This window comes from Streptomyces sp. NPDC008086, assembly GCF_042957325.1.
Lineage (GTDB): Bacteria > Actinomycetota > Actinomycetes > Streptomycetales > Streptomycetaceae > Streptomyces.
In genome coordinates this window covers 635776-747805 of the sequence record NZ_JBIBIA010000004.1, presented here as the reverse complement: position 1 = coordinate 747805, position 112030 = coordinate 635776, and the positions used below count along the sequence as shown (strand labels likewise).

Here is a 112030-nt window from a genome sequence, read left to right as displayed (position 1 = left end):
AGGCCCTTCACGGACTTGTCGGAGAGCCCGATGTTGAGGACGGTGTCCATCATGCCGGGCATGGAGAACTTCGCGCCGGAACGGACGGAGACCAGCAGGGGGTTGTCGGCCTGGCCGAGCTTCTTGCCCATCTTGGTCTCGAGGGCGTCGAGGTGCGCACTCACCTCGTCACGCAGTGCCGCCGGCTCCTCGCCGCTGTCGAGGTAGACCTTGCAGGCTTCCGTGGTGATGGTGAACCCGGGGGGAACGGGAAGGCCCAGGTTGGTCATCTCGGCGAGGTTGGCGCCCTTGCCACCCAGGAGGTCCTTGAGGTCCTTGTTTCCCTCGGTGAAGTCGTAAACGAACTTCGCTACGTGAGGATCTTTGTTTTCCGACACGGTCTCGACTCCCTCGAGGACGCGGTGGCTGCCCTGACGGCGAGGAACATACCCAGATCGAAGGCGTCTGGGTACGTCTACTCACGCGTCATACGCCTGTAACCACCCGTCCGCCAGTGGATCGAAAGTCAAGGCTTGGCAAGCGGAGACGGGCGGATGTTTTCACTTCTTGAACGCAAGAGCGTCCACAAGTGCGGTTTCCCGCTCATCTGAGCGGCCATCCCGCACGTCTGATTTCGATCGATGAACGATCAAGGGGTGGCACCCAGTGCCACCCCTTGGAGAAGTGCAGCCGCTCAAGATCCGCTCATCTGAGCGCAACCCTTATCAAGGGTGGCGAGAATCACGCTGCCACAGAGGCCCGGATTTCACCATGCGGACGTGCTCCCGGGACGGAAACGCGCCCGTCACAAGCACCCTCGCGCACGACGGCGCGCACCGGCCCGCTCCCCCGTCACACACCCAGCGCGACCAGCCGTTCTTCCACCCGCTCCGGCGCGTACAGATGCTCCACGACCAGCGCCCCGGCGCCCACGAGCCCGGCCCGCTCCCCCAGCCGCGACGTCACGACGTCCAGATGAGCGGTGGAGCGCGGCAGCGCCCGCTGGTACAGCAGCTCCCGCACCCCGGTGAGGAAGGCCGTCCCGGCCAGGTCCCCGGCGATCATCAGCACCCCGGGGTTGAGCAGGGTCACGACGGTCGCCAGCACGTCCCCGACCTGTCGCCCGGCCTCCCGGGCCAGCGCCGCCGCCCCCGGGTCCCCGGCCGCCAGCAGGTCCCGCACATCCGATCCGGACGCCGCCGGCACCCCGCTCTCGGCCAGCCGCCGGGCCACGGCACCACCACTGGCGACGGCGGCCAGACAGCCGTACGAACCACACCGGCACAGCGCGTCCGCGCCCACCCGGATGTGCCCGATGTCGCCCGCGCCGCCGTCGACACCCCGGTAGATCGAGCCGTCGACCACGACGCCGGCGCCTATGCCGGTCGAGACCTTGACCAGGACGAACGCCGAGCAGTCGGGGTAGGCGGTGCGCTGTTCGCCGTACGCCATGAGGTTGGCGTCGTTGTCGACGAGGACCGGCACCGCCGCGGCGCCCGTGTGCTCGCCGAAGGCCCGGGCGAGCCGCTCCCGTATGTCGTAGCCGTCCCAGCCGGGCATGATCGGCGGCTGGACGACCCGGCCGGTCTCGCTGTCCACCGGCCCCGGCACCGCCAGCCCGATGCCGCCCACCTCGTCGGCCCGGCGCCCGGTCTTCTCCAGCAGTTCGGCGAACCAGTGCCCCAACTCGCCCAGCACCACGTCCGGCCCGTCCTCGACGACCAGCGCACCGCTGTGCTCGGCGAGGATCTCGCCGGTCAGCGACAGCACGGCGGCCCGGGCGTGCCGGGTGTCGAGGTCGGCGGCGAGGACGACGGCGTGCTCGTCGTCGAACTCCAACGTGATGGAGGGGCGGCCGCCCAACGGCGAGTCCACCGGCCCTCCGGCGCCCTCGCGCAGCCACCCCGCCCGGAACAGCCGGTCCAGCCGCTGGCCGACGGTGGCCCGGGAGAGCCCGGTGACCTGTTGGAGTGCTCCGCGCGTCACGGCCCGGCCGCTGCGCACCAGTTGGAGCAGATCTCCGGCGCCGGTCTGACCCCGTCCAGCCATACCCCGTCCAGTCATGCGCACCCCCTTGTGTTTCTCAAGCGTGCATTACATATTGAGTTTTGCGTGTTAAATAGACGTAACTCTACGGTCGCACTGGCCGAACCGGTCAGTCGCACGTCTCTCGGGGAGTGCCGAGTGGATCGCACCGCCCAACTCGTCGCCCGTTCCACGGAACGCTCGATCGCATACGATCCGCCTGGTCGACCGCCGTCGCCGCACGTCAGAGCCGCGAAGGTGCTGGAGGACAACTGGACCGGCAGCTCCACGGTCCCCTCCCGCAGCCTGTACCCGCACCAGTGGTCCTGGGACTCGGCGTTCATCGCGATCGGCCTCAGGCACATCTCGCCGTTACGGGCGCAGACGGAGCTGGAGACACTGCTCGCCGCCCAGTGGGACGACGGCCGTGTCCCGCACATCGTCTTCAACCCCTCGGTCCCCCTCGACGCCTACTTCCCGAGCCCCGACTTCTGGCGCTCCTCGACGGCTGGCCGCGCCGCGGGCGCCCCGCGCACCGTACAGACCTCCGGCATCGTGCAGCCACCGGTGCACGCGCTGGCCGCCTGGCTGGTGCACCGCGCCGACCCCGGCCTGTCCCGGGCGCGCGGCTTCCTCACCCGGATGTATCCCCGCCTCGCCGCCTGGCACCGCTACCTGCTGCACCGCCGGGACCTGGGCGGCGCCGGCCTGGCGTCGGTCGTGCACCCCTGGGAACAGGGCATGGACAACAGCCCCTGCTGGGACGCCCCGCTGGCCCGCGTCCGCCCCGCCCCGGCCCGCTCCTTCCGCCGCGCCGACCTCGACCACGGGGCGCCCGAGGACCGCCCGACGGACCTGGACTACGGCCGTTACGTCCGACTGGCGACGGACTACCGCGACGGCGGCTACGCGGACGGCGCAGGGGACTTCGCCGTCGAGGACCCCTCCTTCAACGCCCTGCTCATCGCCTCCGAGCACGCGCTCGCCCGGATCGCCGAGGAGCTGGGCGCGAGTGGCACGGCCCGGCAGGCACGCGCGCGGCGGCTGACGGCGACGCTGATCGACCGCCTCTGGGACCCCGCGAGGAACATGTTCCTGTGCCGCGACCTCCGCGGCGGGGGCCTCGTCCCCGAGCGAGCCGTCTCGGGCCTGGTCCCCCTTCTCCTGCCCGACCTGCCCAGGGGCATCGCCACCCGCCTGGTCCGTACGACGGAGTCCGCCCACTTCGGCCTCGGCGCCTCCACCCGCCTGGTCCCGAGCTACGACCTCCTCGGCGAGGCCTTCGACCCGCACCGCTACTGGCGCGGCCCGGCCTGGTTCAACACCAACTGGCTGCTGGAGCGGGGCCTGCGGACACACGGGGAGCACGGCCGGGCCGACGCCCTGCGCCAAGCGGTCCTGGACATCGCGCACAGCTCCGACTTCGCGGAGTACGTGGACCCGTACACCGGCGAGGCCTGCGGGGCGACCGGCTTCAGCTGGACCGCCGCGCTCTCGCTGGACCTGCTGCACAGCCACACCGAACCCACCGCGGTCAAGGAAATCAAGGGAGGGAACCGGGGATGACGGACCGGCATCATCTGCTCGTGTTCGGGGGGACGTTCGCCGCCGTGGGTGACGGCGGCGACATCAGCGGCGTACGGACCGCCGGCTCCCCGGAGGGGTTGTTCGTACGCGACGCCCGCCACCTCAGCCGCTGGCAGCTCACCGTGGACGGCGCGGTGCCCGAGACCCTGACGCCGGTCGCCGACGGAGACACGGCCCGTTGCGTCCTGGTCCCCCGCGGCGGCCGCAACGAGCCCCCCGCCTACACCGTCTTCCGCGAACAGGCGGTCGGCGACAACGCGTTCATCGAGTCCCTGCGTGTCACCAGCAACCGCCCCGTCCCCACGACGATCCGCCTCGCGATCACCGCCGACGCCGACTTCACCGACCAGTTCGAACTGCGCTCGGACCACCGCACCTACGCCAAGTCCGGCGCCACCCGCTCCCGCCAGGTCCTGGACCACGGAGTGGAGTTCACGTACCAGCGAGCCGACTGGCGCTCACTGACCACCGTCACGGCCGACCCACCCCCCGACACGGTGGAGGAGACAGGCACCGGAGCCCGCCGTCTCCTGTGGACCCTCGACCTGCCCCCACACGGCACCGAGGAACTGACCCTCCGGGTGATGGCCCGCCCCCACGGCGACAAACGAGCCCTGCGCGTCCCCCGCTCCCCTTCCTCCCTCACCACCCAACTCCTCTCCCTGGAAGGCGAGTTCGTCGAGGGCGTGGCCTTCCCGACCGGCTGGCCCGAACTGGCCGCCGCCTGCGCCCGCGGCCTCGCCGACCTGGCCGCGCTCCAGGTCCCCGCGACCGGCCCCGACAGCGAGGAACTCCGCGTCCCCGCGGCCGGCGCCCCCTGGTTCCTGACCCTGCTCGGCCGGGACGCTCTCCTCACCTCCCTCTTCGCCCTCCCCTACCGCCCCCGCCTGGCCGCCGCCACGCTCCCCGCCCTCGCCGCGACCCAGGCGACCGAGACCGGCCCCGACGCCGTCTCCCAGCCCGGCAAGATCGTGCACGAGGTACGGCACGGCGAGCTGGCGCACTTCGCCCAGGTGCCGTACGGCCGCTACTACGGCTCGGTGGACGCGACCCCGCTCTTCCTGATCCTCCTGGGCGCGTACGTGGAGCAGACAGCCGACACCGCCCTCGCCCACCGCCTCGAACCCCACGCCCGCGCGGCGATCGGCTGGATGCTGGACCACGGCGGCCTGACCTCCCGCGGCTACCTGGTCTACCGGGCCGACCAGGGCGGCCTGGCCAACCAGAACTGGAAGGACTCCCCCGGCGCCATCTGCTCCGCCGACGGCACCCGCCCCGGCGGCCCCGTCATGGCGGCGGGCGCCCAGGGCTACGCCTACGACGCCCTGCGCCGCACGGCATGGCTGGCCCGCACGGTCTGGCAGGACGAGACCTACGCGGCGCTGCTGGAACAGGCGGCGGCCGACCTGCGCGACCGCTTCCAGCAGGACTTCTGGATGCCGGAACACTCCTTCCCCGCCCTCGCCCTCGACGGCGGCGGACACCAGGTCAACGCCCTCGCCTCGGACGCCGGCCATCTGCTCTGGTCCGGCCTGCTCGACAAGGAGTACGGCGAGGCGGTGGGCCGCCGCCTGCTCGAACCGGACTTCTTCTCCGGCTGGGGCGTGCGCACATTGGCCTCCGGCCAGCCCGCCTACCACCCCCTCTCCTATCACCGGGGCTCGGTCTGGCCGCACGACAACGCCCTGATCACCCTGGGCCTGGCCCGCTACGGCCTGCACGACGAGGCCCGCACGGTCGCCCACGCCCTGGTGGACGCGGCCACCACCACCGGCCACCGCCTGCCCGAGGTCCTCGCCGGCTACGGCCGCGACACCCACCCCGAACCGGTCCCGTACCCCCACGCCTGCGTCCGCGAATCCCGCTCGGCGGCGGCCCCCCTGGCCCTGCTCACGGCGGTCGGCGGAGCGTAGCGGCCCACCGCGGACGTGTTGGCCCGGCGTTTGCCGGGTGTTTGCCGAGCGCTGGGGCGCCCCGGCTGAACACGCCCCGAGGGCGCCCCGTACGAGGGTGTGGCGGGCCCCCAGCCTCCCCAGCGAGGCCCGCCACACACTCCACGGAAGGACCCCGGGTGCCCGTCTTCACACGCCTACGCCGCCTACCGGCCAACACCACCCCCACCTCCCCCAACGACCCACCGCCCGCCACCACCGCGAATACGCCGGGGGCGTCGCGGGCGGGTGAGGGTGCCGGGGAGTTGGGTGAGGGGGTCGGGGGGCCGAGTACCGGGGTCGGGGGGCCGAGTACCGGGGCCGGAGGACTGAGCAGCGGGGCCGGGGACCCGAGCAACAGGGCCGGAGAGCCGAGCAACGAGGCCGGGCACCCGAGCAACGAGGCTGCGGGATCGGGTGAGGGGGCCGGTGGGTCGGTGGACGGGGTTGCGGGGGCGGCGACCTGTGGGGCTGCCCTGCTGACCGAGGAGTCCACGCGGCCGAACGAAGAGGCCGCGCTGGCGACCGAGGGGGCCGTGCTGGCGACGGCTGAGGCCACCCGGTCGACGGAGGAGTCCGCGCAACCGACAGCCCAGGCCAGCACGTCGGCCGGAGAGGCCGCGCCATCCACCGCCGAGTCGGCGCAGCCCATCACCGAGCCGGCCCCCACCCCCGAACCCGCGGCCGCCGACGGCGAGGCCGCCCCGCCGGGGCCACCCGCACCCGACGACGAAAGCCGCACGGGTGGTGCGGGTGGGAACGACTCGGCCGAAGGCGAAGCCGAGGCCCAGGCCCAGGCCGGCAAGCCGAACGCCCCCGCCCCCTACCTCCGCTGGACCCTGACCGCCCTCTCCGCCGCCCTGATCCACATCTGCCTGCAAATGCCGAACACCCTCGGCAACCTCAAGGCCACAGAGTTCCTACGTCTCCCGGCCGAGGCCGTCATCGGAGCCGCCCTCCTCCTCAGCCTCCCCCGCCGCCCCCGCCTGATCACCGCAGCGATATCCGGCGCCACCCTCGGCGCCCTCACCGCCCTGAACATCCTCGACATCGGCTACAACGAATACCTCGGCCGCCACTTCAACATCATCCTGGACTGGGAACTCCTCGACGACGCCCAGTCCTACCTGAAGGACTCCCTGGGCGGCACGACCACCACCCTCCTCGCCATCGGCGTCATCCTCCTCGTCGTACTCCTCATCACCCTCGTCGCCCTGGCCACCATCCGCGTCGCCAACACCCTCGCCCACCACAAACCCACCGCCTCCAAGGGCGCCCTGATCGCCGGCACCGTCTGGATCACCTGCACGGCCTTCGGCCTCCAGATCGCCGGCGTCCCCCTCGCCGCGGACCACACCGCCGGCGTCATCAAGGTCCACGCCCGCCGCGCGATGGACACCCTCCACGACGAGGCGGCGTTCGCGAAGGACGCCAAGTCGGACACGTTCGGCAACACGCCCCCCGCCCAACTGGTCCCGGACCTACGCGGCAAGGACGTCCTGTTCACCTTCATAGAGAGCTACGGCCGCAGCGCCCTCGAAGACCCCCTGATCGCCCCCGGGGTCACCAGCACCCTCGACACCAGCACCAAGGCCCTGGCGGACGCCGGCTTCCACGCGAAGAGCGGTTGGCTCACCTCGGCGACGTACGGCGGCAGCAGCTGGCTGGGCCACTCCACCACCCTCTCCGGGCTGTGGATCGACAACCAGCAGCGCTACCGCACCGTCATGGCCAGCGACCACCTCAGCCTCACCAAGGCCTTCCAGAAGACCGGCGCCTGGGACACGGTCGGCGTGATGCCCGGCGTCCAGAAGGGCTGGCCGGAACAGCAGTACTACGGCCTCGACAAGGTCTACAACGCCTTCCAACTCGGCTATCAGGGACCGAAGTTCAGCTGGTCGACCATGCCCGACCAATACGCCCTGGAGGCCTTCCAGCGCCAGGTCCACGGCAGGAAGCGCGACAAGCCCCTCATGGCGGAGATCATCCTGACCTCCAGCCACCAACCCTGGGCCCCGATCCCCGAGATGGTCGACTGGAACGACCTCGGCGACGGTTCCCTCTTCCAGCCGATCCAGCGGGCCGGCACCGAACCGGCGGACATCATCTCCGACTCCACGCGCTCCAAGCAGGAGTACGGCAAGTCGATCTCGTACTCGGTCACGAGTCTCACCCAGTGGCTGGAGCGCTACGGCACCGACGACACCGTCCTCGTCTTCCTCGGCGACCATCAGCCGATCTCCCGGGTGAGTGGCACCAAGGCCAGTCGAGACGTCCCGATCTCCATCGTCGCCAAGGACCCGAAGATCCTGGACAAAATCACCGCCTGGCACTGGACGGACGGCCTCCGCCCCGCCCCCAAGGCCCCCGTCTGGAAGATGAGCGCCTTCCGAGACCACTTCCTCACGGCCTACGGCTCCACCCCCCACCCCTCCAACTAACCCCAACTCCCTCGCCCCGCCGCCCCTACCCGTCCCATCCCCACGGGTTCCGCCCCTTCCACCCCACGGGGGCTGCCGCCTCAGCCCCCGTCATCGGCCCAAAGGGCCTAGTCCCTATTCGCCTTTCTGGTCAAGATCTGGACGTCACCTGCAAGTGAAACGCGCAGGCTAGCCGCCGAGGAATCTTTCGACCACTGTCGCCAGGGCCTCTGGGTTCTCATCCGGGGCGAAGTGGCCGACGTCGTCGAAGACCTCGAGTTCGGCGTTCGGATACCACTGCAACCAGGTGGACCGCATGGTGTCAGGGCCCATCGCCGGGTCGTTCGCACCGGCTACGACAAGCACCGGAGTCGGATTTCCCTCGACCCGCTCGTGGATGTCGGAGCCGCGAGTCCAGGATTCGAGGTACGAGCGCAGGGCCGCCGACGAGGAGCGTTCCGAGCTGCTCACCCTGGCATCCAGCCATGCACCGTCGTGGCGACTGCCGGTGGTGATGTCAAAGATCGTCCTGCGGTTGCCGGAATCCTCCACGGCCCCGACGAACAGCTCCCACATCTCCCCTTCGAGCGGGAACCCGGACGCGGGTACCGGCGAGATGCCAACGATCGAGCGGACCCGTGAGGGGGGCGTCCAGCAACATCAGCTGAGCCGCCTTGCCGCCCATGGAGTGACCGATGACCGAGAAGGTGTTCCAGCCGAGATCGTCGGCCACGGCGAGAGCATCAGCCGCGACCTCCTCCATCGTGTACGTGCCGGGGGTGTCCATCGCCTCGCCGTACCCACGGCAGTCCACGAACGCGTAACTGAACGCGCTCCCGTCCAGGTACCGCCGCAGCTGGCCGAAACTCGACCTGTCGCTGAGCCAGTGGTGGAGTGCGAGGACCCGCTCCGGACCGCTGCCCTGTACCTCGTACGGAATCACATGTCCTGCTGCATGACCTGTCACAACGTTGCGTTTCCCCTTCCGGGCCGGGCCTGGAATCCCGTCTGCTTGAGGCGTCGCTCCAACGGCGTAGCAGCGCGAGCGGGCAACCGAAGGCGTCGCGGGCCAGAAGAATCTTGAGGCGACGGAGCCGAACGCGCCTGCCTGGCCCCGCAGCGCGGTCAGGTCCTCAATGGCCTCGCCGCCGGTCAGCCAAGTGGCATCGGCGAGATCCGCCGGCAACCATGCCGCGGCACGACCGATCCCCCCGAGTCATCGGCACTGACATAGCCCCTGGGACGCAACCCGATACCCTGCACGCCAGCCCCTTCGGGTGGGTGGGGGTTGAGGACGGAGTCCCCTCGGCGCGTCGCGGAACGTGGCTTCGGGCAGGGGGCCGTATGCCCAACAAGTCGCTGGACGGCGTACTCCCACCGAACCCGCGGTCGCCCACGGCGGCAAGGGGACGTGTCGGGGGGTGTCCGCCCGCAGAGTCCGGTGTCAACACGCGGCACCTCCTGGCCCACGCCCGCCCGCCGGACCGAGGACGGACACCCCCCGGCACGGCCCCGACCCAGCCACCCGCCGAACCGCGCTACGCGAACCCCCACCCAACCCCAACAGGCCGCCGCAGGCATCCCCGCTCAACCACCGGAGGTATCCAGCTCGGCTTCCTCCCCCACTCCCGCACAGTCATACGGATCCCGCAACCACCCATCCGGCAGCACCACCCGGTTGTTCCCGGACGTACGCCCCCGCGGCCCATCCGCCCCCACCGGCCACGGCTGATCCAGGTCCAACTCGTCCAACCCGTCCCGGAGTTCCGCCAGCGACGACGTGATCGCCAGTCGCTTGCGCATCTCCGAGCCGACCGCGAAGCCCTTCAGATACCAGGCCACGTGCTTACGGAAGTCGATGACGCCGCGCGCCTCGTCCCCGATCCACTCCCCGAGCAGCGTGGCATGCCGCACCATGACGTCGGCCACCTCACGCAACGCAGGCCGCGCGACGTCGCCGTCCCGCCCCTCGAACGCCGCCACCAGATCCGAGAACAACCACGGCCGCCCCAGACACCCCCGCCCGACAACGACCCCGTCACACCCGGTCTCCCGCACCATCCGCACCGCGTCCCCGGCCGACCAGATGTCCCCGTTCCCGAGCACGGGAATCTCCGGCACATGCTCCTTCAACCGAGCGATGGCATCCCAGTCCGCGGTCCCCCCGTAGTGCTGAGCGGCAGTACGCCCGTGCAACGCGATCGCCGTCACGCCCTCCTCCACGGCGATCCGCCCGGCGTCCAGGAAGGTGATGTGGTCGTCGTCGATGCCCTTGCGCATCTTCATCGTCACCGGCAGCTCCCCGGCCCCGCTCACCGCCTCCCGCAGAATCGCCCGCAGCAGATTCCGCTTGTACGGCAGCGCGGACCCCCCACCCTTACGGGTCACCTTCGGCACCGGGCACCCGAAGTTCAGGTCGATGTGATCGGCCAGCCCCTCCTCCGCGATCATGCGGACGGCTTTGCCGACAGTCGAGGGGTCGACCCCGTACAGCTGGATCGAACGAGGCTTCTCGCTCTCGTCGAAGTGGATCAGCTGCATGGTCTTCTCGTTGCGCTCGACCAGCGCCCGAGTCGTGATCATCTCGCTGACGAACAGCCCCTTGCCGCCGCTGAACTCCCGGCACAGCGTCCGGAAGGGCGCGTTGGTGATCCCGGCCATGGGAGCCAGGACGACAGGCGGCTGCACGGTGTGCGGCCCGATCCGCAGGGGCGGGACAACGGGCGAGCCGGCGGGCGGGACGACGGGCGGGACGGTCATGGACATCCCCCCATTCTCACGTACCGGACCGACAGCGGCGAAATTCATTAGTTAGGCGTACTATTCAAGAATGCCGGAGCTCAGCCCCCGCCGCCGCCTGCTGGTCCTCGCGATCTGCTGCATGAGCCTGCTGATCGTGAGCCTCGACACGACAGCCCTCAACGTCGCCCTCCCCGCGATGCAACGCGACCTCGACGCCAGCACCTCAGGCCTCCAGTGGACGATCGACGCGTACACCCTCGTCCTGGCCTCCCTCCTGATGCTGGCCGGCTCCACGGCGGACCGCGTCGGCCGCAAACGCGTCTTCATGGCGGGCCTCGTCCTGTTCACCATCGGCTCGGCGCTGTGCTCCCTCGCCCCGAACCTCGACTCCCTGATCGCGTTCCGGATGGTCCAGGCGGTCGGCGGCTCGATGCTCAACCCGGTGGCGATGTCGATCATCACCAACACCTTCGTCGACCCGCGTGAACGCGCACGGGCGATAGGCGTGTGGGGAGCGGTCGTCGGCATATCGATGGGCGCCGGCCCCCTGGTCGGCGGCCTGCTCGTGGACTCGGTGGGCTGGCGGGCGATCTTCTGGGTCAACCTGCCGGTGGGCCTGGCCGCGCTCCTCCTCACCCTCCTCCACGTCCCCGAGTCCCGCGCCCCCAAGGCCCGCCGCCTCGACCCCGTCGGCCAGCTCCTGGTGATCGCGCTGTTCGGCTCGCTGACGTACGCGATCATCGAGGCCCCGAACGCCGGGTTCCCCGCGGTCCTGCCCTTCGCGATCATCGCCCTCGCGGCCCTGCTCGGCCTCCTCTGGTACGAGCCGCGCCGCACCGAACCCCTCATCGACCTGCGGTTCTTCCGTTCGGCCCCGTTCAGCGGCGCCACGGTGATCGCGATCGGCGCGTTCGCCGCGCTGGGCGGGTTCCTGTTCCTGTCGACGCTGTACCTGCAGAACGTACGAGGGCTGGACGCCCTGCACGCGGGGCTGTGGATGCTCCCGATGGCGACCCCGATGTTCCTGTGCGCACCGCTCGCCGGACGGCTGGTCGGCACGCGGGGGCCCCGGCTGCCGTTGCTGATCGCCGGTACCGCGATGACGCTGAGCGCGGCGCTGTTCGCCCTGTTCGAGGCCGAGACGTCCAACGTCACGCTGGTCCTCGGATACGCCGTGTTCGGGATCGGATTCGGGTTCGTCAACGCGCCGATCACCAACACGGCGGTGTCCGGGATGCCGCGGGCGCAGGCCGGCGTCGCGGCGGCCGTGGCCTCCACGAGCCGTCAGCTGGGGCAGACGCTGGGGGTGGCGGTGGTGGGGGCCGTGCTGGCGGCCGGGGTGGGGGCGTCGTCGTACAAGGACACGTTCGTGTCGGCCGCCGGGCCGGGGTGGTGGATCCTCACCGGGTGCGGGCTTGTGGTTCTCGTGGCGGGGCTGGTGACCAGCGGGCCGTGGGCTCGGCGTACGGCTGAACGTACGGCTGAGAGGTTGGAGTCGGCTGAGATTCGCGACGTGCCGAGAGTACGGGCCTGAACGACACCCGCCGCCGCTGTCCCCGTCACACCCGAGCCGTCCTGCCGACGTGCGCGTCAGCCGACGTCTCCATCTCCGAATGAGAACAGACTTTCCGATATCGAATGCGTGACCTCCACTCACGGACCTCGTTGGATATCAGAGACGGAGCCGTCATGGCGGACCTGAACAGGGGTAGGGGATGGGCGGACCACGGAAGACACACTCTCGCCTTCACGCTGGCAGGGGCACGGGCAGGCAGTGAAGGTCACCCGCATCGCATACAGCAAGAACCTCAACAGAGCGAAGTACGGCCAACTCGCCGAGCAGGCGCACCGACTGGGTGCGGTACGAGCCCTGGTGTGGCGCAGGTACGGATCCATCAACGGAGTCGGCATCTCGGACCGGCAGATCCGCGACCAATGGCTGGCTGACGGCACGGCTGCCGCTTTCGACGTCCTGGCAAATGCCTGGAAGGAAACCCTGCGCGACGCGATGGCCGATATCAAGGCATCTCGCGAAGCCGCAAAAGTGCTGGTCCGTAAGGCAATCCATCGTCACTATCACACAGAAAAAGAGCGCAGGGATGCTTACACCGCGCTCAAGCGCGACACCTGGACGAGCAATGCGTTCCTGTGCCGACTCATGCGCAAGCACTGGCGACACGGTGTCTCCCGCACCGTGAACCAGATCGTGGTGCGCTCCGACCAGTACCGCTCATTCACCCTGCCCGGAGAGGGAAACGTCTGGCTCGCGGTCCCGTCTCTGGCGCGCCGGAAGATGATCAGCATTCCACTGAACACCACCGTCACGCCCACCGGCACCCTGCGTCTCATCGTTCGCGACGGGCGCGTTGAAGTCCATTACGCCGTCGATGCGGCCGACCTGCGTGAACTACGTCCCTGTGGAACGGCGAAGATCGCTGTGGACAAGGGATACAGCGAGGTTCTCACCGACTCCGAGGGTAAGCACCATGGCCAAGAACTCGGCTATCTGCTGCGAACCGAGTCCGACTACCTCAAGACCAAGAACGCCCGTCGGGCCAGAATCCGAGCCGTCATCGAGAGGGCTCGGAACGCGGGCAACCATGCGAAGGCCGACCGGATCACGGCCAACAACCTCGGTACCATCAAGCGGGACCGGCGCCGCCGTCGGTTCAAGTCACGCGTGCGCACAGTGACCTTCACCGCCGTCCATGCCGTCGTGGACAAGGCGAATCACATCATCGCCGAAGACCTCACCCAACCCTTCGTATCGCGGAAGAGACTTGGCAAGAACACCAATCGCCGCCTCGCCGCATGGACGAAAGGCATCACGGCCGAAGCACTCACACACGTGTCAGAGCGCAGAGGTTCTGCGCTGACGCTGGTCAACGCGGCCTACACGTCACAAGTCGCCCCCTGCTGCCAGATCCTCGGCAAGCGCCTAGGGGACCGGCTTCACTGCACCCGGTGCGGGGACGTATGGCAGGCAGACCATGCGGGAGCGATCAACATCCTGGAGCGAGATGGAGACCCTGACATTTCCCTGCACACACCGCACATGCGGGTGCGGCAGATCCTCCAGGAACGGGCCGATCGCCACCGGACCAGACTGCCGGTCCAGGACTCCAGCCCACCAGGGCGGAGAGCGAATCATCCTATGCGGGCAGATCTGCCCAGCGAACAGGAAGCAGTGTGCAGCAAGACCAATCTCAGCTACCCGACGAAGTATTGCCATCAAGCCCGTCACTCCCAAACTGATGCCTGCGAGCGAGTGCGAGCCTCTGGGCCTGTCCGGCACACTGCTTGCTGCACGACGACGCACACGCAGACTTCGATGTCCTCGGACGCTGGAGGCGTCATGCTGGAGATCAACACGAGCAAGGTGAGCCGCTGGGACCACCACGGACGCGAGCACGTCGTACGAGTACAGCGCAAAGGCGCGCAGCGCACGATCAGATGCGACACCTGCGGCTGGCGCAAGGGCGCGCAGTTCCTGCCCTGGCTGAAGGCGGAGGAGCATCTCGCGGAGGCGCATCAGGCGACGGTGGATCCGACGGAGGCGCAGTCCGACCGATGACGACACGCGTCCGCCGCTACCGCCCCGGGGACCGGGAGGCCGTCGAGGACATCTGCGTCCGCACGGCCCACGAGGGCGGCGACAGCCGGCCCCACTACCAGGACCCGGGCATCTTCCCGACGACCTTCGCGCTCCCGTACGTCGTCCTGGAACCGGACCTCGCGTTCGTCCTGGACGACGGGTCGGGCCGGGCGGTCGGCTATGTCCTCGGCGCGGCGGACACCCCGCGCTTCGTCGAGGCCTTCCGCGCCGAGTGGCTCCCGTCGGCGGCCGAGCGCTTCCCGGAGCCCGTGGGGCCGCCGGCCACCCCGGACGAGGCGATGGTCCGGCTCCTGCACCACCCGGAGCGCATGCTCGTCCCGGAGGTCGCCGCCTACCCGGCCCATCTGCACATCGACCTGCTCCCGGCGTGGCAGGGCCGGGGCCACGGCCGCACGCTGATGCGCGCCCTGCTGCGGGCCCTCCAGGACAAGGGCGTCCCGGCTGTGCACCTCTCCATGGTCACGGCCAACACCCCGGCCAGGGCCTTCTACGACCGCCTCGGCTTCCACGAGATAGCCGTCCCGGAGCCGGGTCCGGTCACCTACCTGGGGCGTACGACGAGGGAACTCGACAGCCTGTGACGGCCACTCGGCCCCCGTGATCCCTCAGCACACCCTCGGTACACCTCAGGAACCCCTCGCAGTTCAGTACCCCTCAGTCGCGCGCCCGCAGCCCCCGCACCAGCAGATCCACGACCGCCTCCAACTCCCCCTCAGCGCCCGGCTGTTCCCACTCCCCGGCGTACCGGGGGTCGTGGAAGCGCCCCGTGGCCTGGAACAGGGCGCGGGCGGTGGTCGCCGGGTCGGTGGACGTGAAGGTGCCCGCGTCGACGCCCGCCTGGACGATCCGGCTCAGCTGGCCGGTCAGGTCGGCGACGTGCTGGCCGACCGCCTCGCCGTTCTCGAGGGCGAGCACCGAGAACGTGGCGAACAGCTCGGGTTCGTCGCCCGCCTTGCGCCGCTTGGCGGCGAACAGGGCCGTGAACCAGGCGCGCAGGCGTGCCTCCGGGTCGAGGTCGTCGGCGGTGACGACGCCGGAGAGGGACTCGAACGTCCGGTCCAGCCACCTCTTCGTGACCGCGTCCCGCAGCGCCGCCTTCGTCCGGAAGTGCCGGTAGACGCTGCCATGGCTGACGCCGAGCGCGCGGGCCACGTCGACCACGGTGGCCTTGGCCGGTCCGTGGCGGCGCAGCACCTCCTCGGTGGCTTCGAGGATGCGCTCGGCGGTCAGGGTCTCGCTGGTCGGAGGCATGCCTAGACGGTACCCGGGCCCGGCGCCGCGATCAGCGCTCGCTGTCGAGCATGGCCATCTGGGCGGGGGCGTACCGCTCGCCGGCCGCCGCGTCCGCGGGTACGGCGGCCTCGATGGCGGCGAGGTCGGCCGCGTCCAGCGTCACGTCGAGGGCGCCGAGGGCCTCGTCGAGCCGTGCGCGGGTACGGGCGCCGACCAGCGGCACGATGTCCTCGCCCCGGGAGAGCGCCCAGGCGATGGCGATCTGGGCGACGGTGACGCCCTTCTCCTCGGCGATCTTGCGCAGGGACTCGACCAGGGTGAGGTTGTGCTGGAGGTTGGCGCCCTGGAAGCGGGGCGAGTGGGCGCGGAAGTCGGTGGCGGCGTACTGCCGGCCGGCCGTGACATGGCCGGAGATCAGCCCGCGGGAGAGCACGCCGTACGCGGTGACGGCGATGCCCAGTTCGCGCAGGGTGGGCAGGACCGCCCGCTCGGGGCCGCGGGAGATGAGGGAGTACTCGATCTGGAGGTCGGCGATCGGGGCGGTCGCGGCGGCCCGGCGGATGGTGTCCGCGCCGACCTCGCTGAGGCCGATGTGGCGGACGTACCCCTTCTCGACCAGTTCGGCGATGGCGCCGACGGTCTCCTCGATCGGCACGTCCGGGTCGAGCCGGGCGGGGCGGTAGACGTCGATGTGGTCGACGCCGAGGCGCTGGAGGGAGTACGCGGCCGAGGTCTTCACGGCGGCCGGGCTGCCGTCGAAGCCGTACCACTCGCCGTCCGGGCCGCGCTGGGCGCCGAACTTCACGCTGACCAGCGCGTTCTCGCGCAGGGCGGCCGGGGCGGTGCGCAGGGCCTCGTTGATGAGCAGTTCGTTGTGGCCCATGCCGTAGAAGTCGCCGGTGTCGAGCAGGGTCACGCCGGCCTCCAGGGCGGCGTGGATGGTGGCGACGGACTCGGCGTGGTCCGCCTCGCCGTACATGCCGGACATGCCCATGCAGCCGAGGCCGAGGGCGGAGACCTGGGGGCCGGTGGTGCCGAGGGCGCGGGTTCGTGTCGTCGTCATGTCCTCCACTCTGCCGTAACAGCTGACAGATTTCAACATCTGTCATTCCATACTTGTCAGCACACCCTCGCCGACGCCCCATTCGGAACCAGATTGGTCCAGACCTATTGACGGAAGGTCTGGACCACGAGCACTGTCATGCCTACGACACCTCACCGCACCCCCACCGGGAGGCCCGCATGCTCCGCCGCGCCCTGCGCCTGCTCGCCACCGCGCTGACGACCGCCGCCTGTCTCGCCCAACTCCCCGCCGCGACCCCGGCGTCCGCCGCCCCCACGGCCGACACCTGCGCCGTGAAGTCGAGGCCGTCCGGCAAGGTCCTCCAGGGCTACTGGGAGAACTGGGACGGCGCCGCGGGCGGCGTCCACCCGCCCTTCGGCTGGACCCCGATCACCGACTCCCGTATCGCGGCCCACGGCTACAACGTGATCAACGCGGCCTTCCCGGTCATCCGCTCCGACGGAACGGCCCTGTGGGAGGACGGCATGGACAGCGGGGTGAAGGTGGCCACGCCCGCCGAGATGTGCGCGGCGAAGGCCTCCGGCCAGACGATCCTGCTGTCGATCGGCGGTGCGACGGCCGGCATCGACCTCAACTCGACCGCCGTCGCGGACCGGTTCGTCGAGACGATCGTCCCGATCCTGAAGAAGTACAACTTCGACGGCGTCGACATAGACATCGAGACGGGCCTGACCGGCAGCGGCAACATCGGCCAACTGTCCACGTCCCAGGCCAACCTGGTCCGTGTCATCGACGGGATCCTCGCCCGGATGCCGTCGAACTTCGGCCTGACGATGGCCCCGGAGACGGCGTACGTCACCGGGGGCAGCGTGGTCTACGGCTCGATCTGGGGCGCGTACCTGCCCGTCATCAAGAAGTACGCCGACAACGGCCGGCTGTGGTGGCTGAACATGCAGTACTACAACGGCAGCATGTACGGCTGTTCCGGCGACTCCTACTCCGCCGGCACCGTCGAGGGCTTCGTCGCCCAGACCGACTGCCTCGCCAAGGGCCTGGTCGTCCAGGGCACCACCGTCAAGGTCCCCTACGACAAGCAGGTGCCGGGCCTGCCCGCACAACCGGGCGCGGGCGGCGGCCACATGTCGCCGAGCCTGGTCTCCCAGGCGTGGCGGCACTACGGCACCTCGCTCAAGGGCCTGATGACCTGGTCGGTCAACTGGGACGGCTCGAAGAACTGGACGTTCGGCGACAACGTGAAGTCGCTGCAGGGGCGTTGAGCGAGGCGGGCTGCTCTACGGCCGCTGACGTCCGAGGCCCTCGACCGCCACGGTGGCCGCCTTGGCGATCAGGGCGTCGTGACGCTCGGCGTTCTGCTTGCCGCGGGTGGACAGGACCGCCATGACGATGGGATTGCCGCCGTCGTCCGGCCACAGTACGGCGATGTTGTTGCGTCCGCCGTAGCCGGCGGTACCGCTCTTGTCGGCCACCTCCCAGCTGTCAGGGACGCCCGCCTTGATGAGGGTGCCGCCGGTCACGTTCGTCGTCATCCACCGCCGCAGAAGGTCCCGCTCGTCCCGCTTCAGGGCGTCGCCGAGCAGGAAGGCCCGCAGGCTCCCCGCCATCGCGCGCGGGCTGCTGGTGTCGCGGATGTCGCCCGGCCTGCCTTCGCTCATGTCGGTCTCGTACCGGTCCATCTCGGTGACGTCGTCGCCGAGGTCCTCAAGGACCCGCTCCAGGCCGTCCGGCCCGCCGAGTTCGTTCAGGAGGAGATTGACCGCGGTGTTGTCGCTGTACCAGAGGGTCGCGGCGCACAGCCCGCGCAGGCTCATGCCGGTCTCGACGAAGTTCTCCGAGACCGGCGAGTTCTCCACCAGGTCGTCGCGCGAGAACGTGACCACCTTGTCGATGCCGTCCATGCCGACCTTCCGCAGGACGGCACCCGCCGCCAGCGCCTTGAACGTGGAGGCGTACGCGAACCGGTCGTCCGCCCGGTAGCCGACCGAGCGCCCCGTGCCGGTGTCCAGGGCGTACACTCCGAGCCGTGCGTCGAACTCCCGCTCCAGCGCCCGGAACTGTCCGGCAGTCGGCTTCGTGGCGGCCGTGGCCGACGCGGGGCGCGCCGCGCCGGCAGCCGTGCGGGAGTCGGCTTCCTGGCTCCCGCACGCCGGAAGCACGGCGAGGGCGAGCACTCCGGCCACCGTCCAGGCGGCTCCCCGGCGAGTGCGCGGTGAAGGCGAATACGTCATGGGATGGACCTCCGAACCGTAGAGGACATGGGACATCAGGACATGAGGACGGGCACATGAGGAGCCACCGGCCCGAGGGCCCGAGGGCCCGAGGGCAGGCTCCTGGGCCGCGGTGACCGTTCTCCAGCACTCTCGGGCCGACGGGGTGCCGGGGTCCAAGACTCGAACGCTCGCTTCCATGCTGTTTTGGCATAGTGGAGCGCGTGGATCTTGTCGCGGCATGCCGGGCGTTCGTCAGTGTCAGTGAGCACGGCAGTTTCACGGTGGGCGCGGCGGCGGCCCGGACGGCCCAGTCGGTGGTGAGCCGCCGTATCGCCGCGCTGGAGCAACGCCTGGGCGACCGGCTGCTGGACCGGTCCTCGCGGACGGTGACGCTGACGCCCTTCGGCCGGGACCTGCTGCCGACGGCACGGCAACTCGTGCGGCTCGCCGACCGGTTGGAGCACGAGGCGGAGGCCGCTCGGCACCGGCCGCTGCGGCTGGCCGTCCCCGCCGACTGCCCGACCGCCGCCCTGGCCCGCCTCATCGCGGACGCCCAGGAGGAAGGGGTCCACCTCGAACCGTTCCCCGCCGGACCCGCCGAGCGGGCCGACCTCGTGGCGTCCCGCCAGGTGCGTGCGGCGCTGCTCGCCGTGGCGCCCACGGAGGCGACCTGGACGGTCCCCCTTGGCCTTGCGGTCGCCCAGGACCCTGGCGGCGGCCCGATCTACCTGGACACCCTGCGCCCCGGCCGGTCCGACCGCGACCGGCGGCCCCGACGCGTGTGGCTCCAGCCGGAGGACGACGTCCCGCACATCCGGGACCGCCTCACCCGCCTGCGCGACGCGGTGGGCCTACGCCCGTCCCAACTGACGATCGCGCCCACCGTGGCCGCCGCCGCAGCACACGTACTACGCCACGACGACGTCCTCCTCTGCCCCGCCCCCCAGGCCCGAGAACTCCACCTCCACTGGCGCCCCCTCGGCGAACTGGGCCCCACCCTCGCCCGCGGCTTCTCCCTGACCATCACGGACGAGTCCGACCCCGACGCGACCCGCATCCGCCACGCGTGCACGGACGGCATCGCCCACTGCCTGACCGCACCTGCCCCGCCGAAGCCGACCACATGACCCCCCGACACCGACGCCGCCCCACCACCCCGCGCGCGGAGGCCCCGTACGACCCGCCCGCCCGCCGAAAACCGCCGACGCGCAACGAGACCGACCGACGCCCAGCGTCGAATCGAGCCGCACCCGCACACGAGGGCTCCTCCCCCGGCCACCCACAAGGCACCGGCCCAGAGACAGCCCCCTGCCCCCCGACAAGACCACCCCAGAGGCAACCCCATGACCCCCGACACCGACCGCCTCCTCACCGCCCTGCGCCGGGACCTGCGCGAAGGAGGGCTGTTCGGGTCGTTTCTCGTTCGGGACCTGGAGACGGGGGACGAGATCGGTATCGAGCCCGACGTCGAGTTGCCTGTGGCGTCCCTCGTGAAGATCCCGCTCGCTCTGGTGACGCTGGAGCGGATCCGGCGCGGGGAGCTCGACGGCGCCCGGGTGATCGAGGTGCCGCCCGGGCGGATCACCACGCCCGGTCCGACCGGCGTGAGCCGCTTCCGCCACGCGGCTCATATCGCCGTGGAGGACCTGATCTACCTCAGCACCTGCATCAGCGACAACAGCGCCGCCGACGCCCTGTTCGCCCTCACCCCACCCGACCAAGTGGGTTCGGTCCTGGAGGAGTTGGGGCTGCGCGGCATCGCCGTACGGCACCCCATGCGCGAGCTGATGGAGACGCCGGTGGAGCGTTTCGACCCGGCGGACGTGCACCTCGCGCACGCCCTCGCGATCGACGCCGGCACCCCGGGCCGCGGACACCGGGTCCCGCAACTCGACATCTCACGCGCCAACACCGGCACGGCACGGGCCTTCGTCGACCTCCTCCAGGCCCTCTGGCGCCCCGGCCCCACCGTCGAGCCCTCGACGGTCCACCCCGAGGTCGCCGCACAGGTGCGCGGCTTCATGGCCAACAACCTCGTACGCAACCGCCTCGCCCCGGACTTCGACTCCGACGCCTCCACCTGGTCGTCCAAGACCGGCATGCTGCTCAACCTGCGCCACGAGGTCGGCGTCGTCGAACACGCCGACGGCCAGACGTACGCGATCGCCGTCCTGACCGAGTCCCGGGTGGCCGCGGGCCGCCAGCCGGGCGCCGACGCCCTCATGGGCCAGGTCGCCCGACGCCTGCGCGACGAACTCCGTTCGAGGTGGATCTAGCCTGCGGACCGGCCCCGCGAGCGCCTCCTCTCCCGTCGGCGTTCGAGCCGGACCAGCAGCGGGCGGCTGCCGAACAGGCTCAGTTGCTGCACATGGACGGGCGTCAGGCCGAGCGCCAGGGCGTGGCCCAGTCCGCGTGCCTCCGGCAGCAGTACGATCGCCCGCCCCCCGTCGGTCAGGACCCGGGCGAGTTCGTGCCACCACCGCTCCGGGTGCCCGGCGAGGCGTCCGCCCGCTTCTACCTGTTCTCCCCAGGGCGGGTTGCACAGGACGCGGTCGATGCTGCGGTCGGCGACGGGGAGGGCCCCGGCGTCGCCGTGCTCGACGGTCACCGGGAGCGGCCCGGCGTTCCGCCGTGCGGCCCGGCGTGCGGCCGGATCGAGGTCAAAGCCGAGCAGCGTGGTGCCGGGCACGGCGTGATGGGCCTCGATGAGCAGCGTCCCCGCACCACAGCACGGGTCCAACACCCGCTGTCCCGGGAGTAGCTCGGCCGCTTGGGCCATGGCGGCGGCGACCGGCGGATGCAGCGTGCCCGGAACGGTCGCGTTCTTGTAGGCACGCCGGTGCGCGGGCCGCCGCCCCAACCGGAGCAGCAGCGTGGCATGGGTGCCGTCCAGCGTCAGCCGCCACCCGCTGTGGCCGGACGGCGCGGGCTCGCCGTGCCGCCGCGCGTGATACGGCACCCCGGCGCGCTCGGACAGTACCCGGCCGACGGCGTCCTCGATGTCGTAGCGGTTGTACGTCCTGCGTCCCAGGAAGGACGCCGAGACCTCGATCCCGCCGAACCCGGCCGGTCCACCGCGCGCCCGCCGCTCCCGGTCCAGCCCCGCCAGGTCGACCGCACCGGCCAGCTCGGCCAGGGCGGCCAAGTCGCCCTTGTGCGGCCCGACATCGTCCTGGCGGCGGGCCAGCAGGAAGAGGTCGTCGGCGGTACGCAGCAGCAGGTCCCTGCCGTGATCGATACCGGTACTGCTCCGGAAGCCCACCTCACGGTGGCCGATCCAGTCGATGGTCGCGGACCCGGTCCGCAGAATCTCCGTGCCAAGTGCGGGCTCCAGCCCGCGTACACACCGCGCTACCAGCGGATGCGGAAGGAACACGCGCCGTGTGCGCATGATGCCGTCTTCTCCCACGTCGCAGCCCGGGACGGTGGATGACCGTCCCGCGTCGTCGGCGCCGGGTGGATCCGCGTCGTGCCGACGGAGCGGTCAGCGGAGGGGGAAGAAGTACGTCATGATCGAACAGCCTATCAATCGCGCGTCGGTCTCTCCGACGAGTCGCACCGCGAGCTGTCGGTTGCGGCCTCCTTTTGCGAGACGGGTGCTCTACGGTGAACTTGACAGCGTTATCAAGCAGGTTGAGGGGTGTGGGTGACGGTGTCGGAGCCGTGGGCGGAGCTGGGGCGACGACCGTGTGTCCGCCGCCGCGTCCATGGCGGAACTCGGCGACCCGCGTGCCCCCGACCTCCTTCATGGTCTGGCCCACAGCACCGCCCTGGAGGGCGTCGACCGTGTGATGGCCGCCGGACTGCTGGCCGAGTTCGGCGACCCCCGGGCCACTGACCCGCTGTACGCCCTGGCCCACGACACCACCCTGAGCTGGGGCTACCGCGTGGACGCCGCCGAGACCCTGGTGGATCTCGGAGACCCCCGCGCCGCCGACCTCCTCTACGCCCTGGCCCACGACACCACCCTGGAAAGGCGCTACCGCGTGCAGGCCGCCCAGTCCCTGGCCGAACTCGGATACCCCCGCGCCGCCGACGCGATGTCCTGCCTGCGGTGATCACCGTCACGCGGTGACGTCGCCGGGCCGGGCGCACGGACCACCGACCTGGCGAACCCATGCGGTCACCGAACCAGGGGGTGTTTCGAAAGTCCCGTGCGGTGCCCGCGCCCGCCGCGGCAGCGGCTGGTGTCGCAGCCGGTGCGTGCCCTCGGCGCGCCGGACGAAGGCCCTCGTACTGGACGTACCTGGGCCTTTGGCCAGTGCGGCGAGGGTGCGTGCCGGGCGCCGTGGGTGCTGTGCGGGACTTTCGAAACACCCCTAGCGAGCCGTCACCGCCAGCTTCGCCCCCAGCGCCACGAACGACCCGGCGAAGCCCCGCCGCAGCCAGGTCATCACCCGGGGCCGGGAGGTGACGTGACTGCGGACGGAGGCCGCGAGGACGCCGTATGCCGCGAAGACCACGAACGTCACCAGCATGAACACCCCGCCGAGCGCGAGCATCCGCGGCAGGGCGTTCGCCTCGGCGGGGTGCACGAACTGGGGCAGGAACGCGAAGAAGAAGATGGTCAGTTTCGGGTTGAGGAGGTTGACCAGAACGCCCCGCACGACCACGCGCCCGGCCGACACCGGCGCGCCCCCCGCCCCCTCGTCGACCCCGAGCGCCTCCGTGTCCTTGAGCGTGGCCCACGCCATGTACAGGAGATAGGCGACACCGGCGTACTTGAGGACCTGGAACGCCGTGGCGCTCGCATGCAGCACGGCGGCGACCCCGGTGACCGTGGCCAGCAGGTGCGGCACGATCCCGACCGTGCAGCCGAGGGCCGCGACAACGCTCGCGCGGCGGCCGCGGGAGAGCCCGGCGGCGAGGGTGTAGACGACCCCGGTGCCGGGGGTGGCGACGACCACGAGGGTGGTCAGCAGGAAAGCGATGCTCATACGCCCCAGCCTGGACGCGCGGTGGCCCCGCCTACAGGGCCAAAGCGACGTCTGTATCCGGGACCAATGAAACCCGAGCCCTCCGCTCACGAGCCCTCCGCTTACTCGGACGCGGACAACGCCTCCCGCTCCGCCTCCGCCAGCAGCACACAGAACTCGTTGCCCTCCGGATCGGCGAGAACGACCCACCCCCACCCGTCGTCCTTACGGCGATCAGCGACCACCGAGGCCCCCAGCCCCAGCAGCCGCTGAACCTCCTCGTCCCGTGTGGTGTGGGGCCGCAGACACACATGGAGCCTGTTCTTGGTCGACTTGGGCTCCGGCACCTGGTTGAAGTACAGGGCCGGCCCACCGGGCAGCGAGACCGCGGCCTCCGCGTCCCCGGGCCCGTCCTCGGGATCCACCGGGTGCCCGGTCACCTCCGCCCAGAACCGCGCCAGTTGATAGGCGTCCGCACAGTTCGATCGCGATGTTCGTCACCGTTGAGGCCATGCGCGCGATCATGTCCCCTGAGTGCCGCGCCCGCCAGCGGAATACGGCCAACGCGTGCGGTTGACCAGGCAACCAACTCCAGCCTCAATTGCCCGAATTGCACCCCGAATACCAAAGGTCTACGGTCGTAACAGGGGCCACTCACGTCTCGGCGGAGGCTTGTGATGTCGGGCTTCGACGACAGCGCGGGACGGGTGATCGCGAGACGCTACCGGCTGCTGCGCAGAATCGGCGCCGGCGGCATGGGTCGCGTCTGGCTCGCCTACGACCTCGATCTGGCCTGCGAGGTCGCCGTCAAGGAGATCACCTTCGCGCAGGACCTGCCGGAGGCGGACATCGCCGGACGCGTGGCCCGGGCCCGGCAGGAGGCCCGCCTGGCCGCCCGCCTGCGCGACCACCCCCACGTGGCTACGGTGCACGACGTCGTCGAAGAGGACGGGCTGCCGTACATCGTGATGGCATACGTACCTGGCGCGACGACCCTCGGGGAGGTCGTCCGTGAGCGGGGCCCGCTGGACGCGCCGGAGGCCGCCCGCATCGGCCTGGCCGTCCTGGACGCCCTCATGGCGGGCCACCGCATCGGCATCCTCCACCGCGACGTCAAACCGGCCAACATCCTGCTGGCGAGCTCCAGAACCGACGCCTCGTTCCACCAGTTCCCCGGCCAGGTCCTGCTCGCGGACTACGGCGTCGCCCTCAAACCCGACTCCGGCGAACCCCGCCTCACCGCGACCTCCGCGCTCGTCGGAACCCCCGGTTTCCTCGCCCCGGAACGGGCCCGCGGCGCACCGCCGAGTGCCGCCGCCGACCTCTTCGCGCTCGGGGCCACGCTCTACTTCGCCGTCAGCGGCAACGGCCCCTTCGACCGCGACTCGGAGGCCTCCACCCTGACCGCCCTGCTCTTCGAGGAACCCCCGCCCTTGGACCGCGCGGGCCCCCTCACCCCGGTCCTGACCGGGCTGCTGGCCAAGGACCCCGACCAGCGGATGCCAGGCGAGGAGGCGGCACGCCTGCTCTCCGAGGCGGCCCGGTCCGAGCAGCCGCCCCCGACGCCCGTCCCGGCCGAGACCGTGGTGGACAGCCCTCCGACCCCGCCCCCCACCGACAAGACGGTGGTCGACCATCCACCAGGCGCCGGCGACACCCCACCCCCGGCCGACGCCCAGCCAAAGCGCCGCTCACCCCGCCGCCCCTCCCGCGGCGTCCTCGTCACCCTCATCGCCGTAGCGGCACTACTCATAGGAGGCGGCTTGTGGGCGGGCGCGTCCCTGGTCGGCTCGGAGAACGGGAGCGAGGGCTCGGACACGCCCAGCCCGACCGGCCCGGTGCGGATGTACGGGGAGAACGTGGATCTGACCAAGGAGTTGCAGCAGGGGGACTGTGTCTCGACGGTCTGGGGTCAGGGAAAGCTGAAGGGTGAGCCCAATTCCGTCGGGGTGGTCGACTGCCTGGAAGAGTCCAGTTCGGTGGACGGGCAAGTGATGAGGACGGAAACGGCCACATCCCTCGATGACGCGAGGGAGAACGGTGCCGACCGCTGCAAGTCCTCACTGGACAAGACTGTGCGCAGCATGGCCGACGCCCAGTCCTACGCACTCGTGCCGAACGAGCAGGGGTGGGACTCCGGCGTGCGCAGTACGGCCTGCCTGGTCTTCAACAAGTCCGTTCCCCTGTACGGACAGGTCGGCAGCTTCCGCGACGTCGGCAAGCAGATTCGCGTGACCAACTCCGCGGTCGGAGACTGCTTCAACGAACAGGAGAGCGGAGGCACCTACACCAGTTACCTCGCGAGCTGCACCCTCGCCCACGACGATGAGGTCGTCGGCTTCGTAGAGGCGCCCGCGGGCATGGATTTCAGCGCCATCGAATCCGAGTCGACGAAGCTGTGCGCGAACAAATACCAGTCGGTGAGCAAGCCGGAGAGCACGCAGCTGTACACCTGGACGCCTCACGAGGACGACTGGAAGAAGGGCTTCCGCTACGTCATGTGCACCGTGGCCCGCCCCGACGGACAAAAGCTGACGGGAGACGCAACTTCCCCCGTCAGCTCCACCGGCTAGGTGCTACGCACCGATCAGTCGGCTCGCCAGGTAGCCCTCGATCTGGTCGAGAGACACCCGCTCCTGCTTCATCGAGTCCCGCTCGCGGACCGTGACCGCGTTGTCGTCCAGCGTGTCGAAGTCGACGGTCACACAGAACGGCGTGCCGATCTCGTCCTGGCGGCGGTACCGGCGACCGATCGCGCCCGCGTCGTCGAACTCGATGTTCCAGTTCTGCCGCAGCGACTGGGCGAGGCCCTTGGCCTTCGGGGAGAGCTCCGCGTTACGGGACAGCGGCAGGACGGCGACCTTCACCGGCGCCAGGCGGTGGTCCAGGCGCAGGACCGTGCGCTTCTCCATCTTGCCCTTGGCGTTCGGCGCCTCGTCCTCGACGTACGCGTCGAGCAGGAAGGCGAGCATCGCGCGCCCGACACCGGCCGCCGGCTCGATGACGTACGGCGTCCAGCGCTCCTGGGCCTCCTGGTCGTAGTAGGCGAGGTCCTGGCCGGAGGCCTTGGAGTGCGCGCCGAGGTCGTAGTCGGTGCGGTTGGCGACACCCTCCAGCTCGCCCCACTCGTTGCCGCCGAACTGGAAGCGGTACTCGATGTCAGCGGTGCGCTTGGAGTAGTGGGAGAGCTTCTCCTTGGGGTGCTCGTACCACCGCATGTTCTCCTCGCGCAGGCCCAGGCCGGTGTACCAGTTCCAGCGCTGCTCCATCCAGTACTCCTGCCACTTCTCGTCCTCGCCCGGCTTGACGAAGAACTCCATCTCCATCTGCTCGAACTCGCGGGTGCGGAAGATGAAGTTGCCGGGCGTGATCTCGTTGCGGAAGGACTTGCCCATCTGCGCGATGCCGAACGGGGGCTTCTTGCGCGAGGCGATCTGCACCTGGGCGAAGTTGGTGAAGATGCCCTGGGCGGTCTCGGGGCGCAGGTAGGCGATGGAGCCGGAGTCCTGCGTCGGGCCGAGGTGGGTGGAGAGGAGACCCGAGAACTGCTTGGGCTCGGTGAACTGGCCCTTGTTACCGCAGTTGGGGCAGTTGACGTCGGTGAGGCCGTTCTCCGGGAGGTGGCCCTTCTTCGCCTCGTACGCCTCCTCCAGGTGGTCCGCGCGGAAGCGCTTGTGACAGGAGGTGCACTCGGTGAGCGGGTCCGTGAAGGTGGCGACGTGACCGGAGGCGACCCAGACCTCGGGGGCAAGGATGACGGACGAGTCGATACCGACCACGTCCTCGCGCGACGTCACCATGTAGCGCCACCACTGGCGCTTCAGGTTCTCCTTGAGCTCGACACCCAGCGGCCCGTAGTCCCAGGCGGCGCGCTGGCCGCCGTAGATCTCACTGCAGGGGAATACGAAGCCACGGCGCTTGCTCAGGCTGACGATGGTGTCGATCTTGTCGGCGGCCACGGTGCTCTCTTCATTACGACGACGGGCGACGAAGCGAGGCGCTTCACAGCGAATGCTTCAGGGTACCGGCGGGGGATCCCCCTCAACCAAATCGGTTGCCCTCTGTGGACCGCTCATCACGCTTGTTGACAATCGTTTCCAATTTTGCTGAAAATGACTGTCATGAACGTACGACGACATCACATATCCGCGCTCGCCCTGGCGGCCGTCACCGCTCTCGGTGCCGGCACCCTGTCCGCCTGCTCCTCGGACAGCGCGGCCGCGGGCAACACGGACAAGTTCGACGTCGTCGCGTCGTTCTACCCCATGGCCTTCCTCGCCGAGCAGATCGGCGGCGGCCATGTGAACGTCTCCAGTCTGACCGAACCCGGCCAGGAGCCGCACGACCTGGAGATCAGCGCCCAGCAGCGCGCCCAGCTGGAGGAGTCCGACGCCGCGCTCTACCTCAAGGGTCTGCAGCCGTCCGTCGACGAGGCCATCGGCCAGGCGTCCGGTCTCAAGACGAAGATCGACGCCGCCACCCTCACCAAGCTGGAGGACCACGGCGACGTCGAGCACGAGCACGAGGGCGAGGAGGCGCACTCCGAGGAGGAAGAGCACGCCCGCGACCCGCACATCTGGCTCGACCCGGTGAAGTACGCCGAGGTCGCCAAGGGGGTCGGCGCGGCCTTCGAGAAGGCCGACCCTGACCACGCGGCCGACTACAAGAAGAACACCGAGGCCCTGGTCAAGAAGCTCGACGGGCTCAACACCGAGTTCGCGGACGGCCTGAGGAACACCAAGACCAAGGTCTTCTTCACCAACCACGCCGCCTTCACCTACCTCGCCGAGCGCTACGGCCTGACCCAGGAGGCCATCTCCGGCCTCGATCCGGAGAGCGAGCCCAGCCCGGCCCGGATCAAGGAGCTCCAGCAGGAGGCCAAGGCCGACGGCGTCACCACCGTCTTCTACGAGACACTGGTGTCCGACAAGACCGCGAAGACCCTCGCCGACGACGCGGGCCTCAAGACGGACGTCCTCGACCCGCTCGAGGGCATCACCGACAAGTCCAAGGGCGACGACTACTTCGAGGTCATGCAGGCCAACCTCACGGCCCTGAAGACGGCCCTGGGAGCCAAGTGACCAACGTACGGAGGACGGCATGACCGAGCCCGTCATATCGCTGCGCGGCGTCCGCGCCGAGCTGGGCTCGCGCCCCGTCCTGCGCGGCATCGACCTCACCGTGCACCGCGGTGAGGTAGTCGCGCTGCTCGGCGCCAACGGCTCGGGCAAGTCGACCGCGGTGCGCACCGTCATCGGCCAGGTGCCGGTCAGCGCCGGCGAGATCGAGCTGTTCGGCAGGGACCGGCGCCGGTTCCGCGACTGGGCGCGTGTGGGCTACGTCCCGCAGCGCACGACGGCCGCGGGCGGGGTGCCCGCCACGGTGGGCGAGGTCGTCTCCGCGGGCCGTCTGTCCCGCACCCGCTTCGGCGTCTTCCGCAAGGCCGACCACGCGGCCGTACGGCACGCCCTGGAGCTGGTCGGCATGGCGGACCGCGTGAAGGACTCGGTGGGCGCCCTGTCCGGCGGCCAGCACCAGCGCGTACTGATCGCCCGCGCGCTCGCCTCCCAGCCCGAGCTGCTGATCATGGACGAGCCGATGGCGGGCGTGGACCTGGCCAGCCAGGAGGTGCTCGCGCAGACGCTGCGGGAGCAGGTCGCGGCCGGTGCGACGGTCCTGCTCGTGCTGCACGAACTCGGCCCGCTGGAGCCCCTGATCGACCGGGCGGTCGTCCTGCGCGACGGCTGCGTGCTGCACGACGGCCCGCCCCCGAAGGCCGTCGGCCAGCACGCGCTGCCCGGTCACGACCACGTACACCCGCACGCGGCTCACGACGCCGAACCGATCAGGACGGGACTGCTGAGCTGATGGACTTCCTCAACTACGACTTCATGCAGCGGGCGCTGCTCGCCGCGGTCCTGGTCGGCATCACGGCCCCCGCCGTGGGCATCTACCTGGTCCAGCGCCGCCAGGCCCTGATGGGCGACGGCATCGGCCACGTGGCCATGACGGGCGTAGGCCTCGGCTTCCTGCTCTCCTGGTCCCCGGTGTGGATGGCGACACTGGTGTCGGTCCTTGGCGCGGTCGCCATGGAGCTGATCCGCTGGTACGGCAGGATGCGCGGCGACCTCGCGCTCGCGATGCTCTTCTACGGCGGCATGGCCGGCGGCGTGATGCTGATCAACCTCGCCCCGAACGGCTCGAACGCCAACCTGACCTCGTACCTCTTCGGCTCCCTCTCCACGGTCAGCGAGTCGGACGTGACGGCGATCATCCTGCTGGCGGCCTTCGTGGTCCTGGTCACCCTCGGCCTGCGCCGTCAGCTGTTCGCGGTGAGCCAGGACGAGGAGTTCGCGCGGGTCACGGGCCTGCCGGTCCGCGCCCTGAACCTGCTGACGGCGATCACCGCGGCGGTGACGGTGACGGTGGCGATGCGCGTGGTCGGCCTGCTCCTGGTGAGCGCGCTGATGGTGGTGCCGGTGGCGGCCGCCCAGCAGCTGACGCGGAGCTTCGCGGCGACGTTCGCCATCGCCGTGGCGATCGGCGTCACGGTGACGATCGGCGGCACGGTGACGTCCTACTACCAGGACGTCCCGCCCGGCGCGACGATCGTCCTGCTGACCATCGGCGCGTTCATCGCGCTGACCGCGCTGGCGGCCCCGCTGGCCCGGCGCCGCGCCCGCGCGCTTGCCGCCGCGCAGCCCTCCGGTGACCCGGCGGAGTGTGCGATTCCGGCCAGCCGTGAGGGCTCGGGCAAGGTCGGCGTCTGACCGCTGACAGTCCGGGCTGGCACAATGGCCCGGCAAGTGCAGACGTGAGGAGGCAACCGGTGACAGTCGCTGGACCGCCCGTGAAGGGCCGCGCGACTCGGCAGCGGGCCGCCGTGGCGGCGGCCCTTGACGAGGTCGACGAGTTCCGCAGCGCGCAGGAACTCCACGACATGCTCAAGCACAAGGGCGACTCGGTCGGGCTCACCACGGTCTACCGCACCCTGCAGTCCCTCGCCGACGCCGGTGAGGTCGATGTCCTGCGGACCGCCGACGGCGAGTCCGTCTACCGCCGCTGCTCCACCGGCGAACACCATCACCACCTCGTCTGCCGTGTCTGCGGCAAGGCGGTCGAGGTCGAGGGTCCGGCGGTCGAGAAGTGGGCCGACGCGATCGCCGCGGAGCACGGCTTCGTGAACGTGGCCCACACAGTGGAGATCTTCGGCACCTGCGCCGACTGCGCGTCGACCTGAGCACTTCTTCGCCCCCGCCGCCCCTACCCGACCCATCCCTGGGGGCTGCGCCCCCAGAAGGGGCGCAGGGATGGGGCGGGGTTACACGCGGGGCAGGTGGTGGGCCAGCAGGGTGCGCAGGCGGTCGATGTCGGTCGGGTCCGCCGCGCCGCGCTTCGGCAGGACCTCCACGAGCAGGACGTTCGGATCCCGGCTGAGAAGGACCAGGTGGTCGCGGGTCTCCCGGTACCCCCGGAACACCGACCAGCGCTGGGCCAGCGTCATATGGTCGGTGACGGTGGTGACCCCCGTGTCACTGACGGTCGTCCGGTACCCGCCCTGCCAGGACACCGTACGCAGCCCGTGATGGGCCTGCAGATGTGGAATCCCAAAGATCATGGCGGCGCACAGCAAGGTGAGCACCGCCGACAACGGCCATCCCGACATCACCTGCGTCACGGTGAGCCACACGAACAGCGCGACCAGAGCCCAGCGCAGCAGGTGCAGTCGACGTATGCGCTCCCGCACGAGGACCGCCTTGAGAAAATCCTCGCGCACAGGCTGGTACGCCAGCTCGACGGCGTCCACGCCCGGACCGATGTCCCGCCCCTGATGATCCATGGGCGGAACCCTAGCGTCCCGCCCACACCACCGGCCCTCAGTCCTGCTTGCCCTCCATGGCCAGCAGTTCCTCGTTCGGGATGGCCCCGCCGAACCGCCGGTCACGCGACGCGAACTCGACGCAGGCGCGCCACAGGTCACGGCGGTCGAAGTCCGGCCACAGCACGTCCTGGAAGACCATCTCGGCGTAAGCGCTCTGCCAGAGAAGGTAGTTGGAGGTGCGCTGCTCACCGCTCGGACGGAGGAAGAGGTCCACGTCCGGCATGTCTGGGTAGTACAGGTACTTGGCGAACGTCTTCTCGTTGACCTTCGCCGGATCCAGCCGCCCGGCCCGCACGTCCTCCGCCAACGCCTGCGCGGCATCAGCGATCTCGGCCCGCCCGCCGTAGTTCATGCAGAAGTACAACGTCAGCTTGTCGTTGTCCTTGGTCTGCTCCTGCGCGACCTGAAGCTCCTTGGCGACCGACTTCCACAGCTTCGGCATCCGGCCGACCCACCGCACCCGGATGCCCAGCTCGTCCAGCTGATCACGGGTCTTGCGGATGAAGTCGCGGTTGAAGTTCATCAGGAAGCGCACCTCGTCGGGCGACCGCTTCCAGTTCTCGGTGGAGAAGGCGTACAGGGAGATCGCCCCCACCCCCATCTCGACCGCGCCCTGGAGCACGTCCAGCACCCGCTCGGCACCAACCTTGTGCCCCTCGGTACGGGGCAGCCCCCGCTCCTTGGCCCAGCGGCCGTTCCCGTCCATGACGATCGCCACGTGCTTCGGGATCAGCTCGCCCGGGAGCTTCGGCGCGCGGGCACCGGACGGATGCGGCTCCGGCGCCCTGTACTCGCGGCGCTGACGCCCCAGGAACCCGCGTACGACCATGTGCTTCTCGTCTCCCTTACTTTTCCACGTACCGAAGCGAGCGCAGCCCGCGCTCCAGATGCCAGTGCAGATAGGCGGACACCAGCCCGCTGCCCTCCCGGACGTGCCGCGCCTCGCAGGCGTCGGCCGTCTCCCAGTCTCCCGTAAGCAGCGCACCGAGCAGTTCGAGGGTCTGCGGTGACGGTACGACGCTACCGGCCACCCGGCAGTCGGCACAGACCGAGCCCCCGGAGGCCACGGAGAAGAAGCGGTTCGGTCCGGGCAGGCCGCACTTCGCGCAGTCGCTGAAGCTGGGGGCGTAGCCGTTGACGGCGAGGGAGCGGAGCAGGAAGGCGTCGAGGACGAGGTGCGGGGCGTGCTCGCCGCGGGAGAGGGTGCGCAGGGCGCCGACCAGCAGCAGGTACTGCTGGACCGCCGGCTCGCCCTCGTGGTCGGTGAACCGCTCTGCGGTCTCCAGCATGGCCGTCCCGGCGGTGTAGCGGGCGTAGTCGCTGACGATCCCGCCGCCGTACGGAGCGATGGTCTCGCTCTGCGTGCACAACGGCAGCCCGCGCCCGATCAGCTCGCTCCCGCGCGCGAAGAACTGCACGTCGACGTGGGAGAACGGTTCGAGCCGCGCCCCGAACTTCGACTTGGTCCGCCGCACCCCCCGGGCCACGGCCCGCACGCGCCCGTGCCCGCGCGTCAGCAGCGTGATGATCCGGTCCGCCTCGCCGAGCTTCTGGGTGCGCAGGACGACGCCGTCGTCGCGGAACAGACTCATCGCGCGCCTCCGCGGGCTTTCGGCCGGGGGGCCGGGGGGTGTCCCCCGGGAAGGCACAGCATGATCCGGTCCGCTTCGCCCAGCTTCTGGGTGCGCAGGACGATGCCGTCGTCGCGGAACAGACTCATGGGTTCATTCTCGCGTACGCCCGGAGTCACCGGGCGCGGTCGGGGTGGCTGATGGTGTTCCAGGGGGCCAGGTTCCACGGGCTGGAACGATTCTCCGGGTCCAGCAGGGCACGCAGATGCGCGTCGGCGGTCGCCTGCGGCGCCGGGAAACCGTCGTCCGCCGTCCCCCGCAGCCCCTCCCGCCAGACCTTCCGGCCGAGCAGGTAGTGAGCGGCGTACTCCTGCCAGGAGGCATACGTCCCCACCACCGCCGGCACGATGTTCTTCAGCGCGGTCCAGGCGTCGGCCTCGTCGATCAGCCCGCACGCGAAGCCGCGGCGGGCGATGTCGACGTACAGCGCGGCGTCCCACGCGAGCGGCGAGACGCCGGTGACCCGGTACGCCCGGGCCCGGTACCCGCTGCGCGACAGCTCGTCGAGCCGGCCGACCAGCTGCGCACGCGAGGTGATCTCCCACTGCTCGGCCAGCCAGCGCCGGGCTCCGTCGTCGTCGATCCGCGTGAACGGGTACAACGTGGTCCGCGAGGCACTGCGGTCCCTGGTCACCGGCGCGCTCAGCGACACCATCCACAGCTGGTGCGCGGTGAGCGGCACGGGGTAGCGGCGGATGGCCTTCGGCCCTCTCCGTCTCCATCTCCATCTCCACAAGCCCATGCCGCCGCACCCTACGGGACGGTCAAGGAACCTCACCCCGGCTTCGCGCGTTCGCGTACGCGGTCGCCGCGCGCAGCCGCTCGGCGGGGCTGGCCGTACGGACGACCCCGGGCTCGGCGTCCCATTCCTTGCCGCCGCCGTACGGTCTGAGTTGGACGTACGGTCCCTCGTGTCCCATGACGATGCCGATTCTTCCGTTGCGCGTGTCGACGACGTACGACCCGATCGGTGGCTTCATCGCAGTACCGCCGCGAGGCGCTGCGCGGTCTCGACCGAACACCGGCCCAATTCGACGAGCGGGCAAGGGGCTTCACGCGCAAGACTCGCCGGGTCGATCCGGAGTGTCGGGAGCGTAATTCCTGCCTTCTGCAGCACCGCCCGCAATTCCTTCACTGCTTCCTCCGCTTCTTCGACGCAGTGCGCCGAGTGTCGTGCCGTCACGGTCACTCCCCCTCTATTTGGGTTTCACTCATTTCATCTCCATCCTGACCTGCGACGCCTACACTCGGCAGGAGTCTGTGCCCTACAAGTGCGGGGAAGTGCAAGGGGGTTGGCCATGGCCAATGCTTCACGTCAGGCGGCGTGGGAGTTCTTCGGCGCGGAACTGAAGCGGCGGAGGGAGGATGCGGGGCTTACTCAGGTGGAACTGGGGGCCCGGGTATTTGTTTCCGGCGGATACATCGGCCAGTTCGAACAGGCGATCCGAAAACCCCAATTGGACGCGGCGCAGAGGATTGATGAGGCGCTACAAACCGACGGTATTTTCGAGCGGATGTGGCGACGGCTCATCAATGACCAGCGGTACGCGGATTACTTCGCAGAGGTGGTGGAGCTGGAGCGGCTTGCCACGAAGATCTGCGAGTTCGCGCCCACGGTGGTGCCTGGCCTGTTGCAGACATCGGCGTACGCCGAGGCGATCACCCTGGCGGCCAACCCGTTCGTCACCGATGAGTACGTCGAGGAGAAGGTTGCGGCGCGCCTGGAGCGCCAGCACATCCTCAAGGACGCTACAAGGCCCGAGTATTGGGTGATCCTGCACGAGAACGTGCTGCGTGTCCCGGTGGGCGGCCCGGCGGCGATGGCCGAGCAACTGGAGCGCATCGCTCGGCTGATGCGCGAGCGCACGGTGTGGGTGATGGTGGTCCCGTATGCGGCCGGAGCGCACGCGTCGATGATCGGGGCGCTGAAACTCATGGCCTTCGATGACGCGCCGCCGGTCGCCTATACAGAGACCTCGTTTTCGGGGACGCTGCTTGACGATCCGGCTGTGGTGAAGCGCGCCCAGCGCGCATACGATCTGCTCAGGGGCACCGCACTGTCGCCGTCGGCGTCCCTGGCCCTGATCGAATCGGCGGCTGAGGACTTCAGACGATGCGCGAGTACGACCTGAGCAACGCACGCTGGCGCAAGAGCAGCTACAGCAACGGCGAGGGCGGCGACTGCATCGAGGTCGCCTACGACTTCCCCGGCGCCGCCCGTTGGCGTAAGAGCAGCTACAGCAACGGCGAGGGCGGAAGTTGCGTCGAGGTAGCCGACGGAGTCCCCGGCACCGTGCCCGTTCGGGACTCCAAGCTCGCCTCGCAGAGCCCCGTCCTCCTCATTACCGCCCCCGCCTGGGACAGGTTCGTCACGTCTCTGCGGTGACCCGGGGCCCCCTCGGTTGAGCCGTCTGCTGACGCTCCGCCTCGGCCCACAGCTCCGTGAACTGGGTGATGTGGTCCTCGATATGGTCGGGCTCGGCGCTGAGCAGGGTGCTGTCCGGGTTGTTCTCCTGGTCCGGCTTCGTCTCGTGGCAGAGCTCGCCGTCGAAGACGATGAAGTCGCTGACCCTGGGGTTGGACTCCATCAGCGACCGCACCGCGATACGCGCGTCGATGCCCCGCCGTCGATGGTCGTCGCACAGTGCCCTGAGCTCAGGTGTGACCTCGTCCTCGGTCCGTACGATGAACAGGCGCCGGATCTCCACGCCCCGCCGCTTGATCGCCTTCTCCTGCGCGGCGAGGTACCGGTCGGCGGGCCCGCTGGTCCAGAACTCCCGGTCCACCGAGGTGCTGGTGGCGTCGAGGGTCATCTTGACGCAGTCGGTGAGGTCGATCAGCCACTCGTGGTTCTCGCCGGGGCAGTCCGCGGTGCCGCTGCCGAGGCCCTCCATCATCTTGGCGAGACGGCCCAGCTCCTTCTCGGCGAAGGCCTGCACGATGTCGCCGCCCCGCTCACGGACCTTGGTGTAGCCGAGGACCAGCCGGGTCACCTCGTCCGAGCGCAGCACGGAGCCGTCGACCTGACTGAACAGCTCCGTCGCGGCGAGGATCTCGTTGAAGCGCGTGTCGACCTTCTCGAACCGCTCGCCGAAGTCGATCAGGTACTGCACGATCAGCGCCGCGCTGCCGATGACGATGGACGCCACCCACTGCCAGATGTTGCCGTCGTCCTGGTCCAGGATGCTGGTCAGCAGGAAGGCACCGCCCGCGGCACCCGCGGTGATCACTATGCGCCAGAACATCTTGGGCATACGCGGCTGTTCCGGACGCGGCGCCCCTTGCCCGTTGCCGCCTGTTCCTAACGATGACGCTCCGCTCATTTCTCATCCCCCGTCGGGTGTTCGGTTCGGGCCCCGTGCCTCAACTCGTGCTGAGCGCCTGGTGCGGCATCGCCACGGCCTGGAGGGCCAGTCGGTCCCTGATGCGCCGGCTCAGGTTCTCCCACTGGCGGGAGAACCCGGGTTTGTCCTCCAACACGTCCCACAGGTGGGACAGCGCGGGGTCCACGTGTGCGCGCGGCATCCATAGATGCAGCAGATGGACGACGACCGGATGGAGCGCCTCGACCACCGAGGGTCCGTCTATGGCACCGATCCGGCTGTTGTCCAGCATGTGCTGAACGGTCGTCAAAAGCCAGTCGTGCAGGGCGAGATCCTCGCACAACCCCGCTGCCGAAGACGCGGGCACGTCTTCCGGCAGCCGTAGCTCCATGGTCCGCAGTCCGCCCTCGGCGACCGTGAAGTTCGCCAGTGACGCCCGCTCGCCTGCCGGGACCCGGCGTGCCACCCAACGCAGGCGCGTGGGACTGGACTTGAACGGCACCCTGCGGTCGAGCAGCGCATGGCGGCGGAGCTGGGCCAGCAGGCCCTCGGAGATCATCCCGAGGTCGAGCTCGCCCCGCGCCGCGCCCTTCAACACACCCTCGGCGGTGGCCTGTTGGGGCAGCTTGCCGAAGGGTTCCACCAGGCCGGGGCGTACGAGGTACTGGCCCCACGGGCGGCGCATGTCGGGCCCGGTGGCCGGAAGGCTGAAGTACGCCGTCGACTGCAGCAGCCGGCCCTCGGTCAGGACGGCGCGCGCCGCGACCGTACCGACGCCGCGCACCTTCGTGCCGTTGGAGGCGGGCAGCCGGCAGTCCACCCCGGTGAGGATCTCGGGGGAAAGGGCGTACATGCTGGGCCGTTCGGAGACCCTGACGTGTTCGTCGGCGCGCAGCCTGAGCAGCTGGGCGGCGGCCCGGGCGTCCAGGGCCTGGACGGACGGCAGCAGACAGGTGCGCACCTCACCGCAGGCGAGGACCGAACGCGCCGGTTGGCCGGGGGCCGCCGTCATCTCAGGTCTCCTCGGCCTCGGAGGAGCCGCCGGGCTCCTCGTAGAAGACGTACGTGGCGCGCTGGGCGACCGCGGCCGGCACCGGCATCCCCTCGGCCGCCGACCGCTCGGCGACCTGCCGCAGCGCACCGGCGTCGACGTCCGTCTGGTCGAGGATGAGCCGTACGGCGTCCTCGACGGCGAGGAAGCGGTTCGGCATCAGGGTGCAGGTGCGGTAGGCGCTGAAGGCCGCCTTGGTGTCGGTGAGCCTGGTCAGCGGGGGCAACCGGTCCCAGTCGTGCGGGAAGTCCTCGCCCTCCCAGTCCTTCGGGACCAGCACGGGCTCGCCCAGGTGCCGTAACAGGCCGAGGCGGGCCAGTTGCCAGACGGCCGCCAGGAACGGGCAGGACCACAGGCGCTTGCCGTCCCGCTCGGACCACAGCTCGACGTCCATGAAGACCGAGTGGTTGCGGGCCGCGGTCTCCTGGGGCGGTTCCCAGCCCTTGACCGCGCCCAGGGCGCTGCGGGACGTCGAGGGGGTGCGCTGGCCGTTGGGGAGCCAGCCGGTCTGGCTGACGGGTGGGCGGGAGCCGTAGGTGCCGGGGGGCGGGGACTCGACGAGGCGGTGCATGACCGATTCGGCGAGTTCTATGCGGTCGGCGACCGCGCAGCTCGACTCGCGGGCCAGGTAGTCGATGACGAGGCCGGCCTTCTCGGCCTCCTTGAGGATCATCGGGATCAGCTCGGCCGGGGTGGAGAAGCGGGTGAAGTAGTCGTCGATCAGGAAGCAGGTGCTGATGCGCGGGCGCTTGCTGCGGCGGGCCGCCGAGGCGCGTACCGCGTCCGCCCAGACCCGTACCTCGGCGAAGTGCTCGCCCAGCCGCTTGGGGCCCGCCTCGAAGTCCTCCATGTAGAGGTGGCCCAGTTCCAGGGAGAGGTGGGCGAGCGGCACGGACTTGGTGACGGGCTCGGCGGTGGTCTCCCGGAAGGCGGTGTCGGTCATGCCTCCTCCCAGTACTTGTCGTCGGTCAGCCGTACGGCGAGCCGGCTCAGCGCCCGCCAGGTCGCCTCGTTGGCGATCTGGCTGTCGAGCACGTCCTCGTCGGTGATGAGCTGCTCGCGCCACTGGAGGACCGGTTCGAGGGGCACGGAGCCGAGGACCTGGCTGTAGCCGATGCCGTGGGTGGAGGCGAGCTGCTTGAGGTCGCCGTCGGCCTTGCGCATCCACGCCGACTGGGTGGGCGAGACCTGGGACCAGAGGGGGGATTCGGGGTCGGGTACGGCGGCCCGCACGAAGCGGATGGAGTTGCGCAGGGTCTCTTCGTCGTGGCCTCGGTCGGCGCCGCCGGCGACGATGCCGCGCTTGCCGAAGACCAGGCTGGCGGCGGCCGCCACATGCTGGCGGGTCCAGCGGTGGAAGACCAGCCAGCGGGCGGTGACCTCGCGCATCTCGGGCTGTGCGGTGGCTTCCAGGGCCATGTCGACGGCGTAGGAGCGGCCCGCGCTGAGGTCGACGACGACCAGGTCGAACTCGTAGTACAGCGTCGTCAGCAGATCGACGCAGCGGCGCAGGTTGTCGTCGCTGGTGGCGAACTCGCCGCCGCTGACGTCGCCGGGCATCAGCACCAGCCGGCCGCAGCCGGGCGGCGGGAAGCGCAGCACCTGGTGCTCGGTGGCGGCCCAGACGTCGATCCGGGCCGGTTCGCTGACCTCGCCCGTCAGATAGGCGTGCAGGCCGCGGTCCTCGGTGGCCTGGCGGGCGTCGGCCACGTCGAAGACGGCCGCCGCGGTGGGCGAGCCGAAGTCGAAGTCGAGGTAGCAGACGTCGTCCCCGGCCAGCGCCCGGTGGTAGGCGAGGTTGGCACTGGTCACGGAGCGGCCCGTGCCTCCCTTGTCGGAGGCGGCGAAGATCAGCACGGTTCACACTCCCCGGTTCGCGGCCTCGCGGGCGCGGGCGAGCGAGTCGAGCTGTCCCAGCACGTCGAGCGTCAACGAGTAGGCCGTGCCGGGCCGTTCGTCCGCGAGATCCCGGGCGCGGCGCAACTTGACCTCGATGTTGCGGAGTTGCATCCCGTGGCGGCCGTCGTCGTTCGGCGCGGACTCCAACTGCTCGTTGCCGAGGAGATGGGTGGACTCGCTGAGTAACGCCCGGGTCAGCTCGGTCAGTTCGAGGCTGCGGATCGGCGGCTGCTTGTACATCTCGTGGACCTGGACCATCGCCTCGACGACCCGCTCGGTGATGGCCCAGGACACCGGCCCGTGGTGGGCGGGTGAGTCGGGATACACGGCGAACACGTTGTCCCAGACGCCGACGCCCTCGCCGTCGCTGATTCGGCGCCGCCACATATGGCCGAAGACGTCCTCGGCCAGCCGCAGCAGCCGGTCGTGGGCGTTCAGGTTGCGGGAGAGCGTGCACAGCTGCACGGTCCGCTTCAGCAGCTGGGCCGAGAAGTCGGTCATCTTCCACTGCATCGGCAGGCCGGTCCGCTCGCTGCCCTGCAACGGCAGGGTGACGCCGGGGTTGTGCAGCTGGATGACGGGGTCGTCACGCGTCATGCGGCTGGTGATACGGGCGCGTTCAGCGAGGCGTTCCATGATGTTGACCGTGCGGGTCAGGTCGTCGTCGGTGGCCCGGCGCCGCATCAGGTCGTGGACGAGAATGGCGGCGACGGACAGGGAGAAGTACTCGGACTCCAGCTTCTGTCCCGTCGTGCGCCAGGGAATGTCCTCCAGGGGCCAGCGGTCCGGGTCGAAGCGGGCGATGCCGGACCAGAACTGCTGGGTCAGCTCCCAGCGCAGCCGGAGCGCCTCGGCGAGCTTCTGCTGTTCGGCGTTGAGCAGGCCCAGGGTGAGGGTGCGGTCGGAGAACAGGTCCTGGATACCGTCGAGGGCGACCACGGTGAAGTACAGGTACGGCACCGGGTTGGCGACGCCCTCGGGCTGCGACCCGATGGGTTCGTCGGTCTCGATCTCGGGGGCGTCCCGCACCAGGCTCCACGCCCAGCCGCATTCGAAGAGCTGGTTCTCGTCCTTGAGCCCTTCCTGGACGTCGATACCGAGGCTCATGCTCTCGACGATCGCGGCGCGCAGCGGACGGAAGCGGTTCTGGAACTTGTTCAGCACCTGCCGCTGCGACTGTCTGCCCTGGCCGAGGAGTTCGACGAGAGTACGGCCCTGCGAGGAGTCGGTGTCGAAGACGTTGACGGTGAAGGAGCGCAGCAGACTCACCATGGCGGCGGTGAGCCGGTTGCTGGTGGCGGTGCGCAGCTCCCCGATCGTCTCCTGGACGTCGCTGCGCCGGGTCTTGGACTCGTAGGTCTTGAGGAAACCGAGCACGGCCAGGCACAGGGTGATCGACATCGAGAAGGAGTCGACCACGCCGATTTCACGCTGCTCTTCGCTGAGGTCCTTGGTCTCGTCCCGGGACGTGTAGTAGTAACCGCCCGCGAAGGTGGGCCTCTTGTCCTCCCCCGTATGGGTGCGCATGAAGTCGGCGGCAGCCATGACGATGTTGGCCGGGAGGTCCAGTCGGCCACCGGCCTTCCTCATCACCTGAAGGACGTCATCCTGCGTGGTGTCGGGCTGGTCCAGGCGGAACGCCGGGATCTCCGTGGCCGGGTACAGCAGGCAGAGCAGGCGCTCGGCATCCGCGACGCTGCTCTGCTTGCCCCATTTACCCCACTCCCACTCGCCGTTCTCGAACGAGTGGCGGGCCACCGCCTGCCAAATGTCCAGCAGATGCTGGCGTGGCTTGATCTGCATCCCATGCCCCTCACACAGGTCGCACTGCCATCACTTGAGGAATATCGCTGTGCTGTTGTGAAGACTCACCGTTCAGCCGACCGGAATGAGCGAATCCGAATTCCGCCAACCGTAGGCGACAATCATTCCCGAATACCCGTCGCGCACCTCGGCCGCGGATTCGAGTCGCCGTACCTTGAAGTCGCCCGCGAATGCCTCTAGGCTCGCACGCACCTCGGATTCTCCCACGTCACATGCCGGGAAGAAATGCTCACCCGTGTGATAGCCCTTCGAATGTTCCATGAAGGCGGCGGCGAAGGGGGCCCCGGGGGCCAGGGCGCGCATGAAGCGTTCGACGGCGAGTGAGAACTCCTGATGGGACGTGGTCATCGACTCGGCGACGAAGAACATCGTCCCCATGGACCACTGGCGCCGGTACCGCGCCAGGTCGAACAGGTCGCCCTGCTCCACCGAGACGACCTTGCGGAATCTCTCACGCGGGTCCACGCCAAGGGAGTCGTACGCCTCGGACTCAGACAGGACGTCCCAGAACTGGTCCCAGTTCCGGTCGTAGGAGTCGACCTGGCGGGTGAGGTACCGGACGTTCGCGGGCGAGCGCTCGAAGAGGGTGATCTCGTCGCACCACGGCATCATCGCGAGTGCGGGATAGAGATTGGCACCGGCGCCTACGTCGATACCGGAAACGGGACCGCTGCCCTGCTTCCGGAAATGATCGCCGAAATGATCCCGGATCATGTGCAGGATCTCCGCGTCCTCTGCCTGTAAGTCGCGGTAGTTGTGATCAACGTAGGCGATCGGGTCGAACGCCGCCCAGCGCACATCTTTGTTCTTCAACTGGACGTCCCCCGACGATCTCTGGGTCATTCACTCACGGTACCAAAAGAAGGCGCACCGGGAGCGCGTCGAGGCATAAGACCCTCGCCCTCTTGTTCCGTGGAATGGCCCTGCTCAACCATGGGCTGATCTCGAACCGAGCGCCCGAAACGGCAGGCAACGGGTGCTCACCCGCACGAGTGACTCCAATCCATCACATAGGGGGCAGTTGATGGCTATGCCGGAGGAACGTTTCCCTGCGCTGGGTCGCCGCTCCGACCAGGCGTTCTTCGCCGACAGCAGTGATCGGCCGTTGACGATGAGGGGCGTCACCGAGGCGGATCTGCCCGAGCTCCTGCGCGTGGACAGGGAGGTCTTCCCGGAGGACCCGTACCCCTACTTCGTACTGCGGCAGCACCTGGACGTCCACGGCGACCGCGTCCTCGTCCTGGACGACGGGGAGTGCCTGCACGGCTACGTCCTCTTCGTCACCACCTCGGACGGCTTTGTGACGTGGGTGCTGAGCCTGGCCGTCAGCGCGGACCAGCGGGGGCGGGGGCTGGGCAAGCGGCTGATGCTGGAGGTGCTGCGGCAACTGCGCAGGGAGCGGGTGCGCGAGGTGCGGCTGACGGTCGAGCCGACGAACGCTGCGGCGATCATGCTGTACCGGACGCTGGGGTTCGCCGCGGAGGGCGGGGTGCGCAGGGACTATCTGGGGCCTGGAGAGGATCGGCTCATCATGAGACTGGGGTTGGGCCAGGGGTAGCGGGCGACGGGGGTAAACCCCCGGTGCCATACGGGAGTTACCGGGATGTGACGTTCCGTCCGTCTCGGCCAGGCTGCTGTGCATGAAGCAGATCACGAAGAGTGCCGCCCTGATCGCCGCCGCATCCGGAGTCGTCTTCGGGCTCGTCACCCCGCTCACCGCGTCCGCCACCGGTGCGCCCACGCCCCTGAAGTGGGGAGAGTGCGAGGGCGAGGGGCTCGATCCACGCCAGCGGTGCGCGACCGTGTCCGTGCCGATGGACTACGCCGACCCCGGCGGCGAGCGGATCGACATCGCCGTCTCCCGCATCCCCAGCGAGAAGCCGTCCGCCCGCCGGGGCGCGCTGCTGCTGATCGCCGGCGGCCCCGGCGGGCACAGCCTCGCCGAACCCTCGGACAAGGGGCAGCGGCTGCCGAAGAAGGTGCGGGAAACCTACGACCTGATCGGGTTCGCCCCGCGCGGCAACGCGCCCTCCACGCCGGTCAGTTGTGACGTCGAGCAGCGCGACCTGGCGCGCACGGCCCTGCGCCCCTGGCCCGCCCCGGACGGCTCCGTCTCCGGGAACATGGCCACCGCCCGGCGCATCTCGGACGCCTGCGCACGCAACGGCGGCGAGTTGATGAAGCACATCAGCACCAAGAACAACGCCCGCGACATCGACAGCATCCGAGCCGCCCTCGGCGAGCGCAAGCTGTCCGCCTGGGGCGACTCGTACGGCACGTACATCGGCGCCACCTTCGCCACGCTGTTCCCGCACCGCACCGACCGCATCGTGCTGGACAGCAACGACAACCCCGACCCCGTGCGGGCGGAACGCGCCTGGCTGGAATCGTTCGAGGCGGGCGTCGAGGACAACTTCCCCGAGTTCGCCAAGTGGGCCTCCCGGCCCGGCAACCCGGACCGCGTCGCCGGCACCCCGGCCGAGGTGCGCTCGCGCTTCCTCGCCCTCGCCGGCCGCCTGGACCGCGCGCCGCTCCCCTGGCCCGGCGCCAATCCGGCGGAGCTCGACGGCAACGGGCTGCGCCAGACGATGCTGGACAGCCTGTACGACCCCGAGGACTACCCGGTACTGGCGAAGCTGATGCGGGCCGCCGACGCCGGCAAGCTGCCGCCGGCGCCGGCGAACCCGCCGGAGGAGATGCTGCAGAACTACGTGGCGGTCGGCGCCGCGACCATCTGCAACGACGCCGCCTGGCCGAGGTCGGCCGCGGTGTACGAGAAGGGCGTCGCCGAGAGCCGGGCGAAGTACCCGCTGACCGCGGGCATGCCGCGCAACGCCATGGTCTGCGCCGCCTGGCCCTGGCAGCCGAGCGAGGCACCGCCCCGGGTGACCGACCGCGGGCCGTCCAACGTCCTGATGGTGCAGAACCAGCGGGACGTGGCCACCCCGCTGAGCGGCGCCCTGAAGATGCGCGAGGCCCTCGGCCGCCGGGCCGTCATGGTCACCGTGAACTCCACCGGCCACGGCGCCTACCTGGAGAACGGAAACGCGTGCGGGGACGCGACCGTCTCCCGCTTCCTGGCGACGGGTGAGCGGCCGGGCGGGGACACGTACTGCGACTAGGGCCTGCCCTGGTCAGCGTTGGGCGAGTGGGGTCGGGGCCTCCTGGACCGTCCAGCCGTTGCCGTCGGGGTCCTGGAAGAAGAGGAAGCAGTTCCAGCCGGCCTCGCCCCGGCCCGGTGCCCAGCCGGACGGGCTCACGTGCATCACCGGGGTCACCTCGACGCCGCGGCCGGTGAGCTCGGTCCGGGCGGTGTCGATGTCGGTGACGCAGAGCTGGAGGCCCTGCATCGAGCCGGGGGCCATTCGGGGGCGGCCGGGGGGTGGGGGCATGCCGGACTCCAGGACGACGGAGCAGCGGGAGCCGGGTGGGGTGAGCTGGACGAAGCGGCCTACGTCCTCGAAGAAGGGCGCGTCGATCTCGGCGCGGAAGCCGCACTGGTCGACGTAGAAGGCCTTGGCGCGGTCCAGGTCCGTGACCGGTACGACGATCACTTCCAGGGTCCAGTCCATGAGCGCACCTCCTCGGACATGGTCCCCCCGCACGGCTGGCTACGCCCGTCGGCCGTAGTGGCGGGCCACCGCGTGGAAGGCCTCCTTCGGCTCCCAGTGCCAGCCGGAGGCCGGGTCGTCGGGGCGGTCCTTGACGGCCTTGGTGATGCCGTAGCTCGCGAGGTCGAGGTCGTGGCGCGGGCTGTCGGGGCGGTGCGGGGCGTCCGGGGTGACGAACTCGAAGGCCATCGCCGCGTACAGGCCCATCGACTCGAAGACGTCCAGCAGGTCGCCCAGGTAGGCGGCCTGGGTGCGCTCGCTGCGGACGACGTGGCCCTTGATTTCGTTCGGCTCCTTCGTGTAGTCGACGATGTCCCAGCCCATGCCGCCGGCCTCCGGCGCGCCGACGTACGCGCACGTGCCGAACTCGGTGATGGCAAGGGGCTTTCCCCAGCGCAGGTAGTGGCGCAACTCCCGTACGTGGTCCGCGTGTTGGGGGAAGTACGAGTAGTAGTCGATGCCGATGACGTCGAAGAGGTGCCAGTCGACCGGTTCGAACTCCTCGTCCTGGGCGGCGGCGTAGCTGAGGCGGCCGTGGAAGACGGAGCGGCCGGCCTGCGCCGCCCTCGCGGTGAAGCGGGCCAGGCGGCGCTGCATCCGGGCCATGTCGACCGTGCCCTTCTGGAGGTTCTCGACGCGCTCCAGAACCGTCTCGCCGGGGACGATCCCCGGCACGAACAGCCAGAACTCGCAGCCCACACTGAAGTCGACGCTCGCGCCCTGCCGCCGCAGCCGTTCCGCGAACCGCCCGCACTCGGCGATGCTCTCCAGGATCTCCCGCTCGGGCACGTCCCCGAGGGTCGGCTGGAGCCAGACGTGCAGCCCGCGCTCGGCGGCCTCGGCGGCGGTGGCGACGAGGCGGTCGACGCCGTCGCCGGTGACGTCGAGGGTGTCGGCGTGCAGGTCGTCGCGGATGACCCGGACGTCCTCGCGCATCCGGGCGGCGCTCCACGCGGTGCCGGGTGTCTCCCCCGCGCCGACGGTGTAGACGACGCCCCTGTGCTTCAGTCCCCGGTGCCCCGCTGTGTGCCCCGCCGCCTGCCCCGCGGGCAGCACCGCTCCCGTCAGTCCGACGGCCGCCGCTCCCGCCAGAAACCCTGCCCTGCTGATCCCCGTGGTCTTCTCCATACGGCCACTGTCGCGAGCGCGGAGCCGTGCCGCCGTCGGCCGATGGTCTACGGCGCCGCAACCAAGGAATGACATACGGCGTCGATCACTGAAGAGATCGTCCTTGTCCGTCAGCCGAAATCCGTACGAAGGAGACCGAGATCTTAGGCCGCCGCACCCTGCTGACCGCAGGCACCGCCACCGCCGCCGTATTCCTCACCGGCGCCCCTGCCCATGCCGCCACCACCGACCGGCTCCGCGAACTGGAGTCACGGCACGGTGCCCGGCTGGGCGTGTTCGCCCACAACCTCGTCACCAAGCGGACCGTTCACCACCGCGCCGACGAGCGCTTCCCCATCTGCTCGCTGTTCAAGACGCTCGCCGCCGCGGCCGTACTGCGCGACCTGGACCGGGACGGCGAGGTGCTCGGCAAGCGGGTCCATTACACGGCGGACGACGTCGTGGAGAACTCCGACATCACCGAGGACCACGTCGCCACCGGTATGACCGTCGCCGAACTCGCCGACGCGGCCATCCGGTTCAGCGACAACACCGCCGGCAATCTTCTGCTGCGCGAGCTCGGCGGTCCCTCCGCGATCACCCGTTTCGCCCGCTCCCTCGGTGACCCGGCGACCCGCCTCGACCGCTGGGAGCCGGAGCTCAACTCGGCCGAGCCGTGGCGGCGTACGGACACCACGACGCCGCGCGCGATCGGGCGGACGTACGCGCGTCTGGTCCTCGGTGACGCCCTGAACCGCTCCGACCGCGGCCTTCTCACCCACTGGATGCTGAACAACACCACCAGCGTCAACCGTTTCCGCGCCGCTCTGCCCAAGTCCTGGGCGCTCGCCGACAAGACGGGGGGCGGGTCCTACGGCACCAACAACGACGCCGGGATCGCCTGGACCGACGACGGCACGCCGCTCGTCCTGGTCGTCCAGACGACGAAGCCGGAGCAGGACGCGGTACCGGACCATGCCCTGATCGTCGAGACGGCCAAGTTGCTGACCGAAACCCTCACCTGAGGCCCCGCCCCCACCACCATTCCTTCGCCCCCGCCGCCCCTACCCGCCCCATCCCTGGGGGCTCCGCCCCCAGACCCCCTGATCGGCCCTGCGGGCCTCGTCCTCAAACGCCGGACGGGCTGAAGGGCCTGAAGGGGCGCTGGGCTGTGTCAATTTGCGGCTCCGCCGCGTGGGCGCGACCAGCCCCCACCGGCCCGCACCCGAGGAACGACCCCGGGGTCGAAGGGGCGCAGCCCCTGGGGATGGGACGGGTAGGGCGGCGGGGGCGGATTCCGGGGCAACCGAAATGGTCGGTTCGGCGGTCTGGAGGGCGAGGGAGGGTGCTTGATGCAGGCCGAACATGAGGCCCAGTTCCAGGAATTCGTCAGGGCGCGATGGTCCCACCTGGTGCGGACCGCGTATCTCCTGACCGGCGACGCGCACCACGCCGAGGACCTGACACAGACGGCGCTGGCGAAGGCGTACCGGTCGTGGCGCAGGGTGTCGCGAGCCGACCACCCGGAGGCGTACGTCCGACGCATGCTGGTCAGCTGCAACAGCGACCGCTTCCGCAAGCGCCGGGTCGCCGAGTCACTGACGGCCGCGCCGCCGGACACCCCGGGACGCGAACAGGGTTTCGCGGACGTGGACGAGCGCGGCGCGCTCCTCGACGCCCTGGCCCAACTGCCGCCGAAACAGCGGGCGGTGGTCGTCATGCGCTATTGGGAGGACCTGTCCGAGGCGGAGGTGGCCGAGGTGCTCGGCTGTTCCACGGGCACGGTCAAGAGCCAGGCGTCCAAGGGGCTGGCGAAGTTGCGTGCGTACCCGGGTCTGGCCCGGATGACGCCGTCCGTGCAGGGAGGCAGCAGGTGAACGACGACGAGCAGCGGCAGGGCGCGGGCGGCGGCGAGGGTACGGACTTCGAGGAGGAGTTGCGGGAACTGCTCGCCGAGACCGCGCACACGTTCCGGCCGCCGTCCGCGCCCTATCCGGTGATCCGGCGCCGGGGCGTGATCGAGCGGCGGCGCCGGGTCGCCGCGGCGGGCGCGGTGCTGGTGACGCTGGTGGCGATGCCGGTCGGGGCGTATGCGCTGGGCGGCGGCAGCACGGGCGCGGACACGGCGAGGACGCCGGGGCCGTCGACCGGTGCCACGCGGGGGGCCTCCCCGACGCCGACGTCGACGGCAGACCCGGCTCCTGGCGGGCCCGCGCGGCCTGCCACCGCGGGGCAGCTGCTGGACGGGATCACCTTCGCGCAGGCGGCGGAGGGGTTGGAGAGCTGCCTGGAGTACCAGCGGTCCGGCGGCATCTCCGGCGCCGCCGACCCGGGCGCACCGGCCGACTACCGGATCCTGCTGGCGATGAACAGCACCGGCGACTCCAACGCGCCCGGCGACGGCATGTACGTCGTCGCGCTGCGCGAGAAGCCGGAGCGGGTCCACGTGGTCTGCAACATCAAGAACGGCGAGACCCAGGCCGTCTCCGGCTTCGGCGACGACGCCGGTGCCGTCCCGGACGAGGGCCCGGTGTTCGTCGACCCGAACAGCGGCAGGCTCTTCCAGCAGTCGTTCCTGGACCGCGGCCACTGGAAGCTTCCGTTCCGGTGGGGTGTGATCGGCACGGTCAAGCCGTCGGTGGCCCGGGTGGCGGTCACCTACGGCGACTCCAGCGCCGAAGCGGCCCTCGACGACGGCCGGTTCGTGGCGTCCGGCGTACTGCACCAGCAGGTCACCCTGGCACCGCACATCAAGGGGTACGACGCCGACGGCACGTTGATCTACGACTCCGACGACGACAAGTACTACCAGCGGGCCCTGCCGTAGGGCCGACCGTACCGACGGGCCGGGGCGCCGCACGGGGGTCGCCGCCCCGGCCCGTCACAGTCGAAAGTCACCAGTCACCAGTCACCGGTCGCCCCCTCTACGGCTCGGCGACCGGCATCGCCCCGTTGACCGCGGCCGCCAGGCTGAACGGCGTCTCCCGCTTCCGCAGGGGCCTGGTCACCTGCTTCGCCACGCACGACGGGATCCCCGCCGTCGCGTCCGCCGCGGCGTCCGCCGTCAGCCGCCGGTAGGCGCTCGGCGACATCCCGACCAACTCGGTGAAGCGCGTGCTGAAGGTGCCCAGCGACGAGCACCCGACCTCGAAGCACACCTCGGTGACGCTGAGGTCGCCGCGGCGCAGCAGCGCCATCGCGCGCTCGATGCGCCGCGTCATCAGGTAGCCGTACGGGGACTCGCCGTAGGCGGCCTTGAACTCGCGGCTGAGGTGCCCGGCCGACATGTGCACGCCCCGTGCGAGGGCCTCGACGTCCAGCGGCTGCGCGTACTCGCGGTCCATCCGGTCGCGGACGCGGCGCAGCGCGACGAGGGTGCGCAGACGCTGTTCCTCCGACGTCGAGGTCGTCGAGGTCGAGGACGGGTGGCTGGATCGCACACCCGTATCTTCCCGGGCCGCCTCCCGCCTCGTCCACTCCCGGGTCCGGCTCTGCCGGGCGCGGGACGAGAGGAAGGCCAGCACCGGTGCGGACGCCGTGCACATCCGCGGTCAGCCGCCGACGTAGGCCGCGAGGTGCTCACCGGTGAGGGTGGAGCGCTCGGCGACGAGGTCGGCGGGGGTGCCCTCGAAGACGATCCGGCCGCCGTCGTGGCCGGCGCCGGGGCCGAGGTCGATGATCCAGTCGGCGTGCGCCATGACGGCCTGGTGATGCTCGATGACGATGACCGACTTGCCGGAGTCGACTAGCCGGTCGAGCAGTCCGAGCAGCTGCTCGACGTCGGCGAGGTGGAGGCCGGTGGTCGGCTCGTCGAGGACGTAGACGCCGCCCTTGTCGGCCATGTGCGTGGCCAGTTTCAGCCGCTGCCGCTCGCCGCCGGAGAGGGTGGTCAGCGGCTGGCCGAGGGTGAGGTAGCCGAGGCCGACGTCCGCCATCCGCTCCAGGATCCTGTGGGCGGCCGGGGTGCGGGCCTCGCCGGCGCGGAAGAACTCCTCGGCCTCGGTCACCGACATCGCGAGCACCTCGCTGATGTCCCGGCCGCCGAAGCGGTACTCCAGCACCGACGCCTCGAACCGCCTGCCCTCGCAGTCCTCGCAGGTGGTGGCCACGCTCTGCATGATCGCCAGGTCGGTGTAGATGACACCGGCGCCGTTGCAGGTGGGGCAGGCACCCTCGGAGTTGGCGCTGAACAGGGCCGGCTTGACGCCGTTGGCCTTGGCGAAGGCCTTGCGGATCGGGTCGGCCAGGCCGGTGTACGTCGCCGGGTTGCTGCGCCGGGAGCCGCGGATCGGGGTCTGGTCGACCGAGACCACGCCTTCCTCGGCGGGGATCGAGCCGTGTACGAGCGAGCTCTTGCCGGAGCCGGCGACGCCGGTGACCACGGTGAGCACGCCGAGCGGGATGTCGACGTCGACGTTCTGCAGGTTGTTCGCCGTCGCGCCGCGGATCGCGAGCGTGCCGGTGGCCTTGCGGACGGTCTCCTTGACCGCGGCCCGGTCACCGAGATGGCGCCCGGTGACGGTGTCGCTCGCCCGCAGCCCCTCCAGGGTGCCCTCGAAGCAGACGGTGCCGCCCGCCGTGCCGGCGCCGGGGCCGAGGTCCACGACATGGTCGGCGATGGCGATCGTCTCCGGCTTGTGCTCGACGACCAGCACGGTGTTGCCCTTGTCGCGCAGGCGCAGCAGCAGGTTGTTCATGCGCTGGATGTCGTGCGGGTGCAGACCGATCGTCGGCTCGTCGAAGACGTACGTCACGTCGGTGAGCGAGGAGCCGAGGTGGCGGATCATCTTGGTGCGCTGCGCCTCGCCGCCGGAGAGCGTGCCGGAGGCGCGGTCCAGCGAGAGATAGCCGAGGCCGATCTCCACGAACGAGTCGAGGGTGTGCTGGAGCTTGGTGAGCAGCGGCGCCACGGAGGGCTCTTCCAGCTTGCGGACCCACTCGGCCAGATCGCGGATCTCCATCGCGCAGGCGTCGGCGATGTTGATCCTGCCTATCTTGGAGGAGCGGGCGAGTTCGCTGAGCCGGGTGCCGTCGCAGTCCGGACAGCGGGCGAAGGTGACCGCGCGGTCCACGAAGGCCCGGATGTGGGGCTGCATCGACTCGCGGTCCTTGGACAGGAAGGTCTTCTGGAGCTTCGGGATCAGGCCCTCGTAGGTGAGGTTGACACCGTTGACCTTGACCTTGGTCGGCTCCCGGTAGAGAAAGTCGTGCCGCTCCTTCTTCGTGTACTTCCGGATCGGCTTGTCCTTGTCGAAGAACCCGGACTCGGCGATGACCCGGACCACCCAGCCGTCGCCGGTGTAGGTGGGGATGGTGAACGGGTCCTCGGACAGCGACTTGGAGTCGTCGAAGAGCTGGGTGAGGTCGATGTCGGAGACCGTGCCGCGGCCCTCGCAGTGGGTGCACATGCCGCCGGTGCGGCTGAAGCTGACCTTCTCGGTCCGGGTCTTCTCGGCTCCCCGGTCGACGGTGAAGCCGCCGCTCGCCGAGACCGAGGCGACGTTGAAGGAGTACGCGGCGGGCGGGCCGATGTGCGGTGTGCCGAGGCGGCTGAAGAGGATGCGCAGCATCGCGTTGGCGTCGGTGGCGGTGCCGACGGTGGAGCGCGGGTCGGACCCCATGCGCTGCTGGTCGACCGTGATCGCTGTCGTCAGGCCGTCGAGTACGTCGACCTCGGGGCGGGCGAGGTTCGGCATGAACCCCTGCAGGAAGGCGCTGTACGTCTCGTTGATCAGCCGTTGCGACTCGGCGGCGATCGTGTCGAAGACGAGCGAGCTCTTGCCCGAGCCGGAGACGCCGGTGAACACCGTCAGACGGCGCTTCGGGATCTCGATGCTGACGTCCTTGAGGTTGTTCTCGCGAGCGCCGTGCACCCGGATCAGGTCGTGGCTGTCGGCGATGTGCGGCGCGGTCATCGTGTCTCCATCTACGGCTACGGGTGGGTGTGGGTTCAGCCTCGGGCCTGGATGCGGATCAGGTTGCCCGCGGGGTCGCGGAACGCGCAGTCGCGGATGCCGTACGGCTGGTCCGTGGGTTCCTGGACGACCTCGGCGCCGGTGGCCTGCACCTTCTCGAAGGTGGCGTCGACGTCCGCGGTGGCCAGGAGGATCCAGCCGTAGGTTCCCTTGGCCATCATCTCGGCGATGGTGCGGCGTTCGTCGTCGGTGACGCCGGGGTCTGCGGCGGGGGGTGCGAGGAGGATGGACGTGGCGGGTTGGTTCGGGGGGCCGACCGTGATCCAGCGCATTTTGCCCTGGCCCACGTCGGTGCGGATCTCGAAGCCGAGGGCGTCGCGGTAGAAGGCGAGGGAGGCCTCCGGGTCGTCGTGCGGGAGGAAGCTGGCGTGAATCGAGATGTCCATGTCCGTCACGCTAGCCGTGGGCCGGGGGCCCCGCTTCTCGATTCCTGACGAACCCCACCTCCCCCCGTTTCCTCGCCCCCGCCGCCCCCTACTCGTCCCATCCCTGGGCGGCTCCGCTGTCGGCCCTCCGGGCCTCGTCCTCAAACGCCGGACGGGCTGAAGGCCTTCAGGGGCGCGGGGAACTGCGCGACCAGCCCCCGCCGGCCCGCACCCGAGGAACGACCCCGGGGTCGAAGGGGCGCAGCCCCTGGGGATGGGACGGGTAGGGGCGGCGGGGGCGAGGAACGTCAGTCGGGGGTGGCCGCGCGGGTTGCGATGCCGTGGAAATGCAGGGTCATCGCCTGCTGAGCCCCCTCCACGTCCCGCGCCCGCAGCGCGGTCACGATGTCACGGTGCCACCGGGCGGTCAGCGCGGGAGACGGATCCTCGGGGCGCCCCCGGGCTCCGTTGACCCGCCGGAAGACCGTCCAGAACGCGGCCAACAGCTGCGGCACGAGATCGTTCCCGAGCGAGGCGTACAGCAGCTCGTGGAACTCACGGTCGAGGTCGGGAAAGGACCGCCCCGCCCGCCCCGCCACCTCCATCCGCGACACCACCGCGTCCAGCCGATCCAGCTCGACCTCCGTCACACTCGTCGCCACCCGTCGGATCAACCCCTCCTCCAGCACCTCCCGCACCTGAAGGATCTCGGCCAGCGCCCCGGAGTCGTCCCGCTCGTGCCGGACCAGCGTCCGAAAGGTCAGCCCGTCGATCAGCGGCGTGAGGGAGGCCTGGCCGACATACGTGCCGTAGCCGTGCCGGATCTCCACGATGTCGAGGGCCTGGAGGGCCTTGAGCGCCTCGCGGACGGAGTTGCGGCTGACGCCGAGGTCGTCCATGAGCTCGGCCTCGGTGGGCAGCAGCGCGCCCGCCTGGAGCCTGCGGTCGATGATCAGCTGCATGACCTGGCGCTGGATCCGGCTGTTCCTGGACTCCGGCTCCTCGGACGTACGACTGTTCCTGGGCTGCCCGGGCATGCGGCGCATCGTACGCGCACCCGGACGTCCCACGTCCCATGTCTGCGGGATACAGACCTGACAGGGGGTCAATTCACGCCATTTCACAGCGCCATTGGTCCGACCTGTGGCAGATGCGCCATTCGTGTGAGATCCCTTGACCGCCCCCACCACCCCACCTATGGTCGCGCTGACCGGGAGGACGTAGGACGTCGTATCTCCTCACCGGGGCACGACGCATTCCTCGTATACCTCGTATCCCTCGCTGGAGGACCCGTGCGCGACGTGACCCACGACGTGCCGGCGCTGCACCGCCGGTCGTTCCTGAAGTACACCGGCGCGCTGGGCGCGGCCGCCGCCGTCTCCGCGTCGTTGTCGGCCTGTTCGTCGGGGCCGGAGTCCACGAACGAGACCGGCGGAGGCGGTGGCCGGGACAGGACGCTGACCGCGGTGATCGGCTACGGCAACGACGGCAGCTGGGACCCCACCCAGACGGCGTCCGCGTTCTGCATGGCCGCCAACAACCACATCTACGAGGGGCTGCTGGACACCGACCCGATCTCCCGGGAGCCGTACGCCGCGCTCGCCACCCAGGTGCCGGCCGACCCGAACGCCACGACCTGGAAGTTCACGCTGCGGGCGGGGGCGAGGTTCCACGACGGGAAGCCCGTCACCGCCGACGACGTCGTCTTCGTCTTCGAGCGGATCCTCGACCCGGGCACCCAGACCCTCGCCAAGGGGTTCTTCGCGAGCTGGCTGAAGGAAGTACGCAAGGTCGACGCGCAGAACGTGGAGCTGGTGCTCAAGTTCCCCCTCCCGGACGGGCTTTCGCGGCTCACCCTGGCCAAGATCATGCCGAAGCACGTGTTCTCGCAGCCGGGCGCCTGGGACGACGCCATCAAGGGCAAGGCAATCGGGTCGGGGCCGTACCGGCAGACCGCGCACCACCCGAAGTCCAACACCACCTTCGAGGCGTTCGCCGACTACAACGGCCCGCGCAAGCCCGCCTTCAAGAAGATGAACTGGTTGACGATCGTGGACGCGGCGCCCCGCGTGGCCAGGATCTCCGGGGCGAGCGCGGGTGCGGTGATCGCCGACAACATCCCGTACGCCAACATCCAGCAGCTGGAGAGCGGCGGACTCACCGTGGCCGGCGGTGCCGGGATGAACAACCTGTTCCTGATGTTCAACACCCAGCACAAGCCGTTCGACGACGTCCGTGTCCGGCAGGCCCTGCACTACGCCATCGACACCGGCAAGATGATCGAGGTGGCCCTCAAGGGGCACGGGAAGGCGTCCTCGTCCTTCCTCAACGAGGCCAACCCCAGCTACCGGCGCGCGAAGCACGTCTACGACCACGACCCGGACAAGGCCAAGGCGCTGCTGAAGGAGGCCGGGGTCAGCGGTCTCGAGATCGAGATCCTGGCCGTGAACGTGAGCTGGATCGTGGACTGCCTGCCGACCATCAAGGCGTCCTGGGACGCCATCGGGGTGAAGACGACCCTGTCCCCGCAGGAGACGACCGCCGTCTTCACCAAGATGGACCAGAAGCAGGACTACCAGGTGGTCGCCGCCGCCTCGAACCCCAACCAGTTCGGCCTCGACGCCGACCTGATCATGCACTACAACTACGGCCCCGAGAACCTCTGGATGCAGTACACGCGCTGGGCCGACGACTCCGTCGCCAAGGCGCTGTTCAGGGACATGGACCGGGCGACCCGGGAGCCGGACGCCGAGCAGAAGAAGACGATGGTCCAGGACTACATCGACATCGTCGCCGAGCAGGCGGTGCTCTACCCGGTCGTCCACAACGAGCTGATGACGGCCTGGAACCCGAAGCAGCTCAGCGGCATAAGGGCACAGCCGTATCCCGGCATCAACCTCCTCCAGGCCAAGTGGGCCTAGGAGCCGGCCCGTGATCGCCGTCGCCAGGATCCTGGCCCGCCGTGTCGCCCTGCTCGTCCCGCTGATGCTCGGCATCGTGCTGTTCGTGTTCCTGGTCATGCGCTTCTCGGACGTCGACCCGGCGTCCGCGTTCTTCCAGGGCGCCAACCCCACCCCCCAGCAGCTGCACGACTTCCGCGAGGAGAACGGCCTGCTGGACCCCCTCCCCGTCCGCTACGTCGCCTTCATCGGCGACCTGCTCCACGGCGACATGGGCATCAGCGCCCTGACCCGGGCGCCGGTCGTCGACCAGGTGATGACCGCGCTGCCGCTGACCCTCCAGCTCACCTTCCTGGGCCTGGGCATCGCGGTCGTCCTGTCCCTGGTCGGCGGCGTCACCGCGGCCATCTACCGCGACCGGCTGCCCGACCAGATCATCCGGGTCGTGTCACTGACGGGGGTGGCCGCGCCCGGCTTCTGGCTGGCGCTGCTGATGATCCAGTACCTGGCCGTCGACCTCGGCTGGTTCCCGACCGGCGGCTACATCAACCCGGCGGACTCCTTCACCGGCTGGCTGAAGACCATGACCCTGCCCGCCCTGGCGCTGTCCCTGCCGGTGGCGGCCCAGCTGACCAGGATCGTACGGACGGCGGTGGTGGAGGAGCTCGACAAGGACTACGTCCGCACGGCGATCGGCAGCGGGCTGCCGCCGCGCGTGGTCGTGGGCCGGAACGTGCTCAGGAACGCGCTCATCAACCCGCTCACCGTCCTCGGCCTGCGGGTCGGCTATCTGCTGGGGGGAGCGGTGGTCATCGAGACGATCTTCTCCCTTCCGGGGATGGGGAAGCTGATGATCGACGCGGTGAAGAACGGTGACCCGGCCGTCGTCCAGGGCGTGGTGCTCACCACGGCGACCGGCTTCGTCGTCGTCAACCTCGTCATCGACATCCTGTATCTGCTGGTCAACCCGCGCCTGCGGGAGGCGACATGACGTTCAACCGGGGGCGTCTGGCCGACGTCCTGTCCCGGCCCGGCATCCGGCTGCGCGGCTGGCGCCGGCTGCCGTCGCTGTCGAAGGTGGCCGTCTGCTTCCTGACGGTCGTGGTCCTGCTGGCGCTGTTCGCCCCGCTCCTCGCCCCGCACGACCCGCTGGACCAGCAGCCGCCCGTCGACGGCACCGGCCACCCGTCCGCCGACCACTGGATGGGCCAGGACAGTCTCGGCCGGGACATCCTCAGCCGGCTGATGTACGGCGCCCGCTGGTCGCTGGCGATCGGGCTCGGCGCGACCGGGCTCGCGCTGGTCGTGGGCGCGCTGATCGGGGCCGTCGCGGCGACCTCCCGCAAGGCGGTCGACGAGACGCTGATGCGCTGCCTGGACGTGGTGATGGCGTTCCCGGGCATCGCGCTGGCCGCCGTGCTCGTGGCCGTGTTCGGCGGCGGGATCACCGTCCTGATCTGCGCCATCGCCTTCCTGTTCACCCCGCCGGTGGCGAGGGTCGTCCGGGCGAACGTCCTCGACCAGTACGGCGAGGACTACGTCACGGCGGAACGGGTCATCGGCGCCCGCACGCCCCACATCGTCATCAAACACGTGGCGATCAACTGCGCCGCGCCCGTGCTGGTGTTCTGCACGGTCCAGGTCGCGGAGGCGATCGTCTTCGAGGCGTCGCTGTCCTTCATCGGCGCGGGCGTACGGCCGCCGGACCCGTCGTGGGGCAGTGTCATCGCCGACGGCAAGAACATGGTGCTGACCGGAGGCTGGTGGGCGACCGTCTTCCCCGGCCTGCTGATGCTGGTGACGGTGCTCTCGCTGAACATCCTCTCCGAGGGCGTGTCGGACGCCTGGGCGGCACCCTCGGCGCGCGAGGTCGACGTACCGGACGCCGCGGACCGCCTTGAGGCGCCGGAGCCGGGCAGCGGTGAGGTGCTGCGGCTGCCGGGGCTGACGGAAGCGGCGGCACGGCTGCGGTCCCGGGCCCGGCCCCTGCCGCGCGGGCGGCTGCCGGTGCTCGCGGTCGAGAACCTGGCGATCGGGTTCGAAGGCCGCCACGGCGGCGTGGACATCGTCGACGGCATCAGCTTCGAGGTGCGGCCCGGTGAGGTGCTGGGGCTGGTCGGCGAGTCCGGCTGCGGGAAGTCGCTGACCGCACTCGCGGTGATGGGTCTGGAACCGAAGGGCGCCCGGGTGCGCGGCCATGTCCGGTTCAACCAGCGGCAGTTGGTGGGCGAGCCGATGCGCGTGCGCCGCAAGCTGCTCGGCCACGAGATGGCGATGATCTACCAGGACGCCCTGTCGTCCCTGAACCCGGCGATGACGATCCGCTCCCAGCTGGGGCAGGTCGTACGCCGAGGAGGCCGCCGTACCCCGCACGACCTCCTGGCGATGGTCGGCCTCGACCCCGACCGCACCCTGCGCAGCTACCCGCACGAACTCTCCGGCGGCCAGCGCCAGCGCGTCCTGATCGCCATGGCGCTGTCCCGCGACCCGAAGCTGATCGTCGCCGACGAGCCGACGACCGCGCTGGACGTCACCGTGCAGGCGCAGATCATAGAGCTGCTGCTGAGGCTGCGGGAGGAGCTGGGCTTCGCCCTGATCCTGGTCTCGCACGACCTCGCGCTGATCGCGGACGTCACCGACCGGGTGGTCGTGATGTACGGCGGGCAGATCGTGGAGACGGGCGTGACCGCGGACCTGGTGGAGTCCCCGGCGCACCACTACACGCGCGGCCTGCTGGGCAGTGTGCTGTCCCTGGAGTCGGCGCAGGAGCGGATGACGCAGATCAAGGGCGTCGTCCCCTCCCCGGCGGACTTCCCGGCGGGCTGCCGCTTCGCGGACCGCTGCCCGCTGGCGAGCGAGGTGTGCCGCACGACGGCCCCCGTCCTGACCGGCCCGCCGACCCACACGGCGGCCTGCCACCACCCGGCGATCCTGCTGGCGCCGACGGATCGCGAGGAGAGCGGGGTCGTCCAGTGAACACGAAGACGCAGGACGGTCCGGTGAACTCGCTGGTGCAGCTGTCGGACGCGCACGTCGTGCACAAGGCCCGCAGCGGCGGGCTGTTCACCCGGGACAAGGTGTACGCCCTGACCGGCGCCGATCTCACCATCGCGGCGGGAGAGACGGTGGGCGTGGTCGGCGAGTCGGGGTGCGGCAAGTCGACGCTGGCGAAGGTGCTGGTGGGAGTGCAGCGGCCGACGGCCGGGACGGTGTCCCTGGGGGGCCGGGACCTGTGGGCGATGAGCCCGGCCGAGCGCCGGACGGCGGTCGGCGCCGGAACCGGGATGATCTTCCAGGACCCGTCGACCGCGCTGAACCGCCGTCTGACGATCCGGCAGATCCTGCGGGACCCGCTGGACGTGCACGACCGCGGGACCCGAGCCGGACGCGAGGAGCGGGTACGGGAGTTGATGTCCCTGGTCGGCCTGCCCCGCGCCCTCACCGATGCCTTGCCCGGCCAGCTTTCGGGCGGTCAGCGCCAGCGCGTCGCCATCGCCCGGGCACTGGCCCTGGAACCGGACCTGGTGGTGGCGGACGAGCCGACGAGCGCGCTGGACGTGTCGGTGCGCGCCCAGATCCTGAACCTCCTCCTCGATCTGAAGGAGCGATTGGACCTGGCCCTGGTGTTCGTCTCGCACGACATCCAGACGGTGCGCAGGATGAGCGACCGGGTGATCACGATGTACCTCGGCCGGATCGTCGAGGAGGCCCCGGCCGGCGGTGTCACCGACGGCTCCCGGCACCCGTACACCCGTGCCCTGTTCTCGGCGACCCCCGGCCTGCTGGACCCGATCGACCCGATCCCGCTGGTCGGGCCGGTCCCGTCGGCGACCCGGCCGCCGAGCGGGTGCCCCTTCCGGACGCGCTGCTGGAAGGCGGACGAGATGTGTGCGCGGGAGATGCCGGACTTCACGGCCGCGTCGAGCCCGGAGCACCGTTTCAGGTGCCACCATCCGGTGGAGGAGGGCGAGGCCACCCGCGACCTCGTACGACAGAGCAACCTTGCCAAGGAGCCTTGATGACGAGCCCCACCCCGCTCACCGGTGTCGTCCCGCCCGTCTGCACGCCCCTGACACCGGACCGCGAGGTGGACGTCCCGTCCCTGCTCAGGCTGGTCGACCACCTGGTGCAGGGCGGGGTGCACGGCCTGTTCGTGCTGGGTTCGACGTCGGAGGCGGCGTATCTGACGGACCGGCAGCGCAGGCTGGTGGTGGAGTCGGTGACCGGGCATGTGGCCGGTCGGCTGCCTGTCCTGGCCGGCGTGATCGACATGACCACCCCGAGGGTCCTGGACCGGGTACGGGACGTCACGGAGGCGGGTGCCGACGCCGTGGTGGCGACGGCCCCGTTCTACGCCCGCACCCATCCCGCCGAGATCGCCCGCCACTACCGCCTGATCGCGGCCGCCTCCTCGGTGCCGGTCGTCGCCTACGACATCCCGTCCGCCGTCCACACCAAGCTCCCCTCCGAGGTCGTCCTCGACCTGGCCGCCGAGGGCGCGCTGGCGGGCCTGAAGGACTCCAGCGGCGACCTCGCCGGCTTCCGCGAGGTCGTCGTCGGCGCCCGCAGCCGTCCCGACGTCAAGGACTTCAGCGTGCTGACCGGCTCCGAGCTCTTCGTCGACGCGGCGCTGGAGGTGGGCGCGGACGGGGCGGTGCCGGGGCTGGCCAACGTCGACCCGCACGGTTACGTCCGCCTCGACCGCCTGTACCGGTCCGGCGACCTGCGGTCGGCCCGGGCCGAACAGGAGCGGCTGTGCGGGCTGTTCGGCATGGTGCGGGTCGGGGACCCCGGCCGGATGGGCGGCAGCTCGTCGGCGCTGGGCGCGTTCAAGGCGGCCCTGCACCTGCGGGGCGTGATCGACTGCCCAGCGACGGCGGAGCCTCAGGTGCCGCTGTCGGCGGCGGAGGTGGAGCGGGTGGGGAAGTACCTTGCGGGGGCCGGGCTGCTGTAGACAGCCCGGCCCCCGCGTTCCCCCGTTCCCCCGTTTCCCTCGTTCCCCCGTTCCCCCGTCAGGCGGCCCAGCTGCCGGTGGACTTCGCGTCCGAGCGGAACTCGAAGGCGAACCGGGCGCCGTCGCGCACGTTCGTCGCGATCACGTTCCACTGGCCGGCGCGGGCGAGCTTGTAGTCCGCCTGGCACTCGAGACGGCCGTTGGTCTCGAAGCAGACCTTCACGTACCGGTTGGTGTTGGGCTTGATGTTGATGTCGGCGCAGGCGCTGGAGGTGCTGAACACGTCGCCCGCCGGGAGCCAGTACGTGCCGGCCGGCTTGAGGTAGCCGTTCGCACTGCCGTAGCAGGAGGCCGGCGCGAGGTCGCGGGCCTGGGCCGCCGGGGCGAGTCCGACGGCGCCGCCCGCGAGCAGGACCGTGACGGCGGTGGCGGCGATGCGCTGACGCATGGGCATGAGATGTCCCCTGGGATCGACAAGTCGGTGGATGGGTGCTCCGGCCGGGGCAGCACCGAGCCTGCCGGGGCGGTCCTGACCGGAACAAGAGCCGTCGCTGTCCCGGACAGCCCGCTCGCTGTCCGGCCTGGTCAGCGCCGTGTCCGGGTCCTGTCCGGAGCGGGGTGACGCTGGCGGGAAACGGGATTGTGCGACGGTTCGGGCAGGGCCGACCATGTGCGTCATGGAGACCAGGGGGGACACGGATCCTCAACAGGCGCGTGACACCGCCGAGTTCGTCGCTGCCCTGCGGGAGCTCAAGGACCGGTCGGGGCTGACGTACCGCCAGTTGGAGGAGCGTGCCGCCAAGCAGGGCGAGGTGTTGCCGCGCAGCACCCTGGCCGACGTCCTGCGCGGCCGGACCCTGCCGCGGCCGGAACTGCTGGCCGCGTTCGTACGGGCCTGCGGGGACGGCGAGCGGTCCGCGCAGTGGCTGACGGCCCGGGACGAGCTGGCCCGGGGCAAGGGGGCCGAGGAGAGCGGCGTGCCTCCCGCGCGGGACGGCCGCCGCCTCGGTGCGCGGATGTTCGGGGTCCCCGTCCTGCCGGCGTCGGTGGTCCTCGTGGCGCTGCTGGGCGCCGCCGCGTGGGCCCTGGCCCCTGCCGGGGGCGACGGTGACACGAAGGGTTCCGGGAACGGGGGCCCCGCCGCGACGGACGCGCGGTCCGGGCTGCCCCGGGGCCGTGCGCAGATCCGTCCCGCCCTGGCGGACGGCCTGTGTCTGACGGACGGTTTCGGCAGTCGGTACGCGTCACTGGTCGCCGTGCAGCGGCCGTGCGACGAGGTCGCGCCCCAGGAGACGACGCTGGTGCCGCTCGGCGGGAACACCTTCCGGATCCGCTGGTACCACCCCGACCACGGCCCCGGCTGTCTGACCGCCCTCGCCGAGGGGCCGGGCGCCGGGCTGCTGGAGCCGTGGGACGACTGCGGGCGGACGACACCGTTGCGTATCGAGCCGGCCGGGCCCGACGGAAGCCGGCGGTACTCGCTGCGTGTCGACGGCCGGGGTTGCGTGGCCATCAGGGACGCGGACACCGCCGAGGGAGCCGAGGCCGTGGTGGAACCGTGCCGTCCGAAGGACAGTCAGGTCTTCGTCATCCGGTCGGCCCCGTGACGGCGCCTTGAAGTCCACCGACCGGCAGCCGCCGGAACTCGATCGACTCGTACGGCCCCGCCGCGCCCGTCTCGTACAGGATCCCGACCGTCCGCCGCCCCAGCGGCACCAGGTCCGAGTACGCCGCCCGCTGCTGGGACAGCGTCAGCGCCTTCGTGAAACTCGCCCCGCCGTCCGTGCTGCGCCACACGGCCATCGACTGACGGGCGGTGGGCACGGACGGGCCCGAGAAGAGCAACGGGCCGTCGCGGCCGGAAAGTTGGAGGACGCTTCCCTCCACCACCGGCACGTCGTTCAGTGACGGCTGGACCGTGTAGGGGCGGTCCAGGGTCTGGCCGCCGTCGCTGGAGACGCTGTCGAGACGGTTGCCGGTGCTGGTGCCGAGCTGGTCGCGGGAGTTGAAGTACAGCCTGCCGTCCGGGAGTTCGGCGGCGGTGGACTCGTTGGCGTTGCTGTAGCCGTCGTAGGTGTCGTCCACGAAGCCGGTCCGCCAGGAGCGTCCGCCGTCGTCGCTGTAGATGGCGTGTGCGCCGTAGTACCTGGCCTCCTGTCCCGTGTCGGAAGACCCGCTCGCCGGGGCCACCGAGTGGTTCGACGGGACGACCAGCCGCCCCGCGTGCCTGCCGCGGGTGAGCGCGACCGCGTGGCCGGGGCCGGTCGCGTACCAGCGCCAGTTCGCCGGCTTCACCTGGCCCGTGATGTCGCGTGGCGCCGTGAAGTGCCGTCCGTCGTCCGCGCTCCGCTGCACGAACACCCGACGGCTGTCCTCCGCCGTCACCTCGCCCCGCATTATCTGCGCCTCCGTCACGTCCCCGCTGTTGTAGGACGTGACCAGCACGACCGCGCCGGTGGCCGGGTCGACGACCGGCGCCGGGTTGCCCCGCGTGTCCCCCTCCCCGGCGGCGACCACTGTCAGCGGGCCCCAGGTGCAGCCGCCGTCGAGGGAGCGTCTGAGGACGACATCGATGTCGCCGGTGTCGCCCGCGCCGTCGTGCCGGCCCTCGGCGAAGGCCAGGACCGTGCCGCGCGCGGTGGTGAGGGTGGCCGGGATGCGGTACGTGTCGTAGCCGCCTTCGCCCGAGACGTACGGGACGGAGGACGTGCAGCCGGGGTCCGCCGAGGCGGTGCCGGCCGTCGTGAGCGGGGCGGTCAGGAGGACGACCGCGGTGACCAGGTGGGTACGTCCGAGTGTGCGGCTCAGGATGGTCATCGAGTTCCCTCGAGGTTGCCTTGACGGAGTGTCAGCATCGACCTGTCCGTCACAGGCTTCCCGGTGTCACCATCCCCGACTCGTACGCCACGATGACCAGCTGCGCCCGGTCCCGTGCCCCGAGCTTGCCCATGATGCGGCTGACGTGGGTCTTCGCCGTGAGCGGGCTGAGCCCCAACGCCTCGGCGACCTCCGTGTTGTTGAGGCCGCGCGCGACCAGGGCCAGCACCTCGCGCTCGCGTTCGGAGAGGCAGTCGGGTCCGGCCGTCGTGGGCGCGCAGGGGTTGCGCAGGAACCGCTCGATCAGCCGTGCGGTCGGGCCGGGCGACAGCAGCGCCTCCCCCGCGGCCACCGTGCGGATCGCGTCGAGGAGTTCGGCCGGGCGGGTGTCCTTGACGAGGAACCCGGAGGCACCGGCGCGCAGGGCGTCCACGATGTTCTCGTCGGTGTCGTAGGTGGTCAGGACCAGGACCCGCACCCCGGCGAGGTCCTCGTCCGCCGCGATCAGCCGGGTCGCCTCGATGCCGTCGAGGTCGGGCATGCGGATGTCCATGACGACGAGGTCGGCGCGGGCGCTGCGGGCCAGTTCCGCGGCCTGACGGCCGGTGGCCGCCTGGCCGACGACCGCCATGTCCGGCGCCGACTCGACGAGCATGGCGAACGCCTCCCGTACGAGCGTCTGGTCGTCCGCGAGCAGGACGCGGATCATCGGTCTCCTCCCCCGTCGGTGACGAGGCCGGCGCCGACCGGCAGCACGGCGCTCACCTCGAAGCCCCCCTTGTCACGCGGTCCGGCGTCGAGTGTGCCACCCACACTGCGCGCCCGCTCCCGCATCCCGACCAGACCGTAGCCGTTGCCCCGTGTGCCGGCGGCGGGGCAGGGGCCGTCGTCGGTGACGGTCAGGTGCAGGGCGCCGCGCTCCTCGTACAGCTCGACCCGTACGGCCGGTTCGGGTCCCGCGTGCCGGACGACGTTCGTCAGCGCCTCCTGCACGATCCGGTACGCGGCGGCTCCGACGGCGGGCGGCGCCTGACGCACCCGTACCGTCGACTCGACCCGCGCCCCCGCCAGCCGGGCCGCCGCCACCAGGTCCGGCACGCCGTCGAGGCCGGGCAGCGGGCCGCGTGCCTCGCCCGCCGCGCCCTGTTCGCGCAGCACCTCCAGCGTCGTACGGAGTTCACCGCGGGCCGTGCGGCAGGTCTCGGCTATGTCGTCGAGGGACCTGGCGATCGACCGGCGGTCCAGCCGCTCCGGGTCCGCCGCGAGGACGTGTGCGGCCACCGATGTCTGCACGCCGATGAGGGTGATGCTGTGGGCGAGCAGGTCGTGCAGGTCGCGGGCGATGCGCAGGCGTTCCTCGGCGACACGGCGGCGGGCCTCCTCCTCGCGGGTGCGTTCGGCGCGTTCGGCGCGTTCGACGATGGAGGCCACGTACTGGCGGTAGTAGCGGACGTCGATGCCGCAGAAGAGGAACGCGAAGACCCAGCCGGAGATCCGCAGGAGCTCCATCGTCCCGTCGGGGTTGGTGAGGGCGTTGAGGAGCAGGGTCACGCCGAGGACGGCGACGCCGCTGAGCAGGGTGCGGCGCACCGTGCCGGTCGCCGCGACCGTGTACAGCACCACCATGGTCGCGAAGATCGGCGCGGCGTGGTTGTTCTCCAGGGCGTGGTACGGGGCGATGCAGAGCATCACCGCGAGCAGCACCAGCAGCGGACGGCCGCGCCGCCACACGAGCGGCACGTGGGCGGCGAGCAGCAGGGTCCAGCCGAGCGCGTCGGGCCGCATCCCCTTGTCGCCGAGCAGTGCGAGGGCCGTGGCGAGGGCGGCCCAGGCGACGGCCAGCAGGGCGTCGTTGCGGGTGCGGTGCGGGGCGGTCAGGGGGTCGCGGTTGATGGCGGCCATGACCCGCTCGCCGACGCGGGGCCGCTGGGCTGTCGTGGTTGCCTGCACGGGGTTCATCTTCCGGGACTGCGGCGCCCCTCCGTCAGGGGAGGGGCGCCGTGCGGTCAGGGGACGGGGACGGTCACCGGATCCGGTTCCTTCGGCGGGACGGCCGGCCGCGCCCCGCCGGGTTCGCGGGAGAGCCGGCCCGGCCACCACACCGTGCGGCCCAGGGCGACGCTCGCGCTGGTCACCAGGTAGGTGCGCACCAGGAACGTGTCGAGCAGGACGCCCACCGCGATGACGAAGCCCAGCTCGACCAGCGGCACCAGCGGCATGCTGGTGAGCACCGCGAAGGTGGCGGCGAGGACCAGCCCGGCGGAGGCGATGACGCCGCCCGTCGTACGCAGCGCGGTGAGCGCGGCCGTCGCCGGTTCGGCGCCGTTCAGGCACTCCTCGCGCATCCGGTGCATCAGGAAGATGCCGTAGTCGACGCCGAGCGCGACCAGGAACACGAAGGACAGCAGGCCCAGTCCCGGATCGGTGCCCTCGAAGCCGAAGAGCGGCTCGAACACAAGCCCGCCGATGCCGAGCGCCGCGCCCCACACCGCGACCACGGCCGCCACCAGGATCAGCGGCGCGACGACCGAACGCAGCAGGACGACCAGGATCAGCAGCACCGACAGCAGCACGATCGGCACGACGACCATCCGGTCCCGGGCGTTGGTGTCCTTCAGGTCGAGCTGCTCGGCGCTCGCCCCGCCGACGTAGGAGCCGTCGAGCCGGTCGCGCAGGGCCTCGATGGTGGCGGTCTCCCCGGCGGACTGGGGCGGCGCGGTGGCGAGGACGGAGATCTCGGTCCAGCCGTCTCCGGTACGGCCTTCCCGAGCGCTGTCGACCCCGCGGGTGCCGCGGATCGAGGCGAGGGTCTCGTCGGCCCGCTCCCGCGGCGTGATGACGCTGATGGGCTGGGTGCCCCGCTCGGGGTAGGCGGCGGCGAGGGTCTCCATGGCGGCGACCGCGTCGGGCTTGCTGGTGAAGGAGTCCTCCTGCTTGAGGCTGCCGGGCAGGTTCAGGACGCCGAGCGCGAGCGCGCCCAGCAGGACGGCACCGCCGGCGAGGACGGTCAGCGGGCGGCGTCCGGCGGAGCCGCCCATCGCCGTGAACAGGGACCGGCGGGCCTTGGGCGTGCTGCCGTAGCGCGGCACGAGCGGCCAGAACACGCGGCGGCCCAGCAGGACGAGGATCGCGGGCAGCAGCGTCAGCATCGCGGCGAGCGCGCACAGCACGCCGACGGTGCCGAGCGGGCCCATGCCCCGGCTGGAGTTGAGGTCGGCGGCGAGCAGGCACAGCAGTCCGGCGGCGACGGTGCCGGAGGAGGCGAGCACGGCGGGCCCACAGCCCTTGAGGGCGGCGGCCATGGCGTCGTACGGCCGCTCGATCCGCCGCAGCTCCTCCCGGTACCGCGAGACGAGCAGCAGTGCGTAGTCCGTCCCCGCTCCGAACACGAGAATGGTCATGATCCCGGAGCTCTGGCCGGAAACCGACGTCCCGAACCCCTGGTTGAGGCCGTAGGCGACGGCCATCGACAGATAGTCGGCCATGCCGGCCACGGCGAGCGGGACCAGCCACAGGAACGGGCTGCGGTAGATGAGGACCAGCAGCAGGGCGACCACGGCGGCGGTGGTGTAGAGCAGCGGTCCGTCGAGCGAGTCGTAGACCTCGCCCGCGTCGGTGGCGAGCGCGCCCGGCCCGCCGACGTCGACGCTCAGCCCGTCGCCGCCCCGCGCGATGTCCCGTACGTCGCCCACTAGCACGTCCCGCGCCTTCTCGTCCTGCCCCGGCTCGGTGCTGGCGACCGGGTACATCAGGGTGGTGCCGTCCTTGGACGGGATGCCCCGTGGCTCACGGGTGAGCCGGTGGGCGCCGGCGATCCGCTCGATCTGCCCGGCGGCGGTCGCCCGGTCCCGCGCGGTCAGCCCGCCGTCCCGGTGGTAGACGACGACCATCTCGGTCGCCTCGCCACCCGGCAGCCGGTCCTCGATCCTGGCCACCTGCGTGGAGTCGGCGCTCGCCGGCAGGTAGTCGACGGCCCGGTCCCGCTGCACGTCCGCGAGCTTCGACGCGAACGGCGACGCGAGCGCGAGCACGGCGATCCACAGCCCGAGCACGAGCCAGGGCACGGCCCGCCTCCGCCGTGTACTTGTCCTTGCGGCCCCCATGAGACGGGCCCCCCTCCGGGTCGGATGTCTGGGTCGGTTTCCAGACTTCCGGCGCGGGGGCGCGGATTCGTCGGGCGGGAGGGCGAGTTGGGGCCTACTGCCGGGGTCGGCACGACGGGACGACTACTCCCCGGGGAGTACGGCGGAACGCGGCACCTGAGTATCCGTACTCAGGCCCCGCCCCTCGTTTCCCGGCGATGCTGACCGCATGACCACCCCCGCCGGCCTCCCGCACTTTCGCGGCACCAACGTGCCGCCCCCGCCGACCGGACGCCGGTACCTGCCCGTCGCCGCGGACATCGCCCTGGCGGTCGGGCTGCTCGTCCTCGACGCCGTCGGGGCGGTCGCGGCCTTCCTGCTCGGCATCGACGTCAGCGGCGACTGGCGGCCCTTCGACCCGGGCGCGGACAACTCCGACGTCGTGTTCACCGTCGACTGGCTCTACGTGGGCATCGCCGGCGGCGTGATCCTGCTGACCGCCGCGCTGCCGTACCTGCTGCGCGCCTTCGTCAGCGTGGCACTGCAGGTCCTCGCCGGCACAGTCGTCCTGGGCGTCGCGGCCGCGGCCGTGGCGTACCGCTGACGGGCCGGGGCCACGACGGCTAGGGGGTGTTTCGAAGGTCCCGTGCGGTGCCCGCGCCCGCCGCGGCAGCGGCTGGTGTCGCAGCCGGTGCGTGCCCTCGGCGCGGGTGTTTCGAAAGTCCCGTGCGGTGCCCGCGCCCGCCGCGGCAGCGGCTGGTGTCGCAGCCGGTGCGTGCCCTCGGCGCGCCGGACGAAGGCCCTCGTACTGGACGTACTTGGGCCTTTGGCCGGTGCGGCGAGGGTGCGTGCCGGGCGCCGCGGGTGCTGTGCGGGACTTTCGAAACACCCCCTACGACGGTGTGCGGGCCGCCGCCGCCAGCAGGCGGGGCACGTCCTCCGCGCCGATGGTGAGGGCGGCGCCGACCGTCGCCAGGACGTCACGCTCGGCGGGGGTGTACGGGCCGTCGGCCAGGGCGATACGGGCCCCCTGGAGCAGGATCGACTCCCGGCCGGGCGGTGCGAGGTGCGGGGCCAGCGGGTCCAGCGCCTCGTGGAGCTCTATGGCCAGACCGGCACCGCAGGGCTCGGAGAAGACACGTCCGGTGTCCGCCGCGAGGGCCTCGACCAGGGCGCCCAGCTGTTCCTCCGTGCAGTCGTCGAAGCCGGCCGCGCGCACCGTGACCGCCGCCGTCTCCAGGGCCGGCCGGGCACAGGTGCCGCCCGCCGCCAGCACCGCGAGGGCGACGGTGTGGACGGCGTCGCGGAGCATCGCGGAGAAGCGGGTGGTGGTCGGATGGTCGAGCACGTCGGTACCGAAGTGCCGCCGGCAGGCCGCGCACTCCACGACGGGCCCGGTCTCACCACGCGGCAGCACCGGCACCCCGAGGAAGGTGAAGCGGCGATGCCCGCTCAGCCGCTGGTAGTTGCGGTCGCCCCCGCAGCCCGGGCAGAAGAACTCCCCGTCCCCGACGGCCGACCATGCGGTGCGGGTGCCCAGGATGCGCGCAGCCCTGGCGGCACGGCCGTCTCGTCCCCGTCCTGGCAGCACGTCGCACCTCCGTAAGCCCACGGCAACGTCGCCGCGCTTGCGTGATGTTAGCCACATCATGGACGCGCAGTCAGTACCCCGAACGAGACCTTTCCGTGACCTGCACAGGTCAATGGCCGAAAACGAGCGCGCCCCGCCCACCGAGAAACGGTGGGCGGGGCGCCCTGAAGGGGCGCGGGGCTGTGACATTTGCGGCTCCGCCGCGGGGCGCGACCAGCCCCGACGGCGCTGCAGACGACCGACAACACATCGGCACATCCGTGGTCGCGCCGCTCCCCCACGGAGGGAACCGTCAGCGAGCAGCCCGGTTGACGGCCGACACGACCGCCTTCAGCGACGCCCGAGTCGTGTTGGCGTCAATCCCGATCCCCCACAGCACCTTGCCGTCGATCGCACACTCGATGTACGACGCGGCCTGCGCGGACGCGCCCTCGCTCATCGTGTGCTCCTGGTAGTCCAGCAGCCGTACGTCGATCCCGATCGACTGCAGCGCGTCGAAGAAGGCCGAGATAGGACCGTTCCCGGACCCGGTCAGGACCGTGTCCTGACCATCCACCGTGGCCTCCACCTTCAGCGTGTCCACGCCGTCCGTGTCGGTGGTCGACTGGTTGTTCTTGACCTGCACACGCCCCCACGGGTTCTCCGGGTTCGGCAGGTACTCGTCCTGGAAGACCGCCCAGATGTCGCCGCCGGTGATCTCGCCGCCCTCGGCGTCCGTCTTGGCCTGGATCAGCTTCGAGAACTCGATCTGCATCCGGCGCGGCAGGTCCAGCTTGTGGTCGTTCTTCAGGACGTACGCGATACCGCCCTTGCCGGACTGCGAGTTGACGCGGATGACCGCCTCGTACGACCGCCCGACGTCCTTGGGGTCGATCGGCAGGTACGGCACGGCCCACTCGATGTCGTCGACGGTGACACCCTTGGCGGCCGCGTCGGCCTCCATCGCGTCGAAGCCCTTCTTGATGGCGTCCTGGTGGGAGCCGGAGAAGGACGTGTAGACCAGGTCGCCCACGTACGGGTGGCGCGGGTGGACCTCCATCTGGTTGCAGTACTCCCACACGCGACGGATCTCGTCGATGTCGGAGAAGTCGATCTGCGGGTCGACGCCCTGCGAGAACAGGTTCATGCCCAGGGTGACCAGGTCGACGTTGCCGGTGCGCTCGCCCTGCCCGAACAGACAGCCCTCGATGCGGTCGGCGCCGGCCATCAGGGCCAGCTCGGCGGCGGCGACGGCCGTACCGCGGTCGTTGTGCGGGTGGACCGACAGCACGACGTGCTCGCGGCGGGTCAGGTTGCGGTGCATCCACTCGAAGCGGTCCGCGTGCGTGGACGGCGTCGAACGCTCCACCGTGGCGGGCAGGTTGAGGATGATCTCGCGGCCGGGACCGGGCTGGTAGACGTCCATCACCGCCTCGCAGACCTCCAGCGCGAAGTCCAGCTCGGTGTCGGTGAAGATCTCGGGGCTGTACTGGTAGCCGAACTCGGTCTCCGGGCCCAGCAGCTTCTCGGCGTACTCCATCACCAGACGGGTGCCGTCGACGGCGATCTGCTTGATGTCGTCCTTGGAGCCGCGGAAGACGACCCGGCGGAAGACGGGGGCCGTGGCGTTGTACAGGTGGACCGTGGCGCGCTTGGCGCCCTTCAGGGACTCCACCGTGCGCTCGATCAGGTCCTCGCGGGCCTGGGTCAGTACGGAGATGGTGACGTCGTCGGGGATCGCGCCGGGCTCTTCGATGATCGACCGTACGAAGTCGAAGTCCGTCTGTCCCGACGCGGGGAAGCCGACCTCGATCTCCTTGTAGCCCATCTTGACCAGCTGGTCGAACATCCGGCGCTTACGCTCGGGCGACATCGGGTCGATCAGGGACTGGTTGCCGTCGCGCAGGTCCGTGGAGAGCCAGCGGGGGGCGGTGGTGACGCGGTTCTGCGGCCAGGTGCGGTCCGGGATGTCGACCTGCTCGTAGCGGCCGTACTTGTGGATCGGCATGGAACTGGGCTGCTGGCGGTTCGCCATGATGCTTCGGGCTCCTCAGGGTGTCCGGAAGGACGGCCGACGACGCAACGCGAAGCTCCGCGGGGAGGGAGTCGACCTGGACTACAGGCCCTCGCCGCGGCAGCTAAGAAGAAGCAGCCCGAAACGCATGATGCGCAGCATGCTAGCCGAGCCGCTCCCCGTGCGGGGCGTCGTATCAGTATGCGGGACCCGGGGGACGAATAGGACAAAACGTGTCCCATACCACTTCGTCACGGAGCGTGCGGCTCCCTGTCCGCATATTTCACCAATCATGGTGGCGGGTAGTGACAGGGCGGTGACCCAGTGCAAAGGTGCCGGGCATGACGACCAACGGGGGCTTCGAGCCCGTCTTCTGCACCGTCGTACCGCCGCACGTCCTCGACAAACTGGCCCGGAACGACGACCCCGCACTCTCCGGTCCGGCTCGCCGGACCCTGATGCGCGACAGCGAGCTGCGCGGCAGGCGCCGCGTGACGACCGAGTTCGCCCTCGCGGCCGCCCCGACGGCGAAGGCACCGTCGGACCAGCCGCTGCGCACCATCTTCGACGCCGAGCACCGCACCGCCCTGCCCGGTACCAAGGTCCGCGGCGAGGGCGAGGACCCCGGCCAGGACGCCACGGTCAACCGCGCCTACGCCGGCCTCGGCGCCACCTTCGACCTGTTCCTCAAGGCCTACGCCCGCCACTCCATCGACGGCGACGGCCTGCCGCTGGACGCCACCGTCCACTACGACGAGAACTACAACAACGCCTTCTGGAACGGCGAGCAGATGGTGTTCGGCGACGGCGACGGCGAGATCTTCCTCGACTTCACCATCCCGATCGACGTCATCGGCCACGAGCTCAGCCACGGCGTCACCCAGTACACGGCCAACCTGACCTACTACGGCCAGCCCGGCGCCCTGAACGAGTCGATGTCCGACGTCTTCGGCGCGCTCATCAAGCAGTACACGCTCGGCCAGACCGCCGCCGAGGCCGACTGGCTGATCGGCGCGGGACTGCTCGCGCCCGGCGTCTCCGGCAAGGCGCTGCGCTCCATGAAGGAGCCGGGCAGCGCGTACGACGACGACGTCCTCGGCAAGGACCCGCAGCCCGCGACGATGGACGACTACGTCCGCACGGGCCGCGACAACGGCGGTGTCCACATCAACTCCGGCATCCCCAACCACGCCTTCTACCTGGCCGCCACCGCCCTCGGCGGCCACGCCTGGGAGAAGGCGGGACAGATCTGGTACGACGTGCTGACCGGCGGCGAGCTCTCGGACCGGGCCCTGTTCACCGACTTCGCGGGGCTCACGGTGAAGGCCGCCCGGGAGCGCTTCGGCGACGGCGGTGACGAGTTCCAGGCCGTGTCGAAGGCGTGGGAGCAGGTCGGGGTGCGGATCCTGTGAGTCCGTACTAGACAGAGACTCATGCGTATTCAGGTACGGCGCACGGGCGGCTTCGCGGGCATCGAGCGGCACGCCGAGGTGGACACCTCGGGGCGGTCCGACGCCCAGGAGTGGCACGCCCTGGCCGAGAGAGCGGTCGCGTCCGGCCGGGGCACGCCCCCCGTCGGGGTCCCGGACGGCTTCAGCTACCAGATCACCGTGGACGGCCGGACGGTGTACTGCGCGGATCCGCGGCTCACGGACGAGCAGCGGAAGCTGATCTCGCGGGTCCTGAAGGAGGGTGCGTGAGGCAGCCGCATGAGGAAGGCACGTAACGGGCAGTTCATGCCGGGGCGTTGACTTCCGTTACCGCCGGTACGGATGATCCGGCGCATGGCGATCGATGAGCGCGGTACGCAGAGTCCGATACCCCGGTTCCCGGCCGGCTTCCTGTGGGGCGTCTCGACGTCCGCCCACCAGATCGAGGGCGCCGTGGCCGAGCGCCAGCGGTCCGTGTGGGACGCCTTCACGGCCGAGCCGGGACGGGTGAAGGACGGTTCCACGGCCGAGTTGGCCTGTGACCACTACCACCGCTACCCCGAGGACGTGGCGCTCCTCGCCGACCTGGGCGTGGACGCGTACCGCTTCTCCATCTCGTGGCCCCGCGTGAACACCCCGGACGGCCTCGGCTTCTACGACCGCCTGGTCGACGAGCTGTGCGCGGCGGGCGTACGGCCCGTGCCGACGCTCTTCCACTGGGACCTGCCGGTCGGTCTCGACTGGCTCGACCGGGACACGGCCGACCGTTTCGCCGCGTACGTGTCCGTGGTCGCCGAGCGGCTGGGCGACCGCGTCGGCAAGTGGATCACGATCAACGAACCCGCCGAGCACACCCTCCTGGGCCACGCCCTGGGCACCCACGCCCCGGGCCGCAAGCTCCTCTTCGACGCCCTCCCCGTCGCCCACCACCAGCTGCTGGCCCACGGCCGGGCCGTACAGGCGCTGCGCGCGGCCGGCGCGACGGACGTCGGGATCGCCAACTCGCACGGCCCGACCTGGCCGGCCTCCCAGGAGCAGGCGGACCTGGAGGCGGCGGACTTCTACGACACCCTCCTCAACCGTCTCTTCGCCGACCCCCTGCTGCTCGGCCAGTACCCGGACGGCATCGGCGAGTTGATGCCCGGGGACGTCGAAGCGGACCTGAAGGTGATCTCCGAACCCCTCGACTTCTACGGCGTCAACTACTACGCGCCGACCCGCGTGGGCGCCCCGCAGGGCACCGAGATCGAGTTCGGCGGGGTGCGCATGCCGGCCGAACTGCCTTTCTCGGTGCGGGAGATCGAGGGCGTGCCGACCACGGACTTCGGCTGGCCGGTGGTCCCCGAGGCTCTGACGGAACTGCTCGCCGGCTTCCGCGACCGCTACGGCGACCGGCTCCCGCCGATCGTCATCACCGAGAACGGCTGCTCGTACGAGGGCGTCGACGACCAGGAGCGGATCGCCTACCTGGACGGCCACATCCGCGCACTGCACCGGGCGGTCGAGGCCGGCGTGGACGTACGCGGCTACTTCGTCTGGTCGCTGCTGGACAACTTCGAGTGGGCCGAGGGGTACGCGCGACGGTTCGGGCTCGTGCACGTGGACTTCGAGGACCCGGCGACGCTGAAGCGCACACCGAAGGCGTCGTACCGCTGGCTGCGGGACGTCCTCCGGACGCGGGGATGACACTCGACGCCCTCGCCGAACCCACGGACCGGGTCGGCAGGGGCTGGACCGCCGCGCTGTCGCTGGCCAACGTGGCGATCTGGGTGGGCTGGTACGGCCCGCTGCAGATCCTGCTGGCCCGGCAGGCGGAGGACTTCGCGCCCGGCACCGGGATGTCGAAGGAGACGCTGCTGGCATGGGTGACCGGCGTGGGCGCGGCGGTGTCGCTGGCGGCGAACCCGTTCTTCGGCGCCCTGTCGGACCGCACCGCGGCCCGCTGGGGCCGCCGTACGCCGTGGATCGTGGCCGGTGCGGCGGGCGGTGCGCTGTCGTTGCTGCTGCTCGCCGGGGCGAGCGGGCTGTGGGTGATGGCGGTCGGCTGGTGCCTGGTGCAGCTGACCCTGAACGCGGCCTTCGCGGCGGTGACGGCGGCGGTGCCGGACCGGGTGCCGCGGCTCCAACGGGGCGTGGTGGGCGGGTGGTTGGGCGCGGCCCAGATCCTCGGGGCGGTCGTGGGCACGGGCCTGGCGACGGCGGCCGGCGGGATCGCGGCGGGGTACGTGGCGTGCGCGGTGTTCACGGCGGCGGGGGTGCTGCCGTACGTGCTGCGCTACCGCGACCTGCGGCTCGGGGCCGCGGACCGTGCGGCGTGGTCCTGGGGTGCCTTCGCACGCGGCTTCTGGCTGAGCCCGCGCCGCTACCCGGACTTCGGCTGGGCCTGGCTGACCCGCTTCCTGATCAACCTCAGCAACGCGCTGGTGCTTCTCTACCTGTTGTACTACCTGCGGGACCGCCTCCACCACGAGGACCCCGAGCAGGGCGTGCTGATCCTCACCGCCGTGGACACCGTGGCGCTGCTGGCCACGGTCGTGGTGGGCGGGGTCTGGTCCGACCGCGTGGGCCGCCGCAAGCCCTTCGTGAGGTGGTCCGGGGTGCTGATGGCCGCGGCCACGGCCCTGCTGGCCGGCTGGCAGACCTGGGCGGGCGCGATCGTCGTGGCGGCCTTGCTGGGCGTGGCCCTGGGGGTGTTCATGTCGGTCGACTTCGCGCTGATGACGGACGTCCTGCCCACGGCGCGCGACCGGGGCAAGGACCTGGGCGTCATCAACGTGGCCAACGCCCTGCCCCAGGTCGCGGCGCCCGCCCTCGCCGCACCGATCGTCACCCACCTCGGCGGATATCGCGTGCTGTACGCGGTGGCGGCGGCGGTGGGGCTGGCCGGGGCGGTGCTGGTGGGGCGGATCAGGGGTGTGGACTAGGGCCTGTCGTTTGGATCAGGCTGGCTGAGAGAGACAGCGCCTTTCTGCCAACCCGAGCGGGGTCAGCTCAGCATTCGCCGCCCCACCGTGCGCTGTGCAGGGTGACGGGGCCCTCGAAGGTCACCATGTTGGTGTCGTTCGGGTAGTGCAGGCACCCCTTGAAGTTGCCGCCGTTCTCCGGCGTGGTGGTGAGGTTGTACCAGATGTGGTCGGCACCCGGCTGGCGCACACCGTTGTTGACGATGGTCACCCCGTTTGCCGAGCGCAGGTCGTACAGGTTCCCCTTCGACTTCCACGTCGGCTTGCCCGACGCCGTGTCGTTGTTCCACACGCAGACGTATTCCCTGGGGCAGTCCGCGGGGGCGGCCGTCGCCGGCGGCGCCGCGGCCACCCCCATGGCACCCATCATCAGCACTGCCGCCACACCCATGCCGGCCTTCTTGCGCAACCGTGCCTTCATCATGTCGCCCCTCCGTTTTCGGTCACTCGGGGCAGCCGTGGTCAGTTGGACCGCCCCCGAGTGACCCAGCATCGCGCGTGGTTCAGGACACCGGTCCCTGACATCTGTCAGGCAACCGGAGGCCGGTCACAGCGCTCCGGCCTCCCGGGCCGCGTAGACCGACGGGTACAGCGGGCGGTAGCCCAGCTCCCGGCGGATACGGACGGTGGAGGTGATCACGTGCCACGGGTCGGGGTCCGTGCGGTCGTACAGTTCGGCCGGGACGTCGACGCCGTTCAGCTGGTGCAACTCGACCGCCGTGACGGGGGCGTCGTCGGCGATGTTGTAGACGCGGCCCGCGATGCCCGGCGCGTGCAGGATGCGCAGCAGCGCCTGGGCGACGTCCGCGTGATGGCCCATCTGGAGCCGTTGGGTGGCCGCCCAGTGCCGGGCCCACATCAGCGACTGGGCGAGATGCGGATCGCCCTCGCCGTAGACGAAGGGGAGCCGGCCCACGCGCACGTCCAGGCCCTCCAGCGCGAGCAGTTCCCGCTCGGCCGCCGCCTTGGACTCCGGGTAGGCGCCCCACATCGGCCCGCCGGGCCGCGTCTCGTCGTCCTCCGTCAGCGGGCGGCCCCGTCCGGTGCCGTACACCAGACCCGTGCTGACCTGCACGAACCTCCTCACTCCGGCCGTCTGCGCGGCCCGGCCCAGCTCGACGGCCGCGTCCCGGTTGACCGACCACGCCTCCTCGTCCGGCACCCCGCGGAAGGCCGCCGCGACGTTCACGACCGCGTCGACCCCGGCGACCGCCTTGCCGAGCGCCTCCGCGTCCCGCAGGTCGCCGACGACGACCTCGGCGCCCAGTTCCGCGTACGGCTCGCCCCGCCCCGCGTCCCGGACCAGCACCCTGACCCGCTCCCCCGCCCTGGCCTGCGCCAGCAGCCTCGGCACGAAGCGTCGGCCGACCTGTCCTGTCGTCCCCGTCACCAACGTCAGCATGTCCTGCTCCTCTCGTCACCGACCACCCTCGGACGGGGCCGGGGAGAGCGGGAGAGACCCGTTGATCAGGGGATCGGCAGTCCCTGGATAAGCGGGCCGCGCTGCCGCAGGCTGGAGGGGTGAACCGAGCCGAACTCGCCGACTTCCTGCGCCGTGGCCGCGCCCGGCTGACCCCGTCGGACGTGGGCCTGACACCGGGCACCCGGCGTCGCACGCCCGGTCTGCGCCGCGAGGAGGTGGCGCAGCTGGCGGGCATGTCGGTGGACTACTACACCCGCCTCGAACAGTCCCGTGGCCCGCGCCCGTCCCGCCAGATGTTGACGGCGCTGGCCCGCGCGCTGCGCCTGGCCGACGTCGAGCAGGACCACCTCTTCCATCTGGCCGGCGAGGAGCCCCCGCGGCGCGAGACGGCGTCGGCGCATGTCCGCCCGGGGCTGCTGCTGATCCTGGACCGGCTGCACGACACCCCGGCGCAGGTGGTGAACGACTGCGGCGAGGTGCTGGCCCAGAACGCGATGGCGAAGGCCCTGGTCGGCGACGTGATGTCCCGCCCGCGGCGCGAGCGCAACCTGACCCGGCTCTTCTTCCTGGACCCGACCGCGCGCGCCCTCTTCCCGCAGGAGGACCTCGCCGGCCACGCCCGCACCCATGTCGCCACCCTGCGCGCGGTGGCCGCGGCCCGCCCCGACGACCCGGAACCGGCCGCGCTGGTGGCCGAACTACGGGCGTCCAGCGAGGAGTTCGCCCGCCTCTGGGACGCGCACGAGGTGTCCCAGCGCAACCGGGCGACGAAACGCTTCGTCCACCCCCTGGTCGGCCTCCTGGAACTGGACTGCGAGGTCATGGTCAGCCACGAACACCATCACCTCCTGGTCGTCCACACCGCCCGCCCGGGCACGGAGGCCTACGAGCGCCTGCAACTGCTGCGCGTGGTGGGCCTTCAGGACATGTCGCCCAGCGTTCCGTAGGTGACTCATGGGTAGTTGAGGCCGGAAATCACCCTTGCCGACCCCCGCCCCACGCGTATCAATGGAAACGGCGGTTCCGACGGACCGTCAGATTCGGCTCTCAAGCAGTGTGTCCGTACCCACCCTGCCGAGCAGTTCCACCACCCCCACAGGCAAGGCAGACGGAATTCCCCCACCCCCGAAAGGGAGCGAATCCCCATGAGACGCATACGAATCGGAGCTGGTGCGACGCTGGTCGCCGGGGCCCTCGCGGTCACCGGACTGGCCTTCGCGCCCGCCGCCTACGCCGTCGCCCCCGGCACGGCCACGATCACCGCCGACTGCGGCAGCTTCGGCGGTGGCGAGGCCACCCTCACGGCGACGCAGAACGGCACCGCCGCCACCCTCACCGTCAACTCCTCCGCGATCACCGCGCCGATCGCGCTCGGGGAGGACTCGATCTCCTCGACGCTCACCCTCGTGAAGGCGAGCGGCGGGACCGTCGCCTTCAGCGGCACGGAGAACCCGGCGATGGCCGCCGGCGACCCCGTCCAGGTCGGCCCGCTCAGCGGCACCGTCGCCTCCGGGGACAGCCTGGAGGCCTTCGGCGGCTCTCTGCAGATGACCGTCTTCGGCATCACCATCACCTGCACGGCGACCGGGCCGCAGTCGCCGGGCCCGTTCGTGTTCGACTGACGATCAGCAGGGGGCGCGGTCCCGGCGTCCGGCGCTCACAGCGCGTCGGGGCCGCGCTCGCCCGTCCGGACCCGTACGACCGTGTCGACCGGCAGCGCCCAGACCTTGCCGTCGCCGATCTTGCCGGTCTGGGCGGCCTTCACGATGGCGTCGATGACGTCGTCGGCCGCCGCGTCGTCGACGACGACCTCGATCCGGACCTTCGGTACCAGGTCGACCTGGTACTCCGCGCCCCGGTACACCTCGGTGTGGCCGCGCTGCCGGCCGTAGCCGCTCGCCTCGGTCACGGTCAGACCGTGCACGCCGATTTCCTGGAGGGCGGTCTTGACCTCGTCGAGCCGGTAGGGCTTGACGATCGCGGTGATCAGCTTCATGCCTGCTTCTTGACCTTCTGCGCGGCGGGGACGGACGTGGAGAGGTACGAGGTGACCGGGGCACCGTGCCCCAGGACCCCGTGATCGTAGGCGCTCTCGGCGTGCACCGTAAGATCCAGGCCCTTGTGCTCCTGCTCCTCGCTCGCCCGGAAGCCCATCGCCTTGTCGATGACCTTGCCGATGCCGTAGGTGACGAGGAAGGCGTACGCCGCCACGACCACGATCGCCACCGCCTGCTTGCCGAGCTGCGCGAGTCCGCCGCCGTGGAGCAGCCCCTCGGCGCCGCCCGTCATGGTGGCCGTCGCGAAGACGCCGATCAGGAGGGTGCCGATGACGCCGCCGACCAGGTGGACGCCGACGACGTCCAGCGAGTCGTCGTAGTCGAACCGGAACTTCCAGGCCACGGCGTACGAGCAGACGACACCGGCGGCGAGGCCGATGACGAGCGCGCCCAGCAGCGACACCGAGCCGCAGGACGGCGTGATGGCGACGAGACCGGCGACCGCGCCGGAGGCGGCGCCCAGCGTCGTCGGGTGGCCGTCGCGCTTGTGCTCGACGAAGAGCCAGCCGAGCAGACCGGTGCAGCCGGCGGCGAGGGTGTTGAGGAAGACGGCGGCCGCGAGCCCGTTGGCGCCGAGCGCGGAACCCGCGTTGAAGCCGAACCAGCCGAACCACAGCAGTCCCGCTCCGAGCACGACCATCGGCAGATTGTGCGGCCGCATCGCGTCCTTCTTGAACCCGAGCCGCGGCCCGAGGACCAGGCAGAGCGCCAGTCCGGAGGCGCCGGAGGTGATCTCGACCGGGAGTCCGCCGGCGAAGTCGAGGGCGCCGAGGTGCTCGAGGATCCAGCCGCCGGGGCCCCAGGTCCAGTGGGCGACCGGAACGTATACGAGCAGCGCCCACACCGGCACGAACACGACCCATGCCCCGAACTTCGCCCGGTCCGCTACCGCGCCGCTGACCAGCGCGGCGGTGATGATCGCGAAGGTCAGCTGGAAGGTGGCGAACAGCAGGGTCGGGATGGTGCCCTGGACGCTGTCCGGACCGAGACCGGCCATCCCGGCGTGCTCCAGCCCGCCGATCAGCCCGCCGGCCGCGTCGTCCCCGAAGGCGAGCGAGTACCCGCAGGCCAGCCACACGACGGTGACGAGCGCGATGGACACGAAGCTCATCAACAGCATGTTGAGGACGCTCTTCGTGCGGACCATGCCGCCGTAGAACAGGGCCAGGCCCGGGGTCATCAGCAGGACGAGGGCGGTGGCGGCGAGCAGCCAGGCGGTGTCGCCGGTGTCGACGCTTGCGGCGGCGAGGGTCACGGTCGTCTCCAACGGTGCGAGGGCTCGTCAGAGATTCACCGGTTCGCGTTTCCGGCCGCGTACGGGTGTGTTTCGGCGACGTTTCGTTGCGTGGGGGTTTCCGGAAGCTCACCGGGCGGGCCGCGGTCGGGCGCGTGTGCGGCAGGGCTCTGTGGATCAGGGAGAATGGGCGCCATGAGCGTTCGCAGTAAGTCATCCGAGCCGTCCGAGGCGCCCCATCGCGCCGGCTTCGCCTGCTTCGTGGGCCGCCCCAACGCGGGCAAGTCCACGCTGACGAATGCTCTGGTCGGCCAGAAGGTGGCGATCACCGCGAACCAGCCGCAGACGACGCGGCACACCGTGCGCGGGATCGTGCACCGGGACGACGCCCAGCTGATCCTGGTCGACACCCCCGGCCTGCACAAGCCGCGCACGCTGCTCGGCGAGCGGCTCAACGACGTCGTCCGGACGACCTGGGCGGAGGTCGACGTGATCGGCTTCTGTCTGCCGGCGAACGAGAAGCTCGGCCCCGGTGACCGCTTCATCGCGAAGGAACTCGCGTCGATCAAGAAGACGCCGAAGATCGCGATCGTCACCAAGACCGACCTCGTGGACAGCAAGACCCTCGCCGAACAGCTCATCGCGATCGACCAGCTCGGCAAGGAACTCGGCTTCGAGTGGGCCGAGATCGTCCCCGTCTCGGCCGTCGGCGACAAGCAGGTGGGCCTGCTCGCCGACCTGATCGTCCCGCTGCTCCCGGAGGGCCCGGCGCTCTACCCCGAGGGCGACCTCACGGACGAGCCCGAGCAGGTCATGATCGCCGAGCTGATCCGCGAGGCGGCCCTGGAGGGCGTCCGCGACGAGCTTCCGCACTCCATCGCGGTCGTGGTGGAGGAGATGCTCCCCCGCGAGGACCGCCCCGCCGACAAGCCCCTCCTCGACATCCACGCCTTCGTCTACATCGAGCGCCCGAGCCAGAAGGGCATCATCATCGGCCCCAAGGGCAAGCGCCTGAAGGACGTCGGCATCAAGTCCCGGAAGCAGATCGAGGCGCTGCTGGGGACGCCGGTCTTCCTGGACCTGCATGTGAAGGTGGCGAAGGACTGGCAGCGGGATCCCCGGCAGCTGCGGAAGCTGGGGTTCTGAGGTCTGCGAGCCCTGGATCGGCCTGAACCGCCGGCCGCGAACCTCCTCCACATCCTCGTGAAACCTGGCTGCTGAAAAGCCTTACGGCGTTGTCAGTCCCCCGGCGTACCCTGGAAATCGCCAGGCCGCCCATGTGGCGGGCGAGTCGTATCGAGGAGGACGAGCAAGGCCTACGAGCCGGCCCATGACTCAGACACCCACAGCTCACACACCCGCGCAGGGACAGGCGAGAGCACAGTTCACCGTCCCCGCCCAGCACCCCATGGTGACCGTGCTGGGGTCCGGCGACTCCCTGCTGCGCGTGGTCGAGAAGGCCTTCCCGGCAGCCGACATCCATGTCCGGGGCAACGAGATCAGCGCGGTCGGCGACGCCGCTGAAGTCGCCCTCATCCAGCGCCTGTTCGACGAGATGATGCTGGTGCTCCGCACCGGACAGCCGATGACGGAGGACGCAGTGGAACGCTCGATCGCCATGCTCAGAGCCAGCGAGAACGGAGAGGGCCCGGAGGAGACCCCGGCCGAGGTCCTCACCCAGAACATCCTCTCCTCGCGCGGCCGCACGATCCGCCCCAAGACCCTCAACCAGAAGCGGTACGTCGACGCGATCGACAAGCACACGATCGTCTTCGGCATCGGTCCCGCCGGTACGGGCAAGACCTACCTCGCCATGGCCAAGGCGGTGCAGGCCCTGCAGTCCAAGCAGGTCAACCGCATCATCCTGACCCGGCCGGCGGTGGAGGCGGGCGAGCGGCTCGGGTTCCTCCCGGGCACGCTCTACGAGAAGATCGACCCGTACCTGCGCCCGCTGTACGACGCGCTGCACGACATGCTCGACCCCGACTCGATCCCCCGGCTGATGGCCGCCGGGACCATCGAGGTCGCGCCGCTCGCCTATATGCGCGGCCGCACGCTCAACGACGCCTTCATCATCCTGGACGAGGCCCAGAACACCAGCCCCGAGCAGATGAAGATGTTCCTCACCCGTCTCGGCTTCGACTCGAAGATAGTCATCACCGGTGACGTCACCCAGGTCGACCTCCCGGACGGCACCAAGTCCGGACTGCGGCAGGTGCAGGACATCCTGGACGGCGTCGAGGACGTCCACTTCTCCAGGCTGTCCTCGCAGGATGTCGTCCGGCACAAGCTGGTCGGCCGTATCGTCGACGCGTACGAGAAGTTCGACAACAAGCACGGCACCCAGAACGGCACGCACAAGGGGCAGAGCCGGGGCAAGTCCGGGCACAAGGGGAAGTAGAGACCGAGCAGCACCATGTCGATCGACGTCAACAACGAGTCCGGAACCGAGGTCGACGAGCAGGCGATCCTCGACATCGCCCGCTACGCGCTCGCGCGGATGCGCATCCACCCGCTCTCCGAGCTCTCGGTGATCGTCGTGGACGCCGACGCCATGGAGCAGCTCCACATCCAGTGGATGGACCTGCCCGGTCCGACGGATGTCATGTCCTTCCCGATGGACGAACTGCGGCCGCCGTCGAAGGACGACGACGAGCCGCCCCAGGGCCTCCTCGGCGACATCGTGCTGTGCCCCGAGGTCGCCGCCAAGCAGGGCGCCGAGGCGCCCACGCAGCACTCCATGGACGAGGAGCTCCAGCTGCTCACCGTCCATGGCGTGCTGCATCTGCTCGGGTACGACCACGAGGAGCCGGACGAGAAGGCCGAGATGTTCGGTCTCCAGGCCGCCATCGTGGACGGCTGGCGTTCGGAGAAGGGCATGACGGGCCCGTCGCCGGCCCCGACCGTGTCATGAGCCTTCCCCTCGTCTCCGGTGCCATCGCCCTGGTGGTCGTGGCCTGGCTCGCCGCCTGCGCCGAGGCCGGTCTGGCGCGCGTCTCCAGCTTCCGCGCCGAGGAGGCCGTACGCGGCGGGCGGCGCGGCAGCGAGAAGCTCGCGCTGGTCGCCGCGGACCCGACGCGCTATCTGAACGTGGCGCTGCTGGTGCGCGTGGCCTGCGAGATGGCCGCCGCCGCGCTCGTCACGTACGCCTGTCTGCAGGAGTTCGACAGCACCACCGAGGCACTGCTGGTCGCGATAGCGGTCATGGTGCTGGTGTCGTACGTCGCCGTCGGGGTCTCCCCGCGCACCATCGGCCGCCAGCACCCGCTGAACACGGCGACGGCGGCGGCGTACGTCCTGCTGCCGCTCGCCCGGATCATGGGCCCGATCCCGTATCTGCTGATCCTCATCGGCAACGCGCTCACCCCCGGCAAGGGCTTCCGCCGGGGACCGTTCGCCTCCGAGGCGGAGCTGCGGGCGCTGGTCGACCTCGCCGAGAAGGAGTCGCTGATCGAGGACGAGGAGCGCCGGATGGTGCACTCGGTCTTCGAGCTGGGCGACACCCTGGTACGGGAGGTCATGGTCCCGCGCACCGACCTCGTCGTCATCGAGCGGTACAAGACCATCCGCCAGGCGCTCACCCTCGCCCTGCGCTCCGGTTTCTCACGGATCCCGGTGGTCGGGGAGAGCGAGGACGACGTGGTGGGGATGGTGTACCTGAAGGACCTGACCCGCAAGACGCACATCTCGCGGGATGCGGAGAGCGAGCTGGTGTCGACGGCGATGCGGCCCGCGTTCTTCGTGCCCGACACCAAGAACGCCGGTGACCTGCTGCGCGAGATGCAGAAGGAGCGCAACCACGTCGCCGTCGTCATCGACGAGTACGGCGGCACCGCCGGCATCGTCACCATCGAGGACATCCTCGAGGAGATCGTCGGCGAGATCACCGACGAGTACGACCGTGAACTGCCGCCGGTGGAGGAGCTGGGCGAGGACCGCTACCGCGTCACCGCCCGCCTCGACATCACCGACCTGGGCGAGCTGTACGGCCTCGACGAGTACGACGACGAGGACGTGGAGACGGTCGGCGGGCTGCTGGCGAAGGCGCTGGGCCGGGTCCCGATCGCCGGGGCGTCGTCGGTGGTCGAGCTGCCCGACGCCCGTGAGCTGCGACTGACCGCGGAGGCGGCGGCCGGCCGGCGGAACAAGATCGTGACGGTGCTGGTGGAGCCGGTGGCCTCGGTGCCGGCGGCGGAGGAGGAGCGGGAGGCGAAGGCGGAGTGAGCCCCGAGGAGCTGCGCGGTCTCTGTCTGTCGTTCAACGCCGCCGTGGAGGACTTCCCCTTCAACCCGGACATCTCCGTCTTCAAGGTCCTGGGCAAGATGTTCGCCCTGAGCTGGATGGACGCCCGCCCGCTCACCGTCAACCTCAAGTGCGACCCGGAGGACGCGGTCCGGCTGCGCGACGAGCATCCCGGCCTGATCATCCCCGGCTATCACATGAACAAGCGGCACTGGAACACGGTGACGGTCGACGGCGAGCTCCCGGACCGGCTGGTCCGGGAGCTCGTCGAGGACTCGTACGACCTGGTCGTGGCGGGTCTGCCGAGGGCGGACCGGCTCCGTCTCGACCGCCCCTGAGCCGCCCGTCACACCGAGCGGGCCGTCCGCCTGGTCCGCAGGCCGATCGCGACCAGCACCGCCGCGGCGAGCACGATCCCCGCGTCGAGCGCCAGGACCGTGCGGGTGCCGGACAGCAGGTCGCCGGAGGTCGTCGCGAGGACGCCGAGCAGCGGGATGCCGACGGTGAGGCCGACCTGCTGGGTGGAGGTGACCAGGCCGGTGGCCAGGCCCTGCTCCTCGTCGGGGACGCCCGAGGTGACCGTCAGGCCGTAGGAGATGATCGCGCCCAGGTGGAACATGCTGGCCAGCGAGACGGCGGCCGTGGCGAGCCAGACGGACCAGGTGTGGGCGTTCAGGAAGACCAGGCCGGCGACGAAGGCGCCCTGCCCCGCGAGCGAGACGACCAGTGTGCGGCGGGCGCCGAGACGGCTGACGAACCTCGGGACGAGGGTGCCCGCGAGCACCGACATGACGCCCTGGACCCCGAAGACCAGGCCGGTCTGCCACGCCGACAGACGCAGGATCTCCTGGAGGTACAGGGTGAGGACGAAGATCACCGTCGACATCATCGAGAAGGTGACCAGGCCACCCAGATTGCCCCAGGCCACCGTGCGGCGCCGCAGCATGGGCAGGGAGACCAGGGGTGCCGCGGTGCGGGACTCGATGACCGCGAAGGCCGCGAGGAGCGCGAGGCCGGCGATCAGGGTCGTGACGACGTCGATGCGGGCGAAGCCGTGGTCGGCGGCCGTCGTCAGGGCGTAGATCAGGGACAGCAGACCGCCGGTGACGGTCACGGCCCCCGGGACGTCCAGCTGTGGGCGGTCCGGGGTGCGGGACTCCGGCAGCAGGCCGGGGGCGAGCGGCAGCACGACGAGGGCGAAGACCGCGAGCAGACCCATGGTGGAGCGCCAGCCGAACGCGTCGGTCAGGACGCCGCCCGCGACCATGCCGATGGTGAAGCCGAGCGACATCAGCGTGCCGGAGATCCCCAGGGCGCGGTCCCGGGCGGGGCCCTCGGCGAAGGTCGTGGTCAGCAGGGACATGCCGGTCGGGACGATGACCGCGGCGCCGAGACCCTGCAGGGCGCGGCCCGCGAGGAACGACGCCGGGTCCCATGCGAACGTCGCGAGCACCGAGGCGGCGGCGAACAGGGCGAGGCCGGTGAGGAACAGCTTGCGGCGGCCGTAGAGGTCGCCGATGCGGCCGAAGAGCAGGAGGAAGCCGCCGGACGGCAGCGCGAACGCCGTGACCGCCCACTGCAGTGCCGACTGGCTCATGCCGAGGTCGGCGCCGAGGACGGGCAGGGCGACGTTCAGGACGGAGAAGTCCAGCGCGACCATGAACTGGGCGGCGCACAGGACGAACAGGACGAGTTTGTCGCGCGTCGACATCCTCGGGGTGTCGAGCGGTGGGGCTGGGGTCGGTGTCGTGGTGGGACTGGTGGTGTCGATCGCCATGGGTAACAGCCTGCTGGCGTCGGAATAGCCGTGGGGAGCGGCAAGTTGTGCTGGTGGTGGCACCACCAGCCAACAGAACGAGGGGGATCCGTACGTGTCCGTGGACACGCTGAAGAGTCATCGGCGGCGCGAGCTGCGCGAGTTCCTGATGAGCAGGCGGGCCCGGGTGACCCCGGCCGACGCGGGACTGCCGGACGGTGGCGCGCGGCGCCGTACGCCCGGGTTGCGGCGCGAGGAGGTCGCCGTGCTCGCCGGGGTGGGTGCCTCCTGGTACCAGTGGCTGGAGCAGGGGCGGGACATCTCCGTGTCGCCGCAGGTGCTGGACTCGGTGGGCAGGGTGCTGCGGCTGAGCAACGCCGAGCGCCGGCATCTGTATCTGCTGGCCGGGCTGAATCCGCCGGAGCGCGAAGTGGCGCCGGAGAAGCGGGACATGTGCGACGGGCTGCGGCGGCTGATCGACGCGTGGATGCCCTATCCGGCGCACATCATGGACCGGTACTACAACGGCGTGCTCTACAACGACGCCGCCGCGAGCGTGCTCGGTATGCGGCCCGGCGAGCGGTGGAACTGCCTGATCGATTTCTTCACGGACCCGATGTACCGGTCGCGTTCGCGGAGTTGGGAGCAGAACGCCCGTACGGTCGTGGCGCAGTTCCGTGCCCTGTGCTCGGCCTCTCCCGACGACGAGGGCTTCCAGTCCGTGCTGGCCGAGGCGAGGGCGTCCAGTCCGGAGTTCACGGCGCTGTGGGAGCGGCGGGACATCGAGGACGCCGGGCAGATCCGCAAGGAGCTGGACCATCCGCTCGTCGGGCTGCTGTGCCTGGAGTCGAGCGTGATGCAGATGCCGGTGCGGCCCGACCTGTCGATCGTCCTGCACACGCCGCTGGACGAGGCGAACACGGCGGCGAAGCTGGAGTGGCTGGCCTCGCCGGAGGGGCGGCGCGGGGCGATGTACCCCGTGGCGGGGTAGGACGGGTGGCTCTACGTATGCTCAGCGCATGACCGACAACAGCGCGCTCGACCCCGAGGACCGCAAGATCGTCACCCTGGCCCGTTCCGCGCGGGCCCGCAACGGTGTGGCCGAGGGGGCGGCCGTGCGGGACGACACCGGCCGTACCTATGTCGCCGGGACCGTCGAACTGGACTCCCTCAAGCTGAGCGCGCTGCGGACCGCTGTGGCGATGGCGGTGGCTTCCGGGGCCGCGGCGTTGGAGGCGGCGGCTGTGGTGACGGAGGCGGAGGCCGTTCCGGCGGAGGATCGGGCGGCTGTGCGGGATCTTGGGGGGCCGGGGACGCCGGTGTTGGTGGCGGGGCTGGACGGGGTGGTCCGGGCCACGGTGACGGCAGGCTGACCTCCGGGCCCTTTCCTCGCCCCCGCCGCCCCTACCCGTCCCATCCTCCTGGGGCTCCGCCCCAGACCTCGCTCCTCAAACGCCGGAGGGGCTGAATGTGCCCTGCCGGTGGCTACACGGGCCCGGGCATTCTCAGCCCGTCCGGCGTTTTGAGGACGAGGCCCGAAGGGCCGACAGTGGGGGTCTGAGGGGCGGAGCCCCCAGGGATGGGACGAGTAGGGGCGGCGGGGGCGAGGTTCGAAGGGCGGGGGACTCTGGGGGGTGTCAGGCTGAGGGCAGAGGATCTGCGAAGGGAATCGGCATGATCACCACCGACCTCACCCCCGGCTCCCCCTGCTGGCTGGACCTCGGCACCCCCGACGTCACAACCGCCGCGTCCTTCTACGGCACGGTGCTCGGCTGGGAGTACGAGTCCATGGGCGGTTCGGAGGACTTCGAAGGCGGGATGTTCAAGAAGGACGGCAAGACCGTCGCCGGCCTCGGCAAGCTCACCGAGGCCGGCGCCCGCTCGGCCTGGATGATCTACTACACCGTCGACGACGCGGACGCGACGGCACAGGCGGTGGAGCGAGCGGGCGGCACCGTACGGGTAGCGCCGATGGATCTCGAGGACTGGGGCCGGATGGCCCAGTTCAACGATCCGTTGGGCGGCCAGTTCGCGGTCTGGCAACCGGGCACCAACTCCGGCTTCGAGCTGGCGGACGAGACGGGTTCGCTGTCGTGGACCGAGCTGTACACGAGCGACGCCGCGGCGGCGAAGGAGTTCTACGGCCAGATCTTCGGCTGGCAGTACAGCGAGATGGAACTGCCGGGCGGCGGAGGCACGTACACCCTCATCACCCCGGCCGGAAAGCCCGAGGACCGGATGCAGGGCGGCCTGATGGAACTGCCCGCGGAGAACCTCGCGCTGGCGGACGGGAAGCCGTACTGGCACCCGGTGTTCAACGTCGACGACTGCGACGCGGCGGTGGCGAGGGTCACCGGGAACGGCGGCGGTGTGCAGATGGGACCGGACGACGCGGAGGGCGTCGGCCGGCTGGCGGTCTGCCTGGACCCGGCGAACGCGGACTTCGTGGTGCTGAAGCCGGCCCCACCGACCTGACCAGGGCCTCCCGCCTGCCCCCTGCTCTCACGCCGACCGACGGAACCCGATCGTCGGCACCGCCCGCCGCAGCGGCCACGGTCTCCCCTCCTCCTCCGGCACCAGGTCCGCCAGGAACGCGTACCGGCGCAGCGCCTCGGGGTCCTGCCGGTCGAGGGACTGGACCTTGCGCCACCAGGCGCCGATCTCGGCCCAGCCGGGGGCGGACAGGGAGCCGCCGAACTCCTGGACCGAGAGGGCTGCCGTGAGCCCGGCGAAGGCGAGGCGGTCGGCGAGCGGCCAGTCGGCGAGGGTGCCGGTGACGAAGCCGGCCACGAAGACGTCCCCGGCGCCCGTCGGGTCCAGGGCCTCCACGGCGATGGCGGGCACGACGGCCGTCTCCCCGGTCCGCCCGTCCACGGCGTACGCGCCCTCCGCGCCGAGGGTGACCACCGCGACCGGGACGTACGCGGTGAGGGCGTGGGCCGCCTCGCGCGGGCAGTCGGCGCCGGTGTACCGCATGGCCTCCTCGGCGTTCGGCAGGAACGCCTCGCAGTGCTCCAGGTCGGCCAGCCCGGCGAGGTTCCACGCCCCCGTGTCGTCCCAGCCGACGTCGGCGAAGATCCGGGTGCCCTTGCTCGCGGCCTGCGCGATCCAGGAGGCCCGCCGGCCCGGGACGAGGGAGGCCACGGCGGCGCGCGCGCGTGGCGGGCAGTCCGGCGCGGGCTCCTCCGGGGGCGGCTCGTGGCCGTGGGAGACCATCGTGCGCTCCCCCTCGTACGCCATCGACACCGTCACCGACGAGTGCCAGCCGGGGACGGTGCGCGAGGGCGAGAGGTCGATGCCCTCGCCGTGCTCCAGCGCGTCCCAGCAGTACTCGCCGTAGTGGTCGTCGCCGAAGGCCGCCGCGAGGGACGTCTTCAGGCCGAGCCGGGCCAGGGCGGTCGCCATGTTCGCCACCCCGCCGGGACTGGAGCCCATCCCGCGCGCCCAGGACTCGGTGCCACGCACCGGGGCCGAGTCGAGGCCGGTGAAGATGATGTCGAGGAAGACCGTGCCCGTGAGGTACACGTCCCAGGGCGGGTCGGCGGGTGTGCGCAGACCGGCGAGGGGGTCGACCTGGCTGCGGCGGTGCGGCCCCCCTGCTCTGGACGACGGACGCTGCGGCAGGGCTCCCTTGCCGGTCGGCGCGGTGGGCGTGGTCACGGTGCGCTCCCTGACGTGGTGCTGATCTGGCCAGTGTGCACCACGTCACCGACAACGCCACCGTGATCCAGCCCGCGCCCCGCGTGGACGGGATCACCCGCCCGGTCGGCGGGGCGCTACCAGCGCGGCACCGAAGGCGTCACCCACCCCGGTTCCGCGACCCGCATCGCGGCGGCGTCGTCGCGGTCCCGCAGTGAGCCGTCGTCCTCCAGCCACCGGCGGTGCAGCTCCGCCAGCCTCTCGTGGTCCAGTTCGACGCCGAGGCCGGGCGCGTCCGAGACGGTGACCTCGCCGTTCTCGAAGGTGAGGCGCTCGGTGAGGACGTCCTCGGACTGCCATGGGTAGTGGGAGTCGCAGGCGTGGTGGAGGTCCGGGACGGTGGACGCGACGTGGGTCATCGCGGCCAGGGAGATGCCCAGGTGGGTGTTGGAGTGCATGGACACGCCGACGCCGAAGGTGCGGCAGATCGCCGCCAGCTGCTGGGTGTTGCGCAGCCCGCCCCAGTAGTGGTGGTCGGAGAGCACGACCTGCACGGCGTCCTTGGTGAACGCCTCCTTGATCTCCGCGAACGTCGTCACGCACATGTTGGTCGCCAGCGGCACCCCGGCCCGCGCGGCGACCTCGGCCATCGCGGCCGTGCCGAGCGCCGGGTCCTCCAGGTACTCCAGGACGTCGCCGAGTTCCCGCGCCACCTTCAGCGAGGTCTCCACGGACCAGGCCCCGTTGGGGTCGAGCCGCAGGGGGTGCCCGGGAAAGGCCTCGGCGAGGGCCCGTACGGCCGCGATCTCCTCGTCCGGCGGGAAGACCCCGCCCTTGAGCTTGAAGGAGGTGAAGCCGTACCGCTCGGTGAACTTGCGGGCCTGCTCGACGACTCCGGCCGGGTCGACGGCGGCACCCCAGTCGTCCTTCTCGGCCGGGACGCCCGCCGGGTGCTCGGCCCACTTGTAGAAGAGGTACGCGCTGTACTCGACCGCGTCGCGCACCTTGCCGCCGAGCAGCGCGTGCACGGGCAGTCCGAGTGCCTTGCCGAGGGCGTCCAGGCAGGCGACCTCGAAGCCGGAGACGACGGACAGCCGCAGCTTGTCGGCGGTCTGGACGCCGCGCAGCCCGCCGACGTCGACCTGCCCCTGGACCCGGGACCGGTCGACGGCGACCTCGTCGGCGACGGCGAACAGGCCGTTGAGATCGCCTGCTTGGCGCCCGACGAGCTTGTCCGCGAACGGCCGGGCGAGCTCCAGGTACTTGGTGTCGCCGTACGTCTCGCCGACGCCCGTGACCCCGTCGGCGGTCACGACCTCCACGATCAGCCGGGGTGTGTACGGCTGGTGGACGCCCTGGGTGTTCAGCAGGGGCGGGTCGGCGACCAGGATGGGCGTGAGGCGGACCTCGGTGATCGTGAGGTTCACAGAGCGGCTCCTACGAGGTCGAGGCCGGTGGCGAGGAGGGCGCGCAGGTCGGCGAGGTCGGCGGCCGAGGGGTCGGTGAGCGGGGCGCGTACGGGGCCGACGGGGCGGCCGCGCAGCCGGGCGGCCGCCTTGACCAGGGACACCGCGTAGCCGGGTACCCGGTCGCGGATCTCGACGAGCGGGACGTAGAAGTCGCGCAGCAGCTTGTCGACCGTGCCCTGGTCGCCGCCGTGGAGGGCGGTGAAGAAGGCGTTCGCGATCTCGGGGGCGAAGGCGTGGACGGCGGAGGAGTAGGCGGGGACGCCGACGGTGGCGTAGGCGCGGGCCTGGATCTCGGCGGTGGAGGCGCCGTTGAAGAAGAGGAAGTCCTCGGGGGCGGCGAGGGTGAGGCGCTGGAGGCGGTCGAGGTCGCTGTGGCCGTCCTTGAGCCCGATGACGTTCGGGATGCGGGCGATGCGCTTCAGCGAGTCGGCGGTGTAGGCGACCTGGCCGCGCTGGTAGGCGATGAGCGGCAGCCGGGTCCGGGCGGCGAGCTGCTCCAGCTGGGCGACGAGGCCGTCCTGCGGGGCGGCGACGAGATAGTGCGGCAGGACGAGGAGGGCGTCGGCGCCGGCCTCCTCGGCGATCCGGGCGAACCGCGCGGCCTGCGCCCAGCCGTAGCCGACCCCGGCGACGACGGGTACGCGCCCGTCCGACGCGTCCACGGCGAGGGAGACGACCTGGCGGTACTCGTCCTCGTCCAGCGAGAAGAACTCGCCGGTGCCGCAGGCGGGGAAGAGCGCGCCGGGGGCGGTGGCGAGCTGGGCGGCGACGTGGGCGCGGAAGCCGTCCGGGTCCAGCGTGCCGTCGTCGTGGAAGCTCGTGAGCGGGAACGACAGCACGCCCTGTGCCATGCCGTCCCGCAGGCGCCGGATCGTGACCGTATGCACGCCGGTATCCGTATCGAGGCTCACCCTCGCCATCTTCCCCATCTCCATTTGTAGATGTCATCCACGTATGAGAATCGAGATTAGATAGACGAACCACGAGCGTCAATGGCGCGGTCCGTGCGAGGCGCGACGATTACCATCGCCCCATGTCAGAGACAGGCGGCGTCCGCGAAGTGAAGTCGGCGGCGCGCACCGTGGAGTTGCTGGAACTGCTCGCCGCGCGCGGCGACCGCCCCGCCCGCCTCCAGGAGCTGGCCGAGGCGCTGGACGTGCCGCGCAGCTCCATGTACGCCCTGCTCCAGACCCTGATCTCGCGCGGCTGGGTCCGCACGGACGTCACCGGTTCCCTCTACGGCATCGGCATCCACGCCCTGCTCACCGGCACCAGCTACCTCGACTCCGACCCGCGCGTCCGGGTCGTACGCCCGTATCTCGACGAGGCGTCGGAGGCGCTGGGCGAGACGATCCACATGGCGCGGCTGGACGGCCGGGACGTGGCGTATCTGGCGACGCGCGAGTCGCACGAATACCTGCGCACGATCAGCCGGGTGGGCCGGCGTCTGCCCGCGCACGCGGGCGCCCTGGGCAAGGCCCTGCTCGCCGAACGCCCCGACACCCACCTCCCCGACGGCCCGTACGAGCCCCTGACCCCCCACACCCGCACCACCCGCGAGGCCCTCGCCGCCGACCTCGACGAAGTACGGGCGCGCGGCTACTCGATCGACCGCGAGGAGGGCGTCCCCGGCATCGTCGGCTTCGGTTTCGCGCTGCGCTACGAGACCCCGGCCCAGGACGCGATCAGCTGCTCGGTGCCGGTGGCACGGCTGTCGGCGGGCCACGAGGAGCGGATCGTGGCGGTGATGCGGGAGATCAGGGCGAAGATCGAGGCGACGGTCCCCGGCGGGAGCGGGGCCGTGCACTGGCGCAGGTGAGGGCCTCTTTTCGGCACGGACGAGGGTGCCCTCGCGGTACAGATGAGGGCGGCTTCTACCCGCGATCCCCCACCCCAAACAGGAAGTGCCCCAGATCACACCCCCCGCGCTTCTTCACCCCTCCCCCCGCTTGATACAAATTGCCCGCGCGTTCCTGTCCGTCGACGGCCTGCGCCCCTCCCCCTCTTGAGCCGCTCCTTTCGCATGCCCTGGGAACGCCCGTGTTCGCCCCTCGCACCACTCCCCGGCCCCTCGTCGCCCTTTTCACGGCCGGGTACCTCGCTCCGTATCTGCTGCCTACGGTCGTCGGCAGACTCGACTCCGGACTTCCGCTCACCCCCACCCAGGCGGGTGCCGTCGGCAGTGCGCTGCTGCTGAGTTCGGCGTCGGCGGGCTTCCTGCTGGCCTCCCGGGTGGACCGGGTCGGGGCACAGCGGCTGGCCCGGATCGGCCTCACCCTGGCCCTGCTCGGCTACGGCGGCGCGGCGCTCGCCCACGCCCTGCCGGCCGTCGTGCTGGGCGTCCTGGTCGGCGGCTTCGGCTCGGGTACGGCGACCGCGGTGGCCGCCACCGGCATAGCCGCCCTGCGGGATCCGCACCGGGCCACCACGCTCGGTCTCCTGTGCGTCTCCGCGCTCGCGGGCGCCGTCTATCTGACGGTGCCGCACCTCGGCGCGGGCCATGGTCAACCGCTGGCCGCCATCGCCCTCACCGCGCTCGCCGTATGGCCGCTGACGGCCCGTCTGACGTCGAGCGGAGCCTCACAACCCCAGGCCCGGGCGGCCACCACCCGCCTCCCCCACCTCCGCCACGGCCTCGCCCTCGCCGCCTGCATGCTGTGCTGGTCCCTCGCCCAGAACTCCCTGTGGGGCGTCAGCGGCCGGATCGGCCTGACCCAGGCACAGCTGACGGAGGCGACGGTCGGCGCGGTGTTCGCCGTGGGCCTCGGCGCAGGCCTGCTGGGCGTGACCGGGGCGGGGGCGCTCGGCCCGCGCCTCGGCCGCGCGCTCCCCATCGGCGCCGGTACCGCCCTCATCGCCGTGTGCATCGCGCTCAGCGCGTCCGCGACCGACCTGACGAGCTTCGCGACCGGCGAGATCGCCTGGAACACGCTCTACCCGATCGTCCTGTCGTACGTCATCGGCCTCGCCGCCTCCCTGGACCCACGCGGCCGCTGGGCGGTCCTCGTGGGCTCGGCGTCCTCCCTGGGCACCGCGGCCGGCCCCCTGACCGGCAGCGTCCTGTCCGCCCAGGCCGGCTTCCCCACCATGGGCACGGTCCTCGCGACCGGCCTGCTGATCGTCGCCGTGCCCATGACCGCCGTGGCACTGGCCCGACGCCCGCAGGAGACGGTCGAGGTGGCCGAGGGCACGGAGATCATGGAGATCGTCGAGATCCCCCTGGACACCAACGAAGCCACCCCGGCGGCCCCGGACCGCCTGACCGCGGCGACCTGAACCGGCGTCGGCCCGGCTACCCGAACTCGTATGCCTCCACCTCGGCCAGATACCGCCCCCGCAGCTCCTCGTCGTCCTCCAGGAAGGAGGCGAGGAACGAGTTGCGGGCGAGTTCCCGCAGCCGATCCTCGGACAGGTCCAGGGTCTGGTGGACGGCGTCGAAGTTGTCGCCCGCGTAGCCCCCGAAGTAGGCCGGGTCGTCGGAGTTGACCGTGCACATCAGGCCGGCGTCGAGCATGGCGGGCAGGGGGTGGTCGGCGAGGACGTCGACGGTCCGCAGCCGCACGTTGGAGAGCGGGCACAGCGTCAGCGGCACCCGGTCCCGGACCAGCCGCTCCACCAGCGCCGGGTCCTCCATGCACCGCAGCCCGTGGTCGATCCGCTCGACGCCGAGGATGTCGAGGGCCTCGGTGATGTACGCCGGCGGTCCCTCCTCGCCCGCGTGCGCGACGCGGCGCAGACCGAGCGCGGCGGCGGCCTCGTAGACCTCGCGGAACTTCACCGGCGGATGGCCGACCTCGGCGGAGTCGAGGCCGATGCCCACGATCCGGTCGAGATACGGCTCGGCGGCCCGCAGCGTCGCCATGGCCGACTCGGCGGAGTCGTCGCGCAGGAAGCACAGGATGAGCCGGGTAGAGACCCCGTGGTTCGCCTCGCTGCTCCCCAGCGCCCGCCACAGCCCCTCGACAACCGTGCCCAGCTCCAGGCCCCGCTTGGTGTGCGCCTGCGGGTCGAAGAAGATCTCCGCGTGCCGCACGCCCTGCGCGGCCGCCCGGGCGAGGTAGGCGTTCGCGAGGTCCTCGAAGTCCCGCTCGGTGCGTAGGACCGCCATGAGCTCGTAGTACAGGTCCAGAAAGGACTGGAGGTCCTCGAACTGGTACGCCTTGCGGAGCTCGTCGGTGTCGACGTACGGCAGCTCGACGCCATTGCGCGCGGCGAGTTCGAAGGCGAGCTCGGGTTCGAGGGTGCCTTCGATATGGAGGTGCAGTTCTGCTTTCGGGAGAGGCATCAAAGCATCGTACGGGGGTATTACCGACGTTTCGGCAGCGGCACCCGCAGGAGGTCGTACGCCACCGTCAGCTCCCCGTCGAAACCGGCGTCCCGCGCCTGCCGCTCGAACTCGTCCGGCTCGCTGTAGCGCTGGCTGAAGTGGGTGAGCACGAGATGCCGTACGCCGCACTCCAGCGCGACGCGGGCGGCCTGACCGGCGGTCAGATGGCCGTGCTCGACGGCGAGTTCGACGTCGTCGTCCAGGAAGGTGGACTCGATGACGAGCATGTCGCAGCCGTCGGCGAGGGCGTACACCCCGTCGCACAGCCGGGTGTCCATGACGAACGCGAAACGCTGCCCGCGGCGCACCTCGCTCACGTCCGCGAGGGAGACCCCGCCGAACACGCCGTCCCGCTGGAGCCGCCCCACGTCCGGCCCCTTGATGCCGTGCGCGGCGAGGCGTTCGGGCAGCATGCGGCGGCCGTCGGGCTCGACGAGGCGGTAGCCGTAGGACTCGACGGGGTGCGACAGCCGGGCGGTCTGAAGCGTGTAGCCGCCGGTGTCGGCGATGACCCCGTCCTCGCTGACCGGGGCCTGCGCGAGGTCGACGGTCTCCCGGTAGGCGGTGGCGTACCGCAGCCGGTCGAAGAAGCGCTGGCCGGAGAGCGGGTAGTGGGCGGTGACGGGGTGCGGGACCTTGTCGAGGTTGATCCGCTGGATGACGCCGGCGAGGCCGAGCGAGTGGTCACCGTGGAAGTGGGTGACGCAGATCCGGTTCAGGTCGTGCGCCGCGACCCCGGCGCGCAGCATCTGCCGCTGCGTGCCCTCGCCGGGATCGAAGAGGATCCCTTCGCCGTCCCATCGCAGCAGGTAGCCGTTGTGGTTGCGGTGCCGGGTCGGGACCTGGCTGGCCGTGCCGAGGACGACCAGTTCACGTACGGACACGGCGAGTTATCCGGGGGGCCACTGCATGCCGCGGCCGCCGAGGACGTGGGCGTGCGTGTGGAAGACGGTCTGGCCTGCGCCTGAGCCGGTGTTGAAGACGATGCGGTAGCTCTCCAGCTTGTCCTCGTCCGCCACGGCCTGGGCTTCGCGCAGGACGTCGGCGGCGAGGGACGGGTCGGCGGCGGCGAGGGTGGCGGCGTCCCGGTAGTGCGCCTTGGGGATGACCAGGACGTGGGTGGGTGCCTGGGGGTTTATGTCCCGGAAGGCGACGGTCGTGTCCGTCTCCCGGACGATCGTCGCCGGGACGTGCCCTTCGACGATCTTGCAGAACAAGCAGTCGTCCTTCGATTCCCCTGCCATGCCTGTGCCTCCTCACGCCGGATGATCTCTTACGGGCATGCTATCGCCGGGGCCCCACCCTTCCCCGCCCTCGCCGCCCCTACCCGTCCCATCCCCGGTGGCTGCGCCCCCCAGACCCCCCTATCGGCCCTCCGGGCCTCGTCCTCAAACGCCGGACGGGCTGAGTGCCTCAGGGGCGCGGGGCTGTGTCGATATGCGGCTCCGCCGCGTGGGCGCGACCAGCCCCCACCGGCCCGCACCCGAAAGACGACCCGGGGTCGAAGGGGCGGAGCCCTGGGGATGGGACGGGTAGGGGCGGCGGGGGCGAAGAACTCACCGGTCCGGCAGCGGCGGTGCCGACTTGGCCGGCCGTTCCTCCAGCCCCGCCAACGCGAGCCGCACCGCCTCGTCCAACTGCGCGTCCCGCCCGGCCACCCAGTCCTGCGGACGCTGCACCACCTCCACGTCCGGATCCACCCCGTGGTTCTCCACGTCCCAGCCGTACCCCTCCAGCCAGATGGCGTACTTCGGCTGCGTGATCAGCGTGTCGTCGACCAGGCGATAGCGGCTGTCGATGCCGATGACACCACCCCACGTCCGCGTCCCCACCACCGGCCCGAGCCCCAACGCCTTGATCGCCGCGTTGACGATGTCCCCGTCGGACCCGGAGAACTCGTTCGCCACCGCGACCACGGGCCCGCGCGGAGCGTCCGCCGGATAGCTGTACGGCCGCATTCCGCGCGGCAGTTCCCAGCCCACGATCCGCCGTGCCAGCTTCTCCACGACCAGCTGCGAGGTATGCCCGCCGCCGTTCTCACGGACGTCCACGACAAGGCCCTCGCGGGCGACCTCGACCCGCAGGTCGCGGTGGATCTGGGCCCAGCCCGGAGCCTGCATGTCCGGCACGTGGAGGTAGCCGAGCCGACCGCCGGACTTCTCGTGGACGTAGGCCCGCCGGTCGGCCACCCAGGCGTGGTAGCGGAGCGGCTGCTCGTCGGCGATCGGCACGACGACCGCGTGCCGCGGCTCCCCGCCCCCGGCCGGTGAGACCGTCAGCTCCACCGCCTTGCCCGCCGTGCCGACGAGCAGCGGCCCGGGCCCGGTCACCGGGTCCACCGGCACCCCGGCCACCGCCAGGATCGCGTCCCCGGCCCGCACCGCGACCCCGGGCGCGGCGAGCGGTGCCCGGGCGTCGGGGTCGGAGGTCTCCGAGGGGAGGATCGTGTCGATGCGCCAACTGCCGTCCGGATGGCGGGAGATGTCGGCGCCGAGCAGTCCCTGCCGGGCCCCGCCGCCGTAGCCGCCGCGCCCGGCGACGTACGCGTGCGAGGTGCCCAGCTCGCCCTGCACCTCCCAGAGCAGGTCGATCAGATCATCGTGGGTGGCGACCCGGTCGAGCAGGGGGCGGTAGCGGTCCAGTACGCCCGTCCAGTCGACGCCGCTCATGTCCGGCCGCCAGAAGTGGTCGCGCATGATGCGGCCGGTCTCGTCGAACATCTGCCGCCACTCCGCCGACGGGTCGACCGTCTGCCGTACGCGCGTCAGGTCCACGGTGATGTTCGAGTCGCTGTCGTCGTCGCCGGAGGCCCGCCGGTCGCTGGGGACGACCTTGAGCCGGCTGTCGGTCCACAGCAGGACCCGCTTGCCGTCGCCGCTGACCTCGAAGTGGTCGGCGTCGTCGGCGAGATGCTCGACCCGCCGCTGGACGAGGTCGTAGCGCTCCATCTCGGTCTTGGGCTCGGGGTCGTCGGGCGTGGCCCGGGTGGTGCCGAGCGCGCCGCGCACGGGATGCCGCAGCCACAGCACGCCGTCCTTCGCGGCCCGCAGGTTGGTGTAGCGGGCCGCCTCGACAGGGAACGGCACGATCCGGTCGGCGAGCCCTTCGAGGTCGATGCGGGTGGTCGGGGTGCCCTCGCTGTCGGGGGTCTCCTCCTTGTCCGGCGCGTCGAAGGGCCGGCCGTGCCGCTGCGGACCGAAGGGGGACGGGGTGGTCGCGGCGAGGGTGATCAGGTGGGGGCGGGAGCCGACCACGAAGGCGAGGTCGAAGACGTGCTCGTCGTAGACGGGGTCGAAGGCCCGGGTGGAGAGGAAGACCAGGTGCTTGCCGTCCTGGGTGAAGGCGGGCGCGTAGTCCTGGAAGCGCAGGGGGGTCGCCTCGGAGACGGACAGGTCGGTGGTGTTGGCGAGCTTCAGCTGGGACAGCGGGCGCGGGCCGGGGTGTGACCAGGCGAGCCAGGCCGAGTCGGGCGAGAAGACGAGACCGGACACGTCGCCGTCGGCGCTGCGGTCGACCTCGCGGACCTCGCCGGACTCCCGTTCGACGAGCAGCAGCCGTCCGTCGTGCGCGGCGACCGCGGCCCGGCTCCCGTCGGGTGCCATGGCGAGCTCCAGGACCCGGCCCAGCTGTCCGGCGCCGAGCCTGCGCGGCGTGGCACCCGGTGCGAGTCCGGTCGCCGGGGCGAACTCCAGGGCGTCGTCGCCCTCCGCGTCCGTCACCCACACCACCCACTCCTCGCCCTCCGTCCGGAAGGTGCGCGGCAGCCGGGCCCGCACGCCGGGCTCGGCGGCGAGCGCGCGGGCGGGGCCGGAGCGGTGGGTGACCCAGTGCACGGCACCCCGCACGCAGACGGCGCTGCCGCGCGCGGTGTGGTCGGGCGCGGCCTCCCCGAAGGCGCGGGCGGCGTTCAGCTGGTACGCCTGCCGGTCGGTGCGCTGTCCGCCGAGCCGGATGTCGAGCCGGCGCGGCTCGGCCCCGTCGAGGTCGTCCAGGAGCCACAGTTCACCGGCGGACGCGTACACGACGCGGGTGCCGTCGCCGGCTGCGTGCCGGGCGTAGAACCCGTCGACAGGAGTGTGCCGTCGTAGGTCCGACCCGTCCGCGAGGGACGAGTACAGCGCGCCCACCCCCTCGTGGTCGGAGAGGAAGGCGATCCGGTCACCGGCCCACACGGGGTACTCGATGTTCCCGTCCAGGTCCGCGTGCAGCCGTACGAAGTCGCCGTCGCCCGCGAGGTCGATCCACAGCTTCCCCGCCGTACCTCCCCGGTAGCGCTTCCAGCGGGCGGCCTCCAGCCCCATCGGCGCGGAGGCGAGCACGAGCTGCGGCCCGTGCACGACGTCGGCGACGGGGCCGTACGGCAGGGTGGTGGCCGGGCCGCCGTCGAGCGGGACCGTGTGCGCCCACGTGCGGCGGCTGCCCGCCTGGCCCCGGGTGCTGATGGCGAGGATCCGGCCGTCCGGGGTCCAGCCGCGCACCCGGGTCTGCCAGCTGCCCCAGTGGGTGAGGCGCCTGGCGGGGCCGCCGTCGACCGGCGCGATGTGCACCTCGGGGGCGCCGTCGCGGCTGGAGGTCCAGGCGACGGTCGTGCCGTCGGGCGAGATGCGCGGCAGGGTGACCGGCACGTTGTCGGCGCTGACCCGCCAGGCGCGGCCGCCGTCGAGCGGGGCGAGCCACACGTCGTCCTCGGCGGTGAAGGCGACCAGGTCACCGTGGAGATGCGGATACCGGAGATAGGAAGACGATCCGGGCGTCGCGGGCTGAGTCACCCGATCACCATAAGCAGGGGCGGCGTCCGGGGACAGACCTTTGGATCACTTGCCCAACTCGCGGCCGAAAGCGCTCACTTGCCCTCCGGCCAGCAGTTCGGGTGCTGCTTGCAGTAGACGGTCTTGGTGACGGTCACGGTGACGGTGGGCCCGGGCTGCTGTCCGCCGCCGGAGGGGTTGACCGGCGAGGGCGTGGCGTCGCAGTCGCCCAGCCCGTTGACGTGGAACCACTCCTTGCCGCCGATCTTGGCGACGAGGTCCCCGCGCACACAGGAACCGCTGACGGCCCGGGTGATCCGGCCGGTGACGACGATGTCCTTGCCGTCGGAGGTCTCGCCCTCGCAGTCGACCTTGACGACGGTGTTCGCACTCGCCGTCGCCGCGCCGGACTTGCCGTCGCCGTTGTCGTACGAGCCGGTGCAGTTGAGCCACTGCACGTCCGCCTTCTGCCGCTCCAGCTCCGCCGTCACGGTCTGGTCGGTGGTGAACGCCACGGTCGCGCTGCTGAGCCCACCGGGATCACAGGCGGTCATCGCTCCGACGGCGAGCACGGCCACTCCCACCGCGCCCGCCACTCGCGGGCGCCGGCCGGCACGGCCCCGAAACCTGCTGAAAGCCCCCATGAGAGGGCAGCCTGCCACTGTCCCGGCCGCCGCGGTAGAGCGCATACGGCCACTCCCCCACCGGATCAGGACCGCAACAGCAGCCACTCCTGAAGCTCCACCAGGTTGCCCTCGGGGTCCTTGAGATGGGCGACGCGCATCCGGTCCGTCATCGGGGCGGGCCCGTGCAGGACGGTCGCGCCGCGTGCGGTGACCTGCGCGCAGTAGGCGTCCAGGTCGTCGACCCGCAGCACCACCAGGGACCGGTGGCCGGTGGCCGCGGCACCGAGTTCGCCCAGCACCTCGGCCATCATCGCCCGGTCCTGCAGGGCGATACCGGCCGAGCCGGTGGCGGGGCTGAACTTCTCGTACGGCCCGTTCACCGCGCCCGACTGCGGCTTGAGGCCGAGGACGTCGGCGTAGAAGCGGTAGCAGGCCGGGAAGTCGCCGACCAGCAGTCGTACTTGGGCCAGTTCCACGGCGTAGGTACCTCCCGGGTCAGGACCAGCGGCCGGTGCGGCCGAGGAGCAGTGCCGTCGCCGCAGTTCCGGCGGTGGAGGTCCGCAGGACGGTACGGCCCAGACGGTACGCCTTCGCCCCCGCCTCCTCGAAGAGGGCCAACTCCTCGGGGCTCACGCCGCCTTCGGGTCCGACGACGAGCACGATGTCGCCCTCGGCGGGCAGTGCCGCCGTGGCCAGCGGCTCGCTGCCGTAGTCGCGGTCCTCGTGCAGTACGGCGGCGAAGTCGGCCCCGGCGAGCAGCGCCGCGACCTGCTTGCTCGTGGCCGCCTCCGCGACCTCGGGGAAACGCACCCGGCGCGACTGCTTGCCCGCCTCACGCGCGGTGGCCCGCCATTTGCCGAGGGCCTTCGCGCCCCGTTCACCCTTCCACTGCGTGATGCACCGGGCGGCCGCCCACGGCACGATCGCGTCGACGCCGGTCTCGGTCATGGTCTCGACGGCCAGTTCCCCGCGGTCGCCCTTGGGCAGGGCCTGGACGACGGTGATTCGGGGCTGGGCTGGCGGCTCGTGCGCGACGGCCCCCAGCTCCACCACCAGCCGGTCCTTGCCCTCGGCCGCCTTGACGACGCCCTCGGCCCAGCGTCCGAGCCCGTCGGTGAGGACGACGTCCTCGCCGGCCCGCAGCCGCTTCACCGAGACGGCGTGCCGCCCCTCCGGCCCGTCGAGGACGTACTCGCCGCCCGAGGGGGCGACACCACGCTCCAGGGAATCGACGACGAACACCGGTGCGGTCATCGGCCGGCACCGCCCCGCGGGAAGGCTGACAACGCTGTCGACGCCGCGGCCAGTTCGGCGGCCAGGACCTCGACCAGTTGCCCGGCGGGCAGGTCACGGGCCATGCGGTGCCCCTGTCCCGCCCACAGGGCCATGCCCTGCGGGTCGCCGGAGGAGGCGGCCTTCTTGCGCAGGGGTGAGGTGAGGTGGTGGATCTCGGGGTAGGCGGCGGGGGCGTACGGGCCGTGCTCGCGCATGAAGCGGTTGACCAGGCCACGGGCGGGGCGGCCGGAGAACGCGCGCGTCAGCTCGGTCCGGACGAACAGCGGGTTGGTCAGCGCCTGCTTGTGCACGGCGTTGGCGCCGGACTCCTGGGTGGCGAGGAAGGCGGTGCCGAGCTGGGCGGCGCTCGCCCCGGCCGCGAGCGCGGCGGCGATCTGGCTGCCCCGCATGATGCCGCCGGCGGCGACGAGGGGCAGGCTCACGGTCTCGCGGACCTGGGCGACGAGGGAGAGCAGCCCGATGCCGGTACCGTCGGTCTCCGGGTTGTCGCGATGCGTCCCCTGATGCCCGCCCGCCTCGACGCCCTGCACGATCACGGCGTCCGCACCGGCCCGCTGCACGGCGAGGGCCTCGTCCGGGGTGGTGGCGGTGACGAGGGTGAACGTCCCGGCGCGCCGCAGGGACTCCAGGACCTCGCCGCTGGGCACGCCGAAGTGGAAGGAGACGACCGGCACCGGGTTGTCGAGCAGCACCGCCAGCTTGGCGTCGTACCCGTCGTCCCGCCCGCTGTCCGGATCGCCCAGCTCGGTCTCGTACCAGGCGGCCTCACCGGCGAGCTGATGGGCGTAGACGTCCACCGCCGCCGCGTCCGCGTACTCGGGCTGCGGCATGAACAGGTTGACCCCGAACGGCCGCCCGGTCAGCCCCCTGAGCTGCTTGATCTCCTGGTACATCCCGTCGGCGGTCTTGTACCCGGCGGCGAGGAACCCCAGCCCACCGGCCTCGGCCACGGCGGCGGCGAGCTGCGGCACGGAGACGCCGCCTGCCATGGGGGCCTGCACGATCGGATGAGGGAAGAGATCGGTCAGCGCGGAGGACATGACGGCATGTTGTCACGTCCTCCGAACAAGTCCGAATCGGCCCTTCCCCTTGGCATAGGCCAACATTTTCCCAAGGGGATCAGCACCCGTCGAAGCAGGGCTCAGCGCCCGTTGAACGCGTCCTTCAGCCGCGAGAACAACCCTTGCTGCCCCGGCTGACTGTGCCTGCCCGGGGGACGACCCCCGGACCCCCAGCAGCTCACATCAGCGCCCGTTGAACGCATCCTTCAACCGCGAGAACAACCCCTGCTGCCCCGGCTGGAACTGCCCCTGCGGACGCTCCTCGCCGCGCAGCTTGGCCAGCTCGCGCAGCAACCGCTCCTGCTCGGGATCCAGCTTGGTCGGCGTCTGCACCTCGACGTGCACGATGAGGTCGCCGCGCCCGCCGCCGCGCAGATGGGTCACGCCCCGCCCGTGCAGCGGGATCGACTGACCGGACTGCGTGCCGGGCCGGATGTCGACCTCTTCCATGCCGTCCAGCGTCTCCAGCGGCACCTTCGTGCCGAGGGCCGCCGCCGTCATCGGGATCGTCACCGTGCAGTGCAGATCGTCGCCGCGCCGCTGGAACATCGAGTGCGGCAGCTCGTGGATCTCGACGTACAGGTCACCGGCGGGACCACCGCCCGGCCCGACCTCGCCCTCACCGGCGAGCTGGATCCGTGTGCCGTTGTCGACACCGGCCGGGATCTTGACGGTCAGGGTCCGGCGGGACCGTACCCGCCCGTCGCCCGCGCACTCGGGGCACGGCGTCGGGACCACGGTGCCGAAGCCCTGGCACTGCGGACACGGCCGGGACGTCATGACCTGGCCCAGGAAGGACCGCGTCACCTGCGACACCTCACCGCGGCCGCGGCACATGTCGCACGTCTGGGCGGAGGTACCGGGAGCGGCCCCCTCGCCGTTGCAGGTGTTGCAGACGACGGCCGTGTCGACCTGGATGTCCTTCGTCGTGCCGAAGGCCGCCTCGTCGAGCTCGATCTCCAGCCGGATCATGGCGTCCTGGCCCCGGCGCGTACGCGAGCGCGGACCGCGCTGCGACGCCGTGCCGAAGAACGCGTCCATGATGTCCGAGAAGTTCCCGAAGCCGCCGGCGCCGAAGCCGCCGGCTCCGCCGCCGCCCGCCTGGGACAGCGGGTCGCCGCCGAGGTCGTAGACCTGCTTCTTCTGCGGGTCCGACAGCACCTCGTAAGCGGCGTTGATCTCCTTGAACCGCTCCTGGGTCTTCGGATCCGGATTGACGTCCGGGTGCAGCTCGCGCGCGAGCCGCCGGAAGGCCTTCTTGATCTCTTCCTGCGACGCGTCGCGACGCACGCCGAGAACGGCGTAGTAGTCCGTGGCCACTTACGACTCCGCCAGGATCTGTCCGACGTACCGTGCCACTGCGCGTACCGCTCCCATCGTTCCCGGGTAATCCATGCGGGTCGGTCCGACCACGCCGAGCTTGGCGACTGCCTCGCCGCCCGAACCGTAGCCCACCGACACGACGGACGTGGAGTTGAGTCCCTCGTAGGCGTTCTCGTGCCCGATGCGCACGGTCATGCCCGAATCCCCGGCCTCGCCAAGGAGTTTGAGGAGCACGACCTGCTCCTCCAAGGCTTCCAGAACGGGCCGGATGGTGAGGGGGAAGTCATGTCCGAAGCGGGTGAGATTGGCGGTTCCGCCGATCATCAGCCGCTCCTCGTTCTCCTCGACGAGTGTCTCCAGCAGGGTGGAGAGCACGGCCGAGACGGTGCCGCGGTCCTCCAGGTCGAAGGCCTCGGGGAGGTCCTCGACGAGGGTCGGCACATCGCTGAAGCGCCGTCCCGCGACCCGGCTGTTGAGCCGCGCGCGCAGATCCGCGAGCGACCCTTCGCCGAAGGGGGCCGGGCAGTCGACCATCCGCTGCTCGACCCGTCCGGTGTCCGTGATCAGGACGAGCATCACGCGCGCGGGTGCGAGGGACAGCAGCTCGACATGGCGGACGGTGGACCGGGTCAGCGACGGGTACTGCACGACGGCGACCTGCCGGGTGAGCTGCGCGAGCAGCCGTACGGTGCGGGCCACGACGTCGTCGAGGTCCACGGCGCCGTCGAGGAAGTTCTGGATGGCGCGCCGCTCCGGCGGGGTCATCGGTTTGACGCCGGCGAGCTTGTCGACGAACAGCCGGTAGCCCTTGTCGGTGGGGATACGCCCCGCACTGGTGTGCGGCTGGGCGATGAAGCCCTCGTCCTCCAGGGCCGCCATGTCGTTGCGGACGGTCGCCGGGGAGACACCGAGGTTGTGCCGCTCGGTCAGGGCCTTCGAGCCGACCGGCTCCTCGGTCCCGACGTAGTCCTGGACGATGGCACGCAACACCTGAAGCCTGCGTTCACTCAGCAATCGCGCACACCTCCAGAAGTCGTTCCCTCGGCGCCTCGCCTGGCACTCTGCGCTGGTGAGTGCCAACCGTCCCCGGCCAGTGTACGGCGGTGGGGTACGCCCCGGGCAAGGCCGGTCACGCACCACCGTGCCCGACGGTGGTGTCGTTTAGCGTCGCGGTATGACGGTGACTTGGGAAGAGCTGGGGTGGGAACGGCTGGCGGCCGGGGTCGGCAGGTGCCGGCTGCCGGGCTGGGACTGCACGGCGGGGCTGGTCGTCGGGGACGGTGGCGCGCTGCTCGTCGACGCCGGGTCGAGCCTCGGGGAGGGCGCGCGACTGCGGACGCAGGCGCAGTGGCTCGCCGGTCACCGTGTGACTCATCTCGCGCTGACGCATCCGCACTTCGATCACGTCTTCGGGGCGGCGGCGTTCGCGGGGGCCGAGGTGTACGGGGCGGTGGGCATGGACACCGTGTTCGCGCACGAGCGGGCGGAGCTGCGCGCGGACGCCCTGCGCAACGGCCTGGACCAGGACGCGGCGGACGAGGCGGTCGACGCGCTGGTCCACCCGCGCCACCAGGTCAGCGGCGAGTGGACGCTCGACCTGGACGGCGGCCGGCAGGTCCTCCTGGCGAACGTGGGCCCGGCCCACACGGCCCACGATCTGGTCGTGCTCGTGCCGGCCGGGGTCTTGGGGGACCGGGAGGTGGTCTTCTGCGGCGACCTGGTGGAGGAGTCCGGTGAACCGCAGGCCGGCCCCGACGCCGTACCGTCGCACTGGCCGGCGGCCCTGGACCGCCTCCTGGAACTGGGCGGCGAGGACGCGCTGTACGTGCCCGGTCACGGTGCGGTGGTGGACGCGGGGTTCGTGCGAGGCCAGCGCGACGCGTTGGCCGCCCGCTTCGGCGTGTCGGGCTGAACGGCGGGACGCGCGGGCCGGGCTTCTCCTATCGTCATCCGAATGCGCCAGTACTCCCCCGACCTGACCCCGCCCTGGAAGAAGCCCAAGCCGGCCCCCGAGGTCCCGGCGGACCCGGGTCTGGTGGTGGAGGAGCCGGGCACGGGCTTCTGCGGCGCGGTGATCCGCTGCGAGGCGGGCACGGTGACGCTGGAGGACCGCTTCGGCAAGCACCGGGTGTTCCCGCTGGAGCCGCGTGGGTTCCTGCTGGAGGGCAAGGTGGTGACGCTCGTACGGCCCGCGGGGGCCGCGCCGGTACGCCCCACTCGTACGGCCTCCGGTTCCGTCGCCGTCCCCGGCGCGCGCGCACGCGTGGCCCGCGCCGGCCGTATCTACGTCGAGGGCCGCCACGACGCCGAGTTGGTCGAGAAGGTCTGGGGCGACGACCTGCGCATCGAGGGCGTGGTCGTGGAGTACCTGGAGGGCGTCGACGACCTGCCGGCGATCGTGGCCGAATTCGCCCCCGGCCCGGACGCCCGGCTGGGTGTCCTGGTGGACCACCTCGTGCCCGGCACGAAGGAGTGGCGGATCGCCGAGTCGGTGACCAGCGAGCACGCCCTGGTCGTGGGCCACCCGTACATCGACATCTGGGAGGCGGTGAAGCCGTCGTCCCTGGGGATCGCCGGGTGGCCGAAGGTCCCGCACGGGCAGGACTGGAAGACCGGGGTGTGCCGGGCGCTGGGGTGGCCGCCGGAGAACACGGGGGCGGTGTGGCAGGCGATTCTGAAGCGGGTGGGGTCCTACAAGGACCTGGAGCCGGAGTTGCTGGGGAGGGTGGAGGAGTTGATCGACTTTGTCACGGGTAGCGGTGGGGCCTGACGCTGGAGAACGTTCCGAACTCGGTGGTGTCGAGTTCGAGCCCGAGTTCCTCCAACGGCAGGGGCGCCCCGAACTTGGTGACCTGCTGCCGCTGGTAATCGGCGTTGTCTCCCCTCCCGACAGGCCTCGTCAGCAGGACGCACTGCGCCATGACCGGATCCACAATGAGGTAGACGGGCACCTTGCCGGCAGCGTAGATGGACCGCTTGATCTCGTAATCCCGTTGGACGCTGGTCTTGGAGACCACCTCGACAACCATCGTGATCAGCGAGGACGGCAGCAGGCGGCCCGAAGCGGGCCTGGCTTCGCGCTCAAGAACCACCAAGTCCGGCACTGGCTCACTGGCCTCATCGAGAATGTCGACGTCCTGGGTCTGTAGGCGAGACCACCGCTTACGTGGGATCTGGTCCAGCACATCTTCCACGATCATGTTGTGCACAAGATCAGGGCTGGCCATCATCACGATTTCCCCCCGGAGAAGCTCGACCTTGACGCCCTCGGGAGGGTCAAGCTCCTCGAAGTACTTGGTCATCCCACGCTCGTCCACAGCGGTCATCTCCGTGGCCCTCCACATCCGCCGCGTCCTTTTAGCGGCAGCCTACGGATCAGGTTAGGGACCGAACCGACGTTCCGCACCGATTCACACGTCCGAGTGATCAGTCCACCAAATCCCTGACCACCGCATCCGCCAGCAACCGCCCCCGCAACGTCAGCACCGCACGCCCCTCCGCATACGGCCCCTCCTGAAGCAGCCCCTCCCCCAGCGCCCGCCGCGACGCCGCGAGCCCCTCCTCCCGCAGCAACCCCAGCGGCGCCCCCTCCCGCAACCGCAGCTCCAGCAGGATCCGCTCCACCCGCCGGTCCTCCTCCGACAGCAGCTCCCGGCCCGCCCCCGGCGACTTCCCCGCCGCCAGCGCCCCCGCATACGCCCCCGGATGCTTCACGTTCCACCACCGCACCCCGCCCACGTGCGAGTGTGCTCCCGGCCCCGCGCCCCACCAGTCGGCGCCCCGCCAGTACAGCTCGTTGTGCAGGCAGCGGGCGGACTCGGAGGTCGCCCAGTTGGAGACCTCGTACCAGTCGAAGCCGGCCGCGGTGAAGGTCTCCTCGGCGATCAGATAGCGGTCCGCGTGGACGTCGTCGTCCGTCATCGGGACCTCGCCGCGACGGATCCGGCGGGCCAGCTGGGTGCCCTCCTCGACGATCAGGGCGTACGCCGACACGTGGTCCGGCCCGGCGCCGATGGCCGCGTCCAGCGAGGCCCGCCAGTCGTCGTCCGACTCGCCGGGGGTGCCGTAGATCAGGTCCAGGTTGACGTGCTCGAAGCCCGCCGCGCGGGCCTCGGCGACGCAGGCCTCGGGGCGGCCGGGGGTGTGGGTGCGGTCCAGGACCTTCAGTACGTGCTGTTTCGCGCTCTGCATGCCGAAGGAGATCCGGTTGAAGCCGCCCTCGCGGAGGGTGGCCAGATAGGCCGGGTCGACCGACTCCGGGTTGGCCTCCGTGGTGATCTCCGCGTCCGGCGCCAGTCCGAACTCGTCGCGGATCGCCCCCAGCATCCGTACGAGATCACCGGCGGCCAGCAGGGTCGGCGTACCGCCGCCGACGAAGACCGTGCGGACCTCGCGCGGGTCGTCGCCGAGGGCCTTGCGGGCCAGGCGGATCTCGTCGATCAGAGTGTCCGCGTAGTTGTCGCGGGAGGCCAGCACGCCGCCCGTGCCGCGCAGCTCGGTCGCGGTGTAGGTGTTGAAGTCGCAGTAGCCGCAGCGGGTCGCGCAGTACGGGACGTGCAGGTAGAAGCCGAGGGGGCGGTCGGCGGACCCGGCGAGCGCGGACGCGGGGAGCGCGCCGTCGGCGGGGACGGGTTCGCCGTCGGGGAGTGCGGAGGGCATGTCCTCCATTCTCCCGTACCGCGCCGGTTACTCGGCCTGGAGCACCAGCAGCGCCAGATCGTCCTCCGGCGGACGGCCGCTGAACTCGTGCACCAGCCTGCGGATCCGTTCCGCGATCAGCTGGGCGTTCAGGCCCGCGCACCCGGCGAGGGCGGTCGCGAGTCCGTCGCCGTCGTCGAACTGGCGGGAGCCGCTGCGCCGCTCCGTGACCCCGTCGGTGACGCACAGCAGGGTGTCGCCGGAGCGCAGCTCGAAGGTCTCGGAGGTGTACGTGGCGTCCTCGACGACCCCGAGGAGGGTCTGCGGGTGTGCGGCGGTGTGGACCTCGCCGCCCGAGCCCAGCAGCAGGGGCAGCGGGTGTCCGGCGGAGGCGAGGGTGCAGCGGACGCCGCCGTCGAAGGGGGTGAGCTCGCCGTAGAGGAGGGACAGGAAGCGGGTCTGGGGGCCGTCGCCGGGGGCGACCGGGCCGACGAGGGCGCGGGCGGCGGCGTCGGCGGCCTCCGTGGCGTCGTCGAGGAGGAGCTGGTTGAGGCGGTCGAGGACGTCGGCGACGCGGTAGCCCTCGCGGGCGAGGAGCCGCAGCCAGGGGCGGGCGATGCCGATCACCACGGCCGCCTCGGGGCCCTTGCCCTGGACGTCGCCGATGGCGAAGCACCAGCGGCCGTCGCCGGCCGGGAAGAGGTCGTAGAAGTCGCCGCTCGGGCCGCCCTTGTCGCACGGCTCGTAGACCAGGGCGCTGACCACTCCGGGGATCTCCGCGACCGCGCCGGGCAGCAGTCCGCGCTGCAGGACCCGGCTGATGGTGGCCTGCCGGGCGTACTGGCGGGCCGCGCCGATGGCGAGGGCCACCCGGCGGCTGAGGTCCTCGACGAGCCCGGTGACCTCGTCGGGGAAGCGCATGAGGTCGGCCCGTCCGATGACCAGCGTGCCCAGCGGGCGGCCACCGGCGACCAGCCGGTACGCGAGCGCCGTGCCGCGCACCCCGCGCGCCCCGAGCGCGTCACCGGGCCAGGGGTAGGGGGCGGGTCCGGTGCGGTGGGTATCGGGCGGCAGCGGCGGCTCCTTCTCCAGGGCGCGGCGCAGCTCCTCGATGAGGTTCTCGGAGCCGTGCCAGACGCGGGCCAGCCGGGGCCCGGTGCCCGCGGTGCCGTCGACCGCCCAGCCGCCCTCGGCCTCGCCCGACCTGGGGTAGCCCCAGCGCCCGGCGACCTCGTCCTCCAGCCACACCGCGCACCAGTCCGCGAGCCGCGGCACGATCAGCTGGCCGGCGAGCGCGGCGACCAGGTTCTCGTCGAGCTGTCCGGCGAGCAGGTCGGAGGCCTCGGCGAGGAAGGACAGGGCACCCCGGTTGAGCCAGTCCCGGTCGCGCTCGGCGCGCTGGGGCTCGGGCGCGAGGATCTCGGCGACGCGCAGCCCGCGCTCCAGCGCACGCTCCTGCGCGTACGTCTCGATGTCGTCCCTGGCGGCCACGGGGTCCTCGGCGGGCAGCCGCGCCCACACCGTCTTGGCGCCGGTGCGGTAGGTGACGCCCCAGGACTCGGCGAGCCGGGACACCAGCCGCAGGCCGCGGCCGTACTCCGGGGTCTCGTACGGCGCCTCGACCTCGCCGTCGCGCGGGGCGCGCGAGGGGTGGTGGTCCAGGACCTCGACGACCAGGTCGCCGGTGTCGTCCTCCAGACGGCAGGCGAGCTCGACGTCGGTACCGGCGTGCACGACGGCGTTGGTGACGAGTTCGCTGACGACCACGACGGCGTCGTCGACGAGCCGGTCGCTGAGGTGTTCGGTGCCGGGCAGACCGGAGTCGGCCCATTCGGTGAGGGCGCTGCGCACGAGGGAGCGCGCGGAGCCCGGGGAGAGCGCGCTGCCGGGGAGGGTGGTGCGGGTCTCCGCGCCCACGCCCCCGTGCACAGGCACACCAGAGGCACGGGTAACGGTCTCCCGTTGCGCCGGAATGGCCCCCATGGACAGCTCCCCGAACGGTTCGGACGAATACGCCTCAGTCGACGCCGACAGAGTGACAGACTGGCCACGCCCATAAGCACCGAGTTACCGAAGTGGGCCGCCATGAGTGAGAACCGTGCTACGCGTGTGCTCGAAGACGGACAGAAAGACGGTCAAATTCGAGCATCGGAACTGCGCCCGCTGCTCGCCGCGATGACCGCGGCTCGGGACGGCGACTTCCGCAGGCTCCCGGAGACCGGTGAGGGAGTGGTGGCCGAGCTGACGGCCGTCTTCAACCAGATCATGGACCGCAGCACCCACTTCAACGGTGAAGTGCAGCGGGTCAAAAGGGAGTTGGTGCGGCACGGCCGGCTCGACGAGCGGCTCTCGGCGAGCCCGGGTCAGGGCGACTGGACGACCCGCGTCAACGACGTCAACCATGTGCTCGACGCGCTGGTGGCCCCGGCGGCGAACGCGACGCGCGTGCTGGACGCGGTGGCCGGCGGCGACCTCACGCAGCGCGTCGACCTGCACGACGGCAGCCGTCAGTTACGCGGTGACCTGCGCCGACTCGGCCGGGCCGTGAACAAGATGGTCGACCAGCTGTCCCTGTTCACCGGCGAGGTCACCCGGGTGGCCCGCGAGGTCGGCACCGAGGGGCGGCTCGGCGGCCGGGCCAAGGTGCAGGGCCTGTCCGGGAGTTGGCGGGACGTGACCGAGGCCGTCAACACGATGGCGTCCCGGTTGACCGCGCAGGTCCGTGACATCGCCCTGGTGACCACGGCGGTGGCCCGCGGCGACCTGACCCGCACGGTCACCGTCGAGGCGACCGGCGAGCTCCTCGAACTCAAGCTGACCGTCAACACGATGGTCGACCAGCTTTCCGCGTTCGCCGACGAGGTGACGAGGGTCGCCCGCGAGGTGGGGACGGAAGGGCAGCTGGGTGGACGGGCGCAGGTCCGGGGCGTGTCCGGCGTCTGGAAGGACCTGACCGACAACGTCAACTTCATGGCGTCCAACCTGACCTCACAGGTCCGCAACATCGCCCAGGTGACGACAGCCGTGGCGAACGGCGACCTGAGCCAGAAGATCACCGTCGACGCCCAGGGCGAGATCCTGGAGCTGAAGTC

At 70.9% G+C, this 112030-nt stretch carries 105 protein-coding genes and 2 pseudogenes (1 of these 107 cut by a window edge); 49 read left to right on the top strand and 58 right to left on the bottom strand.

The window, feature by feature from the left end; genetic code table 11:
- Together ppdK and ACFZBP_RS17550 are read right to left on the bottom strand one after the other, a co-directional pair.
- On the bottom strand, nucleotides 1-377 hold the start of the coding sequence (gene ppdK / locus ACFZBP_RS17555) for a pyruvate, phosphate dikinase (RefSeq protein WP_383449253.1). 2344 nt of this gene lie to the left of the window's left edge; only the first 377 of its 2721 coding nucleotides appear in the window; the start codon lies at nucleotides 375-377; the stop codon falls past the left edge of the window.
- A gap of 454 nt (nucleotides 378-831) precedes the next feature.
- Nucleotides 832-2028, bottom strand: a complete 1197-nt coding sequence (locus ACFZBP_RS17550) for an ROK family protein (protein WP_383449254.1) — start codon at nucleotides 2026-2028, stop codon at nucleotides 832-834.
- A gap of 135 nt (nucleotides 2029-2163) precedes the next feature.
- Between ACFZBP_RS17550 and ACFZBP_RS17545 the strand changes: the two genes are divergently transcribed.
- The 3 genes from ACFZBP_RS17545 to ACFZBP_RS17535 all read left to right on the top strand — a co-directional run bounded on the left by ACFZBP_RS17545 (nucleotide 2164) and on the right by ACFZBP_RS17535 (nucleotide 7963).
- Nucleotides 2164-3570 carry a hypothetical protein gene (locus ACFZBP_RS17545; protein WP_383449255.1) on the top strand — a complete coding sequence of 469 codons (1407 nt, stop codon included), beginning with the start codon at nucleotides 2164-2166 and terminating at the stop codon, nucleotides 3568-3570.
- Nucleotides 3567-5504 carry a glycogen debranching N-terminal domain-containing protein gene (locus tag ACFZBP_RS17540; protein WP_391413977.1) on the top strand — a complete coding sequence of 646 codons (1938 nt, stop codon included), beginning with the start codon at nucleotides 3567-3569 and terminating at the stop codon, nucleotides 5502-5504. The genes ACFZBP_RS17545 and ACFZBP_RS17540 overlap by 4 nt, the downstream gene beginning before the upstream one ends.
- 668 nt (nucleotides 5505-6172) lie before the next feature.
- A complete protein-coding gene (locus ACFZBP_RS17535; RefSeq protein WP_391414136.1) occupies nucleotides 6173-7963 on the top strand; it encodes a CDP-alcohol phosphatidyltransferase in 1791 nt (596 codons plus the stop codon).
- A gap of 168 nt (nucleotides 7964-8131) precedes the next feature.
- Here ACFZBP_RS17535 and ACFZBP_RS17530 read toward each other — a convergent pair whose 3' ends face one another.
- From ACFZBP_RS17530 to dusB, 3 genes are all read right to left on the bottom strand, one after another.
- Entirely contained in the window at nucleotides 8132-8518 is a 387-nt protein-coding gene (locus tag ACFZBP_RS17530; RefSeq protein WP_391413975.1) for an alpha/beta fold hydrolase, read from the bottom strand.
- Nucleotides 8460-8756, bottom strand: a complete 297-nt coding sequence (locus ACFZBP_RS17525; RefSeq protein WP_391414134.1) for an alpha/beta fold hydrolase — start codon at nucleotides 8754-8756, stop codon at nucleotides 8460-8462. The genes ACFZBP_RS17530 and ACFZBP_RS17525 overlap by 59 nt, the downstream gene beginning before the upstream one ends.
- 773 nt (nucleotides 8757-9529) lie before the next feature.
- Nucleotides 9530-10708, bottom strand: a complete 1179-nt coding sequence (gene dusB / locus ACFZBP_RS17520) for a tRNA dihydrouridine synthase DusB (RefSeq protein ID WP_383449259.1) — start codon at nucleotides 10706-10708, stop codon at nucleotides 9530-9532.
- Between the two features lie 64 nt (nucleotides 10709-10772).
- On the opposite strand from dusB, the gene ACFZBP_RS17515 reads away from it, so the two are divergent.
- From ACFZBP_RS17515 to ACFZBP_RS17500, 4 genes and pseudogenes are all read left to right on the top strand, one after another.
- Entirely contained in the window at nucleotides 10773-12218 is a 1446-nt protein-coding gene (locus tag ACFZBP_RS17515; RefSeq protein WP_391413972.1) for a DHA2 family efflux MFS transporter permease subunit, read from the top strand.
- Between the two features lie 474 nt (nucleotides 12219-12692).
- Nucleotides 12693-13691, top strand: a pseudogene (locus ACFZBP_RS17510) (zinc ribbon domain-containing protein); the annotation flags it as partial.
- Between the two features lie 348 nt (nucleotides 13692-14039).
- Nucleotides 14040-14258 carry a hypothetical protein gene (locus ACFZBP_RS17505; RefSeq protein ID WP_062725001.1) on the top strand — a complete coding sequence of 73 codons (219 nt, stop codon included), beginning with the start codon at nucleotides 14040-14042 and terminating at the stop codon, nucleotides 14256-14258.
- On the top strand, nucleotides 14255-14881 hold the full coding sequence (locus ACFZBP_RS17500) for a GNAT family N-acetyltransferase (protein ID WP_391413970.1): 627 nt from the start codon (nucleotides 14255-14257) through the stop codon (nucleotides 14879-14881). Before ACFZBP_RS17505 ends, ACFZBP_RS17500 begins: the two co-directional genes overlap by 4 nt.
- 73 nt (nucleotides 14882-14954) lie before the next feature.
- Here ACFZBP_RS17500 and ACFZBP_RS17495 read toward each other — a convergent pair whose 3' ends face one another.
- Nucleotides 14955-15551, bottom strand: a complete 597-nt coding sequence (locus tag ACFZBP_RS17495) for a TetR family transcriptional regulator (RefSeq protein WP_391413968.1) — start codon at nucleotides 15549-15551, stop codon at nucleotides 14955-14957.
- Nucleotides 15552-15582: 31 nt separating this feature from the next.
- Nucleotides 15583-16596, bottom strand: a complete 1014-nt coding sequence (locus ACFZBP_RS17490) for an aldo/keto reductase (protein WP_391413966.1) — start codon at nucleotides 16594-16596, stop codon at nucleotides 15583-15585.
- A gap of 179 nt (nucleotides 16597-16775) precedes the next feature.
- Here ACFZBP_RS17490 and ACFZBP_RS17485 point away from each other — a divergent pair, with 179 nt between their 5' ends.
- On the top strand, nucleotides 16776-17834 hold the full coding sequence (locus ACFZBP_RS17485; RefSeq protein ID WP_391413964.1) for a glycosyl hydrolase family 18 protein: 1059 nt from the start codon (nucleotides 16776-16778) through the stop codon (nucleotides 17832-17834).
- Nucleotides 17835-17849: 15 nt separating this feature from the next.
- Here the strand turns inward: ACFZBP_RS17485 and bla (ACFZBP_RS17480) are convergent, their stop codons facing one another.
- The gene (gene bla / locus ACFZBP_RS17480; protein WP_391413961.1) at nucleotides 17850-18803 is read right to left on the bottom strand and encodes a class A beta-lactamase; all 954 of its coding nucleotides are present in this window, start codon (nucleotides 18801-18803) and stop codon (nucleotides 17850-17852) included.
- Nucleotides 18804-19006: 203 nt separating this feature from the next.
- Between bla (ACFZBP_RS17480) and ACFZBP_RS17475 the strand changes: the two genes are divergently transcribed.
- Entirely contained in the window at nucleotides 19007-19912 is a 906-nt protein-coding gene (locus tag ACFZBP_RS17475) for a LysR family transcriptional regulator (protein ID WP_391413959.1), read from the top strand.
- Nucleotides 19913-20128: 216 nt separating this feature from the next.
- Nucleotides 20129-21061: a serine hydrolase gene (locus ACFZBP_RS17470; RefSeq protein ID WP_391413957.1), complete on the top strand. Its 933-nt coding sequence runs from the start codon at nucleotides 20129-20131 to the stop codon at nucleotides 21059-21061.
- Here ACFZBP_RS17470 and ACFZBP_RS17465 read toward each other — a convergent pair.
- Nucleotides 21058-22176 carry a methyltransferase domain-containing protein gene (locus ACFZBP_RS17465; protein WP_391413954.1) on the bottom strand — a complete coding sequence of 373 codons (1119 nt, stop codon included), beginning with the start codon at nucleotides 22174-22176 and terminating at the stop codon, nucleotides 21058-21060. The genes ACFZBP_RS17470 and ACFZBP_RS17465 overlap by 4 nt on opposite strands.
- Before the next feature lie 298 nt (nucleotides 22177-22474).
- Between ACFZBP_RS17465 and ACFZBP_RS17460 the strand changes: the two genes are divergently transcribed.
- Nucleotides 22475-22843 carry a HEAT repeat domain-containing protein gene (locus tag ACFZBP_RS17460; RefSeq protein WP_391413952.1) on the top strand — a complete coding sequence of 123 codons (369 nt, stop codon included), beginning with the start codon at nucleotides 22475-22477 and terminating at the stop codon, nucleotides 22841-22843.
- A gap of 261 nt (nucleotides 22844-23104) precedes the next feature.
- Here ACFZBP_RS17460 and ACFZBP_RS17455 read toward each other — a convergent pair whose 3' ends face one another.
- Together ACFZBP_RS17455 and ACFZBP_RS17450 are read right to left on the bottom strand one after the other, a co-directional pair.
- On the bottom strand, nucleotides 23105-23722 hold the full coding sequence (locus ACFZBP_RS17455; protein WP_391413950.1) for a LysE family transporter: 618 nt from the start codon (nucleotides 23720-23722) through the stop codon (nucleotides 23105-23107).
- Nucleotides 23723-23823: 101 nt separating this feature from the next.
- Nucleotides 23824-24214, bottom strand: a pseudogene (locus ACFZBP_RS17450) (VOC family protein).
- Between the two features lie 164 nt (nucleotides 24215-24378).
- On the opposite strand from ACFZBP_RS17450, the gene ACFZBP_RS17445 reads away from it, so the two are divergent.
- Nucleotides 24379-26274 (top strand): protein kinase, encoded by a 1896-nt coding sequence (locus ACFZBP_RS17445; protein ID WP_391413948.1) that lies wholly within the window; start codon nucleotides 24379-24381, stop codon nucleotides 26272-26274.
- Nucleotides 26275-26277: 3 nt separating this feature from the next.
- Here ACFZBP_RS17445 and ACFZBP_RS17440 read toward each other — a convergent pair whose 3' ends face one another.
- A complete protein-coding gene (locus ACFZBP_RS17440; protein ID WP_383449275.1) occupies nucleotides 26278-27660 on the bottom strand; it encodes a glycine--tRNA ligase in 1383 nt (460 codons plus the stop codon).
- A 162-nt stretch (nucleotides 27661-27822) separates the two neighbouring features.
- Here ACFZBP_RS17440 and ACFZBP_RS17435 point away from each other — a divergent pair, with 162 nt between their 5' ends.
- Genes ACFZBP_RS17435 through ACFZBP_RS17420 form a run of 4 tightly spaced genes read left to right on the top strand, consistent with a single transcriptional unit; the run spans nucleotide 27823 to nucleotide 30941 of the window.
- Nucleotides 27823-28782, top strand: coding sequence for a metal ABC transporter solute-binding protein, Zn/Mn family (locus ACFZBP_RS17435; RefSeq protein WP_391413945.1), 960 nt, complete (start codon nucleotides 27823-27825; stop codon nucleotides 28780-28782).
- Nucleotides 28783-28801: 19 nt separating this feature from the next.
- Complete coding sequence (locus tag ACFZBP_RS17430; protein ID WP_391413943.1) at nucleotides 28802-29569, top strand: ATP-binding cassette domain-containing protein; 768 nt, start codon at nucleotides 28802-28804, stop codon at nucleotides 29567-29569.
- A complete protein-coding gene (locus tag ACFZBP_RS17425; protein WP_391413940.1) occupies nucleotides 29569-30471 on the top strand; it encodes an iron chelate uptake ABC transporter family permease subunit in 903 nt (300 codons plus the stop codon). Before ACFZBP_RS17430 ends, ACFZBP_RS17425 begins: the two co-directional genes overlap by 1 nt.
- A 59-nt stretch (nucleotides 30472-30530) precedes the next feature.
- Nucleotides 30531-30941 (top strand): Fur family transcriptional regulator, encoded by a 411-nt coding sequence (locus tag ACFZBP_RS17420; protein WP_234768065.1) that lies wholly within the window; start codon nucleotides 30531-30533, stop codon nucleotides 30939-30941.
- Between the two features lie 81 nt (nucleotides 30942-31022).
- Here the strand turns inward: ACFZBP_RS17420 and ACFZBP_RS17415 are convergent, their stop codons facing one another.
- From ACFZBP_RS17415 to ACFZBP_RS17390, 6 genes are all read right to left on the bottom strand, one after another.
- A complete protein-coding gene (locus tag ACFZBP_RS17415) occupies nucleotides 31023-31541 on the bottom strand; it encodes a YcxB family protein (protein WP_383449279.1) in 519 nt (172 codons plus the stop codon).
- A 37-nt stretch (nucleotides 31542-31578) separates the two neighbouring features.
- A complete protein-coding gene (locus ACFZBP_RS17410) occupies nucleotides 31579-32412 on the bottom strand; it encodes an isoprenyl transferase (RefSeq protein ID WP_383449280.1) in 834 nt (277 codons plus the stop codon).
- 16 nt (nucleotides 32413-32428) lie between these two features.
- Nucleotides 32429-33175: a DNA repair protein RecO gene (gene recO, locus ACFZBP_RS17405; RefSeq protein ID WP_383449281.1), complete on the bottom strand. Its 747-nt coding sequence runs from the start codon at nucleotides 33173-33175 to the stop codon at nucleotides 32429-32431.
- On the bottom strand, nucleotides 33172-33303 hold the full coding sequence (locus tag ACFZBP_RS17400) for a hypothetical protein (RefSeq protein WP_391413937.1): 132 nt from the start codon (nucleotides 33301-33303) through the stop codon (nucleotides 33172-33174). Before ACFZBP_RS17400 ends, recO begins: the two co-directional genes overlap by 4 nt.
- A 26-nt stretch (nucleotides 33304-33329) precedes the next feature.
- Nucleotides 33330-33896 (bottom strand): DUF1266 domain-containing protein, encoded by a 567-nt coding sequence (locus ACFZBP_RS17395; RefSeq protein ID WP_391413935.1) that lies wholly within the window; start codon nucleotides 33894-33896, stop codon nucleotides 33330-33332.
- Nucleotides 33897-33978: 82 nt separating this feature from the next.
- A complete protein-coding gene (locus ACFZBP_RS17390) occupies nucleotides 33979-34194 on the bottom strand; it encodes a hypothetical protein (RefSeq protein WP_048586377.1) in 216 nt (71 codons plus the stop codon).
- A 318-nt stretch (nucleotides 34195-34512) separates the two neighbouring features.
- On the opposite strand from ACFZBP_RS17390, the gene ACFZBP_RS17385 reads away from it, so the two are divergent.
- The gene (locus ACFZBP_RS17385; protein ID WP_391413933.1) at nucleotides 34513-35346 is read left to right on the top strand and encodes a Scr1 family TA system antitoxin-like transcriptional regulator; all 834 of its coding nucleotides are present in this window, start codon (nucleotides 34513-34515) and stop codon (nucleotides 35344-35346) included.
- Nucleotides 35328-35600: a DUF397 domain-containing protein gene (locus tag ACFZBP_RS17380; protein ID WP_391413931.1), complete on the top strand. Its 273-nt coding sequence runs from the start codon at nucleotides 35328-35330 to the stop codon at nucleotides 35598-35600. The genes ACFZBP_RS17385 and ACFZBP_RS17380 overlap by 19 nt, the downstream gene beginning before the upstream one ends.
- Here the strand turns inward: ACFZBP_RS17380 and ACFZBP_RS17375 are convergent.
- The 6 genes from ACFZBP_RS17375 to ACFZBP_RS17350 all read right to left on the bottom strand — a co-directional run bounded on the left by ACFZBP_RS17375 (nucleotide 35584) and on the right by ACFZBP_RS17350 (nucleotide 42154).
- Nucleotides 35584-36468 (bottom strand): DUF6879 family protein, encoded by an 885-nt coding sequence (locus ACFZBP_RS17375; protein ID WP_391413929.1) that lies wholly within the window; start codon nucleotides 36466-36468, stop codon nucleotides 35584-35586. The genes ACFZBP_RS17380 and ACFZBP_RS17375 overlap by 17 nt on opposite strands.
- A 109-nt stretch (nucleotides 36469-36577) precedes the next feature.
- Complete coding sequence (locus tag ACFZBP_RS17370) at nucleotides 36578-37549, bottom strand: SCO2521 family protein (RefSeq protein WP_391413927.1); 972 nt, start codon at nucleotides 37547-37549, stop codon at nucleotides 36578-36580.
- A 1-nt stretch (nucleotide 37550) separates the two neighbouring features.
- On the bottom strand, nucleotides 37551-38531 hold the full coding sequence (locus ACFZBP_RS17365) for an SCO2522 family protein (protein ID WP_391413924.1): 981 nt from the start codon (nucleotides 38529-38531) through the stop codon (nucleotides 37551-37553).
- Entirely contained in the window at nucleotides 38528-39445 is a 918-nt protein-coding gene (locus ACFZBP_RS17360; protein ID WP_391413922.1) for an SCO2523 family variant P-loop protein, read from the bottom strand. The genes ACFZBP_RS17365 and ACFZBP_RS17360 overlap by 4 nt, the downstream gene beginning before the upstream one ends.
- A gap of 3 nt (nucleotides 39446-39448) precedes the next feature.
- On the bottom strand, nucleotides 39449-41290 hold the full coding sequence (locus tag ACFZBP_RS17355; RefSeq protein WP_391413920.1) for an SCO2524 family protein: 1842 nt from the start codon (nucleotides 41288-41290) through the stop codon (nucleotides 39449-39451).
- Between the two features lie 72 nt (nucleotides 41291-41362).
- Nucleotides 41363-42154, bottom strand: a complete 792-nt coding sequence (locus ACFZBP_RS17350) for an SCO2525 family SAM-dependent methyltransferase (RefSeq protein WP_383449291.1) — start codon at nucleotides 42152-42154, stop codon at nucleotides 41363-41365.
- Nucleotides 42155-42335: 181 nt separating this feature from the next.
- Between ACFZBP_RS17350 and ACFZBP_RS17345 the strand changes: the two genes are divergently transcribed.
- Both ACFZBP_RS17345 and ACFZBP_RS17340 read left to right on the top strand, forming a co-directional pair.
- Nucleotides 42336-42869 carry a GNAT family N-acetyltransferase gene (locus tag ACFZBP_RS17345; RefSeq protein WP_062725048.1) on the top strand — a complete coding sequence of 178 codons (534 nt, stop codon included), beginning with the start codon at nucleotides 42336-42338 and terminating at the stop codon, nucleotides 42867-42869.
- 82 nt (nucleotides 42870-42951) lie between these two features.
- Nucleotides 42952-44433 (top strand): alpha/beta fold hydrolase, encoded by a 1482-nt coding sequence (locus ACFZBP_RS17340; protein WP_391413917.1) that lies wholly within the window; start codon nucleotides 42952-42954, stop codon nucleotides 44431-44433.
- Nucleotides 44434-44445: 12 nt separating this feature from the next.
- Here the strand turns inward: ACFZBP_RS17340 and ACFZBP_RS17335 are convergent, their stop codons facing one another.
- Both ACFZBP_RS17335 and ACFZBP_RS17330 read right to left on the bottom strand, forming a co-directional pair.
- On the bottom strand, nucleotides 44446-44883 hold the full coding sequence (locus ACFZBP_RS17335; RefSeq protein WP_391413915.1) for a VOC family protein: 438 nt from the start codon (nucleotides 44881-44883) through the stop codon (nucleotides 44446-44448).
- A gap of 39 nt (nucleotides 44884-44922) precedes the next feature.
- Complete coding sequence (locus tag ACFZBP_RS17330; protein ID WP_391413913.1) at nucleotides 44923-46050, bottom strand: abortive phage infection protein; 1128 nt, start codon at nucleotides 46048-46050, stop codon at nucleotides 44923-44925.
- A gap of 119 nt (nucleotides 46051-46169) precedes the next feature.
- Here ACFZBP_RS17330 and bla (ACFZBP_RS17325) point away from each other — a divergent pair, with 119 nt between their 5' ends.
- From bla (ACFZBP_RS17325) to ACFZBP_RS17315, 3 genes are all read left to right on the top strand, one after another.
- Nucleotides 46170-47054 carry a class A beta-lactamase gene (gene bla / locus ACFZBP_RS17325; RefSeq protein ID WP_391414132.1) on the top strand — a complete coding sequence of 295 codons (885 nt, stop codon included), beginning with the start codon at nucleotides 46170-46172 and terminating at the stop codon, nucleotides 47052-47054.
- Between the two features lie 327 nt (nucleotides 47055-47381).
- Nucleotides 47382-47906, top strand: a complete 525-nt coding sequence (locus ACFZBP_RS17320) for a SigE family RNA polymerase sigma factor (RefSeq protein ID WP_391413911.1) — start codon at nucleotides 47382-47384, stop codon at nucleotides 47904-47906.
- Nucleotides 47903-48856 carry a hypothetical protein gene (locus tag ACFZBP_RS17315; protein ID WP_391413909.1) on the top strand — a complete coding sequence of 318 codons (954 nt, stop codon included), beginning with the start codon at nucleotides 47903-47905 and terminating at the stop codon, nucleotides 48854-48856. Before ACFZBP_RS17320 ends, ACFZBP_RS17315 begins: the two co-directional genes overlap by 4 nt.
- A 97-nt stretch (nucleotides 48857-48953) precedes the next feature.
- On the opposite strand, the gene ACFZBP_RS17310 is transcribed toward ACFZBP_RS17315, so the two are convergent.
- From ACFZBP_RS17310 to ACFZBP_RS17295, 4 genes are all read right to left on the bottom strand, one after another.
- A complete protein-coding gene (locus tag ACFZBP_RS17310) occupies nucleotides 48954-49373 on the bottom strand; it encodes a helix-turn-helix domain-containing protein (RefSeq protein ID WP_391414130.1) in 420 nt (139 codons plus the stop codon).
- A 207-nt stretch (nucleotides 49374-49580) separates the two neighbouring features.
- Entirely contained in the window at nucleotides 49581-51944 is a 2364-nt protein-coding gene (locus ACFZBP_RS17305) for an ATP-binding cassette domain-containing protein (RefSeq protein WP_383449298.1), read from the bottom strand.
- Nucleotides 51945-51979: 35 nt separating this feature from the next.
- Nucleotides 51980-52390 carry a VOC family protein gene (locus ACFZBP_RS17300; protein WP_391413907.1) on the bottom strand — a complete coding sequence of 137 codons (411 nt, stop codon included), beginning with the start codon at nucleotides 52388-52390 and terminating at the stop codon, nucleotides 51980-51982.
- Nucleotides 52391-52677: 287 nt separating this feature from the next.
- A complete protein-coding gene (locus ACFZBP_RS17295) occupies nucleotides 52678-53406 on the bottom strand; it encodes an FCD domain-containing protein (protein ID WP_391413905.1) in 729 nt (242 codons plus the stop codon).
- A gap of 255 nt (nucleotides 53407-53661) precedes the next feature.
- Here ACFZBP_RS17295 and ACFZBP_RS17290 point away from each other — a divergent pair, with 255 nt between their 5' ends.
- Genes ACFZBP_RS17290 through ACFZBP_RS17270 form a run of 5 tightly spaced genes read left to right on the top strand, consistent with a single transcriptional unit; the run spans nucleotide 53662 to nucleotide 60223 of the window.
- On the top strand, nucleotides 53662-55290 hold the full coding sequence (locus tag ACFZBP_RS17290; RefSeq protein ID WP_391413903.1) for an ABC transporter substrate-binding protein: 1629 nt from the start codon (nucleotides 53662-53664) through the stop codon (nucleotides 55288-55290).
- 10 nt (nucleotides 55291-55300) lie between these two features.
- Nucleotides 55301-56260: an ABC transporter permease gene (locus tag ACFZBP_RS17285; protein WP_383450911.1), complete on the top strand. Its 960-nt coding sequence runs from the start codon at nucleotides 55301-55303 to the stop codon at nucleotides 56258-56260.
- A complete protein-coding gene (locus ACFZBP_RS17280; RefSeq protein ID WP_391413901.1) occupies nucleotides 56257-58245 on the top strand; it encodes an oligopeptide/dipeptide ABC transporter ATP-binding protein in 1989 nt (662 codons plus the stop codon). Before ACFZBP_RS17285 ends, ACFZBP_RS17280 begins: the two co-directional genes overlap by 4 nt.
- Nucleotides 58246-58268: 23 nt before the next feature.
- Complete coding sequence (locus ACFZBP_RS17275) at nucleotides 58269-59288, top strand: oligopeptide/dipeptide ABC transporter ATP-binding protein (RefSeq protein WP_391414128.1); 1020 nt, start codon at nucleotides 58269-58271, stop codon at nucleotides 59286-59288.
- The gene (locus ACFZBP_RS17270) at nucleotides 59288-60223 is read left to right on the top strand and encodes a dihydrodipicolinate synthase family protein (RefSeq protein ID WP_391413899.1); all 936 of its coding nucleotides are present in this window, start codon (nucleotides 59288-59290) and stop codon (nucleotides 60221-60223) included. Before ACFZBP_RS17275 ends, ACFZBP_RS17270 begins: the two co-directional genes overlap by 1 nt.
- Nucleotides 60224-60281: 58 nt before the next feature.
- Here the strand turns inward: ACFZBP_RS17270 and ACFZBP_RS17265 are convergent, their stop codons facing one another.
- Complete coding sequence (locus tag ACFZBP_RS17265; RefSeq protein ID WP_391413897.1) at nucleotides 60282-60677, bottom strand: hypothetical protein; 396 nt, start codon at nucleotides 60675-60677, stop codon at nucleotides 60282-60284.
- A 223-nt stretch (nucleotides 60678-60900) separates the two neighbouring features.
- On the opposite strand from ACFZBP_RS17265, the gene ACFZBP_RS17260 reads away from it, so the two are divergent.
- Nucleotides 60901-61830 (top strand): helix-turn-helix domain-containing protein, encoded by a 930-nt coding sequence (locus ACFZBP_RS17260; RefSeq protein ID WP_383450921.1) that lies wholly within the window; start codon nucleotides 60901-60903, stop codon nucleotides 61828-61830.
- On the opposite strand, the gene ACFZBP_RS17255 is transcribed toward ACFZBP_RS17260, so the two are convergent.
- Genes ACFZBP_RS17255 through ACFZBP_RS17240 form a run of 4 tightly spaced genes read right to left on the bottom strand, consistent with a single transcriptional unit; the run spans nucleotide 61811 to nucleotide 67143 of the window.
- The gene (locus ACFZBP_RS17255) at nucleotides 61811-63040 is read right to left on the bottom strand and encodes an exo-alpha-sialidase (protein WP_391413895.1); all 1230 of its coding nucleotides are present in this window, start codon (nucleotides 63038-63040) and stop codon (nucleotides 61811-61813) included. The genes ACFZBP_RS17260 and ACFZBP_RS17255 overlap by 20 nt on opposite strands.
- Before the next feature lie 49 nt (nucleotides 63041-63089).
- Nucleotides 63090-63749, bottom strand: coding sequence for a response regulator (locus ACFZBP_RS17250; protein WP_391413893.1), 660 nt, complete (start codon nucleotides 63747-63749; stop codon nucleotides 63090-63092).
- Nucleotides 63746-64999, bottom strand: coding sequence for a histidine kinase (locus ACFZBP_RS17245; RefSeq protein WP_391413891.1), 1254 nt, complete (start codon nucleotides 64997-64999; stop codon nucleotides 63746-63748). The genes ACFZBP_RS17250 and ACFZBP_RS17245 overlap by 4 nt, the downstream gene beginning before the upstream one ends.
- A 47-nt stretch (nucleotides 65000-65046) precedes the next feature.
- Nucleotides 65047-67143 carry an MMPL family transporter gene (locus ACFZBP_RS17240; RefSeq protein WP_391413889.1) on the bottom strand — a complete coding sequence of 699 codons (2097 nt, stop codon included), beginning with the start codon at nucleotides 67141-67143 and terminating at the stop codon, nucleotides 65047-65049.
- A gap of 208 nt (nucleotides 67144-67351) precedes the next feature.
- Between ACFZBP_RS17240 and ACFZBP_RS17235 the strand changes: the two genes are divergently transcribed.
- Complete coding sequence (locus tag ACFZBP_RS17235; RefSeq protein WP_391413886.1) at nucleotides 67352-67726, top strand: DUF6234 family protein; 375 nt, start codon at nucleotides 67352-67354, stop codon at nucleotides 67724-67726.
- 288 nt (nucleotides 67727-68014) lie between these two features.
- Here the strand turns inward: ACFZBP_RS17235 and ACFZBP_RS17230 are convergent, their stop codons facing one another.
- Both ACFZBP_RS17230 and leuA read right to left on the bottom strand, forming a co-directional pair.
- On the bottom strand, nucleotides 68015-68713 hold the full coding sequence (locus tag ACFZBP_RS17230) for a TerB family tellurite resistance protein (protein ID WP_383450937.1): 699 nt from the start codon (nucleotides 68711-68713) through the stop codon (nucleotides 68015-68017).
- A 292-nt stretch (nucleotides 68714-69005) separates the two neighbouring features.
- Entirely contained in the window at nucleotides 69006-70727 is a 1722-nt protein-coding gene (leuA, locus tag ACFZBP_RS17225; protein ID WP_383450940.1) for a 2-isopropylmalate synthase, read from the bottom strand.
- Between the two features lie 320 nt (nucleotides 70728-71047).
- On the opposite strand from leuA, the gene ACFZBP_RS17220 reads away from it, so the two are divergent.
- The 4 genes from ACFZBP_RS17220 (at nucleotide 71048) to ACFZBP_RS17205 (ending at nucleotide 75060) form a co-directional block, all read left to right on the top strand.
- On the top strand, nucleotides 71048-72118 hold the full coding sequence (locus ACFZBP_RS17220; protein ID WP_383450943.1) for a M4 family metallopeptidase: 1071 nt from the start codon (nucleotides 71048-71050) through the stop codon (nucleotides 72116-72118).
- Between the two features lie 21 nt (nucleotides 72119-72139).
- Entirely contained in the window at nucleotides 72140-72406 is a 267-nt protein-coding gene (locus tag ACFZBP_RS17215) for a protealysin inhibitor emfourin (protein ID WP_391413883.1), read from the top strand.
- Nucleotides 72407-72478: 72 nt separating this feature from the next.
- Complete coding sequence (locus tag ACFZBP_RS17210) at nucleotides 72479-73822, top strand: GH1 family beta-glucosidase (protein ID WP_391413881.1); 1344 nt, start codon at nucleotides 72479-72481, stop codon at nucleotides 73820-73822.
- Nucleotides 73819-75060, top strand: coding sequence for an MFS transporter (locus tag ACFZBP_RS17205; RefSeq protein ID WP_391413879.1), 1242 nt, complete (start codon nucleotides 73819-73821; stop codon nucleotides 75058-75060). The genes ACFZBP_RS17210 and ACFZBP_RS17205 overlap by 4 nt, the downstream gene beginning before the upstream one ends.
- Nucleotides 75061-75127: 67 nt before the next feature.
- Here ACFZBP_RS17205 and ACFZBP_RS17200 read toward each other — a convergent pair whose 3' ends face one another.
- Complete coding sequence (locus ACFZBP_RS17200; protein WP_391413876.1) at nucleotides 75128-75523, bottom strand: peptidase inhibitor family I36 protein; 396 nt, start codon at nucleotides 75521-75523, stop codon at nucleotides 75128-75130.
- Between the two features lie 123 nt (nucleotides 75524-75646).
- Nucleotides 75647-76501 carry an NAD-dependent epimerase/dehydratase family protein gene (locus ACFZBP_RS17195; protein WP_391413874.1) on the bottom strand — a complete coding sequence of 285 codons (855 nt, stop codon included), beginning with the start codon at nucleotides 76499-76501 and terminating at the stop codon, nucleotides 75647-75649.
- A 119-nt stretch (nucleotides 76502-76620) separates the two neighbouring features.
- On the opposite strand from ACFZBP_RS17195, the gene ACFZBP_RS17190 reads away from it, so the two are divergent.
- The gene (locus tag ACFZBP_RS17190; protein ID WP_383450966.1) at nucleotides 76621-77469 is read left to right on the top strand and encodes a helix-turn-helix transcriptional regulator; all 849 of its coding nucleotides are present in this window, start codon (nucleotides 76621-76623) and stop codon (nucleotides 77467-77469) included.
- A gap of 198 nt (nucleotides 77470-77667) precedes the next feature.
- Nucleotides 77668-78144 (top strand): hypothetical protein, encoded by a 477-nt coding sequence (locus ACFZBP_RS17185; RefSeq protein ID WP_383450969.1) that lies wholly within the window; start codon nucleotides 77668-77670, stop codon nucleotides 78142-78144.
- A gap of 35 nt (nucleotides 78145-78179) precedes the next feature.
- Here ACFZBP_RS17185 and ACFZBP_RS17180 read toward each other — a convergent pair whose 3' ends face one another.
- Nucleotides 78180-78518: a P-II family nitrogen regulator gene (locus ACFZBP_RS17180; protein ID WP_062724541.1), complete on the bottom strand. Its 339-nt coding sequence runs from the start codon at nucleotides 78516-78518 to the stop codon at nucleotides 78180-78182.
- Nucleotides 78515-79846 carry an ammonium transporter gene (locus ACFZBP_RS17175; RefSeq protein ID WP_391413872.1) on the bottom strand — a complete coding sequence of 444 codons (1332 nt, stop codon included), beginning with the start codon at nucleotides 79844-79846 and terminating at the stop codon, nucleotides 78515-78517. Before ACFZBP_RS17175 ends, ACFZBP_RS17180 begins: the two co-directional genes overlap by 4 nt.
- Before the next feature lie 153 nt (nucleotides 79847-79999).
- On the opposite strand from ACFZBP_RS17175, the gene era reads away from it, so the two are divergent.
- From era to ACFZBP_RS17150, 5 genes are all read left to right on the top strand, one after another.
- The gene (era, locus tag ACFZBP_RS17170) at nucleotides 80000-80959 is read left to right on the top strand and encodes a GTPase Era (RefSeq protein ID WP_391413870.1); all 960 of its coding nucleotides are present in this window, start codon (nucleotides 80000-80002) and stop codon (nucleotides 80957-80959) included.
- A 184-nt stretch (nucleotides 80960-81143) separates the two neighbouring features.
- Nucleotides 81144-82214 (top strand): PhoH family protein, encoded by a 1071-nt coding sequence (locus ACFZBP_RS17165; protein WP_383450978.1) that lies wholly within the window; start codon nucleotides 81144-81146, stop codon nucleotides 82212-82214.
- Nucleotides 82215-82229: 15 nt separating this feature from the next.
- Nucleotides 82230-82727 (top strand): rRNA maturation RNase YbeY, encoded by a 498-nt coding sequence (gene ybeY, locus ACFZBP_RS17160; protein WP_383450981.1) that lies wholly within the window; start codon nucleotides 82230-82232, stop codon nucleotides 82725-82727.
- Nucleotides 82724-84037, top strand: a complete 1314-nt coding sequence (locus tag ACFZBP_RS17155; RefSeq protein ID WP_391413867.1) for a CNNM domain-containing protein — start codon at nucleotides 82724-82726, stop codon at nucleotides 84035-84037. Before ybeY ends, ACFZBP_RS17155 begins: the two co-directional genes overlap by 4 nt.
- Entirely contained in the window at nucleotides 84034-84393 is a 360-nt protein-coding gene (locus ACFZBP_RS17150) for an MmcQ/YjbR family DNA-binding protein (RefSeq protein ID WP_383450988.1), read from the top strand. Before ACFZBP_RS17155 ends, ACFZBP_RS17150 begins: the two co-directional genes overlap by 4 nt.
- 8 nt (nucleotides 84394-84401) lie before the next feature.
- Here the strand turns inward: ACFZBP_RS17150 and ACFZBP_RS17145 are convergent, their stop codons facing one another.
- Complete coding sequence (locus ACFZBP_RS17145; protein ID WP_391413865.1) at nucleotides 84402-85832, bottom strand: MFS transporter; 1431 nt, start codon at nucleotides 85830-85832, stop codon at nucleotides 84402-84404.
- 148 nt (nucleotides 85833-85980) lie between these two features.
- Between ACFZBP_RS17145 and ACFZBP_RS17140 the strand changes: the two genes are divergently transcribed.
- The 3 genes from ACFZBP_RS17140 (at nucleotide 85981) to ACFZBP_RS17130 (ending at nucleotide 88286) form a co-directional block, all read left to right on the top strand.
- Complete coding sequence (locus ACFZBP_RS17140) at nucleotides 85981-86802, top strand: helix-turn-helix transcriptional regulator (RefSeq protein ID WP_383451560.1); 822 nt, start codon at nucleotides 85981-85983, stop codon at nucleotides 86800-86802.
- A 28-nt stretch (nucleotides 86803-86830) separates the two neighbouring features.
- Entirely contained in the window at nucleotides 86831-87184 is a 354-nt protein-coding gene (locus ACFZBP_RS17135; protein WP_383450994.1) for a cytidine deaminase, read from the top strand.
- Nucleotides 87185-87485: 301 nt separating this feature from the next.
- Nucleotides 87486-88286 (top strand): VOC family protein, encoded by an 801-nt coding sequence (locus ACFZBP_RS17130; RefSeq protein WP_391413863.1) that lies wholly within the window; start codon nucleotides 87486-87488, stop codon nucleotides 88284-88286.
- 27 nt (nucleotides 88287-88313) lie between these two features.
- Here ACFZBP_RS17130 and ACFZBP_RS17125 read toward each other — a convergent pair whose 3' ends face one another.
- From ACFZBP_RS17125 to ACFZBP_RS17115, 3 genes are all read right to left on the bottom strand, one after another.
- Nucleotides 88314-89471: a PfkB family carbohydrate kinase gene (locus tag ACFZBP_RS17125; protein WP_391413861.1), complete on the bottom strand. Its 1158-nt coding sequence runs from the start codon at nucleotides 89469-89471 to the stop codon at nucleotides 88314-88316.
- Between the two features lie 116 nt (nucleotides 89472-89587).
- Nucleotides 89588-90877, bottom strand: coding sequence for an enolase C-terminal domain-like protein (locus ACFZBP_RS17120; RefSeq protein WP_391413859.1), 1290 nt, complete (start codon nucleotides 90875-90877; stop codon nucleotides 89588-89590).
- Complete coding sequence (locus ACFZBP_RS17115; RefSeq protein WP_391413857.1) at nucleotides 90874-91839, bottom strand: 5-dehydro-4-deoxyglucarate dehydratase; 966 nt, start codon at nucleotides 91837-91839, stop codon at nucleotides 90874-90876. The genes ACFZBP_RS17120 and ACFZBP_RS17115 overlap by 4 nt, the downstream gene beginning before the upstream one ends.
- A gap of 113 nt (nucleotides 91840-91952) precedes the next feature.
- Here ACFZBP_RS17115 and ACFZBP_RS17110 point away from each other — a divergent pair, with 113 nt between their 5' ends.
- Nucleotides 91953-92738, top strand: a complete 786-nt coding sequence (locus tag ACFZBP_RS17110) for an IclR family transcriptional regulator (RefSeq protein WP_383451008.1) — start codon at nucleotides 91953-91955, stop codon at nucleotides 92736-92738.
- A 221-nt stretch (nucleotides 92739-92959) separates the two neighbouring features.
- Nucleotides 92960-94195 (top strand): MFS transporter, encoded by a 1236-nt coding sequence (locus ACFZBP_RS17105; protein ID WP_391413854.1) that lies wholly within the window; start codon nucleotides 92960-92962, stop codon nucleotides 94193-94195.
- 16 nt (nucleotides 94196-94211) lie between these two features.
- On the opposite strand, the gene ACFZBP_RS17100 is transcribed toward ACFZBP_RS17105, so the two are convergent.
- The 10 genes from ACFZBP_RS17100 to hrcA all read right to left on the bottom strand — a co-directional run bounded on the left by ACFZBP_RS17100 (nucleotide 94212) and on the right by hrcA (nucleotide 105314).
- Entirely contained in the window at nucleotides 94212-95204 is a 993-nt protein-coding gene (locus ACFZBP_RS17100; protein WP_391413852.1) for an adenosine deaminase, read from the bottom strand.
- A gap of 20 nt (nucleotides 95205-95224) precedes the next feature.
- Nucleotides 95225-96130, bottom strand: coding sequence for a ribonuclease Z (locus tag ACFZBP_RS17095; protein WP_383451015.1), 906 nt, complete (start codon nucleotides 96128-96130; stop codon nucleotides 95225-95227).
- Between the two features lie 6 nt (nucleotides 96131-96136).
- Nucleotides 96137-96490, bottom strand: coding sequence for a histidine triad nucleotide-binding protein (locus ACFZBP_RS17090; protein ID WP_383451018.1), 354 nt, complete (start codon nucleotides 96488-96490; stop codon nucleotides 96137-96139).
- 312 nt (nucleotides 96491-96802) lie between these two features.
- Nucleotides 96803-100015, bottom strand: coding sequence for a S41 family peptidase (locus ACFZBP_RS17085; RefSeq protein ID WP_391413850.1), 3213 nt, complete (start codon nucleotides 100013-100015; stop codon nucleotides 96803-96805).
- A gap of 74 nt (nucleotides 100016-100089) precedes the next feature.
- Nucleotides 100090-100638 (bottom strand): hypothetical protein, encoded by a 549-nt coding sequence (locus tag ACFZBP_RS17080; protein WP_391413848.1) that lies wholly within the window; start codon nucleotides 100636-100638, stop codon nucleotides 100090-100092.
- 65 nt (nucleotides 100639-100703) lie between these two features.
- Nucleotides 100704-101096, bottom strand: coding sequence for a VOC family protein (locus ACFZBP_RS17075; RefSeq protein WP_391413846.1), 393 nt, complete (start codon nucleotides 101094-101096; stop codon nucleotides 100704-100706).
- A gap of 19 nt (nucleotides 101097-101115) precedes the next feature.
- Nucleotides 101116-101874, bottom strand: a complete 759-nt coding sequence (locus ACFZBP_RS17070) for a 16S rRNA (uracil(1498)-N(3))-methyltransferase (protein ID WP_391413844.1) — start codon at nucleotides 101872-101874, stop codon at nucleotides 101116-101118.
- Nucleotides 101871-102956 carry a nitronate monooxygenase gene (locus tag ACFZBP_RS17065; protein WP_391413842.1) on the bottom strand — a complete coding sequence of 362 codons (1086 nt, stop codon included), beginning with the start codon at nucleotides 102954-102956 and terminating at the stop codon, nucleotides 101871-101873. Before ACFZBP_RS17065 ends, ACFZBP_RS17070 begins: the two co-directional genes overlap by 4 nt.
- Nucleotides 102957-103160: 204 nt before the next feature.
- Nucleotides 103161-104297 (bottom strand): molecular chaperone DnaJ, encoded by a 1137-nt coding sequence (gene dnaJ, locus ACFZBP_RS17060; RefSeq protein ID WP_391413840.1) that lies wholly within the window; start codon nucleotides 104295-104297, stop codon nucleotides 103161-103163.
- A complete protein-coding gene (gene hrcA / locus ACFZBP_RS17055; RefSeq protein ID WP_383451039.1) occupies nucleotides 104298-105314 on the bottom strand; it encodes a heat-inducible transcriptional repressor HrcA in 1017 nt (338 codons plus the stop codon).
- A gap of 160 nt (nucleotides 105315-105474) precedes the next feature.
- Between hrcA and ACFZBP_RS17050 the strand changes: the two genes are divergently transcribed.
- Both ACFZBP_RS17050 and ACFZBP_RS17045 read left to right on the top strand, forming a co-directional pair.
- Nucleotides 105475-106212 carry an MBL fold metallo-hydrolase gene (locus ACFZBP_RS17050; RefSeq protein WP_383451042.1) on the top strand — a complete coding sequence of 246 codons (738 nt, stop codon included), beginning with the start codon at nucleotides 105475-105477 and terminating at the stop codon, nucleotides 106210-106212.
- 42 nt (nucleotides 106213-106254) lie between these two features.
- Nucleotides 106255-107070, top strand: coding sequence for a DUF3097 family protein (locus tag ACFZBP_RS17045; protein ID WP_391413837.1), 816 nt, complete (start codon nucleotides 106255-106257; stop codon nucleotides 107068-107070).
- On the opposite strand, the gene ACFZBP_RS17040 is transcribed toward ACFZBP_RS17045, so the two are convergent.
- The 3 genes from ACFZBP_RS17040 to ACFZBP_RS17030 all read right to left on the bottom strand — a co-directional run bounded on the left by ACFZBP_RS17040 (nucleotide 107048) and on the right by ACFZBP_RS17030 (nucleotide 110921).
- The gene (locus ACFZBP_RS17040) at nucleotides 107048-107626 is read right to left on the bottom strand and encodes a Uma2 family endonuclease (RefSeq protein WP_391413835.1); all 579 of its coding nucleotides are present in this window, start codon (nucleotides 107624-107626) and stop codon (nucleotides 107048-107050) included. The two genes, ACFZBP_RS17045 and ACFZBP_RS17040, sit on opposite strands and share 23 nt — an antisense overlap.
- Nucleotides 107627-107726: 100 nt before the next feature.
- On the bottom strand, nucleotides 107727-108959 hold the full coding sequence (gene hemW / locus ACFZBP_RS17035) for a radical SAM family heme chaperone HemW (protein ID WP_391413833.1): 1233 nt from the start codon (nucleotides 108957-108959) through the stop codon (nucleotides 107727-107729).
- Between the two features lie 27 nt (nucleotides 108960-108986).
- Nucleotides 108987-110921 carry a SpoIIE family protein phosphatase gene (locus tag ACFZBP_RS17030; RefSeq protein WP_391413830.1) on the bottom strand — a complete coding sequence of 645 codons (1935 nt, stop codon included), beginning with the start codon at nucleotides 110919-110921 and terminating at the stop codon, nucleotides 108987-108989.
- Between the two features lie 192 nt (nucleotides 110922-111113).
- Here ACFZBP_RS17030 and ACFZBP_RS17025 point away from each other — a divergent pair.
- Nucleotides 111114-112030, top strand: a 917-nt coding sequence (locus tag ACFZBP_RS17025; protein WP_391413828.1) for a HAMP domain-containing protein, incomplete at its 3' end; no start/stop codon positions are given.

Bases quoted from the DNA above. Each gene is read 5' to 3' on its own strand.
- ACFZBP_RS17335 (WP_391413915.1), bottom strand. From the start codon at position 44,883: ATGGACTGGACCCTGGAAGTGATCGTCGTACCGGTCACGGACCTGGAC.
- ACFZBP_RS17485 (WP_391413964.1), top strand. From the start codon at position 16,776: ATGCTCCGCCGCGCCCTGCGCCTGCTCGCCACCGCGCTGACGACCGCC.
- ACFZBP_RS17115 (WP_391413857.1), bottom strand. From the start codon at position 91,839: ATGGCGAGGGTGAGCCTCGATACGGATACCGGCGTGCATACGGTCACG.
- ACFZBP_RS17320 (WP_391413911.1), top strand. From the start codon at position 47,382: ATGCAGGCCGAACATGAGGCCCAGTTCCAGGAATTCGTCAGGGCGCGA.
- ACFZBP_RS17180 (WP_062724541.1), bottom strand. From the start codon at position 78,518: ATGAAGCTGATCACCGCGATCGTCAAGCCCTACCGGCTCGACGAGGTC.
- ACFZBP_RS17100 (WP_391413852.1), bottom strand. From the start codon at position 95,204: ATGCCTCTCCCGAAAGCAGAACTGCACCTCCATATCGAAGGCACCCTC.
- ACFZBP_RS17250 (WP_391413893.1), bottom strand. From the start codon at position 63,749: ATGATCCGCGTCCTGCTCGCGGACGACCAGACGCTCGTACGGGAGGCG.
- ACFZBP_RS17205 (WP_391413879.1), top strand. From the start codon at position 73,819: ATGACACTCGACGCCCTCGCCGAACCCACGGACCGGGTCGGCAGGGGC.
- ACFZBP_RS17345 (WP_062725048.1), top strand. From the start codon at position 42,336: ATGGCTATGCCGGAGGAACGTTTCCCTGCGCTGGGTCGCCGCTCCGAC.
- ACFZBP_RS17425 (WP_391413940.1), top strand. From the start codon at position 29,569: ATGGACTTCCTCAACTACGACTTCATGCAGCGGGCGCTGCTCGCCGCG.
- ACFZBP_RS17220 (WP_383450943.1), top strand. From the start codon at position 71,048: ATGACGACCAACGGGGGCTTCGAGCCCGTCTTCTGCACCGTCGTACCG.
- ACFZBP_RS17390 (WP_048586377.1), bottom strand. From the start codon at position 34,194: ATGAAGCCACCGATCGGGTCGTACGTCGTCGACACGCGCAACGGAAGA.
- ACFZBP_RS17195 (WP_391413874.1), bottom strand. From the start codon at position 76,501: ATGCTGACGTTGGTGACGGGGACGACAGGACAGGTCGGCCGACGCTTC.
- era (WP_391413870.1), top strand. From the start codon at position 80,000: ATGGGCGCCATGAGCGTTCGCAGTAAGTCATCCGAGCCGTCCGAGGCG.
- ACFZBP_RS17435 (WP_391413945.1), top strand. From the start codon at position 27,823: ATGAACGTACGACGACATCACATATCCGCGCTCGCCCTGGCGGCCGTC.
- ACFZBP_RS17445 (WP_391413948.1), top strand. From the start codon at position 24,379: ATGTCGGGCTTCGACGACAGCGCGGGACGGGTGATCGCGAGACGCTAC.
- ACFZBP_RS17385 (WP_391413933.1), top strand. From the start codon at position 34,513: ATGGCCAATGCTTCACGTCAGGCGGCGTGGGAGTTCTTCGGCGCGGAA.
- ACFZBP_RS17300 (WP_391413907.1), bottom strand. From the start codon at position 52,390: ATGGACATCTCGATTCACGCCAGCTTCCTCCCGCACGACGACCCGGAG.
- ACFZBP_RS17215 (WP_391413883.1), top strand. From the start codon at position 72,140: ATGCGTATTCAGGTACGGCGCACGGGCGGCTTCGCGGGCATCGAGCGG.
- bla (WP_391413961.1), bottom strand. From the start codon at position 18,803: ATGACGTATTCGCCTTCACCGCGCACTCGCCGGGGAGCCGCCTGGACG.
- ACFZBP_RS17145 (WP_391413865.1), bottom strand. From the start codon at position 85,832: ATGGCGATCGACACCACCAGTCCCACCACGACACCGACCCCAGCCCCA.
- ACFZBP_RS17305 (WP_383449298.1), bottom strand. From the start codon at position 51,944: ATGACCGCGCCGCACATCGCCGACAGCCACGACCTGATCCGGGTGCAC.
- ACFZBP_RS17110 (WP_383451008.1), top strand. From the start codon at position 91,953: ATGTCAGAGACAGGCGGCGTCCGCGAAGTGAAGTCGGCGGCGCGCACC.
- ACFZBP_RS17370 (WP_391413927.1), bottom strand. From the start codon at position 37,549: ATGACGGCGGCCCCCGGCCAACCGGCGCGTTCGGTCCTCGCCTGCGGT.
- ACFZBP_RS17185 (WP_383450969.1), top strand. From the start codon at position 77,668: ATGAGACGCATACGAATCGGAGCTGGTGCGACGCTGGTCGCCGGGGCC.
- ACFZBP_RS17540 (WP_391413977.1), top strand. From the start codon at position 3,567: ATGACGGACCGGCATCATCTGCTCGTGTTCGGGGGGACGTTCGCCGCC.
- ACFZBP_RS17200 (WP_391413876.1), bottom strand. From the start codon at position 75,523: ATGATGAAGGCACGGTTGCGCAAGAAGGCCGGCATGGGTGTGGCGGCA.
- ACFZBP_RS17240 (WP_391413889.1), bottom strand. From the start codon at position 67,143: ATGGGGGCCGCAAGGACAAGTACACGGCGGAGGCGGGCCGTGCCCTGG.
- ACFZBP_RS17080 (WP_391413848.1), bottom strand. From the start codon at position 100,638: ATGGGGGCTTTCAGCAGGTTTCGGGGCCGTGCCGGCCGGCGCCCGCGA.
- ACFZBP_RS17400 (WP_391413937.1), bottom strand. From the start codon at position 33,303: ATGAGTCTGTTCCGCGACGACGGCATCGTCCTGCGCACCCAGAAGCTG.
- ACFZBP_RS17375 (WP_391413929.1), bottom strand. From the start codon at position 36,468: ATGCCCAAGATGTTCTGGCGCATAGTGATCACCGCGGGTGCCGCGGGC.
- ACFZBP_RS17070 (WP_391413844.1), bottom strand. From the start codon at position 101,874: ATGACCGCACCGGTGTTCGTCGTCGATTCCCTGGAGCGTGGTGTCGCC.
- ACFZBP_RS17465 (WP_391413954.1), bottom strand. From the start codon at position 22,176: ATGCGCACACGGCGCGTGTTCCTTCCGCATCCGCTGGTAGCGCGGTGT.
- recO (WP_383449281.1), bottom strand. From the start codon at position 33,175: ATGAGTCTGTTCCGCGACGACGGCGTCGTCCTGCGCACCCAGAAGCTC.
- ACFZBP_RS17330 (WP_391413913.1), bottom strand. From the start codon at position 46,050: ATGGAGAAGACCACGGGGATCAGCAGGGCAGGGTTTCTGGCGGGAGCG.
- dusB (WP_383449259.1), bottom strand. From the start codon at position 10,708: ATGTCCATGACCGTCCCGCCCGTCGTCCCGCCCGCCGGCTCGCCCGTT.
- ACFZBP_RS17350 (WP_383449291.1), bottom strand. From the start codon at position 42,154: ATGACCCAGAGATCGTCGGGGGACGTCCAGTTGAAGAACAAAGATGTG.
- ACFZBP_RS17210 (WP_391413881.1), top strand. From the start codon at position 72,479: ATGATCCGGCGCATGGCGATCGATGAGCGCGGTACGCAGAGTCCGATA.
- ACFZBP_RS17090 (WP_383451018.1), bottom strand. From the start codon at position 96,490: ATGGCAGGGGAATCGAAGGACGACTGCTTGTTCTGCAAGATCGTCGAA.
- leuA (WP_383450940.1), bottom strand. From the start codon at position 70,727: ATGGCGAACCGCCAGCAGCCCAGTTCCATGCCGATCCACAAGTACGGC.
- ACFZBP_RS17430 (WP_391413943.1), top strand. From the start codon at position 28,802: ATGACCGAGCCCGTCATATCGCTGCGCGGCGTCCGCGCCGAGCTGGGC.
- ACFZBP_RS17065 (WP_391413842.1), bottom strand. From the start codon at position 102,956: ATGTCCTCCGCGCTGACCGATCTCTTCCCTCATCCGATCGTGCAGGCC.
- ACFZBP_RS17235 (WP_391413886.1), top strand. From the start codon at position 67,352: ATGACCACCCCCGCCGGCCTCCCGCACTTTCGCGGCACCAACGTGCCG.
- ACFZBP_RS17140 (WP_383451560.1), top strand. From the start codon at position 85,981: ATGAGCAGGCGGGCCCGGGTGACCCCGGCCGACGCGGGACTGCCGGAC.
- ACFZBP_RS17495 (WP_391413968.1), bottom strand. From the start codon at position 15,551: ATGCCTCCGACCAGCGAGACCCTGACCGCCGAGCGCATCCTCGAAGCC.
- ACFZBP_RS17355 (WP_391413920.1), bottom strand. From the start codon at position 41,290: ATGCAGATCAAGCCACGCCAGCATCTGCTGGACATTTGGCAGGCGGTG.
- ACFZBP_RS17135 (WP_383450994.1), top strand. From the start codon at position 86,831: ATGACCGACAACAGCGCGCTCGACCCCGAGGACCGCAAGATCGTCACC.
- ACFZBP_RS17410 (WP_383449280.1), bottom strand. From the start codon at position 32,412: ATGGTCGTACGCGGGTTCCTGGGGCGTCAGCGCCGCGAGTACAGGGCG.
- ACFZBP_RS17550 (WP_383449254.1), bottom strand. From the start codon at position 2,028: ATGGCTGGACGGGGTCAGACCGGCGCCGGAGATCTGCTCCAACTGGTG.
- ACFZBP_RS17050 (WP_383451042.1), top strand. From the start codon at position 105,475: ATGACGGTGACTTGGGAAGAGCTGGGGTGGGAACGGCTGGCGGCCGGG.
- ACFZBP_RS17515 (WP_391413972.1), top strand. From the start codon at position 10,773: ATGCCGGAGCTCAGCCCCCGCCGCCGCCTGCTGGTCCTCGCGATCTGC.
- ACFZBP_RS17500 (WP_391413970.1), top strand. From the start codon at position 14,255: ATGACGACACGCGTCCGCCGCTACCGCCCCGGGGACCGGGAGGCCGTC.
- ACFZBP_RS17505 (WP_062725001.1), top strand. From the start codon at position 14,040: ATGCTGGAGATCAACACGAGCAAGGTGAGCCGCTGGGACCACCACGGA.
- ACFZBP_RS17530 (WP_391413975.1), bottom strand. From the start codon at position 8,518: ATGTGGGAGCTGTTCGTCGGGGCCGTGGAGGATTCCGGCAACCGCAGG.
- ACFZBP_RS17255 (WP_391413895.1), bottom strand. From the start codon at position 63,040: ATGACCATCCTGAGCCGCACACTCGGACGTACCCACCTGGTCACCGCG.
- ACFZBP_RS17415 (WP_383449279.1), bottom strand. From the start codon at position 31,541: ATGGATCATCAGGGGCGGGACATCGGTCCGGGCGTGGACGCCGTCGAG.
- ACFZBP_RS17340 (WP_391413917.1), top strand. From the start codon at position 42,952: ATGAAGCAGATCACGAAGAGTGCCGCCCTGATCGCCGCCGCATCCGGA.
- ACFZBP_RS17380 (WP_391413931.1), top strand. From the start codon at position 35,328: ATGCGCGAGTACGACCTGAGCAACGCACGCTGGCGCAAGAGCAGCTAC.
- ybeY (WP_383450981.1), top strand. From the start codon at position 82,230: ATGTCGATCGACGTCAACAACGAGTCCGGAACCGAGGTCGACGAGCAG.
- hemW (WP_391413833.1), bottom strand. From the start codon at position 108,959: ATGCCCTCCGCACTCCCCGACGGCGAACCCGTCCCCGCCGACGGCGCG.
- ACFZBP_RS17310 (WP_391414130.1), bottom strand. From the start codon at position 49,373: ATGGACCGCGAGTACGCGCAGCCGCTGGACGTCGAGGCCCTCGCACGG.
- ACFZBP_RS17490 (WP_391413966.1), bottom strand. From the start codon at position 16,596: ATGACGACGACACGAACCCGCGCCCTCGGCACCACCGGCCCCCAGGTC.
- ACFZBP_RS17455 (WP_391413950.1), bottom strand. From the start codon at position 23,722: ATGAGCATCGCTTTCCTGCTGACCACCCTCGTGGTCGTCGCCACCCCC.
- ACFZBP_RS17365 (WP_391413924.1), bottom strand. From the start codon at position 38,531: ATGACCGACACCGCCTTCCGGGAGACCACCGCCGAGCCCGTCACCAAG.
- ACFZBP_RS17030 (WP_391413830.1), bottom strand. From the start codon at position 110,921: ATGGGGGCCATTCCGGCGCAACGGGAGACCGTTACCCGTGCCTCTGGT.
- ACFZBP_RS17165 (WP_383450978.1), top strand. From the start codon at position 81,144: ATGACTCAGACACCCACAGCTCACACACCCGCGCAGGGACAGGCGAGA.
- ACFZBP_RS17295 (WP_391413905.1), bottom strand. From the start codon at position 53,406: ATGCCCGGGCAGCCCAGGAACAGTCGTACGTCCGAGGAGCCGGAGTCC.
- ACFZBP_RS17260 (WP_383450921.1), top strand. From the start codon at position 60,901: ATGGAGACCAGGGGGGACACGGATCCTCAACAGGCGCGTGACACCGCC.
- ACFZBP_RS17245 (WP_391413891.1), bottom strand. From the start codon at position 64,999: ATGAACCCCGTGCAGGCAACCACGACAGCCCAGCGGCCCCGCGTCGGC.
- ACFZBP_RS17270 (WP_391413899.1), top strand. From the start codon at position 59,288: ATGACGAGCCCCACCCCGCTCACCGGTGTCGTCCCGCCCGTCTGCACG.
- ACFZBP_RS17040 (WP_391413835.1), bottom strand. From the start codon at position 107,626: ATGACCGCTGTGGACGAGCGTGGGATGACCAAGTACTTCGAGGAGCTT.
- ACFZBP_RS17045 (WP_391413837.1), top strand. From the start codon at position 106,255: ATGCGCCAGTACTCCCCCGACCTGACCCCGCCCTGGAAGAAGCCCAAG.
- ACFZBP_RS17155 (WP_391413867.1), top strand. From the start codon at position 82,724: ATGAGCCTTCCCCTCGTCTCCGGTGCCATCGCCCTGGTGGTCGTGGCC.
- ACFZBP_RS17130 (WP_391413863.1), top strand. From the start codon at position 87,486: ATGATCACCACCGACCTCACCCCCGGCTCCCCCTGCTGGCTGGACCTC.
- ACFZBP_RS17470 (WP_391413957.1), top strand. From the start codon at position 20,129: ATGACCCCCGACACCGACCGCCTCCTCACCGCCCTGCGCCGGGACCTG.
- ACFZBP_RS17265 (WP_391413897.1), bottom strand. From the start codon at position 60,677: ATGCCCATGCGTCAGCGCATCGCCGCCACCGCCGTCACGGTCCTGCTC.
- ACFZBP_RS17280 (WP_391413901.1), top strand. From the start codon at position 56,257: ATGACGTTCAACCGGGGGCGTCTGGCCGACGTCCTGTCCCGGCCCGGC.